Source organism: Paenibacillus ferrarius (genome assembly GCF_002027705.1).
Taxonomy (GTDB): domain Bacteria; phylum Bacillota; class Bacilli; order Paenibacillales; family NBRC-103111; genus Paenibacillus_E; species Paenibacillus_E ferrarius.
Genome location: NZ_MBTG01000024.1, coordinates 1 through 111,367 on the forward strand (window position 1 = coordinate 1; position 111,367 = coordinate 111,367).

General features: G+C 43.9%; 94 protein-coding genes and 2 other annotated features. Of the genes, 23 read left to right on the plus strand and 71 right to left on the minus strand.

Annotation, left to right across the window (positions count from 1 at the left end; all coding sequences use genetic code 11):
* From BC351_RS24460 to BC351_RS24600, 27 genes are all read right to left on the minus strand, one after another.
* The coding region (locus BC351_RS24460) for an HTH domain-containing protein (RefSeq protein WP_341865965.1) at positions 1-506 on the minus strand (506 nt) is incomplete at its 3' end.
* Positions 507-617: 111 nt separating this feature from the next.
* Positions 618-1,571, minus strand: a complete 954-nt coding sequence (locus BC351_RS24465; RefSeq protein ID WP_079415930.1) for a glycosyltransferase family 2 protein — start codon at positions 1,569-1,571, stop codon at positions 618-620.
* Between the two features lie 344 nt (positions 1,572-1,915).
* Positions 1,916-2,269: a hypothetical protein gene (locus tag BC351_RS24470; protein WP_079415932.1), complete on the minus strand. Its 354-nt coding sequence runs from the start codon at positions 2,267-2,269 to the stop codon at positions 1,916-1,918.
* A gap of 749 nt (positions 2,270-3,018) precedes the next feature.
* Positions 3,019-3,618 carry an adenylyl-sulfate kinase gene (gene cysC / locus BC351_RS24480; RefSeq protein ID WP_079416101.1) on the minus strand — a complete coding sequence of 200 codons (600 nt, stop codon included), beginning with the start codon at positions 3,616-3,618 and terminating at the stop codon, positions 3,019-3,021.
* A gap of 127 nt (positions 3,619-3,745) precedes the next feature.
* On the minus strand, positions 3,746-4,519 hold the full coding sequence (locus BC351_RS24485) for a sulfotransferase domain-containing protein (RefSeq protein ID WP_079415937.1): 774 nt from the start codon (positions 4,517-4,519) through the stop codon (positions 3,746-3,748).
* Positions 4,520-4,522: 3 nt separating this feature from the next.
* Positions 4,523-5,605, minus strand: a complete 1,083-nt coding sequence (locus BC351_RS24490; RefSeq protein ID WP_079415938.1) for a sulfotransferase domain-containing protein — start codon at positions 5,603-5,605, stop codon at positions 4,523-4,525.
* A 71-nt stretch (positions 5,606-5,676) separates the two neighbouring features.
* Complete coding sequence (locus BC351_RS24495; protein WP_079415940.1) at positions 5,677-7,032, minus strand: sulfotransferase family protein; 1,356 nt, start codon at positions 7,030-7,032, stop codon at positions 5,677-5,679.
* Positions 7,033-7,120: 88 nt separating this feature from the next.
* Positions 7,121-7,960: a glycosyltransferase family 2 protein gene (locus BC351_RS24500; protein WP_079415942.1), complete on the minus strand. Its 840-nt coding sequence runs from the start codon at positions 7,958-7,960 to the stop codon at positions 7,121-7,123.
* Entirely contained in the window at positions 7,957-8,880 is a 924-nt protein-coding gene (locus tag BC351_RS24505) for a Gfo/Idh/MocA family protein (RefSeq protein ID WP_079415944.1), read from the minus strand. Before BC351_RS24505 ends, BC351_RS24500 begins: the two co-directional genes overlap by 4 nt.
* Before the next feature lie 12 nt (positions 8,881-8,892).
* Positions 8,893-9,462 carry a dTDP-4-dehydrorhamnose 3,5-epimerase family protein gene (locus BC351_RS24510; protein WP_158082212.1) on the minus strand — a complete coding sequence of 190 codons (570 nt, stop codon included), beginning with the start codon at positions 9,460-9,462 and terminating at the stop codon, positions 8,893-8,895.
* A gap of 203 nt (positions 9,463-9,665) precedes the next feature.
* Complete coding sequence (gene rfbD / locus BC351_RS24515; RefSeq protein ID WP_079415948.1) at positions 9,666-10,508, minus strand: dTDP-4-dehydrorhamnose reductase; 843 nt, start codon at positions 10,506-10,508, stop codon at positions 9,666-9,668.
* Entirely contained in the window at positions 10,508-11,527 is a 1,020-nt protein-coding gene (gene rfbB, locus BC351_RS24520) for a dTDP-glucose 4,6-dehydratase (protein ID WP_079415950.1), read from the minus strand. The genes rfbD and rfbB overlap by 1 nt, the downstream gene beginning before the upstream one ends.
* A gap of 21 nt (positions 11,528-11,548) precedes the next feature.
* A complete protein-coding gene (gene galU, locus BC351_RS24525) occupies positions 11,549-12,418 on the minus strand; it encodes a UTP--glucose-1-phosphate uridylyltransferase GalU (RefSeq protein ID WP_079415952.1) in 870 nt (289 codons plus the stop codon).
* 11 nt (positions 12,419-12,429) lie between these two features.
* On the minus strand, positions 12,430-12,981 hold the full coding sequence (gene rfbC / locus BC351_RS24530; RefSeq protein WP_079415953.1) for a dTDP-4-dehydrorhamnose 3,5-epimerase: 552 nt from the start codon (positions 12,979-12,981) through the stop codon (positions 12,430-12,432).
* Positions 12,982-12,995: 14 nt separating this feature from the next.
* On the minus strand, positions 12,996-13,739 hold the full coding sequence (locus tag BC351_RS24535; protein WP_079415955.1) for a sugar phosphate nucleotidyltransferase: 744 nt from the start codon (positions 13,737-13,739) through the stop codon (positions 12,996-12,998).
* Positions 13,740-13,744: 5 nt separating this feature from the next.
* Complete coding sequence (locus BC351_RS24540; protein ID WP_079415957.1) at positions 13,745-14,533, minus strand: glycosyltransferase family 2 protein; 789 nt, start codon at positions 14,531-14,533, stop codon at positions 13,745-13,747.
* A gap of 31 nt (positions 14,534-14,564) precedes the next feature.
* Entirely contained in the window at positions 14,565-15,368 is an 804-nt protein-coding gene (locus tag BC351_RS24545) for a sugar phosphate isomerase/epimerase family protein (RefSeq protein ID WP_079415959.1), read from the minus strand.
* Positions 15,349-16,134, minus strand: coding sequence for a Rossmann-fold NAD(P)-binding domain-containing protein (locus BC351_RS24550; RefSeq protein ID WP_079415961.1), 786 nt, complete (start codon positions 16,132-16,134; stop codon positions 15,349-15,351). Before BC351_RS24550 ends, BC351_RS24545 begins: the two co-directional genes overlap by 20 nt.
* A gap of 12 nt (positions 16,135-16,146) precedes the next feature.
* Positions 16,147-17,136, minus strand: coding sequence for a glycosyltransferase (locus tag BC351_RS24555; RefSeq protein WP_158082213.1), 990 nt, complete (start codon positions 17,134-17,136; stop codon positions 16,147-16,149).
* On the minus strand, positions 17,133-18,257 hold the full coding sequence (locus BC351_RS24560) for an FAD-dependent oxidoreductase (protein ID WP_079415966.1): 1,125 nt from the start codon (positions 18,255-18,257) through the stop codon (positions 17,133-17,135). Before BC351_RS24560 ends, BC351_RS24555 begins: the two co-directional genes overlap by 4 nt.
* Positions 18,258-18,291: 34 nt before the next feature.
* Positions 18,292-20,541 carry a hypothetical protein gene (locus tag BC351_RS24565; protein WP_079415968.1) on the minus strand — a complete coding sequence of 750 codons (2,250 nt, stop codon included), beginning with the start codon at positions 20,539-20,541 and terminating at the stop codon, positions 18,292-18,294.
* A 654-nt stretch (positions 20,542-21,195) separates the two neighbouring features.
* Positions 21,196-21,549, minus strand: coding sequence for an EamA family transporter (locus BC351_RS24575; protein WP_079415972.1), 354 nt, complete (start codon positions 21,547-21,549; stop codon positions 21,196-21,198).
* 10 nt (positions 21,550-21,559) lie between these two features.
* A complete protein-coding gene (locus BC351_RS24580) occupies positions 21,560-23,116 on the minus strand; it encodes a hypothetical protein (protein WP_079415974.1) in 1,557 nt (518 codons plus the stop codon).
* 131 nt (positions 23,117-23,247) lie between these two features.
* Entirely contained in the window at positions 23,248-27,219 is a 3,972-nt protein-coding gene (locus BC351_RS24585) for a rhamnosyltransferase WsaF family glycosyltransferase (protein ID WP_079415976.1), read from the minus strand.
* Positions 27,212-27,967 carry an ABC transporter ATP-binding protein gene (locus tag BC351_RS24590; protein ID WP_158082214.1) on the minus strand — a complete coding sequence of 252 codons (756 nt, stop codon included), beginning with the start codon at positions 27,965-27,967 and terminating at the stop codon, positions 27,212-27,214. The genes BC351_RS24585 and BC351_RS24590 overlap by 8 nt, the downstream gene beginning before the upstream one ends.
* 12 nt (positions 27,968-27,979) lie before the next feature.
* Positions 27,980-28,726, minus strand: coding sequence for an ABC transporter permease (locus tag BC351_RS24595; protein ID WP_079415980.1), 747 nt, complete (start codon positions 28,724-28,726; stop codon positions 27,980-27,982).
* A gap of 15 nt (positions 28,727-28,741) precedes the next feature.
* Positions 28,742-30,046, minus strand: a complete 1,305-nt coding sequence (locus BC351_RS24600; RefSeq protein WP_079415982.1) for a glycosyltransferase family 4 protein — start codon at positions 30,044-30,046, stop codon at positions 28,742-28,744.
* A gap of 97 nt (positions 30,047-30,143) precedes the next feature.
* On the opposite strand from BC351_RS24600, the gene BC351_RS24605 reads away from it, so the two are divergent.
* Positions 30,144-32,666 carry an O-antigen ligase family protein gene (locus tag BC351_RS24605; protein WP_079415984.1) on the plus strand — a complete coding sequence of 841 codons (2,523 nt, stop codon included), beginning with the start codon at positions 30,144-30,146 and terminating at the stop codon, positions 32,664-32,666.
* Positions 32,667-32,705: 39 nt separating this feature from the next.
* Here the strand turns inward: BC351_RS24605 and BC351_RS24610 are convergent, their stop codons facing one another.
* From BC351_RS24610 to BC351_RS24620, 3 genes are all read right to left on the minus strand, one after another.
* Positions 32,706-35,687 (minus strand): DEAD/DEAH box helicase, encoded by a 2,982-nt coding sequence (locus tag BC351_RS24610; RefSeq protein ID WP_079415986.1) that lies wholly within the window; start codon positions 35,685-35,687, stop codon positions 32,706-32,708.
* Entirely contained in the window at positions 35,684-37,258 is a 1,575-nt protein-coding gene (locus tag BC351_RS24615) for an SWIM zinc finger family protein (RefSeq protein WP_158082215.1), read from the minus strand. Before BC351_RS24615 ends, BC351_RS24610 begins: the two co-directional genes overlap by 4 nt.
* Before the next feature lie 133 nt (positions 37,259-37,391).
* Positions 37,392-37,643, minus strand: coding sequence for a hypothetical protein (locus BC351_RS24620; protein ID WP_144028516.1), 252 nt, complete (start codon positions 37,641-37,643; stop codon positions 37,392-37,394).
* Positions 37,644-37,923: 280 nt separating this feature from the next.
* On the opposite strand from BC351_RS24620, the gene BC351_RS24625 reads away from it, so the two are divergent.
* Positions 37,924-42,174, plus strand: coding sequence for a GGDEF domain-containing protein (locus tag BC351_RS24625; protein ID WP_079415990.1), 4,251 nt, complete (start codon positions 37,924-37,926; stop codon positions 42,172-42,174).
* 138 nt (positions 42,175-42,312) lie between these two features.
* Here BC351_RS24625 and cysC (BC351_RS24630) read toward each other — a convergent pair whose 3' ends face one another.
* The 5 genes from cysC (BC351_RS24630) to BC351_RS24650 form a co-directional block, all read right to left on the minus strand.
* On the minus strand, positions 42,313-42,909 hold the full coding sequence (cysC, locus tag BC351_RS24630; RefSeq protein ID WP_079415992.1) for an adenylyl-sulfate kinase: 597 nt from the start codon (positions 42,907-42,909) through the stop codon (positions 42,313-42,315).
* Positions 42,910-43,024: 115 nt separating this feature from the next.
* On the minus strand, positions 43,025-48,754 hold the full coding sequence (locus BC351_RS24635) for a GLUG motif-containing protein (protein WP_158082216.1): 5,730 nt from the start codon (positions 48,752-48,754) through the stop codon (positions 43,025-43,027).
* Between the two features lie 135 nt (positions 48,755-48,889).
* Positions 48,890-50,038, minus strand: coding sequence for a response regulator (locus tag BC351_RS24640; RefSeq protein WP_158082217.1), 1,149 nt, complete (start codon positions 50,036-50,038; stop codon positions 48,890-48,892).
* Entirely contained in the window at positions 50,016-51,839 is a 1,824-nt protein-coding gene (locus BC351_RS24645; protein ID WP_158082218.1) for a sensor histidine kinase, read from the minus strand. Before BC351_RS24645 ends, BC351_RS24640 begins: the two co-directional genes overlap by 23 nt.
* A gap of 380 nt (positions 51,840-52,219) precedes the next feature.
* The gene (locus BC351_RS24650) at positions 52,220-52,867 is read right to left on the minus strand and encodes a phospholipase D-like domain-containing protein (protein ID WP_079416000.1); all 648 of its coding nucleotides are present in this window, start codon (positions 52,865-52,867) and stop codon (positions 52,220-52,222) included.
* Positions 52,868-53,093: 226 nt separating this feature from the next.
* Here BC351_RS24650 and BC351_RS42970 point away from each other — a divergent pair, with 226 nt between their 5' ends.
* Positions 53,094-53,183, plus strand: coding sequence for a YjcZ family sporulation protein (locus BC351_RS42970; protein ID WP_208629845.1), 90 nt, complete (start codon positions 53,094-53,096; stop codon positions 53,181-53,183).
* A 182-nt stretch (positions 53,184-53,365) separates the two neighbouring features.
* On the opposite strand, the gene BC351_RS24655 is transcribed toward BC351_RS42970, so the two are convergent.
* From BC351_RS24655 to BC351_RS24705, 11 genes are all read right to left on the minus strand, one after another.
* Complete coding sequence (locus tag BC351_RS24655) at positions 53,366-54,118, minus strand: hypothetical protein (protein ID WP_079416002.1); 753 nt, start codon at positions 54,116-54,118, stop codon at positions 53,366-53,368.
* Positions 54,105-55,415, minus strand: a complete 1,311-nt coding sequence (locus BC351_RS24660; protein WP_079416004.1) for an AAA family ATPase — start codon at positions 55,413-55,415, stop codon at positions 54,105-54,107. Before BC351_RS24660 ends, BC351_RS24655 begins: the two co-directional genes overlap by 14 nt.
* Positions 55,416-55,720: 305 nt before the next feature.
* Positions 55,721-57,349, minus strand: coding sequence for a chaperonin GroEL (gene groL, locus BC351_RS24665; protein WP_079416006.1), 1,629 nt, complete (start codon positions 57,347-57,349; stop codon positions 55,721-55,723).
* Positions 57,350-57,444: 95 nt separating this feature from the next.
* On the minus strand, positions 57,445-57,726 hold the full coding sequence (gene groES, locus BC351_RS24670) for a co-chaperone GroES (RefSeq protein ID WP_028553854.1): 282 nt from the start codon (positions 57,724-57,726) through the stop codon (positions 57,445-57,447).
* Positions 57,727-57,955: 229 nt separating this feature from the next.
* The gene (tatC, locus tag BC351_RS24675) at positions 57,956-58,714 is read right to left on the minus strand and encodes a twin-arginine translocase subunit TatC (protein WP_079416008.1); all 759 of its coding nucleotides are present in this window, start codon (positions 58,712-58,714) and stop codon (positions 57,956-57,958) included.
* A gap of 70 nt (positions 58,715-58,784) precedes the next feature.
* Positions 58,785-59,177: a twin-arginine translocase TatA/TatE family subunit gene (locus BC351_RS43980; RefSeq protein WP_079416010.1), complete on the minus strand. Its 393-nt coding sequence runs from the start codon at positions 59,175-59,177 to the stop codon at positions 58,785-58,787.
* 104 nt (positions 59,178-59,281) lie between these two features.
* Positions 59,282-60,280, minus strand: coding sequence for a molybdopterin-binding protein (locus BC351_RS24685; RefSeq protein WP_079416105.1), 999 nt, complete (start codon positions 60,278-60,280; stop codon positions 59,282-59,284).
* Between the two features lie 14 nt (positions 60,281-60,294).
* Positions 60,295-60,786, minus strand: coding sequence for a MogA/MoaB family molybdenum cofactor biosynthesis protein (locus BC351_RS24690; protein WP_029197035.1), 492 nt, complete (start codon positions 60,784-60,786; stop codon positions 60,295-60,297).
* A gap of 52 nt (positions 60,787-60,838) precedes the next feature.
* Positions 60,839-61,327, minus strand: coding sequence for a cyclic pyranopterin monophosphate synthase MoaC (gene moaC, locus BC351_RS24695; protein ID WP_079416012.1), 489 nt, complete (start codon positions 61,325-61,327; stop codon positions 60,839-60,841).
* Between the two features lie 15 nt (positions 61,328-61,342).
* Positions 61,343-61,972 carry a 5-formyltetrahydrofolate cyclo-ligase gene (locus BC351_RS24700; RefSeq protein ID WP_079416014.1) on the minus strand — a complete coding sequence of 210 codons (630 nt, stop codon included), beginning with the start codon at positions 61,970-61,972 and terminating at the stop codon, positions 61,343-61,345.
* Positions 61,973-62,037: 65 nt separating this feature from the next.
* Positions 62,038-62,865 carry an endonuclease/exonuclease/phosphatase family protein gene (locus BC351_RS24705; RefSeq protein WP_079416016.1) on the minus strand — a complete coding sequence of 276 codons (828 nt, stop codon included), beginning with the start codon at positions 62,863-62,865 and terminating at the stop codon, positions 62,038-62,040.
* 142 nt (positions 62,866-63,007) lie between these two features.
* Here BC351_RS24705 and BC351_RS24710 point away from each other — a divergent pair, with 142 nt between their 5' ends.
* On the plus strand, positions 63,008-64,954 hold the full coding sequence (locus tag BC351_RS24710; protein ID WP_079416018.1) for an ABC-F family ATP-binding cassette domain-containing protein: 1,947 nt from the start codon (positions 63,008-63,010) through the stop codon (positions 64,952-64,954).
* Between the two features lie 36 nt (positions 64,955-64,990).
* On the opposite strand, the gene BC351_RS24715 is transcribed toward BC351_RS24710, so the two are convergent.
* The 9 genes from BC351_RS24715 to BC351_RS24755 all read right to left on the minus strand — a co-directional run bounded on the left by BC351_RS24715 (position 64,991) and on the right by BC351_RS24755 (position 74,354).
* On the minus strand, positions 64,991-67,420 hold the full coding sequence (locus BC351_RS24715; protein ID WP_079416020.1) for a hypothetical protein: 2,430 nt from the start codon (positions 67,418-67,420) through the stop codon (positions 64,991-64,993).
* Positions 67,421-67,783: 363 nt separating this feature from the next.
* A complete protein-coding gene (locus tag BC351_RS24720) occupies positions 67,784-69,349 on the minus strand; it encodes a 2-isopropylmalate synthase (RefSeq protein WP_079416022.1) in 1,566 nt (521 codons plus the stop codon).
* A gap of 48 nt (positions 69,350-69,397) precedes the next feature.
* Entirely contained in the window at positions 69,398-70,210 is an 813-nt protein-coding gene (locus BC351_RS24725; protein ID WP_079416024.1) for a class I SAM-dependent methyltransferase, read from the minus strand.
* 56 nt (positions 70,211-70,266) lie between these two features.
* Positions 70,267-70,535, minus strand: a binding site (T-box leader).
* Positions 70,536-70,585: 50 nt separating this feature from the next.
* Positions 70,586-70,836 (minus strand) — a binding site (T-box leader).
* A gap of 83 nt (positions 70,837-70,919) precedes the next feature.
* Positions 70,920-71,963: a tRNA (adenosine(37)-N6)-threonylcarbamoyltransferase complex transferase subunit TsaD gene (gene tsaD, locus BC351_RS24730; RefSeq protein ID WP_425270942.1), complete on the minus strand. Its 1,044-nt coding sequence runs from the start codon at positions 71,961-71,963 to the stop codon at positions 70,920-70,922.
* A 51-nt stretch (positions 71,964-72,014) separates the two neighbouring features.
* Positions 72,015-72,518 carry a ribosomal protein S18-alanine N-acetyltransferase gene (rimI, locus tag BC351_RS24735; protein ID WP_079416026.1) on the minus strand — a complete coding sequence of 168 codons (504 nt, stop codon included), beginning with the start codon at positions 72,516-72,518 and terminating at the stop codon, positions 72,015-72,017.
* Positions 72,519-72,521: 3 nt separating this feature from the next.
* Entirely contained in the window at positions 72,522-73,376 is an 855-nt protein-coding gene (gene tsaB / locus BC351_RS24740) for a tRNA (adenosine(37)-N6)-threonylcarbamoyltransferase complex dimerization subunit type 1 TsaB (protein WP_079416028.1), read from the minus strand.
* Entirely contained in the window at positions 73,373-73,864 is a 492-nt protein-coding gene (gene tsaE / locus BC351_RS24745; RefSeq protein ID WP_079416030.1) for a tRNA (adenosine(37)-N6)-threonylcarbamoyltransferase complex ATPase subunit type 1 TsaE, read from the minus strand. The genes tsaB and tsaE overlap by 4 nt, the downstream gene beginning before the upstream one ends.
* 125 nt (positions 73,865-73,989) lie before the next feature.
* Complete coding sequence (locus BC351_RS24750) at positions 73,990-74,172, minus strand: H-type small acid-soluble spore protein (RefSeq protein ID WP_079416032.1); 183 nt, start codon at positions 74,170-74,172, stop codon at positions 73,990-73,992.
* Entirely contained in the window at positions 74,169-74,354 is a 186-nt protein-coding gene (locus BC351_RS24755; RefSeq protein WP_079416034.1) for a hypothetical protein, read from the minus strand. The genes BC351_RS24750 and BC351_RS24755 overlap by 4 nt, the downstream gene beginning before the upstream one ends.
* Before the next feature lie 145 nt (positions 74,355-74,499).
* Here BC351_RS24755 and ku point away from each other — a divergent pair, with 145 nt between their 5' ends.
* From ku to BC351_RS24770, 3 genes are all read left to right on the plus strand, one after another.
* Positions 74,500-75,384, plus strand: a complete 885-nt coding sequence (gene ku / locus BC351_RS24760; RefSeq protein WP_079416036.1) for a non-homologous end joining protein Ku — start codon at positions 74,500-74,502, stop codon at positions 75,382-75,384.
* Between the two features lie 109 nt (positions 75,385-75,493).
* Complete coding sequence (locus BC351_RS24765) at positions 75,494-76,438, plus strand: ATP-dependent DNA ligase (RefSeq protein ID WP_144028518.1); 945 nt, start codon at positions 75,494-75,496, stop codon at positions 76,436-76,438.
* A 33-nt stretch (positions 76,439-76,471) separates the two neighbouring features.
* On the plus strand, positions 76,472-76,879 hold the full coding sequence (locus BC351_RS24770) for a DUF6855 family protein (protein ID WP_079416038.1): 408 nt from the start codon (positions 76,472-76,474) through the stop codon (positions 76,877-76,879).
* A gap of 293 nt (positions 76,880-77,172) precedes the next feature.
* On the opposite strand, the gene BC351_RS24780 is transcribed toward BC351_RS24770, so the two are convergent.
* The 6 genes from BC351_RS24780 to BC351_RS24805 form a co-directional block, all read right to left on the minus strand.
* Positions 77,173-78,333 (minus strand): MFS transporter, encoded by a 1,161-nt coding sequence (locus tag BC351_RS24780; RefSeq protein ID WP_158082219.1) that lies wholly within the window; start codon positions 78,331-78,333, stop codon positions 77,173-77,175.
* A 123-nt stretch (positions 78,334-78,456) separates the two neighbouring features.
* Entirely contained in the window at positions 78,457-79,776 is a 1,320-nt protein-coding gene (locus BC351_RS24785; protein ID WP_079416043.1) for a 6-phospho-beta-glucosidase, read from the minus strand.
* A complete protein-coding gene (locus BC351_RS24790; protein ID WP_079416045.1) occupies positions 79,773-80,765 on the minus strand; it encodes an N-acetylglucosamine kinase in 993 nt (330 codons plus the stop codon). Before BC351_RS24790 ends, BC351_RS24785 begins: the two co-directional genes overlap by 4 nt.
* Positions 80,762-81,685 carry a carbohydrate ABC transporter permease gene (locus BC351_RS24795; RefSeq protein ID WP_079416047.1) on the minus strand — a complete coding sequence of 308 codons (924 nt, stop codon included), beginning with the start codon at positions 81,683-81,685 and terminating at the stop codon, positions 80,762-80,764. The genes BC351_RS24790 and BC351_RS24795 overlap by 4 nt, the downstream gene beginning before the upstream one ends.
* 18 nt (positions 81,686-81,703) lie before the next feature.
* Positions 81,704-82,612: a carbohydrate ABC transporter permease gene (locus BC351_RS24800; RefSeq protein WP_079416049.1), complete on the minus strand. Its 909-nt coding sequence runs from the start codon at positions 82,610-82,612 to the stop codon at positions 81,704-81,706.
* Between the two features lie 68 nt (positions 82,613-82,680).
* Entirely contained in the window at positions 82,681-84,045 is a 1,365-nt protein-coding gene (locus BC351_RS24805) for an ABC transporter substrate-binding protein (protein ID WP_079416051.1), read from the minus strand.
* A gap of 542 nt (positions 84,046-84,587) precedes the next feature.
* On the opposite strand from BC351_RS24805, the gene BC351_RS24810 reads away from it, so the two are divergent.
* From BC351_RS24810 to arsC, 4 genes are all read left to right on the plus strand, one after another.
* The gene (locus BC351_RS24810) at positions 84,588-85,304 is read left to right on the plus strand and encodes a GntR family transcriptional regulator (protein ID WP_079416053.1); all 717 of its coding nucleotides are present in this window, start codon (positions 84,588-84,590) and stop codon (positions 85,302-85,304) included.
* A gap of 213 nt (positions 85,305-85,517) precedes the next feature.
* Positions 85,518-85,841 (plus strand): ArsR/SmtB family transcription factor, encoded by a 324-nt coding sequence (locus BC351_RS24815; protein ID WP_079416055.1) that lies wholly within the window; start codon positions 85,518-85,520, stop codon positions 85,839-85,841.
* Between the two features lie 9 nt (positions 85,842-85,850).
* Entirely contained in the window at positions 85,851-87,146 is a 1,296-nt protein-coding gene (locus tag BC351_RS24820; RefSeq protein WP_079416057.1) for an arsenic transporter, read from the plus strand.
* Positions 87,147-87,174: 28 nt separating this feature from the next.
* Positions 87,175-87,597 carry an arsenate reductase (thioredoxin) gene (gene arsC / locus BC351_RS24825; RefSeq protein ID WP_079416059.1) on the plus strand — a complete coding sequence of 141 codons (423 nt, stop codon included), beginning with the start codon at positions 87,175-87,177 and terminating at the stop codon, positions 87,595-87,597.
* Between the two features lie 82 nt (positions 87,598-87,679).
* Here arsC and BC351_RS24830 read toward each other — a convergent pair whose 3' ends face one another.
* Entirely contained in the window at positions 87,680-88,957 is a 1,278-nt protein-coding gene (locus BC351_RS24830) for an adenylosuccinate synthase (protein WP_079416111.1), read from the minus strand.
* A 123-nt stretch (positions 88,958-89,080) separates the two neighbouring features.
* Here BC351_RS24830 and BC351_RS24835 point away from each other — a divergent pair, with 123 nt between their 5' ends.
* Complete coding sequence (locus BC351_RS24835) at positions 89,081-89,974, plus strand: LysR family transcriptional regulator (protein ID WP_079416061.1); 894 nt, start codon at positions 89,081-89,083, stop codon at positions 89,972-89,974.
* 103 nt (positions 89,975-90,077) lie between these two features.
* Here BC351_RS24835 and BC351_RS24840 read toward each other — a convergent pair whose 3' ends face one another.
* The 5 genes from BC351_RS24840 to BC351_RS24860 all read right to left on the minus strand — a co-directional run bounded on the left by BC351_RS24840 (position 90,078) and on the right by BC351_RS24860 (position 94,621).
* Positions 90,078-90,854, minus strand: coding sequence for an anti-sigma factor (locus BC351_RS24840; protein ID WP_079416063.1), 777 nt, complete (start codon positions 90,852-90,854; stop codon positions 90,078-90,080).
* A 4-nt stretch (positions 90,855-90,858) separates the two neighbouring features.
* Positions 90,859-91,425, minus strand: a complete 567-nt coding sequence (locus BC351_RS24845) for an RNA polymerase sigma factor (RefSeq protein ID WP_079416065.1) — start codon at positions 91,423-91,425, stop codon at positions 90,859-90,861.
* A gap of 154 nt (positions 91,426-91,579) precedes the next feature.
* Positions 91,580-93,262, minus strand: coding sequence for a hypothetical protein (locus BC351_RS24850; protein WP_079416067.1), 1,683 nt, complete (start codon positions 93,260-93,262; stop codon positions 91,580-91,582).
* Positions 93,263-93,291: 29 nt separating this feature from the next.
* On the minus strand, positions 93,292-93,510 hold a 219-nt coding region (locus BC351_RS42975), incomplete at its 5' end, for a hypothetical protein (protein WP_208629846.1).
* A 514-nt stretch (positions 93,511-94,024) separates the two neighbouring features.
* Positions 94,025-94,621, minus strand: a complete 597-nt coding sequence (locus BC351_RS24860; protein ID WP_144028519.1) for a nitroreductase family protein — start codon at positions 94,619-94,621, stop codon at positions 94,025-94,027.
* 224 nt (positions 94,622-94,845) lie between these two features.
* On the opposite strand from BC351_RS24860, the gene ligD reads away from it, so the two are divergent.
* A complete protein-coding gene (gene ligD, locus BC351_RS24865; RefSeq protein WP_079416073.1) occupies positions 94,846-95,730 on the plus strand; it encodes a non-homologous end-joining DNA ligase in 885 nt (294 codons plus the stop codon).
* 19 nt (positions 95,731-95,749) lie between these two features.
* Here ligD and cls read toward each other — a convergent pair whose 3' ends face one another.
* A complete protein-coding gene (cls, locus tag BC351_RS24870; protein WP_079416075.1) occupies positions 95,750-97,177 on the minus strand; it encodes a cardiolipin synthase in 1,428 nt (475 codons plus the stop codon).
* Positions 97,178-97,402: 225 nt separating this feature from the next.
* On the opposite strand from cls, the gene BC351_RS24875 reads away from it, so the two are divergent.
* From BC351_RS24875 to BC351_RS24890, 4 genes are read left to right on the plus strand one after another with little or no spacing between them, the layout of a single operon-like run.
* Positions 97,403-99,079, plus strand: a complete 1,677-nt coding sequence (locus BC351_RS24875; protein WP_244209165.1) for a spore germination protein — start codon at positions 97,403-97,405, stop codon at positions 99,077-99,079.
* Positions 99,066-100,238 carry a Ger(x)C family spore germination protein gene (locus BC351_RS24880; RefSeq protein ID WP_158082220.1) on the plus strand — a complete coding sequence of 391 codons (1,173 nt, stop codon included), beginning with the start codon at positions 99,066-99,068 and terminating at the stop codon, positions 100,236-100,238. Before BC351_RS24875 ends, BC351_RS24880 begins: the two co-directional genes overlap by 14 nt.
* Before the next feature lie 9 nt (positions 100,239-100,247).
* Entirely contained in the window at positions 100,248-100,478 is a 231-nt protein-coding gene (locus tag BC351_RS24885) for a hypothetical protein (protein WP_079416079.1), read from the plus strand.
* 20 nt (positions 100,479-100,498) lie between these two features.
* Positions 100,499-101,869, plus strand: a complete 1,371-nt coding sequence (locus BC351_RS24890) for a GerAB/ArcD/ProY family transporter (RefSeq protein ID WP_079416081.1) — start codon at positions 100,499-100,501, stop codon at positions 101,867-101,869.
* Between the two features lie 74 nt (positions 101,870-101,943).
* Here the strand turns inward: BC351_RS24890 and BC351_RS24895 are convergent, their stop codons facing one another.
* A complete protein-coding gene (locus BC351_RS24895; RefSeq protein WP_079416083.1) occupies positions 101,944-103,035 on the minus strand; it encodes a ParM/StbA family protein in 1,092 nt (363 codons plus the stop codon).
* Positions 103,036-103,229: 194 nt separating this feature from the next.
* On the opposite strand from BC351_RS24895, the gene BC351_RS24900 reads away from it, so the two are divergent.
* The 3 genes from BC351_RS24900 (at position 103,230) to BC351_RS24910 (ending at position 105,529) form a co-directional block, all read left to right on the plus strand.
* Positions 103,230-104,255 carry a M23 family metallopeptidase gene (locus tag BC351_RS24900; RefSeq protein ID WP_079416085.1) on the plus strand — a complete coding sequence of 342 codons (1,026 nt, stop codon included), beginning with the start codon at positions 103,230-103,232 and terminating at the stop codon, positions 104,253-104,255.
* A 4-nt stretch (positions 104,256-104,259) separates the two neighbouring features.
* Positions 104,260-104,712: a bactofilin family protein gene (locus BC351_RS24905; RefSeq protein ID WP_079416087.1), complete on the plus strand. Its 453-nt coding sequence runs from the start codon at positions 104,260-104,262 to the stop codon at positions 104,710-104,712.
* A gap of 82 nt (positions 104,713-104,794) precedes the next feature.
* The gene (locus BC351_RS24910) at positions 104,795-105,529 is read left to right on the plus strand and encodes an HAD family hydrolase (RefSeq protein WP_079416089.1); all 735 of its coding nucleotides are present in this window, start codon (positions 104,795-104,797) and stop codon (positions 105,527-105,529) included.
* 100 nt (positions 105,530-105,629) lie between these two features.
* Here BC351_RS24910 and BC351_RS24915 read toward each other — a convergent pair whose 3' ends face one another.
* Together BC351_RS24915 and BC351_RS24920 are read right to left on the minus strand one after the other, a co-directional pair.
* Positions 105,630-106,574 (minus strand): ABC transporter permease, encoded by a 945-nt coding sequence (locus BC351_RS24915; RefSeq protein WP_208629847.1) that lies wholly within the window; start codon positions 106,572-106,574, stop codon positions 105,630-105,632.
* On the minus strand, positions 106,558-107,493 hold the full coding sequence (locus BC351_RS24920) for an ABC transporter ATP-binding protein (RefSeq protein ID WP_079416093.1): 936 nt from the start codon (positions 107,491-107,493) through the stop codon (positions 106,558-106,560). Before BC351_RS24920 ends, BC351_RS24915 begins: the two co-directional genes overlap by 17 nt.
* A gap of 141 nt (positions 107,494-107,634) precedes the next feature.
* Here BC351_RS24920 and BC351_RS24925 point away from each other — a divergent pair, with 141 nt between their 5' ends.
* From BC351_RS24925 to tnpC, 3 genes are all read left to right on the plus strand, one after another.
* Entirely contained in the window at positions 107,635-108,837 is a 1,203-nt protein-coding gene (locus tag BC351_RS24925) for a sensor histidine kinase (RefSeq protein WP_079416095.1), read from the plus strand.
* 176 nt (positions 108,838-109,013) lie between these two features.
* Positions 109,014-109,703, plus strand: a complete 690-nt coding sequence (locus BC351_RS24930; protein ID WP_079416097.1) for a response regulator — start codon at positions 109,014-109,016, stop codon at positions 109,701-109,703.
* 271 nt (positions 109,704-109,974) lie between these two features.
* A partial coding sequence (tnpC, locus tag BC351_RS24935) for an IS66 family transposase (RefSeq protein ID WP_079413845.1) occupies positions 109,975-111,367 on the plus strand: 1,393 nt, incomplete at its 3' end.

Consider the following 111,367-nt stretch of genomic DNA (forward strand, 5'->3'; position numbering starts at 1 on the left):
AAGTCGCAAAGGTAGCTAGTTGTGCGTCCTAAACCCTGCCCTACAGTCTCTTTAATTAGCTCAAATAAATTACTCTTACTTAGGTTCTTTCCCTTTGGTACCAGCAACCTTTCTTTCGTGTCTAGCTTTTTTAACAATTCCACCTGAGACTCAAGAAGTCTAATTCTTGCTTCCTGTCTTGCAATAACTTCATCCTGCGTTAGTTCTCGCTTGAGGGGACGTCCAGATGATCCCTTACGGGAGTCTGCTAGTCCAATGACTCCATCCTCAGCGTATGCTTTCTTCCAACGCTTAACGCATGCTTTTAAACGCTCTACGCCAATTATGTTTACATCAAACCCGTTTGCTTCAAAGATTTCTCTGGGTGTTTTACCTGCCATGTATTGATCGATGAACAACTGCTTAAATTCATCAGCATAGGTTATTGCTTTATCGCTTATATGGATGACGTATTTATTCGTTGATAAATTCTTTTGTTCTTTCTCACTAAACATTTTCTTAGACATATTGTAATCCCCTCCGGTGCTTACTCTAGTATACAAAAAAAGATACCCACAGTCTGAACACTTTTTCAAAGTGTCCAGACTATGGGTACCAATGTAGTTGGGTATGTGCCTTTATTTTATTTGAAACCAACGGCTAATTGCTGAAGTTGTGGTTTTTCGCTTGCCTCTGATCTCAGCTCGTTTTTGGTTAAGCTCCTTATATACTTTAAAGAAACTGGACCATGCCCCCAAAAGCTTAGGCTCACGTAAGAGAGCGAAACCAATACTGAGACATTCATACACCAACAATGGAATGATATGCTTTAGAATCATCGAAATATGATCATTTTTCATCATCATTTTATATCGATTAATATAGGATAAACGTCTAACAAAAAGCGGCCTGCTGCTCCGTCCGCCTTCCTTCCAGCCTCTTTCGTGATAAGCGATTGCAGAAGGTTCATAGTAAGCCTTCCAACCTAGCAACTGCGCCCTCCAAGCCACATCCACATCTTCCTTATAAGCAAAAAAATCCTCATCAAAAAATTCGCCATTTAAACTAATGTCATTAATCATTTCGCGAGAATACATAGCCGCGGCTCCTGACACGCCGAAAACTTCTTCTGACTGCATAAACTGATCGCTCGACTGATGCGCTCCGCGGTCAAAGGCCCTGCGTGCTTTGTTAATGATGAGGCCTGTGCTATCTATTTGGGTTGGATCTGCTTTGAAAAGTAGTTTTCCTGTGGCAGCGCCAGCTCGCCCATTTGCAGTCAATATCTCGATGGTTCTCCGAATATAGTCTGGATCCAGATCCACATCAGGATTCAAAATAAGACAATAGTCCGAATCCGTCATTCGGATAGCCTGATTATGACCACCTGCAAATCCATTGTTAATGGTATTAGACACAGTGGTACACTTTTCAGACCATTTTTCTAGCTTGGCTAGCGTACTATCCTTAGAAGCATTATCAATCACAACGATTTCTTTAATCGGGTAGGATTGATTTAGTACCGCTTGCAAACAATCGTCGATATGCTCGGAGCTATTGTATGTAACAATATGAACACTAACCAGTTTCATCCTTACTCTCACCTAGCTCCTTCAAAAATGCTTTAAGTCCTTCCCGCCAAGGCCGTAAGACATCAAATCAATCAGCAAGAATCGCTCCATGTGCCATTGCTGAATTACTTGGTCTGGGAGTTGATATTGGAAATTTTACCTATTAGTAATTTTGCAATAGTTTTTACACCTCGACTTTTTAGCAGGGAGATTTACATATATTTAACCTCCACCTGATGAGTTAATCAACCACAGCATATATTGGGACAGCTATTTCATTTCATTTTTCTATATGATGAGTTTGAGGGAGTCACGCAGTTTAATACTTCGTTAAAATTCTCCAGCCATTGGAATTATAGATTTTTTTACAGTTCTTCTCGGGAAGAAGCTCGTTCCTCATCTCGATCACAAACTAACTGCTGCAATTTCTCATTCCGTTTCTCCAGTTCCCGTATAACGTCAGCTGTCGACGTTAGCTCAAGAATCTCTTTTAAATTCCTTTGCATTATTATTGCATGTTCTTTAAGCCAAGCAATACCTTCCAAAGGAAGCCCTAGATTATCCAGAAAGACTAAGGCTTCTTTCGATGTATCTGTTAGCAAGTTGTGATAATGAATGTGGGTTAATTCGCCAAAATCCCCGTTTTTAATCTTTGGAAGAATAGTCTCATAAAAATGAAATGGAAAATTATGACTCGAAGTAAATGTTCGCAATGTCAAGTTTGCACCCCATATGGCCAACGATATACAGGCTTGGCTACTTCCCCAATACTGCCTTCAATGTTCACCTGGCCATGCCCTGCTTCAACAGATTTCAGAAAATAGTCAGCTGCCCGCTGAAAAATGTTGCAACTTCTTCGGACAACAACTAGCCCGCCATTATAACTTGCCTTCACAGTCTGACGATTTACAGTGAACACTACATATGGGGGAGTACATTGTAGTCGACTCCACAGATACTGCACAGATTCTGCACAGATTCTGCCAGTAAACATCCCGAGGATCTCCCACTCCTTTTGAACACATACTTGTGACATCCACTGGCCTTGCTGCTGCATCCATATTTCCCAAGTCCAAATCTGGTTCTGCCAAGAATACTGAATCACTGTCCAATCCAACCAATATGACTGCAGTCGACATTCTTTCATACTCCGCCCAGGCAAGTACTCTGAAGCTGGTACCATATTCCGGGCAAGAAGACTCCAGAGATAGTGGAATATACTTCACGTCGAGTTTTTCCAAACGACGCAATGTTATATCATTTGGACGGCGATCAAACCGCGGCGAAATTACCACGATGCCCTCTTTGGCATAACGACCGCCAAACTGTCTGATACTTTCACACAGCATCACAGCCTGAGCTTCTAAGATACCTGCTTCAGCGATAATTACAAATTCAAGATTTACCTGTTCCGAAATTCCCTCTACTAGGAATCTTTATCAGTTTCTAGCGTAAGCAGCAGTTTCATTTATTCAATATACCCTTTATTCTTTATATACGTTATAATTTTCTTAACGGAATCCTCTATATCTTGCTTATCTGTTTCAATAACCAACTCCGGCACAGTTGGCTCTTCATATGGGGCAGAAATTCCTGTGAAATCTTTGATTTCCCCTACTCTTGCCTTTTTGTATAAACCTTTCGGATCTCTTTGTTCACAAACATCTATTGAACATTTAACATAGACTTCAATGTATTCACTTTTGGGAAGCATAGCTCTTACCATATCGCGATCTTCTCTATATGGGGATATGAAGGCGCTGATAACAAACAAACCACTATCAACAAATAATTTGGAAACTTCACCGATTCTCCGGATATTTTCCTTCCGGTCATCTGGGCTAAAACCAAGGTTTTTATTCAATCCATGCCTGATATTGTCCCCATCTAATACATAAGCGAGAATTCCATACTTATATAATTCCCTCTCTACCTCAGTTGCCAATGTGGATTTACCTGCCCCGGATAACCCAGTGAACCAAAGCACACAACTTTTATGATTATTCAGTCTTTGACGATCTTCCTTTGTTATTTTAGTATTGTGCCATACGACATTTGTCGCTTTCATTTTCATAATTTTCCTATCCTCATATATACATGATAGTTACCAAAGCAATGTGCTTACTCATATATAATCGGTTTTCTATATTAATTAAATAAGCTCCACAAATTGTTTTCTACTTAACCTGTCGAACTTACTCCCATTCATAAGGTTGTCCTAAATATTCAAACAATCTTTGATTATGAGGATAATAATATTCTCGTAAAAAATCCCGGGTTTGAAGATTCATCGAATCGTATTCACCCTGATTGAGTGGCTCGAATTGATATTCATAATTAGAAACTCCAAGAAAATTTGTCACAGTATTCATTGATCTTGGAAGATCACTGAAAAAAATCTCATAATTCAATACCAGAATTTGATCCTTAGAAAACAAATTGTACCATAATTGCAATTGATCTACATAAATTCCTCGCTTTAAATAAGAATAATGTTGATAACTAATACTATTGTAATTGAACTCACTTCGAAACTTTTCCAACTCTCCATATAGTCTTTCTTCCTCTTTGTTTATTGCATCTTCAAAACTCAAATATTCTCCGAGATTACGAACAGCGTGATGATAATGAGAATAAGCTCTGTCAATTGGATTTCTTAACAAAACAATGATTTTGGTTCTCGGCATCATTTCATAAATCCTAATAGGAGCATTAGGGTGGAAAATGTAATAGGGAGTGGCCTCTCCAGTTAAATGATCAGTACATTTTTTTAGAGAAGGAAATTGATCCACGTACCAGTCTTTCCCTTTATCGAAAAACACATCAAAATAGTGAACTTCCTTTGTAACAGCCGCATCAATATTAGGGTGTTGAATCAAATAAGAATATAATGAAGTTGTTCCTGCTTTTTGTGCACCAATGATTAAAAAATCCGGTAATCTAGATTGAATGTTATCTAAGTTAACCATCTCCTAATTTCCTACACTATTCTTCATTAATTTCATTTGCAAATATTCTACAACTAGACTCCTCAACGATTCAGGCACTTCAAAACATGCTTGTTTTATTTCCTCTATTATTTCCTCAGAAAGATCAGGACTAAAATTATCTATTTGGCGTATTTGAACAGTTGAATAATCGATCCCCCAGTTTTTCTTTAACCATTCAATGTCTTCTCGACTTTTTTCTAATATTTTCTCCTTGAGTCCATATGGAATATCAAATTTAAATCCTTTTACGTTTAAAAATGGATTAATATCGCCATTAGATCTGAGTTCATTCATTTTTCCATCTCTAAACAAGGGCAATTTTTCATTGATATACGAAATTATCTCCACCGCAATTAGTGAGATGCTCTCATTAGCATAAACAATATTAAATTCAGTTAGCTCATTTTGATTCATCCCTATTACTGATAAAAAATGACCCACAGGACCAAATTTATTCAAAACTGCTTCCTCAAAGGAATATACATTTACAAATTCTCTTCCAAAAACATGTGTGAATTTCTCTATACGATCTACAAAGAGGCTTTTAATATTTTTCTCCATATCTATTAACGCATCTTTATAATTTTGTCTGCCACTTTTAATGAATTGCTGGATAGTACTAATAACCCATTGCACAGGATGTCTAACATATATAATCACTTTAATGTTATTGGAAAAAATTGAAGTTAAATGCTCCTTTAATGCATTCAAATTATCTAATGAAAGTAATGAAATATCTTCACCAGAAATAATTAATTTTGATAACTTTTTATCATCTATCTCTGTTTTTAAATCACTTAAATATTTTTCATTCACGTATTTAATTTCATCAGCGCTGTAACCCATCCGAATATTGATATGGTAATTTGTAGGGTCATTACAAAATATACTATAAATAGACACAGAATGGTTTGAAGGCCCGCATTTCGGGTATAAGTACCCTTTTTTCTCCAACAATTGATTGTTGTTTTCTAAATATAAGGTTTCTTGGATACTTGTGGTCCCTGTTTTATGCAACCCTACATGCAAAATAATCTCATTTCTAATTCCTTTACTTTGGCTCATTATAACCTCTTAACCTCTTATTCATCGTTTAATTTATTTCTTACGGCAAATCTAAAAGGCTATGTAAGCGATTAATCATTTAATTCTATGATTTTATTACTTTCAAGAATATCAGTTATTTGATAAATGGGATTATACTGACGATCCTTAATGTATTCTTGCTTATTAAATCGTTTAAAAAGCCAACTAAAGAATTCTCTTTTAGCTTTAATGTTTCCTTTTATAAGTTGATGCTTTAGCCTGTATATCAAATGGACACATTTAAATAATTTTGTATGAGCAAGAAGGATTGATTGAGCTTCGGCTCGGTCTACTATATTTTGCATATTTTGCATTGCGTCGATTATCTGCTCAGTTTCATGTTTATTTAGTTCTATTACTTTTCTTATCTTTTCAATTTCAAAATTCTTATGTTCAATTTCACTATTTTTCAGTTCAATTTCACTATTCATTAGTTCGATTTTGCCATTTTTCTCTTTAATTTCAATATTTTTTTGTCCGATTTCAATATTCTTTCGATCGATTTCATTTCTTGCCACTTGACTTGCCTCTGCAAGTGAGTAGTTCAACTTATTTATTATTTGCACATTTGTTAGGTATTGTTTGTCTAACTCTTCTAATTGTACTAATCTAGTGTAGAAGTTATAATTTTCAATACTATGAATTTCAGTATATTCAGATTCAAATATATCTTTAGAATTTTTGTATAATAAAGCAGCTCTTTCTTCTGTATAAAGACTCAATTCATTAAATGTTGATTTGCTATGTCTTAGTTCAGGTTTTATACTCTCTCTAATCTTCATTTCTATCTCTGAATTAATTTCAAGTCCCGTATAGGAAGCGATAATCCTTGCACTATTTATAGTTTCTTCAAGAATAGAATCATAATGCAATACTAATTTATTGCAGCCTCTCGTATATTCCATAATATTAATCATATAGTAGTACCATAGTGCAATGCCATATTGTTTATTTATATCATTTCTTTTATTTAAAGAGTTCGCTATATCAAGTGGGTTTCTTAATATAATGATATAACTAACTTCCATTTCTAACACCTCGTAAATTTCATTCCATAGTGGTATCAAAATACAAGTGCGTGGATCTTTAAAACCCCAAACTGAAACATTTTTAAATTCCCGTTTAATTAATTCAATTAAATCTAATTTATATTGTTGTACCCGAGGATTATTCAACCAATTCTTTGGTAATGGCGTAAGGCTATCCCATCTTCTATTCAATTCTGATAATATATTTTCATGTATTTCTACAATACCTCTATGTTCCCAAAATCCTTCAGGATTATCATCCGCTATAGCTAACATATCTTCATCTTTCCCAAGGTATACTCCTAGATTATTCAATGTTTTCATCAGCATAGAAGTGCCACTTCTATGCATCCCTAACACGCATATTGCTTTTCCCATTACTATGCCCCTTTATGCTAAATAATTCTATCAAAATGTTAAACTAATTCCCTCCACGCAAACAATTTCAAGATTTATAATTCATAAACTATTGCAATGAATTTCGAAAAGTCGAACTCCTAATTTTCTCTGCCCACATTGCCATTTCTTCCTCTCTTTCTTTCAATGTCATTTTTAGTCTAAATGGAGATGGTAAGAAAAGTGCTGTTACTGCAGGAATAGTAGCGAAGTTAATTTCTTCAAGTCTAATAAATTTACGCCACATATTTAAATCTGACCAGATATCCGAGGGGCCCGGAGCCCATCCCTCTTGAAGACGGCGGTATGTTTCCATGCGGTGTCCCACAACAGTCGGTCCAAAAATATTAAATTTTTGATTTAACATCCGCTGACGAATTTCAACGTTTTCAATAGAATCATAATGAGAAAACACTTGATTTTGATCATTGACTCCTGTATGCCGACTATGTACAAAATCGCAGGTAGCCAATGCCTGCTCAATTTGATGGAGATGATCTGGAAACCATAAATCGTCATCACCTAAGTAACAGACAAATTTACCTTTTGCAGATAACAGAGCCTCATGTCTATAAGCTTCCCCATGACGATCACCTTTAGGCCGGTCTACCACATTAAATCGAGGATCGCTGAATGCATACCGCCATGCAGTTTTACGACCTTCAATGACAGCACCGTCACAGATGATAAATACCTCGAAATTTTGATTAGTTTGTAGCAAAATACTGTCCAATGCATACTTCAGTAAATATCCATGATTAAATGTAGGAATCAATATAGTAAAACTTGGGTTCATATACATGTTTTTTGTATATATTCTACGAAGCCATGTTGCTCTCTTCAAAAGATATACTTTTGCAGTGAGTTTCAAATAATCAAAATGAACATTCTTATTTTTCCAAAAATTCATTTTAGAACACCATAAAGTTTTTCCCTTATTGAATGTATGCGATGTTGAATTAAGAGTTCTTCCTCAATACTACTTAATGGTGGAGGACCTCCATGCAGATATTCAAGAAAGGATTTTAATTGTCGCATTAGTGGAAATTCCTGTGAAATTGAGCGAACTTCCGGTGGCATCCCGTATCTACAAACGGTAAGCCCTTCTGCATAGCTATCAGTTAACGCAGCTACACCATTCTCAAAACCTACTGCAACAGATCGTACATTTCCAGGTGCAATGTTATTTACATCGAGTGTTACATGAATATGTTGATTTTGGTCCATTAACGTTGCGAATAAACCAAAATGGCTGTCCCCCAAAGGGTTCTTAATCACGAGATCTACTGGGGGCAAATAACCTAGAATTTGAAGTGTTATGGACAAATCGTGTGGCAGTAGATGAAGGGCGCAATCTACATCGTCATGCTGTCTCCCCCAATTGGTTCGTTGAAGACGCAATCCAGAGACTCGACCTAATTCTTTTGACTTAACCAAAGCTGCGAGTGCCTCAACTCCAGGATGATAGCGCCATTTATGCATGATAAAAACTAATCCTTTAAAACTTGGAGCAAGTTCGTTTACTTCGTTAAAATGAATTCCTAAAGGTTTTTCTGTAAATATAGGTTTTCTGCGAGGCATCAAGGAGAGAATATTTTCAATATGGGAACTGGCACTACTCGCAATGATATAACCATCGATATTTTTATCCAATGCCTCAATCGAATCAACAATAAAATCTGCTCCATAGGCAATTGCATTCTTTTGACTTGCTTCAGAACGAGCAAATACGCTAATACGGACTCCTATTTCTTTCAGATCTCGTAAGATGAAACGACCCCAGTTTCCACACCCTACCATTCCAATATGTAAATTTATGTAGTTATTCATTAAATTTCCTCCTCAGACCTTCATCGATGTAGGTGGAAATAATTGTTTTAACAATAATGATTGCATGTGCTCAAATGTTCCCGCCTTTTGATCTTTTTCAGAAAGATATTGGGGTTCAGTAAACGGCCAAGGCACTTTAATATCTTTGTCATCCCAACGGCAAGCTAGTTCATCATCCGAATTCCAATATTGTGAAACACCATAGGTATGAATTGCGTATTGATCATACCAGAATCCATGACCAACACCTGGAGGAATATGAATTAATACAGGTTCCCCCGCATGAATTGTTGTCAAAGTAGCCATCCCATAGGTAGGTGACCATGGACGCATATCTTGCAACCCTAGATGCAATCTCCCCATAAGAACAGTAAGATAATCATGATGATCACTATGCACATGAAACCCACGAAGTGTACCTGGGTTGCTATGATTTAAGTTCCACTGTAAAGCGATCGGACTCTCGTTAAACCATTCCGCACGGTAAACCTCCATGAGAGTCCCTCTTGAATCACCAATTGTTTTCAATGGCAGTTTGCGTACACCGTGAGGTAAGTCTACCCTATTAAGTTTTTCATACATAAAAGGCCTCCCTAAAAACATCGCTTGTCGCATGGAAAAAATGTCGTTAAACTGAACATAATGTCGAATTTTATATCAACTGAATTATGATGTCAATAAGAAATAATATTTCCACCTGTCCCAAGGACAAGTAATTAATTGTTATATAAGTTGATTCAACAACTCAAAAAAACTATCGGCACGCATTAACGTACCGATAGTTCCTATTTCAGTTCCTCCAAAAAAGCCCTCAATCCCTCGCGCCATGGGCGTAAATCCGCAAATCCATTAGCCAGGATCGCTCCATGAGCCATAGCAGAATTTCTAGGTCTTGGAGCAGGTCGCGGAAACTCCTCTGTCGTACAAGGCTCCACCTTGATACTGTTGACACCACTCTCTTCAAATATAACACAAGCAAAATCAAACCAAGAGCAGACGCCCGAATTCGAAGCATGATAAATACCATAGAAGTCCGACTGAATTAGCTTTTCAAGAAATAGAGCAAGATCCACCGTGTAGGTCGGTGAGCCGAACTGATCACTAACTACCCTCAAAGTATCTCTAGTTTTCGCCAGATTCAACATCGTTTTCACAAAATTAGCGCCATATATGCCGTATACCCAAGAGGTTCGCACGATGTAATACTTCGATGATAATGATTCAACATACAGTTCACCAGCTCTTTTGGACAATCCATAAACACTTTGTGGGTTCGTGTCATCATCTTCACGATAGGGCTTTGTAACCATCCCATCAAAAACATAATCCGTGCTGATATAACAAAATTTTGCTCCAATTCGTTCAGATGCTACAACTATATTTTTTGTTCCATCGGAATTGATAAGATATGCTTTCTCAACTTCCGTTTCTGCAAGATCAACTGCGGTATATGCCGCGCTATGAATGACAACATCTGGACGTAAGTCAGAAAGAACCTCGAGACACTGATCTTCATTGGTGACATCTAGCTCGTCTCTCCCCAGACCATAAACATCATGATTCTTTCCAAGCAGCTTAACAACATCTTGCCCAAGCTGACCATTTGCTCCAGTTACTAAGATTTTCATTATTCAATACCTAAACGTGCGCCATATTGCTCATTGAAATACTTTTGATACTCACCTGTCTGAATTCGTTTCCACCAATCCTGATTTTCCAAATACCAACGAATGGTTTCATGTATGCCTGTTTCAAAATTATGCTTAGGCTTCCATCCAAGCTCATTCGTAATCTTCGTTGCATCAATCCCATAGCGGCGGTCATGTCCTGGACGATCTTTTACGAATTGCATCAATGACTCTGGTTTATTCAGCTCGCGAAGAATCGTTTGTATGATTTGAATATTCGTTCTTTCGTTATTCCCACCAATGTTATAAACTTCACCGTCAACACCTTTATGCAATACGAGATCAATCGCACTGCAGTGATCCTCAACATATAACCAATCTCTAATATTAAGGCCGTCACCGTAAACAGGTAGAGACTTATCATTTAAAGCATTCGCTATCATTAATGGGATTAACTTCTCAGGAAATTGATAAGGTCCGTAGTTATTTGAACAGCGCGTGATGTTAATTGGAAGTCCGAATGTCTCATGATAAGCACGTACCAAAAGGTCAGATCCCGCTTTGCTAGCTGAGTACGGACTATTCGGTGCTAATGGCGTTTCTTCTGTAAAAAGACCAGTCTCGCCAAGTGTGCCGTAGACTTCATCCGTGGAAACATGAACAAATTTCTTAACTTCATATTTTCTTGCGGCTTCAAGTAATACCTGCGTACCCAGTACGTTCGTCTTCACGAAAATATCCGGTTCCAAGATACTACGATCCACGTGGGATTCCGCGGCGAAATGAACTACCATATCGACTCCCTGAGCGAAAATGCTGCTTACTAATTCTTCATTTGTGATGTCACCTTTTATGAAAGTGTACTGGCTATTTTCCTGAATGGATGTTAGGTTTTCTAAATTTCCCGCGTAAGTCAGAGCATCGAGATTAATGATTTGATAGTTTGGATATCGGTCTAGCATATAATGTACGAAGTTGCTGCCGATAAAGCCTGCTCCGCCAGTTACAAGTATTTTCATGTCAGTATAACTCCCTATTTGTTAATGGGTATCAATAACTTGTTTCATATATTCAAGCAAATCATTTTTCAAGTCAGAACGTTGTAATGCAAAGTCTATAGTAGTCTTTATAAATCCTAACTTTTCTCCCACATCATACCTTGTTCCAACAAAATCGTAAGCATATACACTTTGGGATTGGCTTAATTCAGATATCGCATCGGTTAACTGAATTTCTCCACCACGACCAATTTGAGTTGTTTCTAAGATATCAAAGATTTTGGGAGTAAGAATATATCTCCCCATAATAGCAAGCTTGGATTGTGTAACATCTCTAGTAGGTTTTTCGAATAGTTTCGTTGCTTTATAAACCCGTTCACTCATCTCAATCGCCTCAATAATACCATACCTCGAACGTTCTTCTTCACTAACTTGTTTTACACCAATGATTGAGGAATTATAATCTCCAAATAGATCAATCATCTGCTTTAAACAAGGTGTTTCAGAAACTACGATATCATCACCAAGAAGAACAGCAAAAGGCTCATCTCCTATAAATTTACGAGCACACCAAATGGCATGTCCTAGCCCCTTCGGTTCCTTTTGCCTTATATAATGAATATCCACAAGTTTTGATGATTTTTGAACTTCATTTAGAAGATCGAACTTTCCTTTATCAAACAAATTCTGCTCTAATTCATAATAATTATCGAAATGATCCTCAATAGCCCTTTTCCCTCTACCTGTGACTATAATAATGTCTTCTATTCCAGACGCAACAGCTTCTTCAACAATATATTGAATAGTTGGCTTATCTACAATTGGAAGCATTTCTTTTGGCATAGCTTTAGTTGCAGGCAGGAATCTTGTTCCTAAGCCAGCTGCTGGAATGATAGCTTTTTTTATTTTCACAGAAGCTACCTCTACTTATAAAAGTTTATTTCTGCATCTTGGAGTATCGGGTGCTTCTTATCTTTTTCTGAAAGAATAGGCATAGAAGTTGGCCAATCTATCCCTAATGACGAATCACTCCAAAGAATGCCCCTATCGTGCTCAGGCGAGTAGTACTCATCTACCTTGTAAAGTACTTGTGTATTCGGGACAACCGTACAAAATCCATGAGCAAAGCCTTGTGGAACTAGAAGCTGACGCTTATTAGCTTCACTTAAGATGACGCCTACCCATTGTCCAAAAGTAGAAGAATCTTTACGAATATCTACAGCCACATCATAAATAGCTCCTGCTACCACACGAACAAGCTTAGTCTGTGCTTTGGGGTTCAACTGATAGTGAAGTCCGCGCAAAACACCGGTTTCCACAGACAAAGAATGATTGTCTTGAACAAATTGGAAATCAATACCTAGGTGACTAAACTTCGCACTACTGTAACTTTCCATAAAAAAGCCTCGACTGTCACCATGTACATCAGGTTCGACAATATATAAACCGTCTAACTTCGTTGATATAATATTCATCGTGTAAGCACCTCTTATAATTTAAGTTTCCCAAACTCTTCTCCGAAATACAAGTCCCTTGCTAATTCATTCGCTTTAGCTAACGATGCATGCGTTCCCGCATCCGTCCACCATCCCTGAAGGATATCGTAAGTAAGCTCATTTTTTTCAATGTATGCATTATTTACATCAGTAATTTCGAGCTCCCCACGGCCAGACGGTTTAAGTGTCTTAACAATTTCAAATACAGAACTATCGTACATATAGATACCTGTTACAGCATAACTGCTCTTAGGCTTCAGGGGCTTTTCCTCAATAGATATGATTTTCTCACCATTCAACTCAGGGACACCGTATCTTTGAGGATCTTGAACACCTTGAATTAGGATTTTGGCACCTTTTCGTTGAGATTTAAAGTTGTTTACAAAAGGGACGATACTCTCTTCAAACACATTGTCTCCGAGAATGACGACCATTTGATCATCTCCAACAAAATGCTCAGCCAAATCAAGTGCCTGAGCAATACCTCCAGCTTCATCTTGCACCTTATAAGTAAAGCTAACACCCATTTCTCTGCCACTACCTAGAAGGTTAACCACATCACCCATATGATCTTTGCCAGTGACGATGAGAATGTCACTAATGTCTGCTTGCTTTAGCTTTGCAACTGAGTGGAAAATCATTGGGTATTTCCCAACTGGTAATAAATGCTTGTTTGTTACTTTCGTAAGTGGATAAAGGCGTGAACCCGTGCCCCCCGCTAGAATGATACCCTTCATTATTATTAGCTCCTCGGATTATATTTTCCAAATAATAGCCCCAACAATATCTTCATTAATAATAGATTCCCTCGAAGCGGACTAATTTTCGTAGGCACTTTTCCTTTTGGATACTCTCTAGCAACAGGTATTTCAACAACTTTAAACCCTAAACGCGGTGCTTTTACAGAGATATATGCCAATAATTCATACGTACTAAATATGGTTCGGAAAGGTTTTAATCTATCATCCATAAGAAATTTATTTGAATGAGCGCGAAACCCATTTGTAGTGTCCGTATATCTGAAGCCCGAAATAACTGATAAATACGGAGCATGAATTAGTTTAATAGCTATTTTCCTAGAAATCGGGGTATTAACTTCTTTCCCGCCTGGTACGTAACGGGAACCTTGCACAAAGTCCATCCCTTTATCGAGCTGTTCAATAAACAAAGGAATTGATTCGACGCTATCTTTATTATTTCCATCAACGGTTAAAACTCCTTCATATCCTTGTAATAAAGCATACGAAAAACCCATTCTCAGTTGAGCGCTTAGCTTTCCTGAATCCTTTTTAGTTAAGATGGCCCTTACTCCATTTGAGATAAGAAAATCATGGTTTAAAGACCCGTCCGTACTTCCACCATCTAATATAAGAATATCAATGACATTAGCAAAATAGCTTAATCTCTTAAGTTCTTTCTGGATTTTTTCTCCTTCATTAATTACAGGAATACACACACAATAATTATGAGCTTTCGACTTAAATTCAATAAGCTCATAATTAGGAACATCCCATTCCGGATTCACTTGCATATTTTACAATCTCCCCTGCAATTTTAAATGTTTATTGCAAATATGTTTTTGAAACATAATCTAAAGCAGCCCTTACAGATAAAACATCTGACTCCAGCACATTGTTTCTCATCTCAATTGATATCCAACCTTGGTAATTCAAACTTTTTAAAGAAGCTGCAATATATCTATGATCTTGATTACCAATAAGGTTTAAATGTGGTTCACTAATATGAAAATGGCCTGTATACGGAAGGCACCTTTCAATAATATCACTTGAATCTTCATTATTAATAAATATGGTCCCTGTATCAATCTGTAATTTCACACCTAGATGATTGACGTCTTTAACAAACTGTAATGCATCTAAAGTACCTGTTAAAAAATCGCAGCCGTAGACTACTGGATTAGCTTCTATGCAAAAAAATACACCATTTTGAATAGCTTTTTCTCCTAGAGCATTAAAAAATTCAATAGCTTGACCATACGCTACTCGAGAATCTAATTGTCCTATAATTCGATTTTTAGGGGAACCAAATACAAGAGCTTTCGTTGAAAGAGCTGAAGCCAACTTGATTATTGTTTGAAGGTACTCAAATGTTTCAGCTTTTTTTTCACCAAATATTGAAAGATGGGGTTTTCCGAATAATAAAGATTGCATGGCTACTAGCTCTAGATTGTTGCTTTGCCATTCTTTTTTAAATTCATCGATAATTACTAGATTAACATTCTCTGGTTCAAAATACACTTTAGTTGGCGCAATCTCTATTCCCTTAACTTCGTAATCCTTCAATAAAGGAACAATTTCACTATTTACTTGGAGATCCCATGCAATATTAGAAATTGCCAGTTTCATGTTGTATTCTCTCCAATCTAATCAAGTTCCGTATTCCTTCAAAAACTTGCTCTTTAGTTAGCATATAGTTACTCTCTAAGTTAAATAAGCTCGAAGATAAGCTCTTCATATTATAATTTACGGGTTTTTTTTCAGTAATAGTTGTAAATTCAATTCCAAAGCAATTCCTGGCGATTTCATATGCTGTAATAGGTTCGGTGGAGAAATTAATTAATTTTACTTTTTCTCTTCTTATTATCTGAATATCATTCCATAATCTAGACATATCATAGAATTGAAAGACGCTTTTATGATGCGTAAGATGAAGGCAATTGTTATGCATTAAGTCATAAATGATATTCTTCTTCAAACCGACTCCAAATAGTCCTGGAAGACGAATGATAGAATGATTCACAAATTTATCCTGAATGAATCCCTCAAACAAAAATCGATGTTTTCCATATGGCTCTAATTCATCTATGGTTACCGCTGTCTCTTCATTAACATCTATAGGATTTTTGTAGACATCAACTGTCGATATTAGTACAAACTCTTCAGTCTCAATACTACTTAAATGGCTCATCAACATTTGAATATTTTCAAGATCTTTATCAGGTTCTTGATTTGCTTTCCATTTCACCGCGGGAACACCAGCACATATAACCATTGAAAACTTCTTCCCCCGAATATCTTCAATATTCTTAGAATTATAATAATAATCGAAGCTAGTTTGTCTAATCAATGAACTCCCTACAAATCCTGTAAACCCGATTAGCGCCGTACTCATATATTGATCCCCCTACTCCTTAGCAACTGCGGCTTCACTATTGGCCTGTTGAATTTCGTTATTTATAAATTTGTTAGTCTTATACATTTCAACTGAACTTGTAGTATAAAAGGGGCGGTTTTGAATTTCTATAAGTAATCGTGAGATATATTCACCAAGCATACCGACGATAAAGAATAATCCCGTAAATCCAAAACTGATTAAAATCATTAAGGTTGTCCATCCCTCAACTATATTCTTGTTAAAGAAATAATTATAAAATGTATAACCTGCCATAAATAAACTAAAAAGCAAGAAAACAATAGACAAGTAGTGCGAAACTCTAAGACCAATATTCGAAAATGATACAATAACATCAAATGCTGTACTTATATTTTCTCTGTTTATTTTCTTTTTTTGTGAGCTTACTTTGAAGATAGGATCGTACAAGATTAACTGTTTTTTGAATCCTGTATATGCATACAGTGCTTTTCGATAACGTACTTTTTCTTTAAGATTTAACATTGCATTTAATGCTCTGCGAGAAACGATCCTTATGGATTCCGTTCTTAGGTCTAGTTTCAGATAAGAGAAATGATTTATAAGTCTATAAAATAGTTTTGAAGTCCAAGTAAGACCTGTATTTGGTGACGCAGCCACAATATCATTTCCTAAAATGGCAGTCTTAAACAATACATGAATGATTTCTAAAGAAAATTCAAACTTTATATTTTCAATTTCGATAATAAAGTCACCAATAGATTTAACTAAACCTGCATTCATCGCTTTTTCAATACCATGACGTCTAGACAAATTTATTATTGTTAGATTCCCTTTTATTATATCTTTTACTTGTCTAGCATTACTTAATGTTGAATCCGAGCTGGCATCGTTAATTAGAATAATTTCATAATTTACAAAAGTCGCTGCGAGAGAGTCATTTAACTGCTCTAATCCAGCAATTACGCTATTTTCTTCATCGCGTACATACACAACAGCTGAAACAAAGACTTGTTCTTTCACAGCAATACCTCCTCTAAATCATATATTGTATTGAATTTACCTGAAAAAACAGAAATAAAAGTAGGTAACTTTGATGAAACCTTAATTACTGTCGGACGAGAATCGTCAATTTCCGTTGTATTTAGGATAGTTTTAACAGCAAATAATGACGAATTGTATTGAATTGATATTTCTGACTTCAAATATTTCCTTGCTAATTGGCTCATTCGATTCCACGCGGAATTTGGATGAAAATCACATGAGTTACAATTTCTCAGATATTGCTCATTACAATCTGGCCTCAATATTTGACAAGAAAACTTTGGAAATGGATTGTTGCTAGTTTCATGTGGTGTGTCACTTACTGAGGTTAGAGAATGTGTTCCAGTAAAGCCAAAAGGCATCAAAGAGAAAAAAGGACCATCCATAACGGTAATACCAATATTAGAAAAATTGGTTGATACCTTTGTTAGGATCACTTCACATAATTCATATTTCGTTTGAAATAACTCATACCCGAAAAAATGAAGCAACTGATTAATACTTGCATATGTTGCGTTTAATACGTTTGGAGTTTGAATCGACATACCATTACTCAACTTTACTCTAAAGGTTTCATCTTGTGCTTCTACATTGTCTATTTGCCCACTAAATATCATCTTCACATTTTCAACATCACTTAAGTGATCACTTAGTGAGTTCCTTATTTTTTCTGCATCATAGGTATATTCGTCTGTCTCATATGCAGCTTCAACCATACCATTGTTAAAATATGTTGAAGCATTAACTTCTTCTGCTGGAATGCCTACATTATCACAAAATCTTTTAAATTGTTCGGCATTAGTCAATGAATCATATAAAGAAATTGCGTATACTTTCTTAAATTGTCTATGAACTGCGTATTCAAATTCTTTATTAAATCTTTTATAGTAATTAGCAGATTTTTCGGCAGTAGAAATGCTTCTTGGATAGTGATAGCCATTGTGTACCCTTGCTTGATTTATGAAGCTTGCACGTTGTAGTGGTTTATCGTCAATATCGATCAACGCAACATGCAACCCTCTCGCCGCAAGAATTTTAGCAGCGTACATTCCATAAATTCCTGCGCCAAATATTAAGTAATCATATGATTCGATATGCATAATTGAACCTTTCTAAAATTAATAATTATTTTCTTTATTTTAAGAAATTTAGTTTAGTTGGGTATTGAATTATTTCTTTGGGAATGTCATCTTCTAAGAGAACATGTATCCACTCTTTATTGGGGTAATTAATTGATTTTATTTTGAATTGTCTATTATTGCTTTGGATATTCAAATATTTTGCACTTTGAATTTCACTTCTGTTTGAAACTGTATTTTTAAATAAGATAGTCTTCTGTGTTCGGCTCACTCCCTTTATCCAATTTTCGTCAGTTAAGTTTACAGCTTGTAAGTAATCAACTAAATTGGATAAGTCATTAGGAACATCTGGAAGAACCGAATTAATGCTCTTTATATTGACTTCAATATTTGTAATTCCTAGTGGATATGAGCTTATTGTGGCTTTTCCAAATCCTTGTGATAATTTAATTGGTATAGCAATATCCTCAGTCTGTTTAGGTAAATTATAATAACCTGAATTATCACTCCACCCATCTCTCACAGAAACAATTCTCTGCAATCCAAAATCAAATTTGTTGAATCTATTTTTATTCCAACCAGAAGTGTAAGCTATACTAATATCTGCAATTGCATTATCTATTATATCGTTTGACTTTACATATATTTCAACCGTATCATTTGATATTTGATTCAATGTTACGTTTAATTTAGTGTCAGTTATAAATTGATTTTGTTTTTGTTTTTCCCACAAGATATTATATGAAGTTGCCGCAATAGGCTTGTAGTTTTCAAGTAATTTTCTATAGAAAAACCAATTTTCTCTTTTTGACCAAAATTCCCATTGAGTAAAATCTTCTCTTATTGTTGTAACAAATTGAGGATTTTGCAAAAAACTTTCTAAATATAATTTTCTATATTTATCTCCAAGTACGTGAATTATATAGTCAATTCCTGATGGTTGATATTCTGAATTGATTACTTCTAACGCAGAAGAATATGTAGAAAACAGATCTGCATTAGAGTTTTTAATGTATTTATTTGAAATATATTGCAGTTCTTCTCCATAAGCTGATAAATAGCCTTTTAACTCTTGTACATAATGTACTCTATCTTGTTTCAAATTATTAATCGCTGAGGTCAAACCATTAGTTACTAATGAAGTTACTATAATTATAATGACACTGTTTATAAGTATTCTCACATGAAGATATTCCATAAAAACAAATTTTAATCTATTAATTATTTGACTTAATAAACTCACATATAAAACCATATACATCGGGGGAAATAAACCAACTTTTTCACTGCCAAATGCATATGCGAATCCTGCAATAAATGTTGTTAAATATAAAAAGAGTAGCATAATATTATGGTTATTATTAGATTTCTTAATGATTTGAACAGAATAATTCACAATTATCAACAGACTACATAATATTTCGAAATTTATAGGTATATCTGAAAATTTAAGTAGTTTTGTATTTGGATTAATACCATAGTACCATAGTTGATAGTTAGCTACATTTAGGAAATTATAATTAAACCAATTAGTGAAATGTCCAAGAGTTAAAATACTAACCAAAGAATAACAACCAAGTAATATACCCAAAATAAACAATATTTTTTTTTTTATAAAACTAGTTAAAAATTTGAGTCTGAAATAAAGTAAACAATATATTATTGTACCAGCTATCAAAACACTTATCCCATAATCATTGGACCAAGCAATTCCGGCACCCAAAAAAATACCATAAACAAAAGAATTGTTTATTTTTTTTTTTATTTTACTAATTTTATTAAAAAATAAAAAGATATAAACAAAAATAAAAGGTAAAAATGATCGAACCATTCTATCCGAATTACCAGGATGAATATTATCTAAAAAAGGCAATTGATTAAAGATATCAAAAAGATGAAATTCTCCTTTTAGACCAGCTGCTGTTAATATTAACAACAAAGTTAATATAAGCGATCTTTTAATATTAGTAATATTGAGATAAGAAATCAGGAATATAGAGGAAGAAAAAAATAAGGCTGTAACAAAGTTTGTAACTGCTAGACTCATTGTAAAATTATTTCCTAAAATAAATAAAATAACAGTTTTTGTGTATAATGGTCCGAGTCCCAAATAGAAATAAAAATCTCTAAAAGGAACTTGTCCGTTAAGTATACGTCTATAACCATTATAATTTTGAAAGTCACCATTTATAGGGAAAAAATCTGAAAAGTAAATACGGCTGAGTGCTGTATATAAACACACTAACATTACAAGCGCAAATAGTACTATATTAAATACCAAGTTAGAATTTAATTTCATTTTCAATTTTCAAAATCCCCTATTTTATTTTTAATGTTTATAATTAGCTAGTGTTTAACAGTCTCAGACATTCTCAGTCTTGATTTAATTTTGCATAGAGCGGTCGAATTAATACGAGAAACTACCGAATTAAGATGAAAAAGGCGGACCTTTAGCACCTTTTTGGTTGATTTGTCTTTCTTATAGCAAGCATTGTTCACGATCAGAAACACAAGTGCTTTTGCATCATTTCCCACGTTTTTCTCGGATTTATCCGAAAGCAAATTACATGCCTCTACGTTGCATTCCGTTGACCCACTATGGCAAATGATTTAATAAATTCGTTACGCTGCTGAATTGACGATTTGTCTTCCAGAATTTTAAATTTATGTAATATTTATTCTTACGTCCAATAACGAGTGAAGATAAATGACCGAGTTGCAGTTTGGCCCCTTTTAACACCAAGATGAACTTTATGCTGGTCAGTTAGGTTGGGTTGGGACATCTCTTTTATTTGTTGATATGGTAATCGTCAATTTCCCGATAAAGGAACGATCTTTCTTATTATAAACGTTCAACGCAGTTCTAACAGAACTTTCATATAAAATCGGTTACATTAAACCGACAGAGCCATTTGTAGCAGACCCCTAATATTTCATAGTTCATATACTTATCTATGAGTTATAAGAACATTATTATAGTGCCTACAATTAATAAGATCAATCCAATAATCTTCATCATTGTTAATGGCTCATTAAATATAATAACAGAAATAAGTACAACCCCTAAAGTAGTTAGGGCTTGAGAAACAGGCGATATTCTACTCAATTCTCCTCTCGATAATGCCACCACATAGAATAAAAAGCTACATCCATATAAGATAGCTCCTCCCCATATTAATGGTGAGGATAGATATTTCACTAATATTGAATACATATTATTTGTCTCAAAAGCATTACCATTTACAGCATTTTTAAGTAAATATTGTGCGAACAAATTAAATATGAGAGCTGCTACTAAAAGTATATACGTCATAATTTATCCTTTAACCTAAGTTTTTAGAATCCAAAGAAATAGTATGTTTATCACGATGAATGATCTTATCTGAAGTTATTTTACCAAGAAAATTTGTGTATAAAAGAAGGGCAATAATAAGCAAAGTAATACTAATAATTATTTTACTTTCTTTTCTTAACATACCAATATAAACAAAACACAATATTGCAAGCTCGCTTGTACTCATATAAATATATCGACCTATTAGAATGTCCCATGATTGGGACATTGTAATAAATATTATTATTGCTACATTTCCTATTACGGCAGCTGAACAAAAAACAAAAAATAAACTTTTTGGATTTCTATTGCAAATTGATTTCGAGTATTTGTACAAAACACTAATAATTGCAATCACTGTGAACATTGTTAAGTATTCAATCAAAAGAAATAAAGGTTGCTCTGGATATGCTCCTTCTTGAGGGTTCCAGAAATATACAAACATACGAGGAAGATTCAACGCCACATACCACAATCCATAAGAATCATTGTTTGGATTTACAACCGAACGTTGCATATCCATCACAATATTCCCAGCAGTCGACACCCCATAATAATAGTAGTTCATGATGAACCAAGGAGCCATTATAGAAACAACCGTAACACAATAATATAGACATTGTTTGATATCTTTTTTCCATAATATAAACACTGCAGTTATTGGGATTAGATATATGGCAGTAAATTGAGTAAGTGCAACAGCAGCTGTTAAAATTGCCATAATAACAATTTGATACTTGTAATTTAAAGTTTTCTCTAAGGAATATTTTAGGATAAAATATAGATGCAATGCCCCCAAAACAGGAAGCAAGTTAACATTACTAATTGTAAGCATCCTTAGCATATATCCGGGATTTATTGAGAAGAGGATTGCTACTGAGAAAATAACAAAATCGTTACGCTTCAATATATTATTATTTATACATAATTCATACATTTTTTTAATTATAAATACACTGGATAATAAGAAAAAAAGCCCGAGAAATTTTATTAAATAGACTGCCAAATAAGCGTTACCTAATGAAAATTTATAAACGATAGCTCCTATTATATAATATAAAGGTGGTTGGAAAGCTTCGTACTGACGGCCAAAAAGGCCAAGTGTCGCAGGGTCGGTAGGTGAAGGGTTTGGATAGAATTTTTGAGCCACTGCAAAGACGCGATTCGGTATAAACTCTTGAACAAATGGAATCCTATAATGGTTTGCTAGATAATCAATGTAAGCAAAATGATAAGTTTCATCAACTACTGTAAAGTATGGAAAAATAATAATATATATACTTCCAGCAACGAATAGAATTGGATAAATAACGTTAAATTTAAAAAATCGATAAAGACTTAAAACAATAATACTAATTAACAGCCCACATTTTATCCTTTGTGGATTGGTAATAATATATTTTTCTTGAGCGATATTATTAATATTTCCTGAAAATAAATTATATACATAGTACAAAAAGATTAGTGAAACTATTAATAAAAATAATAGTTCATATCTAAACCTTTTTTTTGTACGAATATCAGATATTATTGCATTGAATGACATGTAATTTTGCCCCATTCCATAAGATACACCAATACCAATACAGATTCCAAGTTAGGTATGAATTTATAGTTTAACGGAATTAATGAAGAATCTTATTCACTAGGTCATCGTTAAACATATTCTTTGGACATTCAAAATATATCTATCATCAAATTCTCAAGCTCTTTATTCCAATCTGATCTCTCCAGTTTCATATATTCAGCAGCTTGACTTGTAATTCTAACCCTCTCATTTTTATTGATCAATCCTTCAATAATAGCTTCTGAAATACACGAAACACTGGGTTCAGCCACCTTACAATTTACCCCGTCTTTCAACATCCATGTATTCCAGGGATTTTTATTAGCAACTACTAAGCAACCACTAGCCATTAGCTCAAATGGAAGGTAAGAAGGATGTCTAGTCATCATCATAGCAAGCCCTACATGACATTGCCTATATAAGTCTCCTGTTGCCTTATAAGGTAACATGCCCAAATGCTCAATGACACCATCCGCTCCATATGCTGCTGCATCCCAATCGGCACCAGCACTCACGATCCTCACTTTATTGCCAAAGTGCTCTTTTACCTTCCTTAAAGCAGGTATTGCTAATTCAAAGCAGTTCCGCGGATTCCCTGGTCTACCGTATAGAAACACTAAATAAGGCTCTTCAATTCTTTCATATTGTGGTGGATAAAATACAGAAGTATCTACACAAGGAGTGAAATGATATGCCTTGCCACCTAATTCCTCATAACTTAACTTTAAAGAAATTGTATTGCAAACAGCTGTGTAACCAAACCCATAAGTAGCTTCCACTTGCGCACTTGTTGATCCTCCTGGGTAAAACAATGGCTCCCAGTCTTGCAAGAAATAGAATTTCTTCTTAGTCTTATTATATTTTAATTGGGTGTATGCTGTTGTCCATAATGTACAAAACGAAATATCAGAACTTGGAATTGAATTAATTTTATAATCGTTTGTTAAGCCTATTACTTCGCAATCTTTTAAACTCGGGAATGCAGCTAGAATTGCTTGCCTGACACTTGTAATATCATCGAGACCCACAATTACAAATTGATTTTTTATTGCATTATTTGTTGTCAAAAACTCTGCAAATCGTAAGATTGTATGAATGCCTCCATAAAATGCTGTGGAAAATGGTGGAAGGAACCACGTTGCAGTTTTGGGAGTTCCTAACATTTCCGATTGTTCAATTACTTGTTGATTTTTTTCTAAGTCTTCTTTTGTAAAGTCATACAACGTCGAAAGAATCATTGCATCTGACGTGTAACCTGTCCATATAGATGTGTCTGATTTCTTTTGTGACTCTACTTTAGGTATATATTTCGATTGAAGATATCTTGGATTCCAGTCCCAGACATTTTGATTGAAATATACATCATTAATGCTTTCCTGTGGCGAAAATTTAACTAGTGGAGCTTCATTAGTATAATTAAGTTTTAAATATGGATTGTATAATATAGTATCAAATTTTGAGACTAAAATCTGTGCTTTCAAAAGTGATTCTTCAAAATTAGTTTCGTTATCCATACTATCAAATATATTACTAAACAATCTTTTATTTACCATTAAAGCTAACCCTGAGACTGCTCTGTAATCTCTATACCAACTTACACTACCGTAAGTCGTATATGCATGTGTAGGCATGCCCTTATAGGGCTCAATTACTTCATTTTTCTCATTAAATACATATCCTGCATTTAAAACTAAGTTATTAGAATCTACAATCATTCCTGATGCGGCCGCATAATTACCTTCTTTTATCCACAACGCTAGTTCAACTGCTATTTCATTAGAAGATAGTACTACCCCAGCTTTTAGAAAAAACACAGGGTTATTACTTGTTGAGTCCGCATTCGCTAAATCAGATACATATTGAGTTTTTATATGAAAATCATTTTCAAAAACATCAAAATGAGCATTGATTTTATTTGTTTGTACAATCGTTACCATTTGAGGCTTAACAGCTTGTTTTTTTAGTGATTCTAGTGTTGCAAAAATATCTTTTAATTGTGAATTCTTATCTGTATATAATAAAACATCATAATAAACAGCTTTTTCATTCCAGATCATTCTGAAAGTATGATCTTCATTTCTCACTAAATTTCCATTAAGTTTTCTTCTACTCACGTAATTAGCTAAAGCTCTATTTTGAGCTTCCACAACATAAGGTTTTGCTTGTAGTCCGGAAGCAACAGATGTTTCTATAATCCTCCAATGATATAATACCTCAGGTATGTGAATAATTTGTTCTGCATGCTCAGAAACCTTGAGGAAAATGTCCCAATCTTGAGCGCCGTCAGTTGTTGCATCAAACATCCCAATTGATTTAAAAATATTTTTTCTAATTACACAGAAATGAGTTGGGTAATTGGCAGATAGCATAGTTGCCCATGACCATTTATGTTTAAATAATGGATTTAGCCTGACTGTTCCATTTTCATTTATTTGATCTTTATCTGAGTATAAAAAATCAACCTTAGGATTGTCATTGATAACCTTCACCATTTGATATAATGCATCAGGAGTGATTACGTCATCATGATCAAGTAACGCTACAAAATCACCATTTGCCAAATTAAATGCTTCGTTAGTATTTCTCGAAATACCACCATTTTCATTTAAATAAACACACTTGATTCTTTTTTCAGTTTTTTCTACACTCTTTATGTAACCCGTCAATTCTATATTTTCTAAATCCGCTAACGCTATGCATAATTCCCAATTTTCATAACTTTGATTAATAACTGAATCCACAGTTTCTTTGAAGATAGTTGGCTTTATTTTATATACTGGCAACAAAATACTAATTAATGGTTTTAAAACAAATTCATTGGATTCAAGTCTTTGTTTAGATAATAATTCATTAGTCGGATATTGAGATGCTTCCAACCAACGTTGGTTACCTTCGTTCCATAGATTTGTTTCAACAATAGCAGGCTCCATTGATCCTGTTATCGGCTTCAATGATATTTTATTAAACCTACGTCCTTTAACAATCCCTTTCACGATTTCTCTTCTTTTTGAGTGCAGCGGAAGAAGATTATCTCTAAATCTCCAATATTTACTTAGAATTCTAAAAGATTTACCTGACCTTATTCTATTCAGTTCCTCGTGTAATTGAGCAATTTGTAAATTGAGAGATGAACTGTAATTTCTCAGATTCAATTCATTTTGATTCAGCACATTGACTTGATCATTTGCGTTCTGAATTGATGATAAGTTATCCTCATTTATAATAATCAGTTCATTTAATTGAGTTTTTAGCTTCAAATTCTCTTCTAAGATTAAGTTAGTTCTAAGTTTTTCTTCATTTATTTTCACTAATTGGTTATTCAGTTTACTTAGTTGAGCGAACATCAAGTTATTTGAATCATCGATTTTATTACTCATCCGTTCAGACAAAGAATCAATATGATTGATAACGTTGTCTAGCTTTGACTTACTTTCAGTACTTATCGAGGTTTGCTCATCTAAAGAAGCAATTATACTTTTAATATCTTCCGATGTGTGCTTTCTATACATAACTGTGTGAGGGGCAATATGTTCTGAAGGCCACGATTCATGCCCCCTAACAAACCCATATTTCGCGAATATATTATCCCAGTATGCTGGAAGTTGAACATTGATATGCGTTGGTTCATCAAAATCTGAAGGAGAGGATGAAAAAATAATTTGCGTTGTATGTTGGCACATTAACTTGATCGCTTTGTCCGCCATTTCAGCAGTTACATGCTCAAGGACTTCAATACAGGTTATTAAATCATATTGACCATCGTACATAACCGAATCATCGATCTGTCCCACTTTGCAAAAAGGTTTAATGTCCTCTCTCACTTCCGAGATTGCCGTTTCTGAAATATCAAAACCAAATGCATTAACATCAAGATCTCTGAGACTTTCAACTACAAACCCTTTAGCACATCCAACATCAAGAACTCTTACAGGTTCATAATTAACTTGTATTTGTTTCGAGATATTAGTGAAGAATTGAATCCAATGACCATTTTGGGACTCTCTATTATAAGGAATTCCACCAAAACTTGTTTTGTAATAATCTTCGTTGTATACCGACTTATCAAACTTCTCATTAGACACGAATACTACCTTCTTTCAGTGATTCATGATATTTTTCAATCATTTCCCCCGGAGGACCTATTTCAATTGCCCCTCTTTTTCTAATAAACATAATACGAGTGCATAGTTCTTCAGCTATTTTGAGATCATGAGTCACTAATAATATGGTTTTCTTTTGATCTAAAAAACTCTTGATTTTTTCAAAAGACTTAGTTTGGAACCTCTTATCCCCAACTGAAAAAACTTCATCCAAAAGCAAAATATCCGGATCAATATTTGTAGCTACAGAGAAGGCCAACCTAACTTGCATACCCGAAGAGTATCGTTTAATCGGAACATTTTCGTACCCCTCAAGTTCAGCAAATTTAAAAATTTGAGGCATTAGATCCTTCATGCTTTTCCTGTCGATACCCAATATACTTCCATATAATCGGGCATTTTCCGTACCTGTCAAATCTGGATGAAAACCAAGGCCAATTTCCAATAGAGCTGCAACAGATCCATTAACATGAACTGCACCGGCATCTGGAGATATTATCCCTGCCATTATCTTTAATGCTGTACTTTTCCCTGCCCCATTCTCCCCAATTAATCCAAATACTTCTCCCTTTGTTATCTCAAATGAAATATCTTTGAATATTTGAATTTGGGTAGGCTTTATTTTTTCTTTTGCTTTAACAGTATCTATGAATAATTGTTTCAAGGATCTTTTTTCACTATTAATTTCGTATATTTTGGAAACATTTTTCATTTTAATTGCTGACTCCAATTTCATTCACTCCTAAACTAATTCAGAAATTTTCTTACTATATTTTCTGTAAATGAATATAGATAGTAGCAGGAATACAATAATTATGAAAACACCTGAAAATACATTTGTATAAATTGGCGTACCTACAATGGCTGCTTGATATAGGTTAATTATCAACGACATTGGATTTAAAGAAACATAGTATTGGAACTCTACTGGAATTAAAGCAAACTGATAAATAACTGGTGTTAACCAAAACCACGCCATAATAAAGACTTCTAATAAATGAGAGGTATCGCTAAAATATACGTTAGCAATGGACAACAGCAATGAAATACTAGTCATAAATATAATCTGTGTCAATAATGCCAAGGGGAGAAATAAAAGATTAAGCGTATATGGCACTTGAAACATTTTCATTGCAATTAACATAAGTACAATCATCATTAGAAAAATAACGAAATTAAAAACTATGTTTGAAAAGACCAAGATATATTTAGGTAATTTCACTTTTGTAAGTAGAGAAGCATTACTTGTAAAAGATCCCACTGACATTGTTAGACTAGATGCAAAAAAGTTCCAAGGCAGTAGTCCTGCCATCAAGAAAAGCGGAAAATTAGGAACATCTGTTTTCATAATTGTTTTGAAGACCCAAGTATAAATGATCAACATAATTAAAGGATTTACAAGAGACCACAGAAAGCCTATTACAGATCCTTTATATTTTAACTTCAAATCTCTTTCAACCAAATTAAGTAATAAATCTAGGTATTTCAAAACATTTCATCCTTCCTAACTTAAAAGCTTCGATATTAGTTTTCTATAAAGACCCCTAATATTCCCTTCTTTTATAAGCTCAATTCCCTTTATGAAGTATAATTTTTTCCTTGAAGTAGTTTTTGGTATATATTTTTTGATTAAAATATGATCAACGGATTTCCGGGGATTTTCACAAAATGTTCTCAAATCACCAACTGCTTTATGCCAATGGTATGAGGTTACAACAGTTTCAAAGTCACACTTATCATCACCAACCATTTCCAACAATGCATTTGCTAGAACATTTTCATCCCCTGAAGTTATTACTTTTCCTATGTTATTCTCTCTAATAATATCACTTAAAACATCGCCTTGTGTAACTACCATCGGCAGTTCACACCATAAATAATCCAAAATTCTTGTTCTAAAAGCAAATCGAGTTTCTAAATTATTATAATGCAGACTTACACCTACATCTGCTTCTAATAAGTAATCCATCCTATCTTCATAGGGTACCCAACCTTTGAAAAAGACAACTTTATCTGTTAGACCAAGTTCCTTACTTCTGTTCACGACTTTTCCAACCATTTTGTGCGGTATAAACGCTTTATCGGGATGTTCTGTCCCGACAATTAAACATTTTATATCCGACCTTTGTTTAGAAATAATGTTCATTGCATTAACTAAAGTGATTGGATCCAGCCAATCCCAGACCCCCCCCCACCATAAAACCACTTTGTCGGTAGAATTAATTCCTTCAATAATTCCTTTTATAACTTCATTTTTCTTTATTGGAGCTTTCTCTGGCAAGCCAAATGGAACAACACCCAGAAGGTTATTTAGTCCATGGTCTTCTTTATACGTCTCGGGATTGATACGGAAGGCAGCAGCCAGAACACCTAACCAGAAATCTTTTTGCTTATTTGATGCACATATAAAATAATCTCCATAGTATATTTGCTGCATCAATATCTCTAGATTGCTTTTTGCAATATGTATGGAAGATTGATTATTCGATTTAAATTCAAGGTTTTCAAAAATAAAGGGATCATACAGATCCACAACCAAGGGAACATTTATTTTTTTCAAAAAAGGCATTTCCCATAACGTTAAACCTTGAATGACAATCGAATCAAAGTTAGTGTAAAAATCTTGATTTTCAATTGAACTTTTTAATATAATCACGAAACCATGACTTTCTGGATAATCTTCATTTTTAACAATTAAGGTAACTTCACAAGTTTTCGATAGTTCTAAGGCAAAGTTCCAATATCTAATTCCTGGACCAGCCATTGAAGGAGCAATCCTGTCAGGTGAAATTATTAAAACTTTTTTCACATAGACCCTCCTTACCTGAATGTATTATTATTTGGAAACTCCCTTCCAACTATGCTAAAATAAAGTCGAAGTTTAGCAAAAAGGAGACTATCCGTCAATGAGTGCAAGTAAAAATGCCTACACGGCTTCACGTGCAAAAACAAATGGAACAATAACGACAGAGAAGAGCTCTATCATCTTTTGGTTTTTAGTAGTTTTCACAGGTTTGTTTTTATTCTGGGCGCCGTTTCAGAGAGCGCTGTTCAATGGTGGTACTTATGACTTTGAGCGTTCCATTTACTCGGCATCGGTCTGGTCCTCCATTATTTTATTGCTGATTGCCATCCTAGCTTTCTTTGTTTTCAAGCTTAATGAACAGAAAGATGTCTTGACCATTCTAGTTCTGCTCATGCCGCTTACTTATGTGATATCTTTGTCGAATTCGGCATCTCACTATTTGGCAACTAATATGGTCTATATCCAAATGCTGTATGCAACCTTCTTCATTTTAGGTGTATTTCTGACAAAAAACAAGCTTGGGACGTCGATTGTTGCCGCATTATTTTTGATTTCCGGTTACTTCATTGTTGTGTTCGGACTTTTGTACTGGTTGGGTAATGGAAATTTCGCCGGACATCTGGTTGGATGGTTCGCATTTATGGATACGACCAATGCTTATTTGTACCGGGATGCGATTATGACGGACTCGAACGGACTCCGTTTAACGTCGGTTTTCCAATATGCAAATACGTATGCGGCCTTTTTAATTACGTTATCTCTATCAGCCTTATTCTTTATTGTTAAGTCTCGCAAATGGTACTCGATTCTACCTCATGCGTTCCTCTTGGTGCCTGTCATCGTATCTTTCTGGTTGACGCTTTCCCGCGGCGCCATTGTGGTGATTCCGGTTGTTTTCTTGATTATGCTGTTCTTCTTTTCGATAAGCAGACAGATTCTGGCACTTGTACAATTTGGACTAGCCTTCGTTACGTCGCTTGTCATCTTACAGAAGGTAACCGATATCGGCATTGGCTTGCAAAAAACTCCTAGTGCATCCGAATCTTGGCATGGTTGGTCCATTTTGCTGCTAGCTTCTGTAGTTTACACTGTGCTGGCTATCGTTATTCAATACTTCGTAGGACCTTGGTTAGAACGGTTAACGGCTCGATTGGATGCTAAAAAGTATGCAACTTTTATTCTTCCCATCGCTGCCATTGTGATTGGTGTTGTGGGAGCCTTTCTGATTATCAGTGATACTGGCTTCAAAAACATTCTTCCTGATAACGTGAAGACGCGTGTGGAGAACATTAACTTCCAGCAGCACAGCGTTTTGGAGCGTGGAACTTTCTATAAAGATGCGGTGAAGTTGTGGTCGGATTATCCGATTATCGGTGCCGGTGGTGGTGCCTGGGCTTCTTTATATGAGAAATATCAGAACAACCCTTATACAAGCCGTCAGGCTCATAACTTTGCTCTGCAATACTTGGTTGAGGCCGGTGCGCTTGGATTCCTTGCTTTTGTTGGGTTCGTAATCGCTGTCCTCGTGTTCTATATAAGAAGTTATATCAAAAGTTCACAGGAGAAACGAGATCTGCATTTCCTCTTTTTCATTGTGATGATCTCGCTTTTGGTTCACAGTATGATTGACTTTGATTTGAGTTATGTATATTTGGGGGCTATATTGTTCCTTGCACTTGGTAGTATGCTTAGCAACAGTTCATCTGCTCCGCTTCGTCTGAAGTCAACATCCGTGGCTATTCACAAAGCGTTCCCTGCGCTTCTGGCGGTTCTGTCGATTGTGGTTTTCTTCATCTCGGCAACGCTGGTTTCAGCGAACAGCTCTTATAAGCAGACGCTGGAAGTTATCCAAAAGAGTCAAGATTACAATCAAATCGTCACGCCGCTGGATAAAGCGATCTCTTTGCATCCTGCTCATCCGGACTATGTATTAACTGGACAAATTAACCGAATTGGTATTCTTCTTCAAGTTTACAATCAAATGCAGAAGGAAGATCCTAGTAAAGCAGATGGTTTTTTCAATCAAGCCCAAGATCTGCTCACTCAATTATTGAAAAAAGAACCGCATAATCGTTATGTGGCTATGCAGCAGCTTAATATGTATCTCATGAAAGGGAAGAAACAGGAGGCACTGGATTGGTCCACCACCCAAATGATTCCTAACTACCCTTGGTATACGGAAATGTATGAAAAGAGTATTTCTCTGAACATTGAGCTTGCTAATCAAGCCAAAGAAAAGAGCAATACGCAGGAGTTCAACGAAAGACTGGATAGTGCTCTTGCTACTTACAAGGAAGTTCTCACGAGGATTGATTCTTTGAAGAATTTGCCTAAAGAACAAGCACAAGGTCGTGAGTTTGCTGTAACGCCTGGCATGGCTTTGTCGGTCGGACAAATTAGTTACATGCGTGGCGACTACGCAGGAGCGGCTGCCAACATCCAGCCTCACATCACGGATAATTTGGATAATCAAACAAATCGTGTTCTGATCAGATGGTATTTAGTTGCTTTACAGAAACAAGGCTCGAAAGATCAAGCCCTCATGGACAAGCTGATTGCGAAAGATCCTGCTGAGAAGCAGAATATGGATGCGATTCTTGCTACGAGTTTTCCGGCTAAATAAGAAAAGCGCCACAGCGATGTGGCGCTTTTTTTTACATTGTCACTTCTCCATCCACTCGCGCCGCAAGGCAAACAACTCGCGCAGCTCGCCCGTGGACATCTCCGTGACCCAGTTCTCGCCGGTGCCGACGAATTGGTCGCTGAGGCCTTTTTTGCGCGTGATCATCTCATCGATGCGCTCTTCGAGCGTGCCCAAGGTGACGAACTTGTGCACCTGCACGTCGCGGGTCTGGCCGATGCGGAAGGCGCGGTCAGTGGCCTGGTTCTCCACGGCGGGGTTCCACCAACGATCGTAGTGGAACACATGGTTCGCCGCGGTGAGGTTGAGCCCGGTTCCTCCAGCTTTCAGCGAGAGGATGAAGATATGGCAGCGCTCCTCTGCCGGGAGCGACTCGTCCTGGAAGCGCGCGATCATGTCATCGCGCTTCGCCTTGCTCAGCCCCCCGTGCAAGAACTGCACGGGCTCGCCCCGCTCCTGCGCGATCCGCGCCTGCAGGAGGTGGCCCATCTCGACGAACTGGGTGAAGATGAGGCAGCTGCCTCCTTCGCTCCTGAGTTCGTCGATCATTTCCAGCAGGCGCTCCAGCTTCGCTGAGCGCGCCGCCTTATCCGTGCCGGTTGCTGCTATACCGGCACCCGCCCCACCATCCTTCAAGAACAACGAAGGATGATCGCAGACCTGCTTCAGCTTCATCAGTGAAGCGAGGATCAATCCCTTCTTCTCTATGCCGCTCACAGCTTCGATTTTCTCCATCAAGCTTTGGACGACGTTCTCGTACAAAGCCCCCTGTTCGGGAGTCAGAGCCACGTAGGCTTTGGACTCATACTTATCCGGCAAATCCAATTGGATGGCCGGATCTTTCTTGACCCGTCTGAGCAGGAACGGTCGAACCAGCCGCTGCACGCGAGCAGCGAGCAAAGGCGAGTCTTCTTCGCTATTCTCAATGGGGCCTGCGTATTGATGATTAAAGTGCTTCAGGGTGCCCAAGTAACCTGGATTAATAAAATCAAAAATCGACCAAAGCTCCGTCAACCGATTCTCAATCGGCGTCCCGGTCAGAGCAATGCGCTGGACAGCATCCAAGCCGCGTATCGCTTGGGATTGTTTGGTGTAGACGTTTTTGATGTTCTGCGCTTCATCCAAGCAGAGTGCATCCCACTTGACACCTGATAGTTCTTTTTCATCCAGCTGGGCAATGTTGTAAGAGGTGATCACAAGGTCCGCTCCCTGAATGGAAGCCTCGAATTCTTCGCCTCTAGCCCGCTGTGCACCGTAGTGGAGATGGATGTTCAGCGCGGGCGCGAAGCGCGCGAGTTCTTTTTGCCAATTGCCCAGCACAGAGGTCGGACAGATCAACAGAGACGGCGTTGAACCTGATTCCATCGCCAATAAATAAGCGATAAACTGAATCGTTTTCCCTAAGCCCATATCGTCCGCCAGACAGCCCCCTAGGCCGATTTTGCGCAGAAATAGGAGCCAAGACACTCCCTCCTGCTGATAATGCCTTAAATCAGCCTCCAAGCCCTCAATCCGCTCCACGAGCGGGATGGACTTGGTCTGATTCAACTGTCTCAGCAAGGTCTTCAAGCTGCTGTTCAGCTCTACGCGAATCTTCATCTTCGCTTTGTCTTCTTCTTTGGCCGACAGCGCCGAATCTGCATCCGCTTCCTCGCCGCTGTCGAGCAGATGCATCTCCAGAACTTCGCGGAACGAGAGGCCCTTCTTTTTCTCCATTTGGCGCATCGTTGCCTTAATCTGTTCCAGATACGCAGGATCCAGCTGCACCCATTTGCCGCGAATATAGATCAGCCGCTTTTTCTGCTCTGCCAATTGCGCGAATTCTTCTTCCGACAAAACCACGCCGCCCAGTGCCACGCGCCAATCGAACTGAATAATTTGCTCCATCCCAAACATCGCTTTTCGCTTAGAGCCGACTGAGCTTTTCAGCTTGGCCTTAAGCTGTGGACGCAGACGCTGCAGTTCCTCCCACCACGAAGGAAGAAAAACTGAAATGCCTGCTGCCACCAGCTGCAGACTCCAATCCGTCAGAAATTCCCAGGCTTGCTCATCAGATAGCTGCTCATAAATTTTCCCCAATTGAAACTCGCTCTCGAGCTGGGGAAGAATACGCAGCAGGCGATCCGTTTGCTCTTGGATGCTCATATCCATCGTTTCCTGCCAAGCGGCAGGCACTATGCCTGACAAGCTATTGCCCGTCGTACTGAACTCCACGAACCGGTTCGCATCCTTGCGGTCCTGCGCAATGAATCTGAGCCGCCAATCAGCAGCGTTATCTTTGGCTGTTGTCGTGCCGTCGACATATGTCTCCGCATACGGCTCTACCAGCTGTACACAAATACGATAAGGGGTATTGTCTTGTGTCCAACCAATGGCTAACAGCCAATCTTCCTCTTGCATCCAGCTTGCATGAGCACTGGCCGTGTCAACCTGTGAGCCGCTCTCCCGCAGTAAGATGCTCTCCGCCTCTAATCGACGCCACTTTGTACTTATCTCAGAATCAGGATCCTGCAGCAGCATCTCCCGAGCAATGTCATTGAACCATTTCCGCCAAAAAGCTTCATCCAACCTCTTCCCGCTAGCAAGCTGCTGAAGTTCAGCCATTTGAGCAACCGGGAGATTTAGTTTCCATCCTGTCCTGCCTTCGCGCCACTCTTCAAAAGAAGGCATGTACCAGCTTTCTTCCAATGCTTCTTTAAATAACAATGCCGCTTTCTGCATCTTAAGCACATCGTCATCCCATGACAATTTGGCATGCAATAAAACTCCCGGTTCAGCCAAATAGTCCATGGCCATATAAGGACTAAGCTCAATGCCCTCTCCTCGCGAGGAATGTACCTGCTTAAGTTGATTCCCATAAAAGGACCGCTGATGCCAAGCAAAAAGCAGCTTTCTTAGTCTATATGCAGGAACTTCGTTCGCTTCTTCCGTTTCGCCGTAGCAGACAAAGCTCCCTGTCGGGAGCTTTTGCATGCTGATATGAATCTGTGACAAGCTGATCATGGGATAAGCTTTCCTTTCTTTAATTCCTCTTGAAACGCGCGGTAGCGTGAATACTCTTGACTTAAATACGCTACGTAGGCCTCGAATCGAGACGTTTGTTTCAGTTTTTTATAAGCAGACGCAAGCTTCTTAAGCAGTTTGACGGCTTCTCTGTAAGCATCCCGATTTTTCGCTTGAATGCATTCTTCCGCCGCATAATGATAGATGGGCAGCACCCAGCGCGGATCCGCTTTTTCGACGAGCTTCAATTCTCCTGCCGAAATCTCCAGCGGTGTTAAGTTCAGCAGCAGGCAGAGATCTGCCCACGTTTGGTACTCCTTCTTCTGAAACAAGAAGCTCGAATACTCGCGATAGCTCGCCGGCAGCAATGTCACCATCGCTTGTCTATGTTCTTTTTCCACATCTAGATAACGTGAAGCTTCCTGCCAGAAGTACAAATAATCACTTGCATAATAAGCCGCATCCTTCTGTACTTCAGGCCCTAACCAGCGCAGCCATTTGAGCAGGCGTTCTCCTTGTTCTTCTTGTACAAACACCTTTAAATAGCCAAACCAATCGCTCGGCTCAACAGACGAACATTCCTGCGTCACCCGCTCCCAAGCGTTCTCATCTTCTTCATTCATCATATCGAAATGAGCTAAAGCAATGACCGCAGCTTCGTACACATCACTATCCCGATCTGCACTTGCAACAATGGATCTCAGTCTGGCAAGCTCGTCCGCCACCAAACTTTGTTCATACAGCAATTCAGACCATAGAACTTTATAGGTGTCAAACCATTGGTTTTGCGAATTGAAAGTTTCTTTTTCCATATAGGCAGCCAGGTAAGCGCTGATTTCTTTCAGATGCGAGAGGTGCTTGTTATGCGCCTTTTCAACATTTATCTCCCATAATGAGGTATGCAGCCGTTCTCGGCTGTGCTTCGCTATTTTCGCCAAAAAGTACTCGGCATTATAAAAGAAATCATACACACCGGACTTGGACTGCATCAAAGCGTCGCACAATTGCATGAGATAAAGCACAACCTGTATATCATAGATGCTTCTTATAACAGGCTCCCAGTCATCCGCCAGCTTGTTCAACTGGCCCCAAGCCCGCATGTACAACTCTTCGATACTGAACGCATTGTACACTTTGGAATTGGCATACTGCTTAGCGAAATAAACAACCCACGCTTCACAGCTGTCTGTTTCTTTCGGCTTATGGACTGCCGGCTTTGGCGCTGTATGAACCTGTTGAGACGTTGGCATCTTTGTGGAATTTGGATATAACAATGCATGGGGATCATAGCCCTCTTGCTCCGCCACTTGAAATAAAACAGCTGCCATATGCTTGCATGTATCAAAATAAGGACAGCTGCAGGTGCTCCGACTGAACGCTTCTAAATCCAGTTGAACCCTATAATGGCTTGATCCCGAGACACGCGCTTTAACAACGGAAGTCCCTTCTGTTTGGATAGCTCCAACAACGCCATCCTGATAATACTTCCAACCACGTTTGAGAATGGTACTGTCAAAATCAGACCGAATCCTCGTCGTCCAATAATCCCAGTCTATCGTTAGCTCTGACATGATGGTGTTCCTCCGCATTTCGACAATTTCATCTTTTAATTATAGCGAATGTATGCGTTCCTGGACACCTTCCAGAAAGAAAAGAACCCCCAAGCAGAATCATACTGATTCCGATCAGGGGTTGCACAGCAGCTTATTTGCGCAGCATGCCTTGGTGTGGGTGCGGGTGAGTTCCGCAATACTCGTCGACCTCAGAACACGTATACACATGCTCATAGACAGGAACACAGTGGTGTCTGTTCACGACTTGAATCGGGTGAATAACTTGAACTCTTTGCGGGTGGTAGAAGTCTCTGACCACTCTTTCTGGATCTGTCATTATAGGGTCAGCCGGTGGACACTGAAATTGTTTGCCTTGCATTGGTTGATTAGGTTGGAAAGCCATTGTTGCTTCAACTCCTCTGTTGGTTTGAGATAGTATACGTCTATCCCTAGTCAAAGGAATGTACCAATGCCTATATTTGCAATATTTAGGCGGTTTCCCGCAGGGCAAGCAGGCAATCTGTCCAAGCAAAACGCAAGCAGCCAGGCACTCTGCTTCACCTTCGCCAAATTAATCTCCACATCAGGCTTTTCCTCTCCCATTTGTCCTACATTTTTGTTACAATTGAGAAATCCTTTTTCGTGATAAATTTCTTCATACCTTTAGAAGCAGGAGGGGTAAGATGAAGCCTACAAGCCAGGAAACTATAACGAATAATCGCCATCTCACCTACTCTCACGCCCTTGAACATTCCGATATGCACATTCATCATAAGCTATGGCATTATTTCCACTATAAACAGATCGACAACCGATTGCATGCTTGGGCCTCAGCCGCCAAGGGAGCTTTCTTCCGCCAGCCCACCCATTGGCAACTTGTAGACGGTGATCTTCGTATTCAGCTCCCTCTCTTGCCTGAGGGCTATTTACCTTTCTCTCAAATCTTGCATGCACAACGAAGTGATCAAATAAGTGATGCTGCCAAAGTGCAATTGCTTGTATCCATTTGCAAAGCGCTTTCCATCCTGCATGAAGACCGTTTTTATATGGGATTTTTGCTGCCGGACATGCTGTTTTTCCACCCAATGACGTTAGACATCCAGATAGATGTTCAGCCCTTTCCCTCTGCGAATGAGTTTATCAATCATTTGCTGACCGATTATCCGTTCACTTCATTCCCGCGTTATGCGAGGCGGTTTCTTCTATCGCGCGCGGCGGACTTTGAAGCGGTTCATCTACTCATGCAATCTCTGTTCAGCCCAATTCCAGCCTCTCTTGGGCCGCTAAGCGAGCGGCTTCGCACTGAGCCGGAGTCCTTCTTATATGCCGATGAGATTGCGGATTTCCTGTTGGCCAGCTTAGGCATGCCTGCCGAGCATAAACCGGTTACTTATACGGGACACCATTTGCTGCATCCTGCGACTGCGCCAGTGACGGAGGAACAACAAGCTCATTTCCGTTATTTCCTGCAATCAGGCGGGGAACGATTATTAGGACTTATCTGTGAAAATGAAGCCATTCGCTTCGACGTTTACACGGAGCATATTAACGAAGTGCTCGAGAACGGCTACTTTTTCAAAATTGCTTCCCAATCATTGCCTTACGCCACTTTGCGTGAAGTGGTGACTCGAACCTTGCATCTAGCCTACGGGGTTCTGCCGGAATCGGTTACGATGCTGCGCAACTTGTCGCGGAAATTCGATCAACTGCTGAAAAAGCATTACGAAGGCGATGATCTCCTTTATTTGCTTACGGAATGGTTGGTGCAATTTTTCGCTTCAGTCATCCCCCTGTTTCCTGTTCAAAATTTCTTTTATATTTTTGAGAACTGCGAGCATTTCGATGAGGATTCCCAGCTGATCTTGCACAATTTCTGGAGAGAACAAGGGCGCAGCATGACAGGGTTGCATTTCATTTTTAGCGGCAGTCAGCTTCCCCAGCAGTTTGCCGAGCTTTCTTTTCAAATTATCGACATTCACGACTCTGATCCTGCAATCTATAAGCAATTGCTCGTCTCACAGCTGGGTCGTGCTGATTCAGAACTGCTTTGCGAACTTAAAGATTGGCTGCAAGCGAATCACATTCATATCAGTCACTGCCGAATCTTTCTGGAAGAGCTCATTCAATCGGAGCATATTATTCTAACGGAAAATGGCTGGCGCAAAACACCGACCTTCCATCTGGATGCCGCAAAGCTGTATCCTCCCAGCTTGTTTGCTAGGCGCATTGCCCTTTTGGACCAAGATGAGTTGGAGCTCTTGCGGCTCTTATGCTGCTTGCCGATGCCAGTCAATCTATTTGCCATGTTTACCGCGAATCATATCGATTTGGGCAGCATTCTGCCAGCCCTTACACGATTAGCCGAGCTTGGGCTTGCTCATGTCAGCCACAATGACAGTGTTTTTATTTCCAATGAGATCACACTTATGGTACTCGAGCAGCTTGGGGCAGCGGCCTTGCCAACCTACTATCAAACTGCTTTGCAGTATCAGCATCAATTCCGCCCATTTGCGCTGCCGCAGCTCATTACACTGGCCAGTTTGGCGTGTGAGTACAAGGTTGAATACTATTTGCTTTTAAAATATTACAAGCAGCTTCGTTCGCTTCTTTCCTATGGACAAAAGATCGAATTGCTCGAGCGCATTAAATATTTGCTGGAAAAGCTGGAACGGCCGTACCTGATATTCCTCGACCGTTTGCTTAACCGGATCTATCATCTTCTGAATCAGTTTACGCTTTCGGAACAATTAGCCTTAACCGTCTACGAGCATACCGGCAAACTAACGGATCGCTTCGCTTGGATGTTCATCCGCATCATTCAAAATAAAGAAGACGTTAATGAGCTGCGCGAAAAACTTTTTCCTTACATTTTTGATGCAACGCAAGCTTTGGAGAATCGCGTCCGGGCCGCTTTCTTGCTGAATACCAGCAATCTCTGCATCCCTTTGCAGGATGAAGAGATGAGTCAACTGCATGTCTTTTATACAGAGACGGTTTTTCCCAATCGAAATCAGTTGACACTGCGCCATTTTGCCGAAGTTTCGAACTATTATGCGATCAATATTCTAATTCACTTCCCTGAGTTGGAAGAATGGGCGCTATCCATCGCTGCCAAAATGGAACCTCTGCTCGATACCTCACCACATACGGATTTAATGCTGCGGCTTTACGATATTTATTCCTATCAAAGCAACAACAAGCTGATCAGCAAATATGTGTACCGCGGTATTGAGGGCGCCAAGCGCTCGGGTTACACGCTCAAGGAACAAGTCGGTCATCTGAATGCGATGGAATTTTCGCTGAATCAAGGGGATATCGCCAGCTATCTCTACCACAAGGAACGCGTCGTACAGGTCGACGAGCTGAGGCGCAAAGATTTGGCCGAAAACTTTTTGACCAATCAGCTTCTTTTTGCGCTGGAGTGGGAGCAGTGGGCGGCGTTTCAAGAGCTGGAAACCATTCTAATTGCCCAGCATATTACGGAGTCCAGTCAGGCTCTCCTATTCGTCTTTCGAGGTTATGCGGCTTTCCGCCAACATCAACCGATCGTCATTCCATCATCTTTGGAAAATGAGAACAACAGGGTTTTCTTGGAGGCACTCGAGCAAACAAGTCTCGGGAATATGGAAACAGCTTGCCAGCTTTTCGGGCAATTCATTGCCAAGAACAATTCCGGCCTTTTCACAGGTTGGGCTTATCGCGAACTGCTTACCCTTCTGCTGAAGCTTCACTCGGAGCATGTAGATTCCGCATTCGAACTTTTTGAAAGTTATCTCAAGCGGTATGCTTACGATGTTTTCTGGCCGGATTACTACCGGCTTTCTGCGGATCGGGCGATGCACGAAGGCGATATCCAACGTGCTATGCTGTATTTAAGGCGGGCTTTGAACGGGTATCAAATGATTCAAAAAGACACGTGGCAGCCCTACTTGAAGGCTTGTATGGAACTGGTCATCCAACCTTCCTTTTACCCGGCCACACCGGCTATCATGCAGAATGATTTTGTGCAGAAAATGATGGCGGATCGGGAGCAGTGGCTGCTCCTCTCGCTCGATTTGCAGATCATCATCGAGTTAAGCGAGCAAGTCACCGAAACCTTGGATCTGGTCACTACGATGCAAAGGCTGACGAAAGCGCTGTTTGACTACTTCCCTGTGATTCAGCTCGCGGTTTCCTACAATCTACTGCATTACAAACAGAAGTACTTTGTTACTGCCTCTGGATTAAGGGATCACGATGAACTGGTCGCCTATCAAACCCGAAGCGAGGGCAGCTCTACACTGGCTTTCACGCTCTTTCAACGCGGCGATCAAACGATCACCCTGCAAGTGTATGTGGACGGCATGACCAAAACCAAGCTCCAGCACATGGAGCACTTCCTTTCGTTCATTAAACCGCACATCATTAATGTTCTCCTGCATCGGGAAATGGTCATTGATAACCTGACCGGCTTTTATTTGCGGGGCTACTTTATGGAAAAACTGCGGGATGAATTCGAGCTCGCCAGTCGCTATCATCTGGACTTGTCCGTAATCATGATTGATGTGGACAACTTCCGGCAGGTGAATGAGTTCGGTCATCCCGAAGGGGACCGTGTGCTGCGGGAAATTGCCGATATCTTCCGCTTCAATTTACGGAAAAGCGATATCGCAGGACGCTACGGCGGCGAAGAGCTTATTCTTATTTTGCCAAAGACAGATGGCAAAAAAGCACTCAAGATCGCCCACCAATTGCGCGGCGAAATTGAGAAGGAATTCGCCTTCGGGCGCTCTTACACGATTACCGTCAGTGTGGGGGTCTCCTCCCTCGAGCTTTGTCAGCCGAGCTCTGTCGAGCAGCTTATAGAGCAGGCGGATATGGCCGAGATAATGGCGAAGAAGACGGGAAAAAACAAGGTCGTTGCGGCTTGGGGAACCCAAGATGCCAGCCTTTAAATGAAGCTTCCGATGTTCGGCCTGTTGGCGGAACCGGAGGCTTTTTTTCATGAAGCGCTGCCTTCATGCAGCTCCCATCTGGCAAAACAAAATAAGAGTCCCAGAGGACTCTTATTTATTACAGCTATGAAGTTCCCCCTACAACAGCCCATGGCCTATCAAGTAGGAAATAATTTGATTCACTGATTCTTCCACGGTTAATCGATCCGTCCGTATGATAAGCTCAGGTGCAAGCGGCTCCTCATAAGGGGAGCTAATCCCCGTAAAGTCAGCAAGCTCGTTGTTTCTTGCTTTCCGATATAAACCTTTGGGATCCCTGCTCTCGCAAACCTCCAGCGAGCATGAGACATAGACCTCAATAAACGATCCCTCGGCGAACAAGCGCCTTACAGCTGCCCGCTCTTCGCGGAATGGGGAAATTAACGAAGTAATTGCGACTATGCCCGCTTCTACGAGAATTTTGGCCGTTTCTCCCGTTCGACGGATATTCTCTTTGCGATCCTCGGCGCTAAATCCGAGATCTTGGTTTAAGCCGGATCGAAGATTATCCCCATCCAGTACGTAGGAGCGAATCTTTTTATCATCGAAAAGTGTTCGTTCCAGCGCCTGAGCCAGTGTAGATTTACCGGAGCCCGAAAGGCCTGTGAACCAGATGACCATGCTTTTATGGCCGTTTAGGGAGGTTCGTTGTTCAGTAGAGATAGAGGGGGATAATTTTGTTAGGTGATTATTCATCGTGAGTCGGTCTCCCTCTTTCTCTCATGCAAAAGTCGTACTTTTTCTTATTATTTTATTTATTCCATACAAAAGTCTAGAAATCCTCCCCAAAGACCATCGATTCGGCCAATGCCTACTTCTTAAGCTGCAGCGCCCTTAAAATGATAGCCGCCGCTTCTGCGCGCGTCGTGTTCGCTTTCGGCTTCACCGTGCCGTCTTCGTAGCCGTTGAGTAAAGCTTTAGCCGTTGCCGCAGCTAGTGCGGTGCGAGCCCATTCGGATATTGCAGCGCTATCCTTAAAGCTGTCTGCTTGATCCCCGCTACTAACGATCTGCGCAGCACGAATGATCATCACTGCCATTTGCTCACGCGTAATCAAGTCGTCAGGACCGAAAGTGCTTGCGCTATATCCCGTCACAACGCCAAGTGAGGCAGCAATCCCAATTGCACTCCGCGCCCAGTGAGCTTCGGTATCGACAAAAGCTTTCCCCGTTAGTGCCTGAAGATGAAAGGCTTTTACAATCACAGTTACAAACTCAGCTCTTGTAATAGAATCATTCGGCTTAAAGGTATGGTCGGAATAGCCATTTATCGCGCCCAGTTGAACCAATTCGCGAATGCTCGCCTCAGCCCAGTGCCCCTTGATATCACCAAAATCCACTGCTTCTACCGGAGGATTCGTTGTCTCCTTTTTATCTATTGCCAGAACTGCGAATTTGGTAAAATGACGAGTAGATCCTGATACCGTTCCCTTGGTTTGATCTGTCTGTTGGTCACCCAACTGTTCCCACTTCTGGCTTTTCTCGTTCAACCCATAAAGAGCGGCTTTTGATTTAGAGAAATCAACCTTCGCCTTGTCAAAAGGCAATGTAAGGGTGACAGCCTTAATGAGATCACCGGCTTTATCGGTCGTAATCTCGTAGATCTCACTCGCCAAGTGCATTGAATGGTCAGTAGGCAGGTTCGTGGTGTCACTACTTTTATTCACCGTTACCTGAGTATCGCTATCTACTGCGCCAAGCGGGGCATCGATTTGCAGCCCATTTAAGATTAACGTCCCACCGCGAGCTGCCCAAATCGTTCCGACGTTGCTAGGACCGCCAACGCTACCTCCGCCTCCACCGCCGCCTTCGCTAGTATTCGTTGGAGTAATGGGAAAATAAAAGACATACGTGGTAAAATGCTTCGTCCACACGACCAGATCCTCGCCAACCGTGATTCTGGCTTCTCCATTCGGAGCAATTTCATCATCTGCAGCTGCCTGAGTATCTGATGTGATGGAACCCGTTATCGGAATTACCGCGCCATTTTTAACGTAGCCAGCCAATTTATGCCCCTGTTTGGGGAAGAACAACCTTACTGCCTTGTCAAAGGTTAACGTAACATCCGGCGAGCCTATCTCAATAACCCCACTCACATTGCTATTGCTGATAGACACACTGCTGTTGCTCTGCACTTCTGGCAGTTTAAGAGTTCCGTCCCAAGTCCCAGGTGCCGTTACTTTCGTGCCCTCTGGTATTGCCACCAGCAGTTTGCCTTCGGAAGTTTCCGCAAAGACCTCGATAAGTGGGAGGCTGGTCTCTTTATTAGATCCTACATTGACAGGCGTGAATGCCATCTTGGCATTCGTGACGCCTATTGGAACGGCAATCGTTACGGGATCACTTGTTAGCTGAATAGATGAATTAGAACTGGCTGTAATAACGACAGCTCTTCGAATATTCACGCTATAGATCAGCTTCGTTGTGCCGTCTTGCGCTGTGACTTCTATGGCAACTAGATTGCTTCCAACATTTAATTGGATATCTTTGGTCGTTACTCTTTCCGTATTGATTGTGACACTGGCCTGCGTTTCTTCAGCAAAAGCATTTAACTTCACAACATCAACACGATTTCCCACCGATAAGGTGTAATTATAAATAGCCTTGTTGAACACCAAAACAGCATCGCTTACTTGTAAGGATTTTAACTGAGCATTACTGTATGCCGCAGTTGCCCTATTCACGTACACCAGATAAGTTTTACTTGAACCATCTTGAGCTGTTACGACCAATTCCATTCGATTACTGCCAACCTCGAGGGGCAGCGATTGGGATGCTTGACCGTTAATTAAGCTAAATGGACCTAACACTAGTACATTATCACTGTTGTACAAGCTTACTTTTATGTTGGAGTTGCTATCATACACGCTTGCCGTAACGTTAATACTCGAGATCACGTTATTCGCATTAAAATGATACGTTGTTCCCGTTACAGAATCGGCACTCAAGGTCAATCCCCCGCTGGTTAGCATCAACCCACTTAAATTGGGATTGCCCCCCGGAGCAGCAGAGCGGGTTACAGCGACTGTATAGGCTGCCATCGTTCCATCCTGCGCGGTGACGACGTACGTCACGGGCGCAGTGAAATCGTTCGCCGTCGTTCCACTCGCTTGCGTGGTCGCGCCTACCTTCACTGTAGATCCTGCGGAACTCGTGAACGTTGCTACTAACGATGTTACTGCTGTTCCATTAGGCACTGTTAAGGCTACATCCGTGCCGTTAATCGTTCCTACTACTGCCGGCTGCAAGCTCTGGAAGCTGAACGCTGTCAGGTCCTTCGCGCTGCTTGCTGCCGCAACGTTCACCGTGACGATCCAGTTCTGCGTACTGTCGTCCGCTGCTCTCACCAAGTACGTGACCGGATTTGTAAAATTGTTAACCGTCGAGTTACTTATCTGCCCCCTAGAGCCCACCTTCGCAGAGGCTCCGGGAGATAAAGTGAACACCGCCTTCAAGCTGGTCACATTCGTACCGTACGCCACTTGAATCGCTATAGTATGCGCGTTAGCATCAATGACGGCTGGACCGGTTTGCTGAGGGAAGCTAAATGCCGTAATAACTTTCGCACTGCTAAATGCAGCGTTTACGGTAACGGTCCAGTTCTGCGTAATACCGTTCTCCGCTTTGATCACATAAACAACCGGGTTCGTGAAGTTGTTTGCGGTCACTCCGCTCACTTGATCCGTGGTGCCCACCTTCGCCGTGGCTCCTGGCGATAAAGTGAACGCGGCCTTCAAGCTGGTCAGACTGGTGCCATTCGCCACCTGAATCGCTACGGTGTGCGAGGCCAGGTCAATAACGGCTGGGCCCGTCTGCTGAGTAAAACTGAAAGCGGTAATCTCTTTTTCAGTGCCTATTGCCATCTTGACGCTAACTTTCCAGCTTTGCGCAGTGCCATTCTCCGCTTTGACCATATAGGTGACCGGGTTCGTAAAGTCGTTTGCGGTCGTGCCGCTTACCTGATCTACGGTACCGACCTTCGCCGTCGCTTCTGCAGATAACGCAAACGTTGCCACCAAGTTATTTACGCTTGTACCGCCTATCACTTCAATCTCTACCGTATGCACAGTTGCATCAATGACGGCAGAGCCCGTTTGCTCAGCCAAGCCAAATGCCAAGATATCTTTCGCATCGTTCGCTTTAACGTTCACAGTGTATGTTGTCTTCGTTATTCCATCTGTCGCCGTTACGATAACCTTCTTGCCTGTCGCCAATCGGGTAGCTGCGGTTATTCCGTCCTCATCATAAATTTCAAACACTGCACCCGTTGCTGGCGTAATTGCTGCCTTAAATACGGCTAAAGTTGTACCATAGGGAATGTCAGTTATGCTTTCGCTAGCTGTTCCTCCTGTGCTTACGTTTCCGATCGTGGAAGTCAGCGTTGCATTAGAATTAGGTACAATCCATTTCGCATACAAGGTCGTATTAGCCGCTAATGCTAAAGAATCACCCGATTTATAGGTAATGCCGCTGCCATCTGCTTGCGTAGTCCATCCACTAAAAACATAGCCTGATTTGATTAAATTAATCATACCCGAATAAATACTAGCTTTTACACCTGGCATGAAAGAACGACTCGTCGGAACAGTTCCACTGGTGTTGCCATTCCCGTCATAATCTAAGTAAACCTGAATAGCTGGCAAATAAGGATACCCGTTATTATGCAAGGCATCTATCGTCCATACATTCGCAAAATCCCAAATATGAGCACTATCTGCTTCATAAATACTTTTCGTCTGCATCTGCACAGTAGATTGGCCTAAACCTCCGGCAGAGACCGATTGTCCTGATGTCATTGTGTCGTAGAAGCTGTTGACAGCCACTCCCCCGCCACCCAGATGACTATCCAGTCTTTCCCCAACCAAACCGCCTACATCGATACTTCCACTCACTTTCCCAGTGGCGTAGCTGTTGGTAATCATTCCGCCGCCGTTTTGCCCGGTCAAACCGCCTACCTTCTCATTGCCCGCCACTTGCCCTGAGGCGTAACTATCGTTAATAAATCCATATTGGTTCCAACCTACCAACCCGCCTACGTATTCACTGTCCACACTTCCGCTTACTTTCCCTGAGGCGTAGCTGCTCTTGACCTCCCCGCTTTCGTAGTTATCGTTACTCCCAACTAGACCGCCTACGTTATATCTTCCATTCACTTCCCCTGTGGCAAAACTATGGCTGATTGTTCCTCCATTGTTGTCGCCAACTAAACCGCCCACTTGCGTACTTAAATCACTTCCACTCAGATTCACATTCCCTGTGGCATAGCTGTAGCTGATAGTTCCACTCGTGCTGCTGCCAATCAAACCGCCCACTTGAAAACTTGAATTACCGCCGTTCACATGGCCTGTGGCGTAGCTATTCAGAATGTTTCCACCTTGGGAATTATCGTTTTTGCCAATCAAACCGCCTATACTATAACTTTCATCCGTTCCACTCACATTACCTGTAGCGTGGCTGCCGCTGATTTCTCCATTGTTGTTAGAAGCAACCAAGCCACCTGCATAGGGACTGCCATAGGCAACAGCAGGATTTGGCAGCAAGCTCACATTACCTGCAGCGTAGCTGTTGGTGATTTTCCCATAAGACGCGTTCCCAACTAGTCCGCCCGCGACAAAGCTTCCGCTTACATCCCCTAAGGCATTGCTGTCACTGATCGTGCCGCTTCTGTTCGAACCAACCAAGCCGCCTATATTTTCACCTCCGCTTACCTTCCCAGTGGAGTAGCTATTGCTGATCGTGCCATTTTCGTTGTATCCAACTAAGCCGCCAGCATTCCTATCCGTACTTGCAACCAAGCTTACATTGCCTGAGGCGTAGCTGCTGCTGATCGTTCCGTCTGACTTATAACCAACTAAGCCGCCTATATATTTATTTCCGCTCACAATCCCTGCAGCATGGCTGCCGCTGATTGTTCCACTGTAGGAATCACCAACTAAACCGCCTATATTTTCACTTCCGCTGACATCCACGGAGGCGTAACTGTCCTTGATCTCTCCATTGCTGTTGCTGCCAGTCAAACCGCCAACACTATAATCTCCACTTACACTTCCTGAAGCGAAACTGTTCTCTATTGTTCCTCCATCGTTCAAACCAACCAAAGCGCTTACTGCATACCCGCCATGGATAGATACATTTTCCAGCTTCACATTCGCAATAGAACTTCCATTCCCAATACTGCCTAATAACCCTGCAAAATCGCCACTAGGTATCGTTAACCCCGTTATTTGATATCCGTTACCATCGAAGTGGCCTTTAAATGGCGTATCCTGCGTACCTATTGGAACCCAGCCCGATGCGGCATAACTGCTCAAATCAATTGGGCCTGTCAGTTTAAAATAAAGATTTCCATCCAAGTAACTGCCCCTGACCTTATTCAGTTGATTAGCCGTTCCAATGAGGTATGGTCTGCTAGCGGACCCCTCTCCTGAGAAATCCATTGCCGCAGATACTGGATTGCTTCCAACCCCGCCACCAGAGATCGCGCCAAACACGATCATCATCACCATTATCAGGCTCATAACTTTATTTACCAATCTACGCATTCCTGTTCCCCTCTCCATCTTTCATACTGTAAGTCTACTTCAACCCAATAAAAGGATAATGAAAAAAATACCCATAAACAGAAAAAAACCGCATAGCATCAAGGCTTCGCAGTTTTTGTCGACGGGCATAAATATTTATTTTTTATTGGAAAAGCGACTTACCATCAAGTCATATAACTGGATCAGTTCCTCGGAGGGACGAATGCCCAGCTCACGGCTAAGCAGACGAACATAATCGGTATACAGCGCCGTCAGCCCTTTTTTGTCCCCAGTCAACTCGCGTATCATCATGAGATAACGTATGACGGATTCGTCCAGCGGATTGCGTTCATTCAGCTTGAGCAGCAGTTTGGATGCAGCGGTCGTATCGCTGAGCGAAATAAGTACTGCGGCAAGCCGCTTAACGAATGAGGCATATAATTCTGTATAGCGTTCCGTTTCGTGAATAGCCCATACATACGCCTTATCCCCGAACAGATCGCCTGTATATAAGCGTTCGACTTGCAACGCTTTATCCACATCACCGAGATCAATCGTTTGCAGTTTCTCGGCTTGCCTCTCGAATTCCACGAAATCGATAGCGGCATCCTTTAACTCCAGCGCATAGCCGTCGTTCTCCGAGCGCACAACCTCCCGCATACCAAGCGGTTCCAAAGACTTACGCAATTGATAAACGGTCGTATTCAAGTAGTTCTCTGCATTAGATTGGTGCATCCCTCCAAAAATATCCGTAACCAATCTGGAGCGAGGTATTCGCTTGCCCCGATAGAGCAGCAAGTAAGCAAACAGCTCCGCACATTTCCGTGATATCCACTTGACGCGGCCTGCTTCGCTGCTCACGACAACGTCACCCAGCATGGTTAGAACGATCCTTCCCGTTTCAGCGGAATCTGTATCCGGCAGTGAGGGCGTATACTTGACCCGCTGGTTTGCCAGCGCACGATTAACCGTCCGCTGCAGTCGTTCTTGGGAAACAGGTTTGACCAAGTAATCCAGTACAGATAGTTCATAAGCTTTCAAGGCAAATTCCTTGTGTGACGTGACGAAAACGATTTGTACCGGAGAATGCAAAGCTTCCATCTTGGCGGCGAACTCCATTCCACTTCCGCCCGGCATGGAGATGTCAACGAAAGCAAGCCCGATATCCGCGTTCTCGCTGAGAAAGGAGGCTGCCGACTTTGTGTCCGTGAAGGCGCCCGCCACGTCAATCTCAGGCAGCTTGAGCAGCATTTTGCGCAAAATCAAATGCATCGTCAGCTCATCATCCACCAAAATCACTTTCATAGTCTTCCTCCATTCCCCCGTTGTCGAACGCGTCCAGCCTGACTGCCGAACCAGACAAGCTGAATGAGAAGGTCGTCCCAACTCCTGGCTTACTCTCGAACCAAAGGCTGCCTCCATGGATGCGTACGAATTCACGGGTCAGCGCCAGTCCAAATCTGGTATCTCCGGAATCGTCTCCATTCACCATCACCTTCAAGAAAGGCTCCTCCAAACGCAGTAATTCCGAGGTCTGATCATCCATTCCCGCCCCATTGTCGCGTACCGAAACAACGATCCGATCCCCTTCCAGCTTAGCGCCGATCTCAATCATCCCGCCGAGTCCCGTAAACTTGATCGCATTCGAAAGCAAATTTCGCAGAATAAGATCCAGCATCTCTTTATCGGCTCTTACCGTAAGCTTCTCGTCAATTTGCTCCGTCAACTGAATTTGCTTCATGCCGGCCCTTGAGCCCGCAAGCAACAAAGCCTGCCGGACAACCTGCTGTAAATTCCAGCCTAACGGATGAAACACGACCTTGCCCTTCTGGCTGCGGTACCAATCCAACAAATTTTCGACAAGATGGAACGTGCTTTGCACTTGCCCTTTGAGTTCCCTTACCAACTCTGCATGCTCAAAATCAGCCGCCGTGAGTTCATCGCCCAGCAGCTCCGTCAAGCTGACAAGGAGGGCAAACGGATCGCGAATATCGTGCGCCACGACAGTAAACAACTTATCCTTAAAAGCGTTCAACTCGAATAATTGCCGAGCGTTCTCGCGCAGTCCTGCCTCGCTCTCCTTCAATTCCGTAATATCATTGAACATTAAGATTTTGCCAATCGTAACCCTGCCGGAATCATAGATAAACGACAAACTGCAACTGTAATGTCTTTTACGATTTCCATGAAAGCGGTGGAACGGAAACCGCTCGTCCTCGTCACTTGCGGCACGAATGCGTTCAAGCAGTTCCGGACTTGCTGACAGAACCTTCTCCATATCAACAGGATACCGCTTCGTCAAGCCGAGCTCCGGAAGCACCTTCTCGGCTGCACTGTTATAACTGACGATTTGGCCCTCATAATCAAATAGTACGACCCCGTCACGGATCGTTTCAAATACTTTTGCCATTGCAAGCGGCGTCAAACGAAGCAAATTAAACCGCAAAATCCCCCATACATAGGCAATGCCCGATACAGCGAATCCGAAGGGAGTTAAATCCACATTGCTTCCAGTCCAAAAGAACAGGTTGAAAAACATCGGCGCGACCGCGCCCAAGAGGAGAACCACGATTTGCTTCCGCACGGCCGGCAAAGCCCGCCAATACATGGGAATAAACAGCAGCATCCCGAACAATAAGATGGAATAATTATAAACCGTGTGCACCTTATACCAGGGTCCCTTAACCGTTGTGTATAGAGGAATCGTCGCACTCTCATTTAGAACATACTGCTCATAAACCAAGTGATGCCAATCGTTAGTCATATGGAGGAAAAAAACGGCCGCTGGGATAACGAACAGCAACACCGCAAGGCGCTTACGGTAGCGAGACGCCGTTCCCGTAAATTGAATGACCTGAAAAAACCAGAGCGTTGTGACGAATGGAATGCCCAAATATTCGATTTGAAGCGACAGCTTCACTTCATCCAGGCTTCTGCTCAGCACCTCAAAGGCATAGCCAAGCGAATAGCAAGCCGCTGACAGCATGATCAAAATCATCGTTTTGGCAACAGGCAGATGACGTTTGCGGTAAGACAAAAATGAAACGAACAGCATCAACGCCGTTGCAAAAAAAAGCGATCCCGACATCCATTGTCTTATGTCCACAGCTGCGTCTCCTTTGTATCCAATGACCATCGAACCGCTCTATGAGCCATTTCGACATAAAACTATCTAAATCTATCAAAAACAGGATATCATCTTTCTCTATCCTATGTCCACGAGTCAAATAAGCGCCACCGGAGATTACCCAGTGACGCCGCTGCTTCCATCCTTCTTGGTCATAAATCCTTATTCGTCCGCTTTCTTCTCTCGACGAATCAAAAGAAACAACGATCCAAGGCCTACAACAGCGAAAGCTGCAAAAATACAACCAAATATGAGCATGAAATAGTCCATATCCATGAATACATTACCTCTAATTCATCTTGATCTTTGTTTCCAGAAGTATATTAGCATTAACTTTGAAACATCGCAATTCATCTATTTCACTTCGCTTTTTGAACAATTTTCTTTTCAAACTTCTCAAAGCTTTTCGTATCATTCCACATTTTTTCGAATTGATCAGAGAAAGATTTTGCAGTCTCTTCGTTACGGATGACCATCAATACCTCGTCATTCGTTGTGGATGATGCTTTGGAATAGTTATAGGACCCTGTTGTAACAACCTGTTTATCTGCGATGGTCACTTTGAGGTGCATGAGTCCGCTGTGTTTGTTAACCATCATCGGTATACCCGCACTGCCCAGAAGCTTCATCGCTTCTTCTTGTGTTTTTCCCGAAGACTGGATTTTATCGCTAATAATCCGGACAGCCACGCCGCGCTTCTTCGCCTCTTTGATGGCAGCTACAATATCAGGATGCACCAAGGTGTAAATTGCGATGTCGAGCGTTGTTTTCGAAGCGTTGATTACATCAATAAGAGCTTTCTCCGGATGTTGATCCGCTTTGGTGAAGTAATATTCGTCGTTTATTTGTTGCTTTGCCGCTGGGGTCTCTGTCGGTTTAGGTGTGATAGAAACACTTGATGTAGGGGTTGGGCTGGGTTTCACTGCGGTTAGAGACTTAGGTGCAAAGCTGCACCCAGTTAGTGCAATAACACTTACTAATGTAATGAGTCCAATGAAATTTCTCATATTCCATATATCTCCTTAACTGTTATAAGAATAGTATCGCACGAACGTGTATTTGTACGCAAATGTAAAGAGTCTCCCAGCAAGTCTAACGCATAATTTCCCATTCTCGGTTCAAATGATGACCAGGAATGATAATCAAAAAAGTGGTCCCGAGTCCAGTCATACATGCCATTTAACGAATACTATAACCACGTAACAGCATTTTTTTGTAAAGGAGTGCTTAAATATGGGAGCAGCCTATGGAGGCAACAATGCAGCAGCAATTCTGGTTCTATTTATCCTTTTAGTGATTATTACAGTAGCTTTTGCTTGGTAAGAATAGAGTAAAGAAAAATGCAGCAAGGGGAGATATCCCCCTTGCTGCATTCTTCAGTCAATATCACATCATACCGCCCTTGTTATTGTTCTAATCAAGAACTTTAAGTTCACCGTTCAGGTAAAATCAGTCCATTATATGCGTATAGAAATCATACCTCTGATGCACGCGTGATCTTGGTATTAATTTAGGTCGGAAGCTGGGCTTAGTAATTGATCAATGTATTCGTACATAAGTATTGCATTGGTACACCGTTGAAGCGAATGATCTGCATTAAAAATGAAGTCCCATGATTCCTTATACTTATCTGTTACTTCCTCTGCAAGCGGAGGAAAATGGCTCTTCAGGAGATTATTAATCGTTTGTGTTTCCCTAACTTTTTTTAAGAAAGTTACCATTTTCCTGATTTTTAGATTCTGTGATACATTTAGCTCATCGAAAATGACATGCTCTACTTCCTGTGATAAATAAAACAAACTGTAAGGAATTTGAACTTTCTTGTAAGTTATATGGGTGATATATTTTGCATTGTTCGTGTTGGCTTTTTTTATTTGATTTCTGTGATGTATACTCAACTTCTGGTCTATTGTATTGACATAAATCCCGTCATTTTTGTACAAGATAGTTTCCTTTTGGGCTAGATCAACAAAGACCTTATCCTCACTTACAAATGACCCATCTGTATCTGAAAAATGTAATATTCCTAAAAAATCTTTTGGTTGAAGGTCGCCTATTTTACTAATAAAGAAATCTCTTATACGATCTCTTATGCCTACACCTTGTAATTCAAGTTGTGTGAAGATGTCCCCTCGAAACGCTTTTATGACCAACAAGTCTTTGGGATACACCTTCTCCAGCTCATCGAAAAATAAAAGGCCGTCTGATTCGCCTTCGACAATCACAAACAGAACTTTTTTCAGCTTATTCGCCATCATCGATCCCCGCCTCAATGAAAGATCGAATAATCTTAAGCGGATTGGTTTCTTCGTATAAAAATTCAGATTGACCACCTACTAAAACCGTACGCAGGTACACATTTCGCATGTTATTGTTTTTTTGTAATTTTTTAAATTTAATATATCTATTTTCTTCATTCGTCGTCGTAAACCAAATATTCTGTGGTAACAATTTTTCTAATACCCGTAAATTGTGAGATGTGAAAATTAATTGCCCTTTGCTATGTTCTTGGAATATTTCAACTAATTCTCCAAGTAGGTACTCAAAAACTCCAGCATCTAATTCATCTATAATTACACATGCCGATGAATTATGGAAGGCAGCTATAAGCGACGTTGTGATCGCAAACAATTTCAACGTCCCTGCTGATTCAGCACTCAAGGGCAATATTATATTTCCTTTTTCGGATAAAAATTCAGCACGAACTCCTTCTTCACCATTGGGTAACGTCGTTGCCCCCATATTTTTAAGGTGTACATTTAAATCTGGGATGATGGAACTAATTACTACATTGTTGCGTTCTATGACATTAGATAGATATTTGTATTGTTCTTTTGATAAATTAATGGCATCTTTGACATTGTACGTACTGTTTTCAACAGGTTTAGAAGTAAAGTCATTAAATAAATAAGAAGGAAATACCCCTTCTTGCAAATTTTTAATCACTAATAAATTTTTAGCGAATTGTTCCTTTAAAGCTATATATACTAATAAGTCAATTCCACTAAATAATTTTTTCGCTTGGTTACTTACAATCTTACTAAAAAATAATGAACCCTTTACTTCTTGAGAAAGAAGCTTTATTCCACTAAGAACCACTTCAACTTCTTGTTTCGGCTTTTGACGCAATTCAATCGAGCTGGATTCATCACGGGTATAAAAGAACATCTTCCCATATGATTTGCCTTTTGTTTTCACTATCTCTGATTTTACGACCATTCTTTCTTCTTCATATTCTAGCTCCACATGGTAAATAGCTTTGTTAATTTCATCTTCTGCCTGTAGAATGAATTCAAAATCAAGCGATAAACTTTCTTGCCCATCATAGATAAGGCGTTGCTTTTTAGAAGGCAACTCCTGTCCATTTAAAAGTAATTGTAAAATATTAAAAGCTTCCACTACCGCTGTTTTTCCCGAACCATTTTGCCCATAGAGTCCAACAACTTGAACATCCAATATGTCATCGTTGTTCAAATCCAGATCTATTTTTCCATATCTCACGTTCTTCACATTTCTCAACTCAAGAGAAACAACTTTCACATCGTATTGCTTCACTGCTTACACCTTCTTCGACTTCTTTTATATTATTATACCATTTTTTTCAATCAAACATACTATTTTCGATAATTTTTATCGATTTCATTCATTTTATCATTTAATTATCATGTTAAAATCAAATAAACAATACATTTTGTATATCAATGTTAATTTTAGGGATACTCAACGGTTAACTCAATGTATAAAAAAAGGCTTCTCACAAAGTTCAAATTGAACTCTTGAGAAGCCTTTTTTTATTCTATGTGGTCAAATGACGTTTTCTACCATGAGATTCCTTGCTGCGCAAGGGATTTCAGGCTAGTTTACATCATGCCGCCCATTCCACCCATGCCGCCCATATCAGGCATGCCTGGTTTGTCTTTTTCTGGTTTGTCAGCGATAACCGCTTCAGTTGTCAAGAACATAGCTGCTACGGATGCTGCGTTTTGCAGTGCGGAACGAGTTACTTTAGCAGGGTCAACGATACCCGCTTCGAACATGTTCACCCATTGGCCAGTTGCCGCGTTGTAGCCGATGCCTACTTTTTCGTTCTTCAGGCGCTCAACGATAACGGAACCTTCTTGACCAGCGTTAGCTGCGATTGTGCGAACTGGCTCTTCGAGGGAGCGCAGGATAATGTTAACGCCTGTTTGCTCGTCGCCAACAGCTACTACTTTAGCTACTGCGTTGTATACGTTAACCAGTGCAGTACCACCACCGGATACGATACCTTCTTCAACAGCTGCACGAGTTGCATTCAGAGCATCTTCAATGCGAAGTTTGCGCTCTTTCAACTCAGTTTCAGTTGCTGCGCCAACTTTGATAACAGCTACGCCGCCAGAAAGTTTAGCCAAACGCTCTTGCAATTTTTCTTTATCGAAATCGGAAGTTGTTTCTTCCAATTGTGAGCGAATTTGCGTTACGCGTGCAGCGATATCTTTCTTGTCGCCAGCACCATCAACGATGATTGTGTTTTCTTTGGTTACACGTACTTGACGTGCGCTGCCCAATTGCTCAGGACGCGTGGATTTCAGATCCAAACCAAGCTCTTCAGTGATCACTTGACCACCAGTTAGAGCAGCGATATCGCCAAGCATAGCTTTACGACGGTCACCGAAACCTGGAGCTTTAACAGCTACGCAAGTGAATGTGCCACGAAGTCTGTTCACAACAAGCGTTGCTTGTGCTTCGCCTTCAACATCTTCAGCAATGATCAGAAGTTGTTTGCCGGATTGAACAACTTTTTCAAGAACAGGCAAGATTTCTTGGATGTTAGAGATTTTTTTATCTGTGATCAGGATGTATGGGTTGTCAAGGACAGCTTCCATTTTATCCGTATCTGTGATCATGTATGGGGAAGTGTATCCACGGTCGAATTGCATACCTTCTACAACTTCAAGCTCCGTCAAGAAGCCTTTGGATTCTTCAACAGTGATAACACCGTCTTTACCCACTTTTTCCATAGCTTCAGCGATCAACTCGCCTACTTCTTCGTCAGCAGCAGAGATTGCCGCAACTTGCGCGATGGATTGTTTGCCTTCGATTGGCTTCGCGATAGCTTGAAGCTCTTCTACAGCCGCTTTAACAGCTTTCTCGATACCTTTGCGGATAACCATTGGGTTAGCGCCAGCAGTAACGTTTTTCAGACCTTCACGGATCATAGCTTGTGCTAGAACCGTTGCAGTTGTTGTACCGTCACCGGCAACATCGTTTGTTTTGGTAGCAACTTCTTTAACAAGTTGTGCTCCCATGTTTTCGAAAGCATCTTCAAGCTCGATTTCTTTCGCGATCGTAACACCGTCATTCGTGATCAACGGGCTGCCGAATTTTTTCTCAAGAACAACGTTACGGCCTTTAGGACCCAAAGTTACTTTAACAGCGTTAGCAAGAGCGTCTACCCCACGAAGCATCGCGCGGCGTGCGTCTTCACTGAACTTAATTTCTTTTGCCATGAATAGGAAACCTCCTCTGATTTAGAACCCTTACATAGTAAGTAGTTAAAATGTAAAAACTAAGTATACGTGTTGCCGATCTATATCCTGCTAAATTAGGCTAATACAGCGAGAATGTCGCTTTCGCGCAAGATCAACAGTTCGCGGCCTTCGTATTTCACTTCAGTTCCAGCGTATTTGGAGAAAATGATGCGGTCGCCTTCGCTTACTTCAAGCGGAACACGAACGCCATCTTTCAACGCGCCAGCGCCTACGGCTACAACTTTACCTTCTTGTGGTTTTTCTTTCGCTGTATCTGGCAGCACGATACCACTTGCTGTAGTCTCCTCTTTCGCAACGGCTTCAATGATTACTCGATCACCTAACGGTCTGATCATGGAAAAATAGCCTCCTTTAGAAAATTGGTAATGGGTGTTGTTTGGTTATTAGCACTCGAATGTGTTTAGTGCTAACAACAACTCTTATGATACTCATTCTGGACGCAATTTGCAAGTCCTTTTACACATTTTTCAAACTTTCGGACACCCCCCTCATTCTACCCAAATGAAAAACAAATATTCGCGCAACATAGAAAAACAGCCTGCACCTAAGTGGCAGACTGTTTTCTTATTTGGGACCAAATTCCTGCGCCCACTCGGCATCTTTAATCAGCTGCTTGCGGTAGATGAACCCTGACATAAATACGCTGAATTCATACAGCACAATGAGCGGCAAAGAAACTAAAATCGCGGATATCGCATCCGGCGGTGTAATAACGGTAGATAAAATAACGAGCAGCATGTACGCATATCTTCTGAATTTATGCAGACGTTTCGGGTTCAAAAGGCGGATTTTGGTCAGGAACATCACGACAATCGGCATCTCAAACACGATCGCGAGCGGCAGAATGATATTAAACATGAATGTAAAATATTGCGCAGCACCGTACATCTCTGTGATATCAAGACTCCGGCTAATAGATGAAGTAAAGTAAAAAGCCATCGGAAAAACAACCCAATACCCGAATGATAGCCCAACGAGAAAAAGCAAAAAGGCATAAGGAATGTAGACGATCGAGGCTTTCTGCTCAACTTCACGCAGTCCCGGCTTCACGAATGCCCAGATATGATACAGAATAACCGGCAAGGTAATTAGAATACCCACCGCCAGGCCGAAATTCATATATAAGCGCAGGGCATCCCACGGGGAAAATACATTCCAACTGATCGTGTTGGCGGGCGGAATATTTTTCATGTACTTAATGATTGGTTTGGCAGAGATCAGCCCGCCAACCATCCCGATCACCAAGACGACCAGAATCCACAAGATACGCTTGCGGAGCTCGCCGAGATGTTCGACGAGTGACATTTCTTCGTTCGTTGTCATATTTCACCAACCTGAGCAAGTAGAATGAGCCTGAAGGGCTGTAGCACTTGGTATGCTAATAAGAAACCGGCTAATCGGGCAAACGCCGTGTTTGGCTCGGTCTTGCGGACGCTGCCGCAGGTGCGACTGCCGCAGGTGCTTGTGTGCCTTCATCAGAGGCCGCACCTTGTGCAGGAGTGGAGGAGATAAACTCCACAGCCGGCTTCGAAGATGCCACTGCTTCAGCAGGCTTCGTTTCCGTGGCTGAGTTGGGAGCCGCTGCTTGCGGAGACGGTGAATCTGCTGGATTGGATGCAGCAGGCGCTTGGGGTTCATCATTCAGCAGCGCATGAGCACCCTTCTTGAAATCTCTCACCGTTTTCCCGAGCATACGCCCAATTTCGGGCAGCTTCTGCGGGCCAAATAAAACGAGGGCAACGATAGCTATCAATAAGAGCTCGGTAAAACCGATATTTTGGAACATGACTTCATCTCCATCATTTGTTGCGACATCAACTCAAACTATTTAAACGAAACTAACCGTCTGCTCTCGTATCCTGAAACAGGAGGGAACTGCGTCCCTCTATGTTAACACTGATAAAAGCCGCCGTACCCCATCTCCGTAATATCGCTGCGGAGTATCGTTTCGCCTGCGCAAATGCGCGGCAGCAGCACATCAAAAGAGGTGTACGGGTCGTGCATCACGCAACCCGGCAAGCCCATAATCGGCACATCGCCCAGATAGGCGATCATCAGCATCGAGCCCGGCAGCATCGGCGTGCCGTAGCTGACCACACGGGCGCCGGCCTGCTTGATCGCGCCTGGCGTGCGGTCGTCCGGGTCCACGGACATGCCGCCCGTGACCAGAACCAGATCCACGCCCAGCGCAAGCAGCGCGTGGATCTCTCCCACAATCGCTTCGCTATCATCGAGTGCGAAGCGTTGGTCTACAACCTCGGAGCCGAGCTGCGCGACCTTCTCTTTCACAATCGGGCCGAATTTATCCTGGATTCGGCCCTTGAAGACCTCGCTGCCCGTCGTAATCACACCAACGCGGAGCTTGCGAAATGGCTTCACCTCAAGCAAGGTGAAGCCCTCCTCACGGCGAGCGGCAGCCAAGCGCTCGACCTCCACAACCTTCGCTTCGTCCACAATCAGCGGGATTACCCGCGTGCCGACTAACGAAGCGCCTGCCTGAACGACCGTGTTGCTGCGAATTGTCGACAACACGACCTCATCAATAGCGTTCACTGCGTCAACGAACGCTTTGTCGATCTTGGCCAAGCCGTGAATCTCCGATTTCACGTTGACTTTGCCTTCATGCGGCTCCGTCAGCCTGAGGCTGCTATCGCCGGCAATAGCCTTCGCCAAGCGCTGCGCAGCTTCGTCCTCATGGAGATAGCCAGGCTGCAGCTCCATGGCATAAATATGCTCCTTGCCGATGCTCAGCAAGGCAGGGATGTCAGCTTCGGTCACTTGATGTCCTTTGCGAAACAAGCGCCCTTTGAACTCACCGGGCAGGATTTGGGTAAGATCATGGGGCAGAATCATGCCGATGGCATCCTCAACCTTGACCTCACGCAGCATGGATTCGTGTCTGCTCACCCATGATCACCTTCTTTGCCTGTGAGAATTCCCAGAGCATGCGGAAGCTGATCGATGATCGCCATCAGGTTCTCCTGCACGCCTTTGGGGCTGCCTGGCAAATTAATAATAAGCGTACGCCCGCGAATGCCGGATACGGCTCTGGACAGCATCGCTTTCCGCGTCTTCTGCATGGAAATCATCCGCATCGCTTCCGCAAAGCCCGGAGCAACCCGATCAATGACATTGAGCGTTGCTTCCGGCGTTACATCACGCGGAGCCAATCCCGTACCGCCCGTGGTCAAAATTAAATCTGCCTGATAATAATCCGTCATTTCTATCAATGAAGCCATAATTTCATCCATCTCATCCGGAACAACCCGGTATTCGATGATTTCGCCTTGAATTTCTTCTTCAATCAGCTCGCGGATTACCTGAGCGCTTGTGTCTTCTCGTTCTCCTCGGTAACCGCGGTCACTGGCTGTCAAAATCGCAACTTTCCAGTGCATCCTTCGTCACCTCTCCCTTGTTTCACTGAATGAGATACCGATCGCGTCACGTTCAACTTTCTTCTAGGTGAAAATCCCCATTTTTCCCGCCTGTTTTGAGAACTAGCCTTGTAGAGCTAATCTGCATGCCCTTCTCTACGGCTTTGCACATGTCGTAAACCGTCAGCGATGCTGCAGATACGGCTGTTAAAGCCTCCATTTCAACGCCTGTGGGTCCCGTTGTCTTCACTGTTGCTTCTATGTATAATTCATCGTTGCCATTGTCCGTGAACTGAATATCAATACCCGTTAATGCAATGGGATGGCACATTGGGATCCAGTCTGACGTTTTTTTGGCGGCCATAATGCCAGCCACCTGCGCTACGGCGAGAACATCGCCTTTTTTCATTTTACCCTGCTTAATTAAATCCAGCGTCTCACGCTGCATGATTAACGTAGAACGCGCCGTAGCTGTTCGCTTCGTCTCGGTTTTATCCGAAATATCCACCATACGAGCTCGTCCCTGTTCATTAAAATGGGTCAACGGAGAGGAATCGGACAAATCACTCACCTCGTCTTATGATTCTGTTTTGAAAACTATTTTGCTTTCGGTGACAATGCCGTCTACGCGAAAATCATGCCAGGAGGAAGGCACCCCGGGGATCAATTGCTTATCAAAAGCGGCTGCAACCGCAAAAGGTCGCTTCAGTCCGCGCGCAGCAAATAGTTGCATAAAGCGATCATAGAAACCACCGCCATAACCTAGTCGTCCGAAATCCATGTCGAAAGCAAGCCCCGGTACCAATATCATAGAAATGGTGGACAAATCGTGCTCAATCGACACATCATTTCGCGGTTCGCGAATCCCCCAAGCGCCGCTCTCCAGATCCTCATAGCTGTCTATGACATGCAAATTCATTGTTTTCGACTCTGCTACAACCTTCGGCACCAGCACACGAATTCCCTGCTGCCAGCACCACTCCATTAGTGGAGCGACATCCAGCTCGGATCGAAATGGCATATAGGTCATAATGGTCGGCGGAACCGGCGATTCCTGCCACCCATGGTTAAGAAGCCTGTCTGAACAGAGCTTCGTCATTCGTTCATGAATGCGCTGCTGCTTCTCTTCTCGCTCCCCAGATACGATGGAGGCGCGTATTTCTTCCATTTCTTTGCGTAACTCTATCTTCCGCTCTCGGATGTTCATACTAGCTTCAGCCCTTCCCTAACGAGGAGTGGTTTCCCCCATTTTAACATAAACAAGGAAAAAAACTATACTCGTACCCGAGACCCCAGTGGAATGAGCGTTATTACAGGAGAATGATCCGAATAAATCGTCGGAATGGCCTGTGCTGAACCGAAATAGGTCCGATTTGTGAACACATAATCGATCCTTTTTCCATCTGTAAATGTCGCCTTCATTGTCTGACTCAACGGGATGTCACTCAGTTGCATGTTGTCCATTTTATCCTTAAAAGCATCTAATTCCATATTAAAATCGCCAGTCAGAACTAGCGGTACCTCTGTGTCTGCCAGCAGCTCCGAAATGCGGGCAAGCTGTACGTTGCGATCTTCCTCGGAAAGTCCCAAGTGGGTTGTAGCTACCTGAATATGTTCTGAGCCCACTTGTAATTGCGCGGTAAGAAGACTTCTGGTTTCTTTGGCGCCTGGAAGAAGCTCGTAGCTGCTGTTTTCAATCGGATATCGGCTCAAAATAGCATTGCCATATTGGCCTATTGGATAGGTTAAACTAGGAGCAAACCGCATCTGCATGCCCAGCAGCTCAGCCAACGCTTTGGCTTGATCGACGAAACCGCTCCGCAATCGGAAACGATCCACCTCCTGCAGCGCGATGACATCCGCATGTTCCTGTCCAAGGAGCTCAGCAATCCGCTCTAGATTCACTTTACCATCTAAACCTTCGCCATGGTGAATATTAAACGTTATTATCGTCAAGCCTGCTGAAGATGCCTTTTGGAGGGATACGGGCAGCACCGTGCTGGTTGGCATGCTTTTGATAGAAGAGCTGGACAGTCCCAGCAGCAGTAGGAAAAGCAAGGTGAAGCAGCTTACATATCTAGTATGCCTCAAAAGTCCCATTCGCTCATCCCCATCCTATCCGAATCGATGCAAAATTAAGCATACGATGCGCTGCAGCATGGTGTATACTAGTGAATTGATGGGATTTATAGCAGGTGGCTTGGAACGAGTTCTTTCATTAATAAGCAGGAGGTAGCTTCAGATGCTATTGCAGGTTTCGAACATTTCCAAAAATTACGGGGTACGTTCCGTACTCTCCAATATAACGCTTCAAATCGAAGATCGGGAACGAATTGGTTTAGTCGGCGTGAATGGGGCCGGTAAATCGACTCTGCTTCAAATCATTGCCGGCGAAATGTCCTATGACAGCGGCGATCTTTTCAAAGCAAAGGAAACCAAGATCGGTTATTTAAAACAAAACAGCGGACTGCAAACCGATAAATCCATTTGGAATGAACTCCTGAGCGTGTTCAGTTCCTTACTGGAGACGGAGCGAGAACTGCGCGAGCTGGAAGCCATCATGGCTGACCCTGATCTGATATCGGATGACAAAAAATACGAAAGCACGATGAACCGTTACGCTTTGCGTTCCGAATGGTTTCGCGAGCAAGGCGGCTTTGAAATCGAAGCGAAAATCCGCGGCATTCTGCACGGCATGGGATTCGGCCAATTTTCTCCCGATACCCTCGTTCAAACGCTTAGCGGCGGTCAGAAGACACGGCTAGCTTTGGCCAAAATGCTTCTTGAAGAGCCCGATCTGCTTATGCTCGATGAGCCGACCAACCACTTGGATATTCCGACGCTAACTTGGCTGGAGGGTTATTTGCGGGGTTACCCAGGCGCTATTCTGGTTGTGTCACATGACCGCTTTTTCCTGGATGCCTTAGTTACTTCCATTTATGAAATTGAGCGCAATGCTTCCAAACGGTACACCGGCAACTATTCTAGATTTATTGAAATCAAAGAAGCCAATTATGAAATCGAAATGAAGCAGTTTGAAAAGCAGCAGGAAGAAATTTCGAAGCTGGAGGATTTCGTGCAGCGCAACATTGTGCGTGCCTCAACGACGAAGAGAGCGCAAAGCCGCCGTAAGCAGCTGGAAAAAATGGATCGATTGGATAAGCCGATGGGGGATTTGAAGCGGGCTTCATTTTCTTTTGAAATTGCCCAAACGTCCGGCAAAGAAGTGCTGCAAGTCGATCGTTTGGCACTTTCCTATGACGGCAAAAAGCGGCTGCTCGACGGCGTCTCCTTCCAGCTGCGCCGTTCCGAAACGGCCGCGCTTATCGGACCCAACGGTGTCGGCAAATCCACATTGTTAAAAACCTTAATCGGTCAACACAAGCAAGATGCAGGCACATTCAAATGGGGCTCTGGCGTCACCATCGGATATTACGATCAAGAGCAAACCGGCTTAACCCCCTCGAACAGTGTACTGGAGGAAGTGTGGAACACGTATCCGCATTTAGAGGAAGCTCGCATTCGCACTGTGCTGGGGAACTTTCTGTTCAGCGGCGAAGACGTATTCAAGAAAGTCGCAGCCTTAAGCGGCGGCGAAAAAGCGCGTGTCGCACTAGCGAAGCTAATGCTGCAGAAAGCGAACGTTCTAATTCTCGATGAGCCTACCAACCATCTGGATTTGTATAGCAAAGAGGTGCTGGAATCAGCCTTAATGGATTATGAGGGCACCCTGCTTTTCATCTCCCATGACCGCTACTTCCTGAATAAAATGGCTGAAAGCATGCTGGATTTGCAAAAAGACGGGCTCATCAGCTATCTGGGCAACTATGACGATTATCTGGAGAAAAAGGCCGAGCTTGCCGAAATGGAAACGAAACGTCTAGCCAAAGAGGCCGAGAAAAAAGCCTCCAGCGGCTCCGCCGCCGCCAAAAGCGAACCTGCCAGCGGCAGTGGATACGAAGCAGACAAGCTCGCTAAGCGTGAAGAACGCAGCCGCCAGCGCAAGCTGGAACAGCTGGAGCAGGACATCGCCCGACTGGAAGACGAAGTCTCTGCCCTGGAAGCGGAGCTTGCTGACCCAGAAGTATACAACAACTACGTCCTTGTGCAAGAGAAGACTGCCGCGGTAGAACAGCGGAAGAGCTCGCTGGCCGCGATTTATGAGGAGTGGGAGACTTTGTTGGCTTGATTGGGTACGTATGTACGTATACTCAATTGCTGCTACTTAAGGCTGTGAAACAGCCTTATTGCTGCTGGATATGAGGATACCCGTCTCTATCTCCGCCTCCAGCTCCTGCAAGCGCAGGAGCAGCATCGGCACCGCGACGAAAATGATCATCGTCGCTGCTGCAACAATGCCGGAGTCATTCAGCAGCAGCGCTGCGATGGCTCCGATCATATTCGCTGAGAACCCGTACATCCAGTACGGGTTTTTGCTTTGCCATACGCGGAGTCGGCCGCGAGGACGCAGCACCAGCACGGCCATCACGAAAAGACTCGTGATGAGGACCTTGCTCCACACGGATGCCCGCAGCAGGTGCACATTCATCCGCAGCTTGCGCTCGATCAGATGTCCGATCTGATCGAGCTGCCCGGCGCGCAGCGCGTGGAACGCGCGCCCAACATGGCTCTCCCGCGCTGCAGCCGCGGGAGAATCAGCGCTGTTGAGCAGCCACAGCGCCCCAAACCCAAGCGCGAGCAGCACCGTCAGCAGGGCAGCGCCCCTGCCTAAGCGCAGCTCGCGCCAGCGATCGCCGGCGAAGCAGTGCACGCCGGCTACGCCGAAGGCGACCGCGGCGCTCAACGCGCCGCCCGCGTTCGCGCCAAGTGACGGTGCCGCCAGGCAGCCCGTCACAAGCAAGAAGCACGCGATCGGCGCAGCCGCGCGCGCAGTCACAGCTCCAAGCCCGCTGCCGCGCAGCGTGGGCCGAACAGCATCATGACGGCGCTGCAAAGCCGCCGTCACCGCAAGCACAAGGGCGCCAATCAACACGCCCATGTATTCATTCCCGATGCCATAGTAGCGGGCGCCAATCATCGGGTCATAGCCCAGCAGCGAATATTTCATCGCATGCGAGCCCGTGCAGACATCCACCATGAGCACCCCAGCCGTGCCATAGGCAAGCCAGATCATGCCTGAGGATAGCGGCCATTTTGCCAGAAGAACAGAACAAAGCAAACAGCCCGCGATGAAAAGAACGATCATCCATAAGATCGCACCTTCTATCCCCAGTGCATTCGTCAAAGGAAGCACCCACAGGCCCAAAAGCAGCATAACAACTGGTGCTACAAGTAGAGAGTAGAGAAACATATGCACGATTTTTCGCCCAGGCATGGCACCACCTTTCCACTCCTCAGCTCGCAGTGAATCTGCCGCCTTTTTTTTCATCCATAAGACATACAGCAAACTGGCAAGTAAAACAACCATTTCGCAAGTCACAAAAGGATACAAAAGCAGAGGGCGGCTCCGATAAATCGTCTGCATACTGCTGAGCTCCTTCTCAAGTCCTGCCAGAGCATTCACTTCTCTCGTAGTAGATAAAGGAATCCCATTAAGCCCAGACGGAAGCGGGATATTAAATTCATCAATCAGCGTACTTGTAAAATCGGCTGCCGTAACTACACCCGGTCTGCGCGTTGAATCCGAAACAAGAATTCCCGCTTGAGAATCCACGGTGTAGTGAAGGAGTGGTGACAAATACGCTTTGCTTTTAGCCGCTTCACTATGCACCTCTGGCGAGAAAATCCAAATACTTTCCCGATCTGTCATTCTGGCTATCCGCTGACCAAGCCACTCGTCCATCTCTTTTAAAATTTGCCCCTTCAGCTCGTCGAATCGGGCTTCAGAATAATGGGCCTTATCCAGATAAAGTCTATTCAGATCAGCCAGTTCAATAAGTTGAAGGTTTGGTTTCTCACTTTTGCCCCCTAATTCAAGCAATTGTGCATAAGCGGTAGCTACGCCATAAGGTCTATCCACAGCTGAGGTCATGATTTCATTTCCGATAAATCCGCTATCCACAAAACCATCTGAATCCATGAGCATCATCGGACTGTATCGCCGTGTTTTATCCTCATCTATCGACGTTCTCTTGCTCCAATCACTGTTTCCGATGACAGAACGATGAATGCCATATTCCTTCAATAAACTGCCAAGCAGGCCAGGTCCGTAGTTCAGCTTCCTGTTCAGATGCTGCAGCCTGACTATATCGGGTACAATCAGCAAATCCGCTTCGCTTCTAGGACTGACTTCTCCCGTATTCTCGCCAACATAGCGCTTTCTTACATCCAATATGGAAGCCCCCCTCCAGCTTTCCTTGGCTGCAAAAGCCTGCACGTCCGCAATGCCCACCGATGGTTCACCCGCACCTAAAGAGAGATACACATCGCGCATCCCTCGATTCGCTGTTCGTATATTCATGGCTCCAACCCCTCCTTTCTCCGTCACTTGACGAAAATGAGGCAGCTTCGCCAGTTGCTCTGATCGCAGCTCTAGAAAAGAGAGGCTAGGTATCGAAACTACCGTCACCTGCTTGGATTGATCTTGTTTGTGGATGGCTGGCTCATTTTGAGCCCCAATTCCCTCCGCGCTTGTGGACAACTCCAATAAAATAGTCAAGATACCCACAATGCAGGTTATTTTCTTAAGTTGCATGCGTTAATCTCCATCGTTTTTGCTTTTAGCATTTTCCAGCAAGCATAAAAGTATCCACCGACGGATTGTTCCGACAATTTAAGAAGGTTTATCTAGAGCCCCTATTTCTTATCCACATCGTTATCCACAAAAAAAGAGAGGCAAAAACCGCCCCCCTCTGCACTTCTCTATTGTTTTCCACATACTTATCCACATTGTCCACAAAAAATTGTGAAAAAGTTATTCTTTTCTTTCACCCTCTGAAACCGTTGGCAAATCTGCTTTTCCACTAGTTATGCACATTATCCACAGGGCATGTGTATAACCTTGCTCACAAGCTGTGTATATATCTAAGTTTTCTTACAATTTAACATGCAGCTTTGTTTAAGAAGCTGTCGTTGTCTCCGTTGTTTCTGCCGGCTGCCTTTGCATCCGAATGGCTTGATTGCAAGCCGAGATAAAAGCTTTCGCCACAGCAACAAGGACATCCTGGTCAATACCCGTATTTTTGTACGTTTGGCCGCCCACCGAGATGGTTACTTCTGCTTCCCCGGTTGCTTTTTCACCTGTGGATAACGAATGAAGCTCTAGATCGGAGAAATCCACTTCCATTGGAATCGCTTGGCGCAGACTTTGCACGATCGCTTCAATCGGACCTTCTCCAGTCCCGGAAAACGCTTTTTCTACACCTGTCTGATTGTCCCTAACGGAAACGGAAGCAACTCGCTCACTATCACTATTGGAAACAAGCTGTACATGGACCAGCGAGAATGGCTCCATTTGCCCATCTACGGTTGAACCCACAAGTTCCATCAGTTGATCATCTGTCACCATTTTTTGCTCGTCTGCTTTCTCTTTGAAACGGGTGTACAGGCTTTCCAGCTCTTCTCCTGTCAGCTCGATCCCGAACTGGCCTACGCGATGCTTCAGGGCATGACGGCCTGAATGTTTGCCAAGAATGATCATTGAACGCGGAATGCCCAGCTTCTCTGGATCCATAATTTCATAAGTGTTGCGGTTTTTCAGCAGTCCGTCTTGGTGGATGCCTGCTTCATGCTGGAACGCATTGCGACCGACAATTGGCTTGTTATAAGCAATCGGGAAACCCATGATGCGGCTGATCATTTTGGACGTGTTAAAAATCTCGCTAGGCACAATGCCTGTTTCTACGCCCATCGTATGTTTGCGAGTCTCAATCGCCATAACCAACTCTTCAAGCGAGCAGTTTCCAGCACGTTCCCCTACACCGTTCACCGTGACTTCGACATGTGTGACCCCGGCTGCAATGGCAGCGAGACTGTTCGCAACTGCTAGACCAAGGTCATTGTGGCAATGCGCACTGTATTCGACCGTATCGCCGCCTCTGACACTTTGACGCACTCTGCGGAACATCGCTCCGTATTCTTCCGGCAGGGCATAACCTACAGTATCCGGGATATTCAGGATCGTAGCTCCTTCCGCAATGACCGCTTCCAGCACTTCAAAGAGGAATTCATCCCCCGTCCGCGTTGCATCCATCGGTGAGAATTCGATACGATCGACGAATTGCTTGGCATAACCAACCATCGAACGAGCCATCTCGACCACTTGCTGACGGGATTTGCGCAGCTGGAAATCCAGATGGATATCCGACGAGGATAGGAACATGTGAATTCGGCGTGAGGCTGCGTCTTCGGTCGCTTTGACCGCCGCATCGATATCTGCCTTCATTGCTCTTGCGAAGCCGCAAATTTCTACCGTATGCAGCTCGCGTGAGATTTGCTGAACCGCTTGGAAATCTCCTGGACTCGAGATCGGGAAACCCGGCTCAATGGTATCTACGCCCATTTTGGCCAGCTGTCTCGCGATGCGAATTTTCTCTTCCGGGTACAGGGATGCGCCAGGTGCTTGCTCACCATCTCTCAGTGTCGTGTCAAAAATGCGAATGCGTCGATTATTGTTAGTTTCCATTGTTATTTCCTCCTTAGATTTGGGGCCAGTGGTCTGGCTAAAGTTTGGTTACAGCTTTCTGCCGATATACATCAAATGGGAGGATACGCCTAACACATATGGACTTTCAGCCATCGCATAAATCGTATCCAGCATTTCATTGAATTCTTCTTCTCCCTGAGCTCGCCAGTAGTCGAATTGCTCTGACTTGAAAGCTCCCGCTATGCTTGAAGAGCCAATTAGCTTAAGACTTTGGAAGCCGTGGGACTCCATAAAAGGCTTTATTTCATCAATTTCATAGAAATAAGCGCCGGTGAATCTGCCTTCGTCTGCATGATTAAATGTACCGGTTTGAGCGAATGCTTTAATCGCGTTCATCTTGTCATTCGGCTTCCAATGCTGAGGGGCTGCGAGGGAAGTCATGATATGTCTTATCCTTGTCATGAATGCGACGAAGATGAAGCCGCCGCTTTTGGTGACGCGATGCAGTTCACGCACGGCAGACTCGCGATCTTCTTGTTTTTGCAAATGGTATAACGGTCCCAGCATCAACGAGGCATCGAATTGCTCGTCATCCAATATGTCCAAATTCCGGGCATCTGCGGTGTGGAAGCCGTTGAACTGGGCGGCAAGGTTTAATTCGCTCATTTTGACAGAGGCCATTTCTACGAGCTTGGGCGTAAGGTCCGTTAACGTAACCTCATACCCGCACTGAGCTAAAGCAGCGGCATATTTGCCAGGGCCTGCTCCATTGTCTAAAATATGCCCTTGCTGCGGCAGAAAGCTTCTGATGTAGTGCCAGTTGACCATAAATTCAACAGGCTCTCTGTCGAGACGTCCCCATTCATCAAATCTGCTGTAGTATTGGATCACTTCATCCATTGGCGCTTCCCCCCTCAAGTCGATTCGCAAACGACAAAAAGACCCGTCATCTCCACATAAGAGACGACGGGTCTTCACCCAGCGCGGTACCACTCTTGTTGACTCCGAGTCACGGAGCCCACCTCAGATGCAGTCAGCAAGCTTGCTGCCAACTGCATCACCTGATCACGGAGGTCATCCGTTCCTCCCTAACAGCTTCGTATCTCTGCTGCTCAGGAGGACCGCTTCCAAGCGAGTTCAGGGATTTCACGGTCTGCGTCGCATCAACCCGCAGCTTTCTGTACCGATCAAATGAGCCCTTACTACTCTTGTTCATTGCGTTTATGTTATATTTTGTTCGTTTCAGAACAACCAAAAAAGCCTGCCATCTCTTATATAAGAGACGACAGGCTTGAACCTACCGTGGTACCACTCTAATTGATCCGAGCTGCTACACTCGAAACCACTCATGTCCCTGATCACGGGGGTCAACCGTCAAGACCTACTTGGGTGCTGGATCCTTGGCATCCTTATCAGCCTTACCGCTCCCGGGCGAGTTCAGGTTCTGTTTCGTCTGTGCTTTCACCAAGCGCACAGCTCTCTGAGCGAAACTGTTCATCCTTACTATTCCCGTTCGTTGCGTTTGAAAGTATTGATTGTGATTATAATATGCCATTTTGGCAAAGTCAATACCGTTATCTGAAAATTTATTTAATGGCTTTTCCTGCTCCTACCACTCTTCAAGCTTGAGCTGCGGCTCGGCTTTCAGCTCCATCGAGTCGAACTCCTGCTTGTCCCACTTGAGGAAAGCGGCTGCGCCTATCATCGCAGCGTTGTCCGTGCAGAGGCCCAGCGGCGGCACCAGCAGCGGCACATTCAGCTCCTCGCAGCGCTCGGCCAGCCTGCTGCGCAGCCCTTTGTTCGCGGCCACACCGCCCGCGAGCAGCAGCTGCTTCGCGCCGTATTCCCGCACGGCGCGACTAGCCTTCTCCACAAGCACGTCGATGACGGAGGCTTGGAAGCCCTTGGCAATCTGCGCGACTTGAACGGCCTCGCCGCGCATCTTGCTTTGGTTGACGACATTCAGCACAGCGGATTTCAAGCCGCTGAAGCTGAAGTCGTAGGAGTCTGCCTCGAGCCAGGAGCGAGGCAGCTTGATTTCGGACTCGGCTTCCTGTGCCAGCCGATCTACGTGCGGTCCGCCCGGGTAAGGCAGGCCCATGGCCCGGGCGATTTTGTCGTAGGCCTCGCCAGCCGCATCATCGCGTGTACGCCCGATGATGCGGAACTGGCCCGGCCCTTCCATGAGAATCAACTCGGTGTGTCCACCAGACACCACGAGCGAGATCAACGGATACTCGAGCTCATGCACCAGTTGATTCGCATATATATGTCCCGCGATATGGTGAACACCGATCAGCGGGAGGTCCAGCGCGCAGGCAAGCGCTTTGCCTGCGACGACACCGACTAACAGGGCCCCAATCAAACCCGGCCCTTCTGTTACGGCAATCGCAGACAGCTCCTGCAGCGAAATGCCTGCTTCTTGAACGGCTTCCTCGAGCATCCATGTGATAGACTCCACATGCTTGCGGGAAGCTACCTCTGGCACAACGCCGCCATAGCGTTGATGGGTTTCGATTTGGCTGGAAATCACGTTGGAGCGAATGATTTTACCATTTTCGACTATCGCCACAGAGGTTTCGTCACAGCTGGTTTCGATGGCCAAAATATAAACCGGCTTGCTGGTGTATCTTTCTCCCGTATGTTCTGACAAATCTATCTGTTGTTCGTTATCTTTGGTCACATTCTTCACCTGCTGAAAGCCTCACTCACCGAGACTATCCTTTCTTCGCTTAGGCAAATCCACCCACATAATGACAGCATCCTCGCGGTTATCCGTATAATAACCTCTTCGTACGCCTACAGAGCGGAAGCCGACTTTTTCATACAAATTTTGCGCTACATAATTCGAGGCACGGACTTCAAGCGTCATACGAATTGCGCCTAGGAAAGCGGCTGTTTTCATCAATTCCCGCATTAAACGCTCACCCAGCTTGCGCCCTCTAAAAGTACTCCGGACAGCAATATTCGTGACATGCGCTTCATCCATAATGAGCCACATGCCGCCATAACCGGCGACCTCGCCTTCAATGTCCATAATCATATAATGAGCGAATTGGTTGTTGGTCAATTCGTTCTCGAAAGCACCTTTCGTCCAAGGTGTCGTGAATGCTTCTTGTTCAATTTCGCAAATAAAAGGAATGTCCGCCATCTGCATGGAACGGAACACCATCGCATTCTCCATTGTCTGTGGCTGACGCTGCTCCATGAATCAATGATCCCCTTTCTTCGTTACAATACCAGCTAACAAATTAGCCTCTGCTTCCGGAAGTCTCGTGTAATTGGGCACAAACGTATGCACCTCGGCCTTCTCTCCTTGAAGCAACCGCGGATAGGCAAGAAGACCAATGTAATGAGCTTCAATGCCATAGGTCCGTTGATTGACCAGGCCCTGCCACTCTTGCGCGAATTGATCAAGCTCAGCGGTAAATCCTTCTACCTCGCCGACAAAAAGGATTTCCTTCGGTTTCTTCCCTTCTTCAGCATCAGCAATTAAAGATAAGATTTGTGCCGTCCAAGGACCAATCACGCGAATACCGTCTGGCAATACTTCTCGCCAAGTTGTGGAGAGCGCATCCTCATCCGTTACCGGAGAAGCATCTTCGAAGGCGTAGACGGCTGTGAAAGCTTGCCTGCGCCTGCCATCCAAGAGCGGAACCACCCACGTGGTGCCACGACCGCTTTTATCTTCATGTGGAGCCTTAATTTCACTGAGGTCTCGCGCTTTCACAGCACCACCAAGTGCAATAGCTTCCAAACTGGATACTCCGATCAAATCGAGACCTAGCGACCATGCAAAGGTTTTGGCTACTGATACCGCAATACGAACTCCTGTATAGGAGCCAGGGCCTTGTCCTACAGCGATTGCTTGCAGATCCTTAGGTTTAAGATTCAGCTTAGCTAATAATTCTTGAATGTGAGGGATCAGCCCAATGGAATGATTGCGTTCCGCATAAGAGCTAACCTCGCCCAGCAGTTTTCCATTATCCAAAATAGCTACTGTCATTGCAGAGGAAGAGGTATCGATGGCTAAGCATCGTCCTATTGATTGTGTCCGTTCAGTCATTGTAAATGTCCGTTCTCCTTCATTTGTACACACCAGCTCTGATACGGGTCTCCGTGTGGAGTCAGGTGAAATACTCTGGTTTGATCCCCTTGTAGGGCAATCGTGATAGCAAGGCGGGCGGGCGGCAGCAAATCTTCGATTAAGCTTGACCATTCGATCAGCGAAACACCCGCTCCATAGAAGTAATCTTCCAATCCGAGCTCATCCGCTTCCTCTTGGGAAATGCGATACATATCCATATGGTAGAAGGGAAGCCCCGTTCCCTCGTATTCTTTAATGATTGTAAAGGTGGGTGAATTCACAGTATCGGCAATGCCCATCGCTCTGGCGAAGCCTTGTGAAAATCTGGTTTTCCCCGCTCCCAAATCGCCGTCCAGCGTTAGAACTGCACCAGGCAATAAGAATTCCGCCAGCCATTCTCCCAACTGATCGGTATCTCCCTCGTGCCTTGATACATAGGTAAATGTGGATTGAGTCAGTGATCTCATCCCTTTCTTTCCGTTTGCGCGTGCTGCTCCTATTATAGTCCCCGCAGCAAGGCAACAGCAACTCTGTCATGAAAAAAAGCCCGCCCCGATATGTCATCGGAGCAGGCTTATCGTTCTTCGGAAGACTAGTGAACCTCTTCTAATTCTTGCACGGTCACTAATCTCGCATCAGCGGGGTTTTCTTCCGCATGCACTTTGGCAACGGCTTTGCTTGAATCCACACTGTCAATCCAGACAGGCACACCATTCAGCTCAACCGTTATCTTCTCATCAGCCGCTAAAATTTCTTGCGCACGGTGGACGTTCATGGCTCATCCAGTACGGATTCCGGATGATCCATCGTATCCGTCGTAGAGGACTCAATTAATCCATTGTGCATAGTGACGTTGCCGCCGCCAAGACCTTCGTTAATCATGCGGTCAATATCCATGAAATAATCTTCTTTCCCTTGATGATTCGTATCTTGTGTGGTATTTGAATCTTGCGCCATCCGTGAATCCCTCCTATGCGTCATCAACTTTCTGCTTTAACGTACCCAGCCGAGTGTCAGTCCATTCTCTTAATCCACTGCCGTATAAAGGAAACAAATCAAGAGAATACTAGTACAATCAAGGTTTCTGGGGAGGAAAATCAGCATGCATACGGTTTGGAAAGGCGCCATTAGTTTCGGGCTTGTTCATGTGCCTGTGAAAATGTTTTCAGCTACGGAAGATAAGGATATCTCCATGCGCTACATCCACAAAACTTGCATTACCCCTCTATCCTATGTTCGGAAATGCCAAACTTGCGAAAAAGAAGTAGAGTGGGACGAAATTTCCAAAGGCTATGAATACGAGCCAGGACGCTTCGTTCTATTTGAAAAAGATGAATTAGAAACGATATCTGGAGAAGCGAACAAGGAGATCAAGATTCTAGATTTCGTCAACTTGACGGACATTGATCCTGTCTATTTTCAAAAAACCTACTACCTGGGACCTGGAGATACGGGAGCGGGCGCCTACAATCTGCTGTTGGATTCCATGCGGCAAACGGGCAAAATCGGCATTGCCAAGGTCTCTATCCGCTCCAAAAGCTCACTCGCCGCCATTCGTGTTATTGAAAACTGCCTCGCTATGGAAACCATCTTTTATCCAGACGAGATACGCCCGATTTCCCAAGTTCCGAATCTTCCGGACAAAGTGACCGTGAACGAACGTGAGATGGAAATGGCCAAGATGCTGATCAACCAGCTCTCCACTCCTTTTGAACCAGAAAAATACAAAGATGAGTACCGCGGACGTCTCCTGGAAGCCATCGAGCATAAGGTCGCTGGAGAAGAAATCCAATCGGCGCCTGCGCTGCAGAAAACGAGCGTCATCGACCTTATGGCCGCGCTTCAAGCCAGTCTGGACGCCACAAAGTCAGCGGATGGCCAAGAGGATCGCAAAGTCACGCTCGAGCAGGATGCCACTGTGAGCGAGGTTAAGAAGCCCAAGGCGAAGACGACCAGAGCCAAAAAAGTCAAAGAACCGGCGACTTGACTGACACAAGAAAACATAGACAAAGCGCTAATTCTTGTATGCCAAGGACTAGCGCTTTTCCTTTCATTTTGGACTATTCCCCTATGAACACAAGCAGGAGGTGCTGATTTTGGATTTTATGCCTATAACGCCATTCGAACCCATCAGTACGGACGAATTGCCATCGGGTGGCGAGTGGACGGGCCAAATCAAGTGGGATGGCGTGAGAATGTTACTATACTTTGACGGCCAAATGACCAAGCTTATTAATCGCAGGAGAAATGAAAGAACGCTGCAGTATCCCGAACTAACGCAGCCTCAGCTTTTTTGCTCAGCCGATTCTATTATTCTCGATGGAGAGATTATTGCGCTCTCGGACGGAAAGCCCTCATTTTACGAAATTATGAGACGGGACAGCGCTCGAAAATCAAGCACAATTGCCCAAGCTTCACAGCAAGTTGCGATTACCTATATGATTTTTGACATCCTCTATTTGAACGATAAATGGCTCACAGATCTTCCGCTTAAGGAAAGACAAGCTGCCCTTCAGGATGTGATCAAACCCAGTCCCCATGTACAATTGGTCACGAATCACACTGATATCGAGGGACTTTACAAAGTTGTTCTCGCCCATGAACTAGAAGGTATTGTCATCAAAGACCTCAACAGCAATTACTTGATCAATGGCAAGGATAAGCGTTGGCAAAAGAAAAAGATTTTTAAAGATCTGTTTGCCGTCGTTGGGGGAGTCACTTATCGGGGGCAAATTGTGAACTCTCTTTTATTAGGCCTGTATGATGAGTTCGAACAATTATGGTATATTGGTCATGCGGGTACTGGCAAACTCACTGTGAAAGACTGGCAGCAGCTCACCCGTAGCATTCAGGATATGGGGACTGCAGATCGACCTTTCAGGAATACACCGGATCGAGAAAAAGAAGCCGTTTGGATTGAACCTCAGATCGTTGTTAAAGTGAGTTATTTGGAATGGACACCCAATAGAACGTTGAGACACCCTAGTATTCAAGCCTTCATGGATGTCTCGCCACAAGATTGCCATATGAATCAAACTTGATTCCATCATCCACACACATAAAGGAGTAATCAGATGACGACAGAAATGGGTACCAAAGAGAATCCATGGAAATTAAAGACGCCTCCGCAAACTTCAGAGTACGAAATGTACAAGGATGAAAAAGACGGAAAAGCCATTCTCGTTTGTACCGTAGGGAAAACCGTCTTGCACTATGACTATCGCTGCATCGAGGATCTATCCACTATGCTTAAGCAGCACGGAGATTGGATCGAACTCGGAAGCGCGGATGAGCAGAAGCCTGCCAAAGAAGGCACAGTTGAGAACTGGGGACGCTCTACCGAGAATCCGGTTGGCGGATGGTACGGTTTGAAAAAAGGGCTGCGCGGCCGATTCGGAATGTACATCCCTCCATTGATGGAAGAACTGAAATTGGCGGAAGTTGAGCATAATCCGAGAAATAATCGCATGAGAGCCATCTAGGCTCCATACCCGAAAAGAAGGTGGACTCGTGTCCGCCTTCTTTTTTACGATTTTAACGTTGCCCGGTGCCAGCGGACATGACCCCTTTTCCTTTCGAAAAGGAACTGAGATCCCTTATTTGACTCAAAATCAGCTATTTGCTGCTGAAAGGGAAGTAGGTTCCCTTATTGCACCTCTCAAGGGTGAAATTCCTGCAAATTGGACAACTTAGCGTACCCCAGTTCCGCCTGACTAGCCAACTAGCTGGTTTGGGGATAAATAGAGGAATATAGTTCCCTCTGAGGGGGTTCAAACTAGCTATTCTGCAGGTGATGATGTCTAATCGAGCGACTGGACATTTTATAAGAAATGATGAATAGCACGGCTGCCGTGATGCACAGCACAAACAATATGAAATACAGGAACGGCGCGCCCATGTGGTCGATCAAGATGCCTCCGAAGGCGCTGCCAATAATTCCGCCTAGGCCTGTTGTAATTGCCGCAAATACGGTTTGGAAGGTAGCTTGTGTCTCGTCCTTGGAATAGCTTTTCACCATTTCCACAGTCGCACTAGCGAAGAATGCGTAGGCTGTTCCGTCTAGGAGCTGGGAAGCCAGCACTAGATATACGTCGTGGGTGAATGCGAGTGTCAAGCATTTGACCGCGTAGCAAGCAGCTGCCATACAGAGCACAGGCAGGCGACCGATCTTGCTATTCAGCTTGGCAGATACCCAGAACATCGGTACTTCAATAATGGCCGCTATCGCATAGGTGGTGCCGATCCAGGCTTTATTAAAGCCCATCGTTTTAAAATAGATCGGAAGAAATGAAAAGTTGATAGCAATCGACAAATTCACCAGCAAGCAAATCCCAATAAAACGCAGGAAACGCTTATTGCTTATCACCTGTTTGGCCTGATCGAACATGGACAATTTATGTTCAGAGCCCTTGATTTTGGGAAAAAGAAACAAAACAGCTAGGACGCCTGCATTGATGAACAAAAAGTAGAAAAAGATGCTCCCATAACCTGTCCGCTCGTAAATAATCCCCGTGACAAAACTAGCCAGCGAGAAGCTTAGAGCCCCCCAAAGTCGAATACTGCCAAACGAAAAACCTGCTATGCTGCCAATTTCTACAGCGAGCGAATCGCTTAATGAGCTAGTTGACGATTGAAACCACGGGAAGAGAACAGAGAAGATTAATAAGGCAAAGTAGGCATCAAAGAAATAGAAGCCAAATGCCAGAATAGGCGACAGGAGGGTACATAGCATCAATATTTGCCTGCGATCGTTCAGACGGTCATTCAACATCCCCATGATGGGCTGAGCAATGACACTCGTTAAGGCCCAAAGAGATAGAAGCAGCCCGATTAAGGTGGAGCTTATTCCCTTTTCACTTAAATAAAGGCTAAGGTACGGCATTAGCGCAGCTTGCCCCAAATAATAAAGAAAATAGTAGGACGCAAGACTTTTCACACACGAATCCCCTTTCAAGCTCCAATACAGCAGGCGCACGCTACTGTTATTAACAGGAACCTGCGCCTACTAAATCTTATTCTTTTCCCCTTACATTGGCAAATTGTTGCTTAGCCTATCTCTTTAGGCTTGATTAAATTGCGGCAAAAAAGCTTTGTTCTCAGCAAGTATTTCATCCAGCAAAGGTTTCGCAATATCGACAGAGCCTACCAGAGGATGAATCGTCAGCGCCTGCAGGGCAGCGTTGTAGTCGCCTTTTACAGCCGCTTCGACAGCCAGCTCTTCGTATGCTTTCACGATTTGCAGAAGGCCTCTAATCTTCGGATTCATCGGCGTTGTAATCTGTACCGGTTTCGGACCGTCCGAACTGATCACACAGTTTACTTCGATGGAAGCATCGTCTGGCAAGCTTGGAATCGTGCCGTTATTTCTAACGTTTACAATTTGAACGTCTTTCTTGTTGTTGTACATCGAGGAGATCAAATTGAGCGCTGCTTCGGAGTAATAAGCACCTCCGCGCTGCTCTAACTGCTTAGGCTTAACCGCAAGCTCGGGATCTTTGTACAGCTCAAACAGCTCGGTTTCCACTTTTTTGACGATTTCCGCTCTAGTTCCCTTAGTAGCGACTTCTTCCAGCTGCTTCTTAAGCATTTTTTCTTTCATGTAGAAATAGCGGTGGTAGCCGCATGGAAGAGCGCCGAGCGACTGGATGAACTCTTGATCCCAAGAGAATCCCGGGATATTTTGCATCGTAAATTTGCTTTCCCCTGATGCTTTGAACAAAATATCGTCTGTACGGTCTTCCCCATCGACGAAAATTTTGGTCGTCCAGTTCAAATGATTGATACCGACCATTTCGATATCGATCTTGGAGACATCCACTTCCATCAGGCTGGCAATTTGCATTTTGGTTTCGATTGGCAGATTGCATAGCCCGACTGTACGCACGTTGGAGTACTTCAATACCGCTTCGGTCACCATGCCGGCCGGATTCGTAAAGTTGACCAGGAACGCGTTGGGCGCAAGTTCTTCCATATCTTTGCAAATATCCAGAATGACTGGAATGGTACGCAAGCCTTTGGCAAAGCCGCCTGCACCTGTTGTTTCTTGACCGATACAATTATATTTAAGCGGAATCCGTTCATCGCGGCCCCGCGCTTCCAAGAGGCCTACACGCATTTGTGTCGTTACGAAATCGGCATCGCGAATTGCCTCGCGACGATCAAACGTGAGGTGCAGATTAATCGGCACGTTCGCCTTTTCCAGCATCCGCTTCGCCAGATTACCTACGATTTCAAGCTTCTCTCGCCCTGCTTCGATGTCAACTAAGTACAAATCTTTTACTGGCAGTTCCTCATAACGCTTAATAAACCCTTCAATTAATTCTGGGGTATATGAGGACCCTCCGCCAATAACTGCTATTTTCAAATGTGGTTTTTTCATTGTTCATATCCTCCATTTACACTAAATTGCCGGTGCGTCTCTTCTGTCGTTGGAATCTGCAAATGGTCCATGGCTAGCAGAATCGAGCCATACACCGGCGCCATCTCCGGAATAATCAATTCAACGCTCGGATTCTCAAGCTCCAAAGTTTTCCGTAATTCTTCAAGAAGATAAGGACTGCGCCCCTTCTGAATGACACTGCCAACAAGCACGATAGGTATGGTTTGATCCTCTAAACCGCCAAGCTTGCGTATAACGGCATTTCCCGTAATGCCCAGCTCTTGACCTGCTTCTTTCAGCAAGCGAATAGCGAGCAAATCCCCTTCATCCGCTGCTTCATGCAAGGCGATTGTTAATCTACCTTCCCGAATTTGATAGATTTCACGATCTAAGAAATCATCAATGAGAGCTTCCATGGTAGGGAAGCCGAAGTATTGAAGCAGCTTTTGCGGCAAAATCGAGGGAATTTCTCGACCCTCCCACGACCTGACAGCCGCTCTGAACATCGTCGTTGCCATATAGTTCCCTCCGAGATTGTCGCCGAACAAGTAACCGACTCCTCCGACCTGAACCGTCACACCAGCTTCATTCCGACCAGCCGCATTCGTCCCGCTGCCGCAGATGAGCACGACACCGACATTGCGAACACTGCCAGTTCGCAGTCCCTCCATCGTATCCGACACCAAATCCCAGGGTGCCAAAGGAATTTGCGAGATGGCCTGACGCACAATTTTGTAATCCCGCTCTCGGTCTAACCCTGCCAAGCCATATTGAGTAAACGCAATATCGGAATAAGTCAACTTCGCCGCTTGCAGCGCTAAATCAATCGACTCCTTGATATGCATGGCAGCTTTATCGATGCCGATCACTTGATGATTGCATGACCCGGATATACCGCTGCCGACTTTGTCGCCATGGCTATTCACAATGACCGCATATGTTTTGGAACCACCGCCATCGACACCGAGAATATAGGTATCGCCGCTCATTCTTTCACACCTCCGGCCGTTACGCCTCCGATAATGTATTTGTACAGGAACAACGAAATAATGACGGGAGGCAATGAAGCTAGGAATCCTCCTGCTGTCATAGCACCCCAATCAATGCTGTGCTTGCCGACAAATTCAGCGATCATGACTGGCAATGTTTTGGACGCATAGGTTTGGGTGAAAGCATTCGCAAAAAGGAATTCATCCCAAGCATTCAAAAAGGCAAAAATAGCTGTCGCCGCAATCCCCGGCATGGATAATGGCAAAATAATGCGAAACATCGTGCGAAGTCTATTGCAGCCGTCCACATAAGAGGCCTCTTCCAGCTCCTTGGGGATCGTCTGAAAATATCCAGCTAGAAGCCATACGACGTAAGGCAAGCTGAACGATGTATAAGAGAAAACCAAAGCCCAGACAGAATCAAGCAGCGGCGGCGTTTGGAATAAGACAATTCCGGTGAAGGGAATGTCGATCTTAATACCATCGCGAATGATGATGTAAAGCGGCGTAATAATACTAATGGATGGCATGATTTGCACAGCCAATACAACGAACAATCCCGTTTTGCGAAACGGAAATTTAATGCGAGAGAACGCGTATGCCGCAAATACACCGACGAAGATAGAGATCAACGTAACCAGCACGGATACGACAACGCTGTTTTTTAACGCACTGGCAAATACAGCCGCATTGCTGCCTGTGAGCAAGCCGATATAGTTTTTCAACGTTGGCGCATGCGGGAAAATATGCCCATTGATAAGTTCAATTTCTAGGGACAACGAGGATGAGAACAAGTATACGAAAGGGCCGAGCGTACAAATCGTCAATATAATCAAGCCAAGCCATAAATAAAACGGCGAAAATAAATCGGTACTGGAGGCCTTGAACAACTGCTTCCATTTCTTATTTTTCGGTTGCATGCTTTCACCTCCGAGCAGCTAGTCTTCTTTTTTATTCAGCAAACGTATATAAATGATAGCCAGTATAAGAATGACGATCGAAGTCATCCACGCCATGGCCGATGCCTTTCCGAGAAAGAAATAGCGAAATGCATTATTAAAGGTTAAGTAAGAAACGGAAGTGGTCGCATCTCCGGTGAAAACCGTCAGTACATCGTATACTTTAAAAGCACCCATTGTCCGCAGGACGAGAGCCATCATTAATGAAGGGATAAGTTGCGGAATAGTAATAGAACGAATTTTCTTCCAGAAGCCTGCTCCATCAAGCATTGCCGCTTCGTATAAATCAGAGGAAATAGACTGCAGTCCCGCTAGTAAAATAATCGTAATAAAAGGCGTCATTTTCCAAACGTCTGCAAGGACGACGAAATAAATCAAATGACTGGAATCAGCCAGCCAAACCGGATTCACATCCGGAGCAAGGAGATGAAGCTGGTGCAAGATTACCGTTAAGCCCCCGTAATTAGGCGTTAGGATCCATTGCCACGTCAGACCGTTAACCAACGTCAACAATGCCCAAGGGATAATGATAATCGCTCTAAAAAACGATCTTCCCTTAAAAGTCTGATTCAGCAGGAGTGCGCTAACAAAGCCAAAAAACAGTTCCAACACAACGGATAATAATGTGAATATTAGCGTTCGATTCATCGAAATTTGGAAATCGGCGCTTTTCAGAACATCCAAATAGTTTTTGAACCCGACAAAATAAGAGCCTGAGCCGTCCATCGGATTGTAATGATAGAAGCTCCAAACGACTGTTTGATAGACAGGAAAAACAAATGTTTTTACTAGTAAATACGCAGTAGGCAAAATGAATAAAAGCGCCAATAGCACGTTTTTCTGATCATGATTTAACGCCTTTTTTTTGCTGTTGAAGGTTTTATTCATAGATCCTCCCTATGGAGAATTGTACGGGCAGCCCTCTCTCAGAGAGCACGCCCGCTCAATCTCGTTTATCATTTTGTAGATTCAGCAATCGCTTTCTCGATTTTCTGAGCAGCATCATTCAATGCGTCTTCCGGTGTCTTTTTGCCTAATAGTGCCTCATGCAGATCTGCTGCCAAAATGTCGGACCAGTTGACATAACCAGGTGCATTCGGACGATCGTGGCCGTATTTATATTGTTCAGAAATTTTTCCAATCGTTTTGGTCGAATCCGCCGCGATAAGCTCTGGATCTGTGTACAAGCTTTGCAGAACCGGATATTGCCCTTCAATTTTAAACTCGTCCAGTTGATATTCTTTTTCGCCAACCCATTTCAGGAAAGCCAAAGCTGCCTGCTTGTGCTTGCTGCTCTTCATTAGAGCTAAGCCCTCAGAGCCTGTTACAGCGGAAGAAACGACATTTCCTTGACCAGGCATTAATCCGACGTCCGTCTTATTCACCACATTGGATTTGGCCGGGTCATTCAAATCCGGATAACGGCCCTCCCAAGCGCTGATCATCGCCAGCTTGCCAGCCGAGAATGCACGCGTAACATCTTCTTCTGACCACTGGAGACTTGCAGGATCAACGGTTTTATCTTTATTAAGGATATCAACCATATATTTAAGCGCGTCTAGAGCGCCGCCTTTATTGAAGGATGGCTTGCCGTCTTTATCGAAGAATTGACCGCCAAACGCATAGGCCAAGCTGACATAATCCGTAATTAAAGCCTCGGACTGTTTCCAAGACCAACCCGATGCATAGATGCCATTAGCCGTAAGTTTCTTGGAAGCCTCGCGGAACTCGTCATACGTTTTGGGAGCATGATCGATGCCTGCTTTGGTCAAAAGCTCCTTGTTCCAGTAGAAATGCTTCGTTCCGGAATACCAAGGCATAGCCACGAGATGTCCATTATAGGAAACTGAACTAAGGGACGATTGCGTAAATTGACTTTGTACTTCTTTAGGAACGACATTCGTTAAGTCTTCAGCCAGATTTCCTTTGAAAAATTGTCCCGCCCATATCGTATCCATTTCCACAACATCAAGATCTGCGGAGTTCGACATCGCGGAGATCGTGATTTTGGAATATAAGGAGTTATAGTCGACACCCATAATATTAACTTTAATTCCCGTCTTATCCGTGAATTTCTTCACCATATCGACACGTGGACTTTCTGCGCCCTTGGATACCGCCCAAAGCACATTAATCTCTTGACCCTTCAACGAGGCATCGCTCGTTTTGCTCCAATCCAGCACGTTCGCAGCCTGTGTGGCTCCGCCATTCCCTTTGTCTGTACTTTTGGCAGGAGTTCCAGCATCAGGTGTACCCGAACAACCAGCCAGCAGCACCAAACTCATCGCAGTAACCGTCAACACTTTCCATTCTTTCTTCATACGTACACCTCCGAATGTTATTATTGCCCATTTTGATTTCTAATCGGTAAATGACAAGGAAAAACACTAAACGGCGATGAGCACTTCCCTCGACCAACACAAATTCACTAAATTCATATTGTTGTTATTACAAATTTACCCAGTATGCTTCTCTAATTTTGAAGTTCCCCCCGAAATTTTTTCTCAGCAGCCTTGAAATCTTGATATAAATCGGTATAATTCATATCGTTGTAGTAACAAATTTAGATACAAATTTTCTTGTAATTTGGCTGCCTTGATAAATCGAGTATAGTATGGTTCGAAAAATGTGTCAACAATAATCACATAAATTATTTTATGAAAATAATGAAAACGGTGTCTTTACTGGTTTTTTTGAGTTAATGTCATGTTTCATAACATTAACACCTCTTATTTCATGGATATATGCCTGAATCACGATAAATGATCCATTTTTAACAATTTCTTTAAATCATATTGTTGTTGTAACAAATATCATGGTATGATATGAACAATACGTTTATATTCGGAGGTTATTCTTCATCATGAAAAAAGATGGCATTGCGCTTTATTATACAGTCAAGGAAAAGCTTCACGAAATGATTGAAGATGGGAACTACGCGCCAGGGCAGCAGTTGCCGACAGAATCAGATCTTTGCGAGAAATTCGGCGTAAGCCGCACGACGATTCGACTGGCATTAAATCAACTCAAATTAGAGGGACACATTTATCAAATCCAAGGTAAAGGCACTTTTGTCTCTTTACCCAAAATCGAGCAATCGGTCGCTCCCTATCGCAGCTTCAAAGAGCATTTAAAAGGCCGCGGCCAACAAATTGAAACAAAGGTGGTCGAACTTACCGTCGTTTCTGCGGACAAGCGTCTCGCCAAAAAGCTGCAAATCTCTGAGCAGGATGCCGTCTTCCGGCTTGAGCGAATTCGCTATGCAGATGGTCTTCCCTTGCTGTTCTCCATCACCTATATTCCCTGGAAGGTTACCCCAGGACTTACGAAGGAAGAGTGCTCTGGTTCGCTGTATGAATTAATTAGAAACAAATTCTCCATCCAGCTGTCGCATTGCGCAGAATCCATCGAACCCATTTTACTCGATGAGACCATCTCAAAGCATTTGGATGCCCCCATTGGCGCACCTACCTTTCTGCTAAATACAGTTACGTACTCGACGGATAATATCCCCGTAGAATATTCACATGAAATATTCAGAGGAGACCGTGCGAAGTTTACCTTCGAGCGCAAGCTTTAATGGATTGAACGACAAAAAGCCCTTACGCAGGGCTTTTTGTCGTATATCGGGGGCAGAGAGATGGCAGGCTCGGCTGACATTTGCGCAGATGACCTGCGAATAAATATTTTTACAAATTCTCAACTTTTATATATAATCAAATAATTATATACTAATCACATATCCAAGCTGGCACAAACACTTTCATTCTATTTATATAAAGGAGGAAAAAGTTTGATAGAAATCGAGAAGTTATCGGATGTCTGCAAGCTGCTCGGGGATAAAATGAGACTGACGATTCTTTCCCTTCTGCAGGAACGCGAGCTATGCGTTTATGAGCTTGTTGAGATTCTGCAAACGAGTCAACCCAATGTGAGTCAGCATATGCGAAAGCTCAAAGATGGCGGTTTGGTGAAAGAAGCCAAGAAAGGCCAATGGGTATTTTATTCGCTGAATATTGGTGATAAACCATATTTGCATGAGTTATTTCAACACCTCCCTTCCAAGAAGAAGGAAGTGGATGCAGTTTCATGTGAAAAGCTTAATTGTTGCGACTAGGAGGAAGTCATGGTTTTTTTAGCAATCAGTATTTTCTTGCTTACACTCTTTTTTGTCATCTGGCAGCCCAAAGGCTTAAGTATCGGATGGTCTGCTTCAGCAGGTGCCATTCTCGCCCTTCTTTGCCAGGTTGTTAGTCTTCAAGATGTTGTTACGGTAACAGGCATCGTTTGGAATGCTACCTTGGCTTTTGTGGGAATCATCCTGATCTCCCTCATCCTCGACAGCATAGGATTCTTCGAATGGGCAGCTTTGCATATGGCACGTCTGGCCAAAGGAAACGGCAAAGTCATGTTCGTCTATGTCGTTCTGCTCGGGGCAGCCGTTTCAGCCCTTTTCGCGAATGATGGCGCTGCGCTGATTCTGACTCCCATCGTCCTAGCTATGGCGAGAGCGTTAAAATTGCCCAATCCGATGATCCTTCCGTTCATTATGGCTAGCGGGTTTATTGCAGATACAGCGTCTCTTCCATTCACAGTGAGCAACTTGGTGAACATCGTATCGGCTGACTTTTTCGGGATTGATTTTGCTACGTATGCGAGCCGAATGGTTGTTACCAGTCTCTTCTCCCTCATTGCAAGCTTACTAGTTCTATTTGTCTATTTCAGGAAAGATATCCCTTCCCAGTTCGAAGTTTCTGAGCTGAAACGTCCAGCAGACGCCATCAAAGATGTGCAGCTTTTCCGCTTGTCATGGTTAATTCTGATTATCCTGTTAGCTGCGTATTTCATTAGTGGTTTTATTAAAATCCCGGTTTCATTCATTGCCTTGACCGCGGCCTTTTTCTTCATTCTCATCGCCCGCTCCAGCAAAGCCATTGAAACGAAAAAGATTATCAAAGATGCGCCCTGGACGGTCGTCATTTTCTCCATTGGCATGTACGTTGTCGTATATGGCTTGAAAAACGCCGGTTTAACGGACGTTCTCGGAGAATTGATTACTTACATTTCTGGAAAAGGGCTCTTTGCAGCCACCGTAGGCATGGGCTTCATCGCGGCGATTCTCTCCTCGGTCATGAACAACCTGCCGACTGTTTTAATTGATGCTTTGGCCATCCAAGGCACGCAGGCAGAAGGTGTTTTACGTGAAGCCCTCATTTACGCCAATGTTATCGGCTCGGATTTGGGACCCAAAATCACTCCGATCGGCTCGCTTGCGACCTTGTTATGGCTGCATGTTTTGTCCAAAAAAGGCTTAAAAATCACGTGGGGCGCTTATTTTAAAATGGGTATCGTGCTTACGGTTCCTACTTTGTTTATTACATTAGTCGGCTTGTATATATGGTTGCTGATAGTTTCATCATGATTCGATAATTCGATAAGGGGATGTTCATATGAACAAAAAAGTTGTCTATTTTCTTTGCACAGGAAATTCATGCCGGAGTCAAATAGCAGATGGGTATTTAAAAGCTTTGGGCAGTGATAAATACGAAGTAAAAAGTGCGGGTCTGGAAGCCCATGGTTTAAATCCCAGAGCTGTTGCCGCGATGAAGGAAGATGGCCTTGATATTTCACACCATACTTCGGACGTCATTAACCCTGAGATTCTAAGCCAAGCCGATTACATCATTACATTATGCGGTCATGCCAGCGACAACTGTCCTGTTGTCCATAATGCCAAGGCAGAACGTTGGCACTGGGGCTTTGACGATCCTGCCAAGGCCGTGGGAACAGAAGAACAAATTACCGCACAGTTCAGAGAAGTCCGCGATGCCATTAAGCGGCGAATCGAACAATTTGTTAACGAAGGCAACTAGCTATTATTAGATGGAAGACATATCGCCATGAGGCCCTTGATCGTTTTCATAAATCAGGGGCCTTAAGTTTGTCTAAGCCTCATTACCGTTCAATAATTTGCTCACGCTTAGGCCCTACGGAGATCCAACGAATAGGTGCTTGAATTAATTTTTCTATGGTGAGCACGTAATTCTGAGCTGCAATCGGGAGATTCGCAAACGTGCGAATATGAGAAATATCGCATTTCCAACCTGGCATGCTTTCATATACAGGCTCTGCCTGCTTTAACCGAGAGGTTGAAGAAAACTCTGTACTGAGCTCATTGCCGATCCGATAAGCAGTACATATTGGAATTTCCTCCAAATATCCGAGGACATCCAAGTTTGTCAAAGCAACCTCCGTAGCCCCTTGTACCTGACAGCCATACTTGGTCGCAACAGCATCAAACCAGCCTACTCGTCTTGGCCTTCCGGTTGTTACCCCATATTCTCCCGCGTCCCCGCCACGCTTGCGAAGCTCAGAAGCCTCGTCTGTCATAATTTCAGATACAAATGGCCCTTCGCCAACACAACTGGAATACGCCTTCGTAACGGCTACAATTTTATTGATGGCGTACGGCGGTACACCAGCCCCAACTGCTGCAAATCCAGCCAATGTAGAGGATGAAGTTGTATACGGGTAGGTACCATGATCGGGGTCACGCAATGCTCCTAACTGCCCTTCAACGAGGATAGATTGCCCTTTGGACAATGCTTCCTGCAACAAAACGGTTGTATCGCATACATAAGGTTTGATGAAGGCAGCCTGCTCCTGCAATTGTTCCATTAACTGGTCAACATGGAGAGGCGACTTTTTATATAGATGCGTCAGTAAGATATTTTTCGAAGCCAATGCCATGTTTAATTTAGCTCTCAGCAGATTTTCATCAAATAATTCAGATACTTGAATCCCAAGCTTTGCATATTTATCCGCATAAAATGGGGCTATTCCCTGCTTCGTTGATCCAAACTTGCTGGTCCCTAAGCGCTCCTCCTCCAACTCATCAAATAGGATGTGATATGGAAGTACGACTTGTGCACGATCTGAGATGCATACTTTAGGTTCGTGTATCCCTCTTTTGACTAATTCCTGAAGCTCCATCTTGAACTTATTCATATTTAAAGCAACACCAGGTCCAATGACGTTCGTGGTTTCCGGATAAAAAACACCGGATGGCAGCAAGTGCAAAGTAAACTTTCCAAACTCATTAATAATCGTATGGCCTGCGTTGCTGCCTCCCTGATACCTGACAACAAACTGAGAATGAACAGCAAGCACATCCGTCAGCTTCCCTTTGCCTTCGTCTCCCCAATTTGCTCCTACAATAGCTGTAATCGTCATCATCAAGCACCATCCTCTGTTGAAATAACTTCCCATAACCAAGTATAATTTCAATTAAATCATAAATAAAATTAATATTAGTAATATCATATATTAGTTAAAATAATACCTTGGAGGCGGATCATGATTCACAATATGGAACTTTATCAAGTCTTCTATATCACCGCCAAAGCTGGAAGCCTCTCCAAAGCGGCCGAAGAACTCTTCGTTACACAGCCAGCTGTAACTCATTCCATCAAGCAGTTGGAAGCTAAACTTGGCGGCCAGTTATTTGTACGTACAGCTCGAGGAGTTACCTTAACGACAGAGGGACGCGAGCTTTTTACCTACGTCGAACAGGCTTATCATTTCATTCAGAATGGCGAACGAATAATTACGGAGATGCATCAACTGACGCATGGCGAAGTACGAATTGGCGCTGGCGACACCCTTTGCAAACATTTTCTGCTGCCGCACCTCAAACAATTTCATGAAGCATTCCCGAAAATAAAAATTCAAGTGACCAACCGAACGACCACCGAGACCATAGCTTTATTAAAAGAGGGGAAAATTGACCTCGGTATCGTGAATCTGCCCTGTTCGGACTCTCAAATCATGATCCAAGAAAGCGTAAGCATCCAGGATTGTTTCCTTGCCGGCGACATGTTCAAGCATCTTGCGAAAACGCCTATTCCGCTCGAACAACTGCTAGAGCAGCCCTTGATATTGCTTGAAAAAGGCAGCAGTACCCGCGCTTATTTGGATCATTTCGCCGAAATGAACGGTTTATCCATCAAGCCTGAGATTGAGCTCGGCAGCGTTGATTTGTTGATCGAATTTGCCAGAAATGGATTCGGCATAGCCTGCGCAACCAAAGAATTCGTTAGACAAGAGCTGCTGGAAGACGCTCTGCACGAAATCCAATTAACAACGCCCTTGCCCGCCAGAAAAGTGGGGATTATTACATTAAAAAGCACACCGCTTTCTGCTTCTGCCAATCATCTGTTTGAGACCTTGAAAGGAATAAACAGGCTCTAGCGGATGTGCAAGATCATTCAAAGGCAAAAAGCCCTAGAATCCCCGCTTGGGGGTTCTAGGGCTTTCTTGAGCCAACTTTTTTCAGCACCTACCCTGCAGGATCCTACGAGGTTCCCAAAATCTTTTTGCCACGAGGCTGCAAACCATTCGCATCCGGCTCAAGCGTCACACCGAAGGAATCTATTTGAAAATCTTTTACTTTCACAGGGATACTGTACGTTAGCACGCCTGTACCTTGCTCATCTACACGGAGCGTTCCGCAATTGTACCTTTTACCGCTTCGATTGAACCATACTTGATAGGTCCAATCCCCTTGTGTCTCCTTGAGGCCTTGTAGATTAATGACTACATTGTGCGTATCGCCGTTTTGCAGTACATAAGCGGTGCCCCAGGCCGAAGGCATTGAGCTTTCCACCGATTTCAGTTGGAAAGTACGTACGATCTCTGCTGGCTGCTGCAAGCCGGGATTAGCCCAATTGGCTGTTTTTGTTTGCTGCTCGTTCCACCAAATGCCTGCGGCGAGCCCCAAAATCATGGCAGCAGCCACGCCATAAACCCATTTATATGAACGCGTTGTCTTCTGGATTCGCATCGGCTTGATCTGCATTTTAGACTCATCATCTTCAGCTTCCGAACTCCCGCTTTCAGACGGGCTCTGAATAATGGACTGCATCACTTGCTGTTTCAAATCCAAAGGAACTTCCACTTCTTCCATTTCAAAAGGCAGTGCCTGCCATACTTCCTGCAATTCACTCAGCTCTTCCCGGCACGTGACACAAGTTCGCAGATGCCGTTCGAAAGCCGCGCGTTCCCATTCTGTACAGTCACCTGTCAAATAATTAATCAGGTAACTGCAGTCTACCGTCTCATGTTCTTTCATAACGTCATCCCTCCCTCACTGATGTCAGATGCTTCCGAAGTATTTTCAAACATTGATGCAGCCGGCTCTTAATTGTCCCCAGCGGTTCGTTCGTCTGCGCCGCAATTTCGCTCAGCGAATAGCCCTGCCAATACATCATGTCGATTAATTGAATTTGGCTTTCCGAAAGATGCACATAAGCCTCATGAATTTGCTCCCCTATCCACTTACGCGACATGATCGATTCTGGATCAGGATCCTCGGAAACAAGTTCATTTTCCCACTCATGGGGCTCAAAACGAATCACTTGCTCAAGCCTGCGCTTCTTCCGCAAATAATCAATCGTCATATTACGAGTCACCGTAATTATCCAATTCACAAAGGCACCTTTGCCATCGTCGTAGCCTTTTTCCGTCGTCCACAGCCTCGTATAAACTAGCTGGACAATTTCTCTGGCAGCCTGCTCTTCCTTCATCGACTTCAACGCAAATGAATAGACAAGCTTGGCATAGCGGTCATAGAGTTCTTCCAAAGCCAGATGGTCTTTCCCCATGACGAGCTTCATCAGCTCTCCATCTGTTCGATTGCGCATAGTTGGAACACCCCGAGTCGAAATAAAGTTTATTATCTTCTACCTTATCTCTGGCAAGATGTCTTGGCAATAGATTAATAGAAAAAGAGCGCCCCGGCACAGCTGAACGCATCAGCAGGTCGGAGCGCGGTCAATACAGTCAATGAGCTATGCCTTATCTCGCTGTAATTTTGGCAGGATCTAGGACGAACCAGACTTTCCCTACATTTTGCCCCGTAGTATCGCCAGGGTTATGATCTTTGATCCAGTAATAGAGCGGCCAGCCTTTATAAGTGCTTTGTTTAGTTCCGTCATTCCGCGTGAGGACCCCGAAATCGCTAGCAGCAAGATCTCCCGAAACGGTAAGGTGCTCGTCGTAGAAGATCGGCCAGTTCACCAAACATGGACCCACGCAAGCGTTGGGATCATTTTGATCTTTGGTAAACAAATACAAAGTCATTCCGTTCTCATCGACCAAATACGTGCCCAGCGCATCGGATTTACTCGTTTTTACAGAAGAATCAACCGCTTTCGTTCCCGCAAATTTGGCTGGATCTACTACATACCAAACATGACCAACATCCTGCCCCGTGGTATCTCCCATCTTCGTGTCATCCACCCAATAATAGAGAGGAAAACCTTTGTAAGTCGTTTGCAAGCTGCCATCTGCCCGTACGATCGTCCCAAAATCACTTGAATTAACGCCAGTTGGAGCTGCAATCCCAGGAGAGTAAAAAACAGGCCATTTCTCCAAGCATTTGCCGGAACAGTTGCTGACACCCTTCGTATCTTTATCATAATAATAGAGCGCTCTGCCGCTTGCATCCGTCAAGTAATTGCCTAGATCAGTTTTGGTGCCTATCGCCACACCGCCATTGGAAGGTTTAATAACGAACCAGGTTTTACCTACGTTATCCCCTGTGGTATCACCGCTTTTTTGATCTTTGATGAAATAATACAAAGGCCAGCCCTTGTAAGTTACCTGCTGTTTGCCATCCGTACGTGTCAAAGCTTGGAAATCCGCTGAGCTGAAGCCCGCAGGAACTGTGAAATCACTCGCACTATATATGGGCCAGTTCGCCAAGCATTGCCCTGCACAAGAGTTAGCATCCGCCACATCCTTGGTAAAATAGTAAAGCGTCATCCCTTTGTCATCGGCGAGATAGCTGCCGAGCGTCGTGCTTTGCAGCAGTTGAAGCGCTGGTTTTGCAAGAACACCCAGCTTGTTTGCGCTGATTTTGCCCTTCTCAGACAGATCGGCTGCCAGCGTCTTCGTGGTCCCTTTGATCGGCGCTTTCAGAGCTTCCAGCGTTGCTGTTGCGATATGTAGATTCTTGAATTGTTTCACATCTGCGATTTTGGACAAGCCATTCTTCGCGGCAAAAGAAACAACGCTGTCGTATTCGAAATCCTTGCCTTGTGAGTAACCAAGCGTTTCCAACAATACTTTGTAGTACTGTTGAGCTGTTATAGCAGCTAGTGGTTCGAACTTATCATCACCAGCTCCCTGCCAGCCTAAAGCGGGATGTTCTTTCAGATAGCTAAGAATAGCTTGATTCCAACTGGACACGCTGTCCGCGTCCTTAAAGTTAGTAGCCCCCTTAAAGGCTACGGCTTCAGTTTCCAGCCCTTTTAACCTTAGAGACATCACGGCCGCTTGCAATCTGGTCGTTGGTTTGTTCAGATAATCTGCGGTCAGCCCGCTGCCATCGCCTTGAAGAATCCCCAGATCAGCTGCAATATCTGTTTCAGATTTCACCTTCAAAGGTTCAGCTGCCATTGCAGAGAGCACCGTCACTCCGGTCATCACGCCTACTAATACGAGGGAAGATACGATTACTTTTTTCACATTGACCATACTCGATTACTCCTCCTTACATTTGATACTTAAGGAAACGATGAGGAGTGGCGAGCGGTTTGATGGTTGATTTTTTTCTTTTGGGGCTGGCTGCGACGGGGGGCAGGGCTGGTTGAGACGGCGGTTTGGATCAGATCGGGCAGCGGAAGCCGCCCGTCGAAATCCGAGACGGCCTTTTTGGCTGGCTCAGCCAGCGAAAGCCGCCCACCCACCTCCGAGACTGCCTTTTCGGCAGGCTCTCGGGCTTTNCCTCCGAGACTGCCTTTTCGGCAGGCTCGTGGGCTTTTCTTGCGGGCTTCGCAGCTTTTCGGCAGCGAGACGGCCTTTTTGGCTGGCTCAGCCAGCGAAAGCCGATCACCCCCTCTGAGACTGCCTTTTCGGCAGGCTTGCGGGCTTTTCTTGCGGGTTTCGCAGCTTTACAGCAGCGAGACGGCCTTTTTGGCTGGCTCAGCCAGCGAAAGCCGCCCATCCACCTCCGAGACTGCCTTTTCGGCAGGCTCGTGGGCTTTTCTTGCGGGCTTCGCAGCTTTTCGGCAGCGAGACGGCCTTTTTGGCTGGCTCAGCCAGCGAAAGCCGCCCATCCACCTCCGAGACTGCCTTTTCGGCAGGCTCGCGGGCTTTTCTTGCGGGCTTCGCAGCTTTTCGGCAGGCTCAGCTTCTTTTCCCGACGCTTATCCATGCCTTACGCTAAGCAAAAAAGCCCTCTCCAACGTCAATCGACGTTTGGAGAGGACTTTCTATAAGCTGAATGAAGCTTATTTTTTATTGAAAAAATTTCACGCGAGCTTCCAGCGGTTGGAACTCTTTGTCCCCTGGAGTAAAGGTTGGTTTGCCGAAAGGCATTTGGGCAATCAGCTTCCACTCACTTGGAAGGTTCCACGTTTGGGCAACTTCTTCATTGATCAGCGGGTTGTAGTGCTGCAAGGATGCACCTAGACCTTCTTGCTCCAGCGCTGTCCAAATGACGAATTGCAGCATGCCTGAGGATTGGTTGGACCAGATCGGGAAGTTATCTGCGTAAGCTGCGAACTGAGCTTGCAACTGCTCAACAACGGTTTGATCTTCGAAGAACAGCACGGTACCGTAGCCGCTTCCGAAGCTGTTGATTCTTTCTTCCGTTGGTGCGAAGTTTTCGGCTGGCACGATTTTTCTCAAAGTTTCTTTGGTGATGTTCCACAATTTATCGGATTGCTCGCCGAATAGAACGACCACTCGCGCGCTTTGTGAATTGAAGGATGAAGGGGTATATTTCACAGCCTCGTTCACAATCTCTTGAATGCGTTCATTCGAAACGACCACATCTTTGCTTAGTCCATAAAACGTACGTCTTTCTTTTACTGCTGATAAAAAGTTGCTCATATAAGTTCTCCTCCGCTTTCCACTGTGGAATGTAATTATATTACTAAAAGGCATTACCACTCATTTGATACGTTACTAACTATTTGTTATTAACTTTTATTATTATCGTATTAATTTTGCGATTTGTCAATCCATTTACACGAACAAAATATGTAAAACTTATGTTTGGGAAATCATCCGACAGGGAATAATCGGGAGAACATCACTCTCAGGAGGAGATTCCCATGCCGGTCTCGACCAAAGGTACGCTGAACGTGGAAGGACACGAGCTGACCATCACCAATCCCAGCAAACTTTTATGGCCTGAAATAGGGATCACCAAGGCGGATTATATCGCCAAATTAACCGAGCTCGCCCCTTATTTGCTGCGCTATTGCCGCGATCGTCACCTGACGACCATCCGATTCCCCAATGGCTACGATCAGAAGTCTTTCTATCAGAAAAATGCCCCCAATCCCGTGCCTGATTTCGTGAAGCTGGCACCGCTGGATGGCATCGATTATGTCAATCTGGATTCACTGTCTACACTCCTCTGGCTGGGAAATTTGGCCTCTCTGGAGTTCCATCCTTCCTTTCACCGTATCGGCGAAACACTGCCAATGGAATGGCTCATTGATATTGACCCCACATTGGAAGAAGAGCCGCGCATCATGGAGGCTGCGCACATTATTGGCGAGGTGCTGGATTCGCTGCGCATTCAATCAATTCCCAAAACATCAGGAGCCACCGGCGTCCAGATTTATATCCCGATTCAACACGGCTACACGTTCGAGCAGCTGCGGAAGATTGGCTATTTTATCGCTGCCTACGTGGTCAAGAGGTATCCGAACCTGTTCACCATCGAACGCTTCAAGAAGAATCGCGGGGATAAAATCTACATCGACTACCTCCAGCATTGGTATGGAAAAACACTTTCCGCTCCCTATACACCACGCGCCCGAAAAGACGCTCCCGTCTCGACCCCGCTTCTATGGAAGGAGGTTGAGCTGCGTCCAAGTCCTCGTGAATTTAATCTTTTAACGGTTTTAGACCGTTTGAGAGCGTACGGCGACCTGATTGAACGGGTTCCCCCACAAAATCTGGACGCGATTTTAAATCAATTAACTTAGTCGCCCTATACAGAACTACCTAAAACAAAGGGGAAAGCAAGCGAGCTATAATTTCTTTCCCCTTCTCCAAACGCGACCGCTGCTCGAACTCCGCCAACTTCAACTCCTTGGATTCTTTCAAATCCATGAAAAAGTCATCTTCCAACCGCTCAATGATAGCTGTATCAAACATCACGGCATTGATTTCAAAATTACTAAAAAAGCTGCGCATGTCCACATTCGCGGTGCCTACCGTAGCCATTAGGTGATCGATGATCATGACCTTGGCATGAATGAATCCTTTTCGATATAAATAGAATTGAACTCCTGCTTGCATAAGCTCTAATAAATAAGAACGCGATGCATATTGAACAATCCGCGAGTCGGCCTTATACGGCAGAATGATACGAACGTCCACACCGCTGATAACGGCTGTTTTGAGTGCCATTGTAATGCTTGGATCTGGTATGAAATAAGGTGTCGTCATATACACCCGCTTCTTAGCTGCAACAATCCCTGCGAAAAACATCTCCTGAATCGCATCCCAATGCGCATCCGGGCCACTCGAAATCACCTGCGCCAGAGAAGCCTTAGGCTCATTATGTTCTGGGAACATGGTGCTATCCATCAAACGCTCCCCGCTGACAAACAACCAATCCGTCATAAACGTTTGCTGCAAATAATAAACAGAATCCCCGTACAGCTTCAAATGCGTATCTCGCCAAAAGCCCAGCTTAGGGTCCGCTCCAAGATATTCATTCCCGATATTGATTCCGCCAAGGAAACCAACTAAACCATCTATGACAATGATTTTACGATGATTGCGATAGTTCATACGCTTGTCGAAGAAGGCAATTAGCGGCCGTAGAAAAGGGTGGATACCTACGCCAGCTTGTTTGAATTTGTTGATATAGGCCTTAGAAAGCGAGTAGCTGCCTACCCCGTCATAAATCACTCTGACTTGGACACCTTGTTTGGCTTTGCGAATCAGGGCGTCTTGAAACTTCAAGCCAATTTCATCATCTCTAATCGTATAAAATTCAAAATGAATGTGCTTTTGGGCCACTTCAATAGCCTGCAGCATAGCTTCATAAGTAACATCCGCATTCGTTAAGACTTCAGTCCGATTACGCATCGTGATAGGTGAACCCGGGATGTTATACAAAAGTCCGCAAAGCCGCGTATCCTCGAACAGCTCGTATTTCCCCTTGCCAAACACCGCATCAGAGCCATTGGAACCCATCCATTGATGCTTCATCTCGGACATTTTGCGGCGCCCTTTGCGGCGTACCATTTTGCGCTGGGAATATTCCTTCGCCATAAAGTAATACATGATGAAGCCAATGATTGGAAAAATAAACAGGACGAGCAGCCATGCTACCGTCTTCGCTGGTCGTTTGTATTCACCGATCAGAATTGTCGCGGTTTGAAAGATGAAAAGCAGAAGTATAATGACAACCCACACCATGACTCCTCATCCCTCCATCCATCTGCCCAAAAAACCAGCAAATTCCTTGTCCAGATAGCTTTTGCCAAGGGCTTCCCATCTATACCTTTCGCTTGATTCAAGAGCTATGCTTGAGACGATTAATTAAATTTTTCCAACTTTCGTAATAAAATCCTTCATTTCGAGAAAAATAATAAACGCATTCCTATGATCTTCATCCGCTACCCGGCAGGAGGTGCCCATCGCATGGTCAAAACATCCCAACAATTGATGAAAAATATCCTGCGTAAACGCACATCAGACAAGCCCGATGAGAATGGAGAATCACCTTCTCTTCGTGACTCGTTAGACTACCATTTCATTGAAGAATTGAAAAAAACGAAGTTATCGCTCCTGCTCGATGAAAACCATGAGTTCATTAAAGCCATGTTTCAAGACTGCTCGGACGTCGTCGTTCGTGAATTTCAGATCGAGCCCAATATCCCGTCGCTGCTGCTCTTCGTTGACGGACTGACGAACACCCAGCTGCTCAACGATACTATGAAATCGTTGATGCTTCTGGGCGGCGGTGAAACCGCCATTGAGCGTATCGCGAGCACGATACTGCCTGTATCGCAAACACAGATCTCCGATAACTATGGAGATCTGCTCGTATCCGTTCTGGGCGGCGATGCCGCCCTGCTTGTGGAAGGCAACGCCAAAGCGATCCTGCTCGGCATCCGCGGGACAGAAAAACGCACCGTTGGCGAGCCGGAGACGGAAACCGTTGTGCGCGGACCGAAGGAAGGGTTCGTGGAAAGCATTCGCACGAACACCTCGATGATCCGCCGCAAGCTTAAGACGCCTCGCCTGAAGATGAAGTCCATGAGCGTCGGCAAAGAGAGCAACACCAATCTCGTCATATGTTATCTCGACGACCTGGCAATGCCCTCCTTGATTGAAGAAGTGGTCAAGCGGATTGAACTCATCAAGATCGATGCCATTCTGGAATCCGGCATGATTGAAGAGCTGATTCAGGACAATGCTTTCTCACCTTTTCCGCAAATGCAATATACCGAACGCCCCGACGTTGTTGCCGGTGCGCTGCTGCAAGGGCGGGTCGCCATCCTGACGGACGGCACCCCTTTTGCACTCATTGTCCCGTTCGTGTTTATACAAATCATGCAAACGAGCGAAGATTACTATGAGCGATTTCAAATTGGGACTCTGCTGCGCATGCTTCGTTACGTCTTCCTTTTTCTATCGCTAACGACGCCTGCCTTATACGTAGCGATCACTACGTACCATCAAGATCTGCTGCCGACGACCTTGATGCTAAGCGTTGCCGCCTCGAGAGAAGCTATCCCATTCCCTGCTGCGGTTGAAGCCTTCATTATGGAAATCACCTTCGAAGCGCTGCGAGAAGCTGGCATACGGCTTCCCAAAGCTGTAGGTTCCGCCGTGTCCATCCTTGGTGCCCTTGTCGTTGGTCAAGCGGCTGTACAAGCGGGGATTGTTTCTGCACCGATGGTTATCGTTGTATCCATTACCGGTATCGCTTCTTTCACAATCCCGCGCTTTAATGGGGCGATTGCCGTTCGGATGCTCCGTTTTCCAATTCTGTTGGCAGGCTCGCTGTTTGGCTTCTATGGCATCTTTTTCTCCTTGATGATCTTGCTTGGGCATATGGCGAATTTGCGGTCCTTCGGAGTGCCTTATCTATCCCCGCTCGGACCGCTGTCAGCAGGAGATATGAAAGACGTTTTCATAAGAGCTCCTTGGTGGCAAATGGAGAAGCGTCCCGAATTCATGGACACTCAAGACGTGCAGCGGATGGATAATAAGCTTCCTCAACAGATCAAGAAGGATGGAGGCTTAGACGGCAGTTCCATTATTCATGAACACAAAGCCAGCGAGGAGGGCCAGCAGAATGGGAAATCCTAAACATCAGCTTCTGCTCGCCTTAACCATTACCCTAATGAGCGTATGCTTGACCGGATGCTGGGACCGAACAGAAACGAATGACATTGCTTTCATCCTCACATCCTCCGTAGATATTGAAGATGACGGCAAATATCGGCTTTCTTATATGCTTCCCCTTCCCGGCTCCATGGGCGGGGCTAGCGGAGGCGGGGGCGGGACGGCAGGAGGCAAAAGCTATTATATTGACTCGGAAGTTGGGACTACACTGCGCGAAGCGAGCAATAGGCTGCAGATGCGCATGTCTCGTCGTATCTTCCTATCCCATCGGCGAACCATCGTGATTGGAGAGAAATTTGCCAAGAAAGGCATCGGCATCTTGTTCGATTCGGTCCCCCGTTCTCCGGAAAGCCGGATGACTGCCTTCCTCGTAGTCACCAAGGGCAAGGGATATGATCTGCTCAATACGGAGCCTAAATTCGAACGATTTCCAGCTGAAGCCATTCGGGAGCTAACGAAATCACACCAAGCTATCGGAACTTCGACCAAAGATATCGGCATGACACTGAGCTTTGGCAGCGACCCTATCTTAAGCTATTTCGAACCCAAGGAAGGACAAGTCGCCAAAGAGCCTTCCCATGAAATCCAAATGATCGGCTATGGACAATTCAAGGGGGACCGTTTGGTTGGCATCTATCGAAAACAGGAGGCTAACGGGCTTTTGTGGCTAAAAAATCAAGTGAAGGAGCATTTGCTGACTTTCGCAGTAGAGCAGGACAAAGATATCTCTATCCAGGTAACGAATGGGCACACGCAAATCATCCCCAAACTGAAAGACGATCAAGTGACTTTCCAAATCGTGGTGGACGCCATCGGAATCGTTCGAGAAGATCACGCCAATTTGGATCTTAACAAGGCCGACATCCTCCACAAGGTGGAACGGAAATTCGCCGAACAAGTCAAGCTGTCTATCCAAGACACCGTTAAGCAAATGCAGAAAGAAGGAACAGATTCCGCGCAGCTTGGTTTAGTCGTATGGCGGAGTCAGCCCAATGCTTGGAGAAATCGGCTGGAAGCCAAATGGGAGGAGATTTTTAAGGAAGCCGAATTTACAATTACCGTCCATGCTTCCATACCCGATACTGGCTTGATTAACCAAAATGTGATTAAAGAAGGGATGTAAGATGACCTCATGAATAGCATTTTCATGCTCAGTTTTGTTTTCACCTTCGTAGCTTCCTTACTAATCGATCGCAGGATGTTACAGCAAGAAAAGAAAAGCGTAACGATGACCTACGGGGTCTTTATGCTGCTAAGCGTCGTTCTGTTCGTCAGCAAATACATGCATTGGCCTATCCATATGCCTTCCCGCTTCTTTATTCATACGGTTTCTCCCTGGTTCATTAGAATTATGGGCATCTAAGGAAAGAGGCGACGTTCCCCATGGATAGAAAACAAGTGATCAACCAGCGTCAGCTTTCCTGGATAGCTTCTTCCGTTATTACGAGCGGAGGCATTCTTACCTTGCAAAATGTACTGATCCGCATCAGCCAAATGGATGCTTGGTACAGTTACTTGCTATCCGTGTTTTATGTCTTCGGAGTGGCCAGCTTCTTTGGTTATTTGACCAAAACCTTTCCTGAAAGAAATATTTTTGAAATCTCCAAGGAGCTGTTGGGCCAATGGGGTGGAACCATCATCAATCTCATAATCTTGTTTCACTTTTGGCAAATTGTAACCCGGGACATCTCGGCGGTATCGAGGTTCAGTTCTACTCTGCTGCTGCATAACACGCCCTTAGAAGTATTAATCTTGCTTACCTGCTTCCTGCTCATTTATTTCGGCAAAAGCAGTGTAGAAGTCATAGCGCGTGTGAATGACCTGTTCTATCCGCTTTTTGTCATTACCATTTTGATCATGCCGCTGCTGCTGTCCAATGAATTTTATTTCCGGCTTGTGACGCCTGCCATGACCATGCCCTTGCAGCACGTAGCCACAAGCAGTTTCCTAACCATCGGCAGCGCCGGCGATATCTTCATCCTTGGTGCGTTTCTTCATATGATGTACAACGCTAATCAAGTCCGCTCGTCCATACGCCATGGTTCATTGCTGGGGATATTTCTGCTCACCTATCTCATTTTTGCCATACTCGTCGTTCTTGGACCCAAAATGCCGGGCAATTTCATCTACCCCACTTACAATTTAGTGCAAATGATCCATGTCACCGACTTTCTCGATCGGGTTGATATCATTATGCTCATGGTTTGGTACCCAACGGTCACTTGCAAAATTATCGCTATTTATATGGCGCTTCTCTTAGGCATCAGTTCTCTCCTGAATAAGCGCAACTACCCAACAATTAATAAGCCCGTCTCTTTGCTCATGGCACTCACCACTTACTTATCTTTCAAAAGCTCAACGGAGCTGTTGGACTTCTCCAACTACTGTTCGCCGATCATCGTACTCGCTTACCAGCCTTTGGTGATTGGCCTGCTGCTGTTGGCTTCTATCCGAAAGCAACGTCGCAATCCAGCTAAAGTTTCCACCTCAGCAGCGGATACAAACCCAGTAACGAAACCCACGCAAAAGGTGCCCAAACTCAGCCAACGCCTGTCGTATCGACAATGGCTCTGGAGTGGCAATGCCTTAATGGTGTTCTCTGCTATTTGCCTGCTGTTCGGGCTTATGTTCAGCAAATACCACCCTGCGATCGGAACGATCTGCGCAATTGGTTTTGCCTGTGGGTTATTTCTAACCAGTTTGACAACTTATATGGAGGTGAGTCTACTGAAGCAAGCTGAAGCCGGCAAATGATGACCGAATGTCAGGTGTGCATAGGAATGCAAAAAAGCACCCGTCTTTGGACAGGTGCCATAATAAGCTGGACGTTAGACAGACACAGTCTGACTTAGTCTGCTTTTGGCCACTTTCAGATAGCCATACATATTCAGGAATTCGCTTTCGCCCGCAAAACGCAGCTTCAGTGAGCCTGCCGCTTCTTGAATATAAGGCTTTAAAGCAGACGCGCCTCCACCAATTACATAGAAGCATTGAATGTCTGGATATTTGCGCCAGCGTTTCTTAATCATTTCGATCATGCGCAAAGCGGCGCGGCGGAAATGTTGATCAACGATGGGACGAATGTCGACTTGACCCTCTCCCAGCAGTTGAATCGTGAATTCCCGATTCTTGACTCGTTGTACCAGCTTAGCCCGGCTTGGAAATACATATCCGTAGGCATCTTCAACGTCGCGAATGACCGCATCCAGATATGTGGCAACGCCAATTTGCTCACCATGACTGAAATGATTGTCAATGGCCATCCGTTTGATAACTGGGAAATCGGTTGTCAGCGCACCGATTTCACAAACGCCGATGCAGCCGTTGTAAATCTCTTCATCCTTGACCAGCAAGCTGTCGTGCGTGGCCAAATGGAACATAGCGGCAGCACCTTCAATCGAAACAGCCACTTTGCGAATGGATACTTTGATCTTGCGGTTATGGAAATGAGGCGTGGACAGGAAAGTCACTTCATGCTCACCGAGAAGCCTTTGTTCGAATTGCTGACTATACTTGGCGAATGCCCTTACTGGCAGCCCCGTACCTAACGTGTACTCCACTTCGTCCATGCTGCCATATCCCGTGTTAAACGCTTGTCCCGCCAGAGCTTGATAAGCCAGCGCCGTAAGCGCCACGATTAAGGACTGATCAGAACTAGCCTTATTATCTGTATCTTCAAGCTCGAGGTTGTCTTCGTGCTCCAAAGCCAGCTGTCCGACGAAATAACGCTGATTTCTTTGGGATAAAGAAGGGCTGTATATCATAACATCCAATGCTTTCCAAGGAGAATCTTCTTCTTGCAAAATATGTCTTTCGTACCCAGGGGCAATAATATTCGGAATGACTAACGGTTCTCTAGACCCATCTAACACCAACTTAATACTATCGTTCCCAATATCAATTCCTGCAAGCTTAATCATGCATGCCTCCACTCCGAATCTGCTATTTCCTGTATTTGTTAAGTAGATTCGATTATATCCGACAGGATTCCTTCCTACTTTCGACTCATTTTAACTAGGACTCGTAGGTATTAGGAAGGTTTTTATCGGATAATGACGAATGTTGTAGATGAACTTTGCCAAATTCAACCATGACAGGAGATAAGTAAGCCTTTATGAAGCTCAAATGGAAAGCCAAAAAGCTGACGCTGGTTATCATACCAGATGCCAATCAATCGGTCGTCAGGTTTCGAATTCCCCATTTATTTGCTTACATTGCCGCAGCATGCTTTGCGTTGCTGCTGCTGATTACGACGATTACCTATGTTTTGCATTCACATACCCTGAAACAAGCCAGCGAGCTGCAATCCAAACTCACTGGAGCCAACCAACAATGGAGCGCAACACTCACTTCCAAAGACAAGGCGATCGAGCAGCTCCAAAATGAAGTGATCCAACTTTCTCAGCAAGCCGAGCAAATGAAAACACAAGTCGAAGAAATGAAAAAGTTCGAAGATGACCTCAAGACCATCGCAGGTCTTGACTTGAATACAACAGGCAAAGCCGTTGCCAGCACTGAGTCTGGCGCCGTAAGCGGACCTCCGGATGAAACCACTCTGGATGCAGTAAGCGGAATAGGCGGCGGTCCTAATCCGGCCTCACAGGAAGACATTATTGAGCTCGGCGAGAGAACGCTTGCCTCCTTTACCGTTCTCAACAGTGAAGTGAAAGAACTTCAAACCAGTTTAACGGAAACCAAACAAAAGGTGGCGGACAAGCAGCATTTGCTCCAAATCACCCCAACCTTGTGGCCCACAACAACGAAGCTTGTGACCTCGACGTTTGGTTACCGCACAGATCCGTTCACCCATCGTCCAAGCTTTCATTCCGGCATCGATTTTGGTGCTAAAGCGAACGACCCGGTTTATGCCACTGCAGACGGAAAGGTCGTCAGCACAGGTACCGATATTTATCATGGCAACAATATCGTAATCGAGCATTCCAAGGGACTCCGTACTTGGTATATGCATTTAAATAAAATTATGGTGAACAAGGGCGACACCATTGTAAAAGGAAATCAAATCGGACTTGTCGGCTCTACCGGCCGCAGCACAGGTCCTCATCTACACTATGAAGTACTCAAAAATGGAGAAAGCATTGACCCCAAACCATATCTCAAAGCGATGCGAAAGGATGAATAATCACATGTTTAAAAACAAAAAGAACTTAATGAATCCCAATACGACCGATACCCTGATAGGTGAAGGAACCACCTTCGAAGGCCGTATTAAATCAGAAGCCAGCCTTCGCATTGAAGGCGGCATCACGGGCGATATCGATTGCGCCGGAGACGTTATTATCGGCGAGCGCGGCATCGTGAAATCGAATATTTCAGCCAGAGATGTTGTCCTCGCAGGCAGCGTTCAAGGCAATGTCACCACCAAGGGCAAGCTGACGATAACTGCGACAGGATCACTCCATGGCAACATCAACGCAGCTTCCTTCATCATTGAAGAAGGCGGACTTTTCCAAGGAAACAGCAAAATGGAGACGAAAACAGTGACAGCTGCCCCACATCACAATGGCGATCAAGATAACGGGCTCAAGCCCGCTTCCGCAGCTAATGGCGCATTTAAAGGCAACACAGTTGCGATGTAAGTCAGCGCCGCCCTAGGAGTTGTTTCCCGAGCGTGGTATAATAGTTGGAAATTCATTTCTAACAATGCAGGAGACTTGCCCTATGAGAGAACAAGCGATACTTTTTGATCTGGATGATACTTTGATACATTGCAATAAATATTTCGACTACGTTATTGATCAGTTCGTCGATCTTATGCTCACCTGGTATTCCGGACATGGGCTGCAAGCGCAGGATATTAAGCAAAGACAGCTCCAAATTGATCTCGCTGGCATCCAAATCCACGGTTTTATGCCGGATCGTTTCCCCAAATCTTTCGTTGAAACGTACCACTGGTTCGCCGAGAAGTATAACCGTCCAACTAGCGCCAAAGAAGAGTCGTGGCTCATGCAATTAGGCCATACGGTCTACGAATATACAGCGGAACCTTATCCGCTTATGAATGAAACGCTGGATCAGCTGAAGCACGCCGGTCATCGCTTATTTCTGTATACAGGCGGCGACGCCTCTATCCAAATGAAGAAAGTGAAGGATCTGAGTCTAGATACCTATTTTGAAGATCGCATCTTTGTCACCGTGCACAAAACGAAGGAATTCATGGAAACGATGCTGCAGGAGCAGCGTTTTGACCGCAATCACACCTGGATGATCGGCAACTCCGTCAAAACAGATGTCCTGCCGGCTCTGCACGCAGGCATTCACTCCATCCATATTCCCGCCCACAAGGATTGGGAATATAACACCGGAACGATTGACGTCGCTCCTCGAGGCGCCTTCTACCAGCTGAATTCGCTGGAGGAAGTTCCTGTGACGATTCAATCTTATATTTTGAAGTAAATAACACTTAAAAAGGGACAGCCCCAAGTAGATTAACTACTAGTGAGCTGCCCCTTTTTTGCATATATTTCATGACCCTCGAGAAAACACCGCGAGCCTGTTAAGCCGCGACATCGCGTTTACGGAATATTACCCAAGTGAGCGCATTGAACAGCACGAAGTAGCAGATCAACACGGTAATTGAGAAGCCCATGGTCATACCTTCAGCGAGCGGTTGACCCTCCAGATAAGGTGTAAGATCCGTATTGGCGAACAAGAAATATTTGCCCCAGCTGTAGCGCATCAGCAGCATCGTTATCATTTGTCCAGCAAACATTATGAAAATACTGAGACCAATCGCCAGTGATGAACTGCGGAATACCGTCGATATCATAAAAGCCAGCGTTACGATCATGACAAGCTCAATCAGTTTCAATCCGTACGTCGCGAAGACGAACATCAGCATGCTTTTCTCTTGTACTTGTCCAGCCGAATTGACGGCTAGATGCGGAAGGTTCAGACTCTCAAAACCATAAAGGAAACCATTCGCAATCAGCGCGCTAAGAAACAGCACGATAAGCAGGGTTGCTGCAAAAAGCAGCGTTGCCATATATTTTGCCAGCAGAATCTTCGTTCGGCTCGCAGGCCGTATCAGCAGCAGCTTGATGGTCCCCCAAGTGAATTCACCTGCGACCATATCGCCCGCAATAATAACGGTAAACAGAGTAACCACCAAGATGAGAATTGAAGCACCTAAGACCCCACCCCAAAGCGTATGATCGGCAGGCGGATAATTATGATCCAGCATGTACTGCTGAGTCGCTATTTCATCTTTCATTGCCTGTTTGAATTTGGCGGGGATATCGGGATTCTCCAACTCTTTGGTATTATGTTCAATTGTTTCAGCAGCTCTGGTTTTCCATTTATCATTTACATCGCTGCCTGAATGAGAGAATAGAGAAGCCATCACAACGATGACGATTAGCAATACGATCAGAATCCAAGTGCGCAGCCTGCGATAAATTTTCATTTGTTCATTTTGAATTAAATTAAGCAATCGGATCACTTCCCGTCATCTCTAAGAATTGATCTTCCAGTGATTTCGTTGTGGTGCGGATACTGTATACGCCAATCCCCGCCTCTACAAAGCGTTTATTCCATGCTGCTGTTTCCTGTTTATCCAAGATCAGAATGAGGTCATTCCCCTCAACCTCGGCTGCTGCTGAATGCCCTGCCGTAAGCGCCAGAGCTTGATCGATGGAGGCTACCTCAAAAGCAACCCGCTGCTTTCCGCCGTCGTCTACAAGCTCTTTGATCAGCCTGACGTCCACCAGCTTCCCGTTCTGAATAATGGCGACGCGGTCGCACATCAGCTCCATTTCGGCTAGCAAATGGCTGGATACGATGACCGATATCCCTTCTTCCCTCGTAAGCTGGCGCAAATGGTCACGCAGCTCGCGAATACCCGCAGGGTCCAAGCCATTTGTAGGCTCATCCAAGATTAGTACATCTGGCTTATGCAGCAAAGCTTGCGCAATCCCCAGCCTTTGACGCATGCCCAGCGAGTAGGTTTTCACCTTGTCATGAATCCTATTTTCCATTCCTACGAGATCAATAACCTCTTGAATACGGTCTTTCCCGATGCCTGGAAACATTCTCGCATAATGAACCAGATTATGATAACCACTCATAAATTTATACATTTCGGGATTTTCTACAATAGCTCCGATGTGACGAATGGCTTGTTCAAAATGGGTGCGAATCGAGTAGCCTCCAATCCGAATATCCCCTTCCGTGATCGACATGAGTCCCACCATCATTCGGATGGTCGTCGTTTTACCCGCACCATTTGGACCCAGAAATCCAAAAACCTCACCCCGAGGCACTACAAAACTCAGTTTATCAATAATCGTTTTTGACCCGATCCGCTTCGTAATCTGATCTATTTGAACAATAGGGGCATTGTCTGCCGATGTGACTGACATCTACCTCACTCCTCTCTTCTATACAAAAGTCATACCTAGTCATACCGCAAGGCGACTTATTATTATGACTGCTCTCACTATGGTTTTACCCAAATTTTATGTACAATAATCTCATCAGATCTCGTGCAAAGGAGTCCTTTTATGATTCAAAGAAGACCGTGGCATGGAGTCGAGTGGTCGTTATTTATAGTTTTGACCGGCTCTGTGCTGCTAGGCTTACTCTATGCGCTTCTGCATATGTTTGAGCATGAGCTCGTATCCACTGTGCTGACAATAGCAGCTATTCTCCTTTCTTATGGGGTTCCCTTTCTATTCTGGAGACCCAATTACATTCATACTACTTGCTATCCCATCGCCGTACTTCTGACAGGCATTCCTCTGCAAATCTACCTATCCTGGATGCAAGAGGATGCTTATCTTACTATTAATTGCCCATTAATGGTGATTGGATTCCTTACCGACCGAAAAAATGCATGGTGGACCGCTCCCGTCTTCATGGTAGCTATGCCTGTGGTCTACTATTTCATCCTACACAATGGGATGGGAATTGGCCAATTATTCAGCATTATTCTCAATGCGGTACTTTTCTTTGCGATCGGCCTTAGCTTGCAGCGCGTGGTGACCTCGAATGAGAAAACCGAAAAGCTTCTAGCTGAAAATCAACGGCAATACTTGCTTATCCATGAGCAAAATAATGCTCTAGAGCAGTATGCCAATCAAATCGAGCAATTAACGCTGCTGGAAGAACGTAATCGGATGGCCAGAGAATTGCACGATACCGTTGGTCACACCTTTACTTCCGTCATTATGGGAATGGACGCCGTTTCCTATCTGATTGAAACCGTGCCCGAGAAGGCCAAGGAAAAGCTTGATGTCCTGCGCAGTGTAACCCGCAATGGACTTGAAGAAGTACGCCGCAGCATTCATCAAATGGTGCCCCAAGAAGGCGATACGCTGCTTTCCCAGCAATTAACCCGGCTTGCCAATGAATTCGCCCTTCATACGGGAACTCAAATCAAGTTTACGACTATTGGTGACGAATACGATATTCCTAAGCAAACCAAGCTCACCCTCATTCGCTGCTTGCAGGAATCGCTCACCAATGCCAAGCGACATGGCCGTGCCGCTTCCGTAGAAATTCAACTCACTTATACCGATCAGCAAGTCAGTATACGCATTGAAGATGATGGCGTTGGCTCTGAGCACCTGAAAGTAGGCTTTGGGATCAATGCTATGCAAGAACGTATATCCGCCCTGCAAGGAAACCTTCAGGTAAGCTCTTCCTTAAGCCAAGGCACCATCGTTCATTGCTCCATACCGGCCAAACGGGTACCCACCTTCTAATTGATTTCCGGTTAGGAGTTCCTCATGTTACAATATGGATGATTGTCAAAATACAGAGGCCGTCTGTATCACCATTGACCAGAAATTTTAGGTGGAAAAGGTAAGGGGCCGCATCTCCTTCAGGCGAGAGTCCCCAACAACACTTAGAATGCCATTAACCTTAGGAGGCGCCAAGCATGAACCCTAACCCGCTCAAACTGCTTCTGGTCGATGATCAGGATTTAATTAGAGAAAGCTTGCACATTGTACTCGATATGGACCCGGATATTCAAGTCGTAGGCTTGGCCGAGAACGGACACGTTGCTATAAAACAGTGCGAAGAGCAGCAGCCTGACGTTGTGCTGATGGATATTCACATGCCCGTCATGGACGGTGTGGAGGCAACCAAACAAATCAAAATGGCATGGCCGCATATTCGTGTTATCATCCTGACGACGTTTCAGGAAATCAGCTATGTGGTTGATGCCCTTGGCGCAGGAGCCGAAGGCTATCTGCTCAAAGCCATTCACCCCAAGGATCTCGCCGCCGGGATCAAATGGGTGCATCAAGGCGGTACACTCATCCCGCAGGATATCGCCAAAATGCTCGTTCAGCAAGCAAGAGGCGCTGCCGACGCTGCCGCGCCAGATACCGGCATCAAGCCTGCTGCCGATGAGCCTGCCCGAACCGATGCTTATGGACTAAGCGATCGCGAAGTTCAAGTGCTGCACTGCATCGCCGATGGCCTGAACAATAAGGAAATCGCCGAAAAACTTTATTTATCCGAAGGCACCGTGAAGAACTACATCTCCAGCATCTACTCCAAAATGGATGTCCGCGATCGTGTGCAGGCTTCGAAGAAAGCGCACGAGGAAGGGATGTTGTAGATTCGTGCCTTGCTGGCACTATGAACAGTAAAAAAAGACTTTGGCTAGCTAGCAGCTGCGCCAAAGTCTTTTTTCTGTTGTATCCCATTTGAGGCCCAATCGTGGCTCATCGATTTTGAAAGCCTGTAAAAGTGCAGGCTTTTTCGAGCAAATCGTCAAAAAAAAGAGAAAGCCTGCAATTATGGTTACTACTCAGCACCTTATTCAAATTCTAAAATTTGGTTTAATAGATAGTAACCAATACTTTAGAGTGAACGAGGTGAGAGGCATCATGAATATAGAAGAAATTGATCGGATTATGCTCAGTGACTTGGCATCCATTAAGTCACTCATCCTGTCTCTGGTTGCCAAGGTTGAGCACCTCGAAAACGAAAATAAGGAGCTTAAGCGGCAACTTGGCCAAAACTCGCAAAACAGCAATTGGCCGCCGTCTAGTGACCTGAAGCGTGAACCTAAGAATCACCGGAAGTCCGGCGGAAAAAAGGGAGGACCTGTCGGCCATAAAGGGCATACCCTTTCTTGCATAGACGATCCCACTACAACCATTATTCATCCGGTTTTAGTCTGTGAGAACTGTGCGGTCTCACTTGAGGACGTCGCATGTCTAGGGTATGAGCGTCGACAGGTTTTTGACATCCCTGTTCCTGTCATGGAGGTGACGGAGCACCGAGCCGAGAAGAAAAAGTGCCCATGTTGCCACACCTTGCAGAAAGGCATCTTCCCTAAAGGCGTCCATGCACGTGCCCAATACGGTGAGCGGTTCACTGCTGTAGCCGCTTATTTGCATACGCACCAAATGCTCCCGCTTGCTCGCACAACCGATCTTCTTCATGTGTTGACGGGGTGTCGGCCAAGTCAGGCAACACTTCTTTCAAGTATCCGTAAAATGGCTGAAAGCTTACTTCCCTACGAAGAGGTCATTCGTCATAATCTCCTTGCCAGTCCCGTAATCCATGCCGATGAAACGGGCGTGCATGTAGACAAAGAGGGACACTGGGTTCATGTGAACAGTACGAAGAACTGGACCTTGCTTGGTGTCCATTCTAGCCGCGGAACCGCGGGGATGAAGTCGCTAAACGTACTGCCTTCCTATACGGGTACAGTGATCCACGACTTTTATGGGCCGTATTTTAAACAGGATAAAGACTTTACCTTCAAACATGCCTTATGCAATGCCCATTTATCTCGGGAGTGCAAAGGGATTGAGGAATATGACGGGCATCGATGGGCCAGCGCTATGCTCACACTGCTGCATACAAGCTGGTCCATCACCCGCAAGACCAGAAAATTAGGTAGGCCACTTACCGAAACAGCCATCGGCAACTACGAACGACGGTATGAGATGATTCTAGAGATGGGAAAGGTCGAGCTCGAAAAGGAGCCCCTGCTCCAATCAGGGCGCAGGGGAAAACCGCGTAAGAGTAAGGCCGCAAATCTTTGGGCACGATTCCGTGACCACAAGGAAAGTATCTTGGGGTATCTTCGAGATGCCAATATTCCCTTTGATAATAACCAAGCCGAACGTGATCTTCGCATGATTGCCGTTAAGCGGAAAATATCCGGCTGTTTTCGTTCGGAAACGACCCCGGGCTTCTTTGCGACCATCCGAAGCTTTATCTCCACGTTGATTAAACAAAATCATCCTATTCTTACATCACTGAAAT

Excerpts from the sequence above, each read along its gene's own strand:
- BC351_RS24635 (WP_158082216.1), bottom strand. The coding sequence starts at position 48,754 with ATGCGTAGATTGGTAAATAAAGTTATGAGCCTGATAATGGTGATGATG.
- BC351_RS24540 (WP_079415957.1), bottom strand. The coding sequence starts at position 14,533 with ATGCAAGTGAATCCGGAATGGGATGTTCCTAATTATGAGCTTATTGAA.
- BC351_RS24930 (WP_079416097.1), top strand. The coding sequence starts at position 109,014 with ATGAACCCTAACCCGCTCAAACTGCTTCTGGTCGATGATCAGGATTTA.
- BC351_RS24890 (WP_079416081.1), top strand. The coding sequence starts at position 100,499 with ATGGATAGAAAACAAGTGATCAACCAGCGTCAGCTTTCCTGGATAGCT.
- BC351_RS24830 (WP_079416111.1), bottom strand. The coding sequence starts at position 88,957 with ATGACGATTACAGCTATTGTAGGAGCAAATTGGGGAGACGAAGGCAAA.
- BC351_RS24655 (WP_079416002.1), bottom strand. The coding sequence starts at position 54,118 with ATGATGGCGAATAAGCTGAAAAAAGTTCTGTTTGTGATTGTCGAAGGC.
- BC351_RS24580 (WP_079415974.1), bottom strand. The coding sequence starts at position 23,116 with ATGTCATTCAATGCAATAATATCTGATATTCGTACAAAAAAAAGGTTT.
- BC351_RS24485 (WP_079415937.1), bottom strand. The coding sequence starts at position 4,519 with ATGGTTAACTTAGATAACATTCAATCTAGATTACCGGATTTTTTAATC.
- BC351_RS24715 (WP_079416020.1), bottom strand. The coding sequence starts at position 67,420 with ATGCAACTTAAGAAAATAACCTGCATTGTGGGTATCTTGACTATTTTA.
- BC351_RS24465 (WP_079415930.1), bottom strand. The coding sequence starts at position 1,571 with ATGAAACTGGTTAGTGTTCATATTGTTACATACAATAGCTCCGAGCAT.
- BC351_RS24545 (WP_079415959.1), bottom strand. The coding sequence starts at position 15,368 with ATGAAACTGGCAATTTCTAATATTGCATGGGATCTCCAAGTAAATAGT.
- groES (WP_028553854.1), bottom strand. The coding sequence starts at position 57,726 with ATGATCAGACCGTTAGGTGATCGAGTAATCATTGAAGCCGTTGCGAAA.
- BC351_RS24510 (WP_158082212.1), bottom strand. The coding sequence starts at position 9,462 with ATGTATGAAAAACTTAATAGGGTAGACTTACCTCACGGTGTACGCAAA.
- BC351_RS42970 (WP_208629845.1), top strand. The coding sequence starts at position 53,094 with ATGGGAGCAGCCTATGGAGGCAACAATGCAGCAGCAATTCTGGTTCTA.
- arsC (WP_079416059.1), top strand. The coding sequence starts at position 87,175 with ATGAACAAAAAAGTTGTCTATTTTCTTTGCACAGGAAATTCATGCCGG.
- BC351_RS24620 (WP_144028516.1), bottom strand. The coding sequence starts at position 37,643 with ATGGCTTTCCAACCTAATCAACCAATGCAAGGCAAACAATTTCAGTGT.
- BC351_RS24920 (WP_079416093.1), bottom strand. The coding sequence starts at position 107,493 with ATGTCAGTCACATCGGCAGACAATGCCCCTATTGTTCAAATAGATCAG.
- BC351_RS24755 (WP_079416034.1), bottom strand. The coding sequence starts at position 74,354 with ATGGCGCAAGATTCAAATACCACACAAGATACGAATCATCAAGGGAAA.
- BC351_RS24875 (WP_244209165.1), top strand. The coding sequence starts at position 97,403 with ATGGTCAAAACATCCCAACAATTGATGAAAAATATCCTGCGTAAACGC.
- BC351_RS24650 (WP_079416000.1), bottom strand. The coding sequence starts at position 52,867 with ATGAGAAATTTCATTGGACTCATTACATTAGTAAGTGTTATTGCACTA.
- rfbB (WP_079415950.1), bottom strand. The coding sequence starts at position 11,527 with ATGAAAATACTTGTAACTGGCGGAGCAGGCTTTATCGGCAGCAACTTC.
- BC351_RS24835 (WP_079416061.1), top strand. The coding sequence starts at position 89,081 with ATGATTCACAATATGGAACTTTATCAAGTCTTCTATATCACCGCCAAA.
- BC351_RS24560 (WP_079415966.1), bottom strand. The coding sequence starts at position 18,257 with ATGCATATCGAATCATATGATTACTTAATATTTGGCGCAGGAATTTAT.
- BC351_RS24690 (WP_029197035.1), bottom strand. The coding sequence starts at position 60,786 with ATGCACTGGAAAGTTGCGATTTTGACAGCCAGTGACCGCGGTTACCGA.
- BC351_RS24880 (WP_158082220.1), top strand. The coding sequence starts at position 99,066 with ATGGGAAATCCTAAACATCAGCTTCTGCTCGCCTTAACCATTACCCTA.
- BC351_RS24490 (WP_079415938.1), bottom strand. The coding sequence starts at position 5,605 with ATGAGCCAAAGTAAAGGAATTAGAAATGAGATTATTTTGCATGTAGGG.
- BC351_RS24720 (WP_079416022.1), bottom strand. The coding sequence starts at position 69,349 with ATGGAAACTAACAATAATCGACGCATTCGCATTTTTGACACGACACTG.
- BC351_RS24885 (WP_079416079.1), top strand. The coding sequence starts at position 100,248 with ATGAATAGCATTTTCATGCTCAGTTTTGTTTTCACCTTCGTAGCTTCC.
- tatC (WP_079416008.1), bottom strand. The coding sequence starts at position 58,714 with ATGACAACGAACGAAGAAATGTCACTCGTCGAACATCTCGGCGAGCTC.
- BC351_RS24700 (WP_079416014.1), bottom strand. The coding sequence starts at position 61,972 with ATGAACATCCGAGAGCGGAAGATAGAGTTACGCAAAGAAATGGAAGAA.
- BC351_RS24840 (WP_079416063.1), bottom strand. The coding sequence starts at position 90,854 with ATGAAAGAACATGAGACGGTAGACTGCAGTTACCTGATTAATTATTTG.
- BC351_RS24770 (WP_079416038.1), top strand. The coding sequence starts at position 76,472 with ATGACGACAGAAATGGGTACCAAAGAGAATCCATGGAAATTAAAGACG.
- BC351_RS24705 (WP_079416016.1), bottom strand. The coding sequence starts at position 62,865 with ATGGGACTTTTGAGGCATACTAGATATGTAAGCTGCTTCACCTTGCTT.
- BC351_RS24725 (WP_079416024.1), bottom strand. The coding sequence starts at position 70,210 with ATGGATGAAGTGATCCAATACTACAGCAGATTTGATGAATGGGGACGT.
- BC351_RS24910 (WP_079416089.1), top strand. The coding sequence starts at position 104,795 with ATGAGAGAACAAGCGATACTTTTTGATCTGGATGATACTTTGATACAT.
- BC351_RS24820 (WP_079416057.1), top strand. The coding sequence starts at position 85,851 with ATGGTTTTTTTAGCAATCAGTATTTTCTTGCTTACACTCTTTTTTGTC.
- BC351_RS24860 (WP_144028519.1), bottom strand. The coding sequence starts at position 94,621 with ATGAGCAACTTTTTATCAGCAGTAAAAGAAAGACGTACGTTTTATGGA.
- cls (WP_079416075.1), bottom strand. The coding sequence starts at position 97,177 with ATGGTGTGGGTTGTCATTATACTTCTGCTTTTCATCTTTCAAACCGCG.
- BC351_RS24810 (WP_079416053.1), top strand. The coding sequence starts at position 84,588 with ATGAAAAAAGATGGCATTGCGCTTTATTATACAGTCAAGGAAAAGCTT.
- BC351_RS24505 (WP_079415944.1), bottom strand. The coding sequence starts at position 8,880 with ATGAATAACTACATAAATTTACATATTGGAATGGTAGGGTGTGGAAAC.
- BC351_RS24785 (WP_079416043.1), bottom strand. The coding sequence starts at position 79,776 with ATGAAAAAACCACATTTGAAAATAGCAGTTATTGGCGGAGGGTCCTCA.
- tsaE (WP_079416030.1), bottom strand. The coding sequence starts at position 73,864 with ATGAGATCACTGACTCAATCCACATTTACCTATGTATCAAGGCACGAG.
- BC351_RS24575 (WP_079415972.1), bottom strand. The coding sequence starts at position 21,549 with ATGACGTATATACTTTTAGTAGCAGCTCTCATATTTAATTTGTTCGCA.
- BC351_RS24550 (WP_079415961.1), bottom strand. The coding sequence starts at position 16,134 with ATGAGTACGGCGCTAATCGGGTTTACAGGATTTGTAGGGAGTTCATTG.
- BC351_RS24640 (WP_158082217.1), bottom strand. The coding sequence starts at position 50,038 with ATGAAAGTGATTTTGGTGGATGATGAGCTGACGATGCATTTGATTTTG.
- ligD (WP_079416073.1), top strand. The coding sequence starts at position 94,846 with ATGCCGGTCTCGACCAAAGGTACGCTGAACGTGGAAGGACACGAGCTG.
- BC351_RS24900 (WP_079416085.1), top strand. The coding sequence starts at position 103,230 with ATGAAGCTCAAATGGAAAGCCAAAAAGCTGACGCTGGTTATCATACCA.
- rimI (WP_079416026.1), bottom strand. The coding sequence starts at position 72,518 with ATGGAGCAGCGTCAGCCACAGACAATGGAGAATGCGATGGTGTTCCGT.
- BC351_RS43980 (WP_079416010.1), bottom strand. The coding sequence starts at position 59,177 with ATGTTCCAAAATATCGGTTTTACCGAGCTCTTATTGATAGCTATCGTT.
- BC351_RS24750 (WP_079416032.1), bottom strand. The coding sequence starts at position 74,172 with ATGAACGTCCACCGTGCGCAAGAAATTTTAGCGGCTGATGAGAAGATA.
- tsaB (WP_079416028.1), bottom strand. The coding sequence starts at position 73,376 with ATGACTGAACGGACACAATCAATAGGACGATGCTTAGCCATCGATACC.
- BC351_RS24895 (WP_079416083.1), bottom strand. The coding sequence starts at position 103,035 with ATGATTAAGCTTGCAGGAATTGATATTGGGAACGATAGTATTAAGTTG.
- rfbC (WP_079415953.1), bottom strand. The coding sequence starts at position 12,981 with ATGAATATTATATCAACGAAGTTAGACGGTTTATATATTGTCGAACCT.
- BC351_RS24610 (WP_079415986.1), bottom strand. The coding sequence starts at position 35,687 with ATGATCAGCTTGTCACAGATTCATATCAGCATGCAAAAGCTCCCGACA.
- BC351_RS24605 (WP_079415984.1), top strand. The coding sequence starts at position 30,144 with ATGAGTGCAAGTAAAAATGCCTACACGGCTTCACGTGCAAAAACAAAT.
- BC351_RS24710 (WP_079416018.1), top strand. The coding sequence starts at position 63,008 with ATGCTATTGCAGGTTTCGAACATTTCCAAAAATTACGGGGTACGTTCC.
- cysC (WP_079415992.1), bottom strand. The coding sequence starts at position 42,909 with ATGAATAATCACCTAACAAAATTATCCCCCTCTATCTCTACTGAACAA.
- BC351_RS24625 (WP_079415990.1), top strand. The coding sequence starts at position 37,924 with ATGAAGCCTACAAGCCAGGAAACTATAACGAATAATCGCCATCTCACC.
- BC351_RS24615 (WP_158082215.1), bottom strand. The coding sequence starts at position 37,258 with ATGTCAGAGCTAACGATAGACTGGGATTATTGGACGACGAGGATTCGG.
- BC351_RS24925 (WP_079416095.1), top strand. The coding sequence starts at position 107,635 with ATGATTCAAAGAAGACCGTGGCATGGAGTCGAGTGGTCGTTATTTATA.
- BC351_RS24850 (WP_079416067.1), bottom strand. The coding sequence starts at position 93,262 with ATGGTCAATGTGAAAAAAGTAATCGTATCTTCCCTCGTATTAGTAGGC.
- ku (WP_079416036.1), top strand. The coding sequence starts at position 74,500 with ATGCATACGGTTTGGAAAGGCGCCATTAGTTTCGGGCTTGTTCATGTG.
- BC351_RS24800 (WP_079416049.1), bottom strand. The coding sequence starts at position 82,612 with ATGAATAAAACCTTCAACAGCAAAAAAAAGGCGTTAAATCATGATCAG.
- rfbD (WP_079415948.1), bottom strand. The coding sequence starts at position 10,508 with ATGAAAATCTTAGTAACTGGAGCAAATGGTCAGCTTGGGCAAGATGTT.
- BC351_RS24845 (WP_079416065.1), bottom strand. The coding sequence starts at position 91,425 with ATGCGCAATCGAACAGATGGAGAGCTGATGAAGCTCGTCATGGGGAAA.
- BC351_RS24795 (WP_079416047.1), bottom strand. The coding sequence starts at position 81,685 with ATGCAACCGAAAAATAAGAAATGGAAGCAGTTGTTCAAGGCCTCCAGT.
- BC351_RS24535 (WP_079415955.1), bottom strand. The coding sequence starts at position 13,739 with ATGAAGGGTATCATTCTAGCGGGGGGCACGGGTTCACGCCTTTATCCA.
- groL (WP_079416006.1), bottom strand. The coding sequence starts at position 57,349 with ATGGCAAAAGAAATTAAGTTCAGTGAAGACGCACGCCGCGCGATGCTT.
- BC351_RS24685 (WP_079416105.1), bottom strand. The coding sequence starts at position 60,280 with ATGCTGCGTGAGGTCAAGGTTGAGGATGCCATCGGCATGATTCTGCCC.
- BC351_RS24905 (WP_079416087.1), top strand. The coding sequence starts at position 104,260 with ATGTTTAAAAACAAAAAGAACTTAATGAATCCCAATACGACCGATACC.
- BC351_RS24805 (WP_079416051.1), bottom strand. The coding sequence starts at position 84,045 with ATGAAGAAAGAATGGAAAGTGTTGACGGTTACTGCGATGAGTTTGGTG.
- BC351_RS24495 (WP_079415940.1), bottom strand. The coding sequence starts at position 7,032 with ATGGGAAAAGCAATATGCGTGTTAGGGATGCATAGAAGTGGCACTTCT.
- cysC (WP_079416101.1), bottom strand. The coding sequence starts at position 3,618 with ATGAAAGCGACAAATGTCGTATGGCACAATACTAAAATAACAAAGGAA.
- BC351_RS24500 (WP_079415942.1), bottom strand. The coding sequence starts at position 7,960 with ATGAATTTTTGGAAAAATAAGAATGTTCATTTTGATTATTTGAAACTC.
- BC351_RS24790 (WP_079416045.1), bottom strand. The coding sequence starts at position 80,765 with ATGAGCGGCGATACCTATATTCTCGGTGTCGATGGCGGTGGTTCCAAA.